Source organism: Variovorax sp. YR634 (assembly GCF_900106655.1).
Classification (GTDB): domain Bacteria; phylum Pseudomonadota; class Gammaproteobacteria; order Burkholderiales; family Burkholderiaceae_C; genus Variovorax.
On the sequence record NZ_FNOL01000008.1, the window covers coordinates 168,739 to 256,202 of the forward strand.

The following is an 87,464-nucleotide window of genomic DNA, read 5'->3' on the forward strand; positions in this document are numbered from 1 at the left end:
CGAAGTCGCTGGGCTCTATCTACCTTGACCCTGTTCAATCCCCGAACATCTTTTGCTTGAGTTCGCGGCGCTGTTGCGCTTCGAGCGACAGCGTGGCAGTCGGGCGGGCCAGCAGGCGACCGACACCGATGGGTTCACCGGTTTCGTCGCAGTAGCCGTAGTCGCCGGCGTCGATGCGCTGGATCGACTGCTCGATCTTCTTGAGCAGCTTGCGCTCGCGGTCGCGGGTGCGCAGTTCGAGGGCGTGTTCTTCCTCGATGGTGGCGCGGTCGGCCGGGTCGGGCACGACCACCGTGTCTTCACGCAGATGCTCGGTGGTCTCGCCGGCGTTCTCGAGAATGCCGCGCTTGAGTTCTTCGAGCTTCAGGCGGAAGAACGCCATCTGCTTTTCGTTCATGTACTCGTCGTCGGGCATGGCGATGACTTCAGCGTCGCTCAGCTCGGAAGGAGTCTTGGTCTTCCAGTTGTTGGCCAGCTTCGGGTCTTTCTTCACGGCCAGGGGCGGCGGCGGCACCAGCGCGGTGGAAGGCGCCTGCGAGAAGCTGGACTTGGCGGCGGTCGATGCGACAGATTGCGGCATCGAGGGCACGGTAAGTTGCGACAGCCGGGACACGCGGCCACCACGCGCGGCGGGTGCGGGCGTGGGGGTTTGAACGGGCATCGAGGGTGTCGCCGGGGCGGAAGTGGAGGCGGCAGCCGTTTTTTTCATGGGGATCGAGGGGGCAGAAGGAACGGCAGCAGGGCGGCCGACGGGTTTGGATGACGATGAGCCCGCGCCTGCGGTCTTGGTGGCGGCAGTTGCAGGCTTGGCGGACTTCTTGGTCGCAGCGGTCGCGGCCTTGGCCGGTGGTGCTGCGGGCTTTTTGGACGGCGCGCTTTTCTCCTTCGCTGCGGAGCCATGTGCGGTGGCGGAAACCTTTTTGGCCGCAGGTACAGCCTGCTTCGCAGCCGGCGCCTTCTTTGTGGCGGGCTTGGGTGCTGGCGTGGCCTTGGCGGCGGGTTTCTTCACGGTGACTGGCTCCTTGGTCGAACTGGAACGCGCTTTCACTGGGTGTCTCCTCCCATGGGAGCCACTTGCGGCTTTCAGACCACGCAGGCTCCCCGTTGTCGGGGTGCTCGCCAGTGGCGAACCCCGGGGTTATACCCCCGAAAGCCCACCAGGAACGTGCGGCGCCCCGTGCCGGAAGTCACATCTTGTCCACGAGAACTGGACATGGCTGCCGGAACAGGCGCGCGATTGTATAGAGAACTCGCAGGCGCGGGCGATGTCTCGGCGTGCCGGCCAACTCCGTTAGCATCGCGCGGCGCTGTCTGTGGGAGCAGCGCGGCCCCGGGCCTTTGTCCATATGGCGCAGGGGGCCTATCCGTTCATTCGCAAAAAGAAAGCAAGTCTTGAACAAGAAAGTAGTTTTGGGAGTCCTGGCCGCGGCTATCGCCGTCGCCTACGGCGGCAGCACCTGGTGGGCCGGCACGCAAATCAAGTCGCGCTACGACATCGCCTTCGACGAGCTGCCGAAGCAGACCGCGCTGGTGCGCGTGACCGAGCGCAAATATGAACGCGGCTTCTTCGGTGCCGTCAGCACCGTGACGCTGGAAATCGGCTGCGCAGCCGATGCCGCCGCCCCGGCAGCAGCAGCACCCGCCGCCGCCGACAAGCCCGCCGAGGGCGAGGAAGCCGAAGCCGACGACGAGGAAGACGCAGGCGGCATCAAACCGCCCAAGCAGCTGCGCCTGACCATCCGCGACACCATCCATCACGGCCCGCTGGCCGGCGGCACGCTGGCAGCGGCCACCATCGACAGCGAACTGGTGCTCGACGAGAAGACGCAGGCCGCGGCAAAAAAGCTGTTCGGCGACGCCAAGCCCCTGAGCGCGCGCACCAAGGTCGGCTTCAGTGGCGCCTTCACGACCGACCTCACCGTCGCCCCCGCCAAGCTGGTCGAAGAAGGCAAGGGCCGCCTCGACTGGCAAGGCGTGCAGGCCCGCCTGGAAGTCAACGCCGCGCGCACCCAGGCGCGCTACGACCTGACCGTGCCCGGCCTGGACTTCAGCGAAGCGCGCAGCGGCGTGACCATGAAGATGGGCAAGCTCGCCGCCAAGGCCGACATGGACATGAGCGCCGGCTGGTTCCTGGCCACCGGCAAGACCGAAGGCCGGCTCGACACCCTCGAGTTCGCCGTCAAGAAGAAGGCTGCCGAGGACGGCGCCGCACCGGCAGAACCACCAAAGGCGCTGCCGGCAGTCGTGCTCCAGAACATCGAACTGGTCGGCGAAGCCAGCACCAAGGACGGCCTCTATGCGTCGAGCGGCACGTTCAGGGGCACCGGCAAAATCGGCGAGACGAAGATCGACAAGTTCGAACTGACCAGCGGCGCGCGCCGCATCCATGCCGCCGGCTACAAGAAGCTGGCCGACGCCTGGATGCAGTCCAGCGCCGCCAGCGGCTGCGGCAAGGGCGGCAGCAAGGCATCGCAGGCAGCCATGCAGGCGCTGGCCGAGCAGCTCGCCCCCGACCTCAAGGCCATGGCGAAGTACGGCCCCGAAGCCGGCCTCGACAAGATGCTGGTCGAAATCGACGGCAAGCGTGCCGAAATCGGCTACACGGTCAGCATGGCCGGCGTGACCGACGAAGACCTGCAGATGCCCGGCACCGCGCTGCTCATGAAGCGCGGCGTGCTCAAGGCCCACGCGCGACTGCCCATGAAGTGGATCGAGAAGCTGGCCGAAACCGGTGCAGAGAGCGGCCAGACGCCTCCGCCCGAAATGGTGGCCGGCCTGGTCGAGCAAGGCGAGCAGAGCGGGTTCGTGAAGCGTGACGGCGACGACGTTACCGCCCAGGTCGAGTACAGCGAAGGCAGCCTGAAGGTCAACGGCAAGCCGCTGGGCGGGATGGGCGCAACCGGCAAGTAAGCCGGCCCCGGCCCGAATGAAAAACGGCGCTGGCCTTTTGGGGCCAGCGCCGTTTTCTATTTCAGCAAGCCTTCAGCTCAGACCAGGCACTGCTCCAGCCCCTGCTCCAGGATTTCGCGCGGCAGCTCGATGCCGATGAACACCATGCGGCTCTGGCGCGCCTCGTCCTTGCCCCACTCGGGGCCCAGGTCGCTGCCCATCAGCTGGTGCACGCCCTGGAAGATCACCTTGCGCTCGGTGCCCTTCATGTTCAGCACGCCCTTGTAGCGCAGCATGCGCGGGCCGTAGATGTTGACGATCGCGCCCAGGAAGTCTTCCAGCTTGGCCGGATCGAAGGCGCGGTCGGCCTTGTAGACGAAGCTCTTGACGTCGTCGTCCGTGTGGTGATGGTGGCCGTGGCCCTCGTGCTTGTGCGAGGGGTGGTCGCACGCCTCGCCATGCGCGTGGTCATGGTCGTGATGGTCGTGGTCGTCTTCCTTCAGGAAGTCGGGGTCGATGTCGAGCTTGGCGTTCAGGTTGAAGCCGCGCAGATCGAAGATGTCCTTCAGCGGCACGTCGCCGAAATGCGCCTTCTGCTGCGGCGCGCGTGGGTTCATGTGCTTCAGGCGGTGAATGAGCGCGTCGGTCTCTTCGGCCGACACCAGCTCGCTCTTGCTGATGAAGATCTGGTCGGCAAAGCCCACCTGGCGGCGCGCTTCCTGGCGGTCGTTGAGCTGCTGCGGCGCGTGCTTGGCGTCGACCAGCGTGAGGATCGAGTCGAGCAGGTAGCTCTCGGCGATCTCGTCGTCCATGAAGAAGGTCTGGGCCACGGGGCCGGGGTCGGCCAGGCCCGTGGTCTCGATCACCACGCGGTCGAAATCGAGCAGGCCCTGGCGCTTCTTGGCGGCCAGCATTTGCAGCGCTTCGCGCAGGTCTTCGCGGATGGTGCAGCAGACGCAGCCGTTGCTCATCTGCACGATCTGCTCCTTCGATTCGGTCACGAGGATGTCGCTGTCGATGTTCTCTTCGCCGAACTCGTTCTCGATGACAGCGATCTTCTGGCCGTGGGCCTCGGTCAGGATGCGTTTGAGCAGCGTGGTCTTGCCCGAGCCGAGAAAGCCGGTGAGGATGGTCGCGGGAATGAGGGCCATGGGGATAGTGCTCCGGAAGCGGAAAACAGGAATTGGGGCTGGGGAAAGGCGTGGCCCGGCAGTTTAGCCAATGCCACTGAGTTGCGTTGGCGGCAGGGTCAAGACGGCGTCAGGCGGGCTTTCTGACCACCACCAGGCCCTTCAGGTACTCGCCCTCGGGAAACTCGATGGTCATCGGATGGTCGGGCGCGGCGCCCAGGCGCTCGGCGATGTAGCCGTCCACGCCCGCATCGAGCCCCGCCGAGGCCACGATCTTGTGGAACAGGTCGGCGCTGATGCCGCCCGAGCACGAGAAGGTCAGCAGCACGCCGCCCGGCTCCAGCAGCTTCAGCGCCAGGCGGTTGATGTCCTTGTAGGCCCGCGCGGCGCGCTCGGCGTGCGCCACCGTGGGCGCGAACTTGGGCGGATCGAGCACGATGGCGTCGAAGGTGCGGCCCTGGTCGATGAACTCGCGCAGCACGGTGTTGACGTTGGCATCGAGAAACTCGGTCTGTATGCCCTGCCCCTCGAAACCATTGAGCGCGAGATGGCCACGCGCCCGCTCCAGCGCGGGCAGCGACGAATCGACCGACACCAGCTCCACGCCTTCGAGCGCGCCCGCGGCCTTCAGCCCCGCCAGCGCCGCAACGGTGAAGCCGCCCGTGTAGCAGAAGCAGTTCAGCACGCGCCGGAAGCGCCGGTGCTGCGCCAGCTCGGCAAAGCGCTGGCGGCTGTCGCGCTGGTCGAGATAGAAGCCGGTCTTGTGGCCTGTCGCGATGTCGAGCGAGAGCTTCCAGCCATGCTCGCGAATGGTGATTTCGGTGGGGCCGTCGCCGCGCAGCCAGCCCGTGACGGGCTTCAGGCCTTCACGCTCGCGGCCGCTGGCGTCGGAGCGTTCGTAGAGCTTGCCCAGGCCCGTGGCCTTGAGCAGCGCGTCGGCCAGAACATCTTTCCAGCGCTCGACGCCGGCCGAGAGGAACTGCGCCACCAGCGTGTCGCCATAGCGGTCGACGATCAGCCCCGGCAGGCCGTCGGCCTCGCCGTGCACCAGCCGCACGCCGTCGCTCTGCAGGTCGAACAGGCCGCGGGCGGCCACCGCGCGGGCGCACACCGAGGCGAAGAAGGCAGCGTCGATGCGCTGCGTTTCGACGAAGCTCCAGGCCCGCGCGCGGATCTTCGAGGCCGGGCTGAAGGCCGCCCACGCCAGAAAGGCCCCGTCGTGCGACTCGACGCGCACCGTCTCGCCGGAATCGGCGCCACCGCGCGCGATGGCCGATTCGAAGACCCACGGGTGGCGGCGCTGCATCGAGCGCTCTTTGCCGGGTTTGAGGCGAAGTGTTTTCATTGTTCTTTGCTTACTTGTCGTTCTCTGGCTTGGCTTTCGCGCGCGAGGACTCGGGGCGCGCCTTCGCGCGCGGATGTGCCGCGTCATAGACCTTGGCCAGGTGCTGGAAATCCAGCCGCGTATAGACCTGCGTGGTCGCAATGTTGGCGTGCCCCAGCAGCTCCTGCACCGCGCGCAGGTCGCTGCTCGATTGCAGCACGTGGCTCGCGAAGGAATGGCGCAGCATGTGCGGATGCACCGGCGCCGCGAGGCCGGCCTTGAGGCTGCGCTCGCGCAGCAGCTTCCACACCGCCTGCGACGACATCCGCATGCCCTTGGCGCTGATGAAAAGCGCGGCCGCCGCTTGCGGGTCGCGCAGCCGGGCGGTGGTCAGCCCGGGGCAATCGCCGCGCACCGCGAGCCAGTCGCGCACCGCCTCGGCCGCCTTGCTGCCCATCGGCACGATGCGGCGCTTGCTGCCCTTGCCGAGCACGCTGGCTTCCATCGCATCCAGATCGACCCAGCCCCGCGCCGTGTTGCTCGCCTGCGCATCGAGCCCCGTGAGCTCGCTCACACGCAGGCCGCAGCCATAGAGCACTTCGACGATGGCGCCATCACGCGCTTCGGTCCATGGGTCGGCCTCGGGGTCGTACAGCTCGGCGAGGCGCACCGCGTCGTCCACGCCCAGTGCCTTGGGCAGCGGCCGGCCGGCCTTGGGTGCGTGCACGTCCTGCACGGGGTTGAAGCCGATCAGCCCTTCATTGCCCAGCCAGCGGTAGAAGCTGCGCCAGCACGACAGCACCAGCGCAATGCCACGCGGCTCGCGCCCGGCGCTGTGTAATTGCGCCATCCAGCGGCGGATGTGGGCGGTCTGCACGCGGTCCAGCGGCAGCTTTGCCTCGGCGGCGCGGTCACGCAGGGCCTGCAGGTGAAAGGCATAGAGCTCGACCGTGCGCGCCGCGAGCCGGCGCTCGACGCGCACATGCTCCAGGTATTTTTCGATCCAGTCCGGGGGAGTGGATGCGACCGGCTCAGAAGAGATAGCCATGGCCGGCATTGTTGATGATGGCTGCCGGCTCGCGCAATGCGCCCTTGGACAACGGCCCCAGCGCCCGCCAGCACGACGTGGGCGCCGCCGCGTACTGCACGTCGAAGCTCTGGTCGAAGCCGCTCTTCTTCACCAGCCGCTCGATGCGCCACAGATGGAAGGGCTCCGACACGATGACCACGCTGCGCACGCCGGCCGCCAGCAGCAGCGGACGCGACAGCGACAGATTCAGCCGCGTGGAGGTCGATGCCGGCTCCAGCACCATCGGCCCCGCAAAGCCCGAGGCCACCGCGTGTTCCCCCATCGTGATGGCCTCGATGCGGCTGTCCTCGGAATCCACGCCACCCGAAAAAGCCAGCTGCCTGACCAGGCCGGCTTTCGCCATTGCCAGGGCCACGTCGACCCGCCCCGTGAGGCACGGATGCGGCTTGCCGTCGAGGTACGCGCGGCTGCCGAGCACCAGCGCCGCATCGGCCGGGCGCTGCGGCGGATGCGCCAGCAGCTCTTCGGCATGCCACCAGAGGAAGGCTCCGATGGCCGCATACACCAGCGCCACGGCCAGCACCCCGCCGGCCAGCACGACCTGCCACGGCCGCCGCAACCAGCGCGGGCGCTTCAAGGACGAAGCCGCGAAAGTCCGCCCGAGGCCAGCTCGGCGATGCGCTCGAGAAAGTCGGTGCCCATCTCGGCGTTGAAGCGCTGCGCGTCGGGCGACGCCAGCACCAGCATGCCGAAGGCCGGCGACTCGGCATCGGGGCGCAGCGGAATCAGCGCGATCGACATCGCGGCCTGCGGCTCAGGCAGCCAGTTGGCCGCCTCGAAGCCCGAATTGAGCCCGCAGTACGGCGAGGTCAGCGAGGTGGCCAACGCCTTCACGTCGTCGCTCACCCACTGGGCATAGGCCTCATTGAGGTATTCGCTGCCGCAGTCCCACACCTTGATGGCCGTCTGCGGCACCAGGAACAGCGACTGCAGGTCGACCGCGATACGGTACGGCAGGCTGCGCGGGTCGCGCGTGGTCAAGAGGCCCTTGGTCCAGCGCTGCAGGCGGTCGGCAATGACGACGTTCTCGGTGCCGTGGCGCACCATGTCCATCAGGCGGTGCTCCAGCGCCTTGATCTTTTCGCGCAGCATCTCGGCCTGGCGCTCCTGCAGGCTCACGGCACGGTTGCCGTGCGGGCTGGTGAGCTGCACCTGCGCCAGCAGCTGGGCATGGCGCTCGAAGAAGTCGGGCGTATTCGCCAGGTAGTTGGCGATGTCGTCTTCGGTGATCGGGTTCATGGCGTTGGCGTCGTTGTTGTTCGTGAAGTTGGTCGTCATGGCAGCTCCGGCACCTCGATGTCGCCTTCGAAGACTGTGGTGGCCGGCCCGGTCATCAGCACCGGCTGCCCTTCTCCCTGCCACTCGATCGTGAGAATGCCGCCGTGCGTCTGCACGTCGACCCGGCGCTCCAGCAGGCCAAGGCGAATGCCCGCCACCACCGCCGCGCAGGCACCCGTGCCGCAGGCCAGCGTTTCGCCGGCGCCGCGCTCGAACACCCGCAGCCTGATGTGCGAGCGGTCGACCACCTGCATGAAGCCGGCATTCACCCGCTGAGGAAAGCGCGGATGGTGCTCGATCTGCGGGCCCTGCTCGGCCACGGGGGCGGTGTCGACGTTGTCGACCACCTGCACGGCGTGGGGGTTGCCCATCGACAGAACCGCTACCGAAACGATAGCGGTGCCCGCGCGCGTGCCAAGGGCAAGGTGCCACTTGTGCCAGGCGCCTTCGGGCTGCGGGTCGAGCCCGGCGATGTCGAAAGGCACGCGCTCGGTTTCGAAGACGGGGGCGCCCATGTCGACCGTCACGCGGCCGTCGGCGCCCATGCGCGGCTCGATCACACCCGACAGGGTCTGCACGCGCACTTGCGTCTTGTCGGTCAGGTGGTGTTCGTTGACGAAGCGCATGAAGCAGCGCGCGCCGTTGCCGCACTGCTCCACCTCGCCGCCGTCGGAGTTGTGGATCACGTATTGAAAGTCGACGCCTTCCGCAGGCGAAGGCCGCACGGTCAGGATCTGGTCGGCGCCGACGCCGAAGTGGCGGTCGGCCAGAAAGCGGTATTGCGCGGCGCTGAGGCCCAGCGTGCCGCGTGTTTCGTCCAGCACGACGAAATCGTTGCCGGCTCCCTGCATCTTGGTAAAGCGGATTCGCATCCCGGGATTATCGCCACCGGCACTACCCTTGGCGACCACGGGCCCAAGCCCGTGGCCACGAAGACGGAACGATCAGGCCTGGATGAACGCCAGCAGATCGGCGTTCACCTGGTCCTTGTGGGTGGTGCAGGTGGCGTGCGGCGCACCTGCGTAGACCTTGAGCTGGCTGCCCTTGATCATCCCGGCCGCAAGCTTGCCGGTGGCCTCGAAGGGCACGACCTGGTCGTCATCGCCGTGGATCACGAGCGTGGGCACGTCGATCTTCGCCATGTCGGGGCGGAAGTCGGTTTCCGAGAACGCGGTCACGCAGTCGATGGTGGCCTTGATCGAGGCCTGCAGCGCGATCTGCAGCGTCTGCTTGAAGACGCCCTGCGACACCTTGGCGCCGGGGCGGTTGGTGCCGTAGAAGAGCGTGCTGAAGTCGTCGAGGAACTGCGGGCGGTCGGCGGCCAGGCCGGCGCGGATGCCCGCGAACAGCGAGGCGTCGGGCCCCACGGGGTGGTCGGCCGTCTTCATGAACAGCGGCGTCACGGCGCTGATGAGCGCGAGCTTGGCCACGCGAGCGCTGCCCTTGCGCGCGATGTAGCGCGTCACGTCGCCGCCGCCCATCGAGAAGCCCGCGAGGATCACGTCCTTCAGGTCGAGTTTTTCGATCAGCTCGGCGATGTCGTCGGCGAAGGTGTCGTAGTCGTAGCCGGTCCAGGGCTGGCTCGATCGGCCGAAGCCACGGCGGTCGAACGCGATGGTGCGGTAGCCACGCTCCGCGAAGAACAGCATCTGGGCGTCCCACATGTCGGCGCTGAGCGGCCAGCCGTGGCTGAAGAGAATGGGCTGGCCCGAGCCCCAGTCCTTGTAATAGAGCTCGGTGCCGTCGCGCAGTGTGAGTGTGGTCATGGTTTTCCAGTGGAGTGAAAAAAAGAAAGAAGGAAGGGAAGGAAAAATCAGATCGCAAGAAAGTGATGCACCTCGGGCTTGCCCGGCCCGATGTGAAAGCGCAGCGCCTCGCCCTGCAGGTCGGCATCGGCCTTCGACACGCGATGGTGCTGGCGCAGATGCTCCGCCCACGATTCGACGAGGAACCACTCCATCACCCGCTCGGGGTCGGCCGTGTGCTCGTGCACGCCCCAGGCATAGGCGCCGTCGCGGCGGCGTTCCAGAGACAGGCGCTTCATCGCATCGAGAAACGCAGGGCGGTCTTCCTTGCGGATGCGGTACTCGACCTGGATCATCACCGGCCCGCGGTCGTTCGCCACCGGTTCGGCGAGCAGCGGCTCGGGCCAGTGGTTCGATGCCTGCAGGTCAGCCTCGCCGGCCGGCAGCCGCACGCGATGGAAGATCAGCCCGGCCACCACGAGCCCCACAGCCCCCGCCACCAGCGTGGCCGGCACGCCGATCTGCTGCGCCACCAGGCCCCAGCCCAGGCTGCCCGCAGCCATCGCGCCGTTGAACACCGTGAGGTACACGGCCAGCCCTCGCCCTCGCACCCAGTTCGGCAGGATCGACTGCGCCACGCCGTTGAGCGTGGTCAGCGCAACGATCCAGCCCAGGCCCAGCAGCAACAGCAGCAGCACCGCCAGCCACTTCGGCGGCGCGAAGACCAGGCTGCCCATCACGGCCGCGGTGAGCAGCGCGGCCAGCAGCAGCATGCCGTCGGCGTCGAGCCGGGCGCGCAGGCGCGGCAGCACCAGCGCGCCGCCAATGGCGCCCGCGCCCACGGCGCCGAGCAGCACGCCATAGAAGCCCGCGCTGCCGCCGAGCATCTGCCGCGCCACCAGCGGCAGCAGTGCCCACACCGAGCTGGCGAACAGGAAGAACACCGCCGCGCGCAACAGCACCACGTGCAGCTCCTTGCTGGCGCGCGTGTAGCGCAGGCCGGCGCGGAAGGCGCCGAAGAAGTTTTCCGACAACCCACTGTCGACCGGCGCGGGGCGCTTCCACCACAGCAGCGCCGCGATCACGAACACGTAGCTCAGCACGTCGACGCCATAGGTGGCGGCCGCGCCGAAGCTCGCAAGAATCAGCCCGCCCGCAGCCGGGCCAATGGAGCGTGCGATGTTGATGCCCAGCGAGTTCAGCGCCACCGCGCTCTTCAGGTCGCTGCGCGGCACCAGCTCCGGCACGATCGACTGCCAGGTCGGCCCCATCAGCGCCGCGCCGATGCCGCCCACGAAAGTCAGCGCGATCAGGTATTCGACCGTCAGCGCGCCTGTGTGCGAAAGCACCAGCAGCGCACCGCTCACGGCCGCGAGCACCACTTGCACGAAGATCAGGAAGCGCCGCCGGTCGAGGATGTCCGACAGCACGCCCGCAGGAATTGCAAGCAGGAAGATCGGCAGCGTGGCCGCCGTCTGGATGAGCGCCACTGCCGTCGGGTTGGCCGACAGGTCCGTCACCAGCCACGAGCTGGCCACGTCGCGCATGAAGCTGCCGATGTTGCCGAGCACGGTGGCAGCCCAGAGCACCGCGAACACCGGCTGGCGCAGCGGCGCGAAGGCGCCTGGTTGCGGTGCCGGTGCGACCGCACTGTGCGAAGGTTCAGACATGGGCGCGCTCCTTCAGGTCATGCCAGGCGACGAGCAGAAATCCGCCGACCAGCCCGAGATGTTCGAAGAAGGAGTTTGCCGCCATGAAGCGCTCCTGCCCGATCGGCATCTGCCAGAAGCGCAGCGCCACGAAAGTCGCCATCAGCGTGAAGCCCGCAAGCGCAAGCGCACCGAGCCAGCGCAGGCGACCGGCGAGGATCAGCGCCGAGGCCCCGAGCTCCAGCACGATGACCGCCACGGCCAGCGGGCCGGCGGGCGACAGGCCGAAGTGGTTCATCTCCGCGAGGGCCGAGTTGAAATCCATCGCCTTGTTCAGCCCGCCCTGAAGATAGGCGGCGCACAGCAGCAGCAAGGCGATCCAGCGAATCGCGGGCGAAGTGGTCCAGCGCATCGTCATCACACCGCCCAGCAGGCGCAGCCGAGCGCGCCCCAGAAGCTCTTCAGGTCGGCAATGGGCAGCTTGCTGCTCCAGGCCGTGGCGTGCTGGTGGCCGTGCACGTTGCAGTTGTTGGCGCAGGCGCAGGCCGCGGCGGCATTGCGCAGAACCTTCTGCATCGGCGCGCCCTCGGCGGTGTCGGCCCAGCCGGCATAGCCGCCGAAGGTGCGCGCGGGCGACCAGTCGGGCATGGCCGGCGGTGGCGCGCCTTCGTCGTGCGCGGCGAAGGCGCCGGCGCCGTAGACCACCTTGCCGCCCACCATCGTGAGCAGCGCCGTGGTGTCGGCAATCTCCGATTCGGCGCAGGCGAAGAAGTCGCGGTCGGGCACCACGAGGTCGGCGAGCTGGCCGGCCTGGATGCGGCCCTTCTTGCCTTCCTCGTTCGAGAACCATGTGACGTTCTCGGTCCACATGCGCAGCGCCTGTTCGCGGTCGATCAGGTTGCGCTGCGGCGTGATCTGCAGGCCGCCCACCGTCTTGCCCGTGACCAGCCACGACAGCGACACCCACGGGTTGTACGAGGCCACGCGCGTCGCGTCGGTGCCGGCCGACACCTTCACGCCCTTTTCGAGCATGCGCTTGACCGGCGGCGTGGCCTCGGCCGCGCCCGGGCCGCAGCGCTCGACGAAATACTCGCCCTGGTAGGCCATGCGGTGCTGCACCGCGATGCCGCCGCCCAGCGCCGCGATGCGGTCGATCGACTGGTCGGAGATGGTCTCGGCGTGGTCGAAGAACCAGTTCAGGCCGGCCAGCGGCGTGTCCTGGTTGACGCGCTCGAACACGTCGAGCGAACGGCTGATGGTCTCGTCGTAGGTGGCGTGCATGCGCCAGGGCCAGCGGTTCTGCACCAGCACGCGGATCACTTCCTCCAGCTCGCCTTCCATCTCGGGCGCCATGTCGGGGCGCGGCTGGCGGAAGTCCTCGAAGTCGGCCGCGGAAAACACGAGCATCTCGCCGGCACCGTTGTGGCGGAAGTAGTCGTCGCCCTGCTTGTATCTGGATGTCGCGGTCCAGTTCAGGAAGTCCTGCTTCTCCTGCTTGGGCTTCTGCGTGAACAGGTTGTAGGCCAGGCGGATCGTCAGCTGCCCGTCGTCGGCCAGCTTCTGGATCACGGCGTAGTCGTCGGGGTAGTTCTGGTTGCCGCCGCCCGCGTCGATGGCACCGGTCACGCCCAGCCGGTTGAGCTCGCGCATGAAGTGGCGCGTGGAATTGAGCTGGTAGTCGAAGGGCAGCTTGGGCCCCTTGGCCAGCGTGGCGTAGAGGATGGCCGCGTTGGGCTTGGCCAGCAGCAGGCCCGTGGGGTTGCCGGCGCTGTCGCGCACGATCTCGCCGCCGGGCGGCGCGGGCGTGTCCTTGGTGTAGCCCACCGCGCGCAGCGCAGCGCCGTTGAGCAATGCGCGGTCGTACAGGTGCAGGATGAAGACCGGCGTGTCGGGCGCAACGGCGTTCAGCTCCTCGATGGTTGGCAGGCGCTTTTCCACGAACTGGTGTTCGGTGAAGCCGCCCACCACGCGCACCCATTGCGGTGCCGGCGTGTTCGCAACCTGCCGCTTGAGCATGCCCATGGCATCGGCCAGACTGCGCACGCCGTCCCAGCGCAGCTCCATGTTGAAGTTCAGGCCGCCGCGAATGATGTGCAGGTGGTTGTCGATCAGCCCCGGCAGCACGCGCTTGCCGTGCAGGTCGATCACGCGGGTGGCGCTGCCGGCCAGCGGCAGCACGTCTTCGGCGCGGCCGACGCGGGTGAAGCGGCCGTCCCTGATGGCCACGGCGTCGGCCACGGGGTTGGCGCGGTCCAGCGTGGTGAAACGGCCGTTGTGCAGGATCAGGTCTGGGGTTTCGGTGTTGGTGGTCATGTTGTCGGAGAAGGAGGCGACGGCAAGGCCGGGGGCTGCGAGGGTGGCGCCGAGCGCTCCGAGAGAGCCAAGGAGGCGCCGGCGGCTGGGGTCTGCGGACGGCTTCATGCGTCGCGCCTGCCGGAAGACCGGGCTTCGGCGGTGTTCACCGCCGTCGGCTGCGCACACTTCGGCAGTTCGCCGAACACGTGCGGCTTGACCTGGTGGTGCAGCCACGAGGTGGCCACCGCATCGGGCTTGATCACGCTCTTGATGAGCGGCGGGATCTGCTCGCCGAGCAGGATCCCGAGAAGCCCCACCAGGGCGATGACCGGCGGCGCCGGCGAGCGCACCTGGAACAGTGCGTAGATCACGCCGACCAGCAGGCCGAGCGCGAGCGACAGGACATAGGGCTTCATGATTTCGTTCGCCTCGGCGTTGTCGATCAACCTTCGTGTGCGCCGAACATGGTCTTGGCGTAAGTCACGCCAAGGCCGTAGGCGCCGCCAACCTTTTTCGCGATGCCGGTGGTCAGCTCGTAGGTGTCGCCGCGGGCCCAGTCGCGCTGCAGCTCGAGCAGGTATTGCAGCGAGGTCATCGGCTGTGCGCCGGCCTGCACCATGCGTTCCATCGCGCGGTTGTGCGCCTCGGCCGACACGTCGCCGCAGGCGTCGGCAATCACATACACCTCGAAGCCCTGGTCGAGCGCCGACAGTGCCGGCCCCACGATGCACACGCTGGTCCACAGGCCCGCCAGCACGATGCGCGGCTTGCCGATCTGGTTCACGCGCTCGATCACGGCGGCGTCTTCCCAGGTGTTCATCGAGGTGCGGTCCAGCATCTTCTGGCCCGGGAAGGCGTCGGTGATCTCGCTGAACATCGGGCCCGAGAAGCTCTTCTCGGCCACCGTCGTGAGAATGGTCGACACGCCGAAGCCGGCCGCCGCCTGCGCCACCAGCGCGGCGTTGTTGCGCAGGTTCACGGCGTCGATCGAGTGCGTGGCAAAGGCCATCTGCGACTGGAAATCGATCATGACCAGCGTGTGGTCGGTGGGGGTGAGCAGCTTGGCGCCGGCGGTGGGGGTGGCCTTGATGGACATGTGAAGCTCCTTGCGGTTGAGTGGATATTCGATTGAATTCACAATTGCTTTCGGAGGGAATCTCCTTGGCATGGGCTGAATCATCGGGTCCGCATCAACTGTCATCGACGAAACTTTTCACAGGCAATGATCGAAGTTTTCGATCATTCCTTTTTCACCCCTTTCTCACTCCTTTTTCTCTTCAAGGAACCGCAGCGTGCTCAAACTCAGCCTGGAAGCCATCGAGGTCGTCGACGCCATCGCCCGCCACGGCTCCTTCGCCGCCGCCGCCACTCGCCTGAACAAGGTGCCCTCCACCATCTCGTACGCCGTCGGCAAGCTGGAGGAGCAACTGGGCATGCTGCTGTTCGAGCGCAACGGCCCGCGCGTGACCCTCACCGCCGCCGGCGAAGAAATGCTCAAGGAGGGCCGCTGGCTGCTCAGCGCCGCGAGCGATCTCGAATCGCGCATGCGGCTGATAGCCACCGGCTACGAGTCGGAGCTGCGCCTCGTGCACGACTCGCTGATTCCCACGCAGGCGCTCATCGACGACATCCGTGCCTTCGAAGACCTGCGCTGCGGCACGCGGCTGCGCATCGGCTGCGAGGCGCTCACCGGCAGCTGGGAGGCGCTGCGCGAGGGCCGCGCCGACATCGTCATCGCCGCGGGCGAAGGCCCGGCCGGCGGCGGCTACCAGGCGGTGACCGTGGGCAGCCTCGACTTCGCCTTCTGCGTCGCGCCTTCGCACCCGCTCACGCGGCTCGGCCGGCCGCTGCAGCGCGGCGACCTGCTGGAGTGCAACGCCATCGTGGTGGGCGACAGCGCGCGCACGCTGTCGGAGCGCACCGTCGGCCTGCTGGCCGGCCAGCCGCGCATCACCGTGCCGTCGATGCCCGCGAAGATCGCCTGCCAGGTGGCCGGCCTGGGCCACGGCTTTTTGCCGCGCGCCTGCATCGTGGGCGAGCTGAAGCGCGGCACGCTGGTCGAGTTGCCCACCGAGGAACCGCGCCCGCCCGAGGCCTTCTGGCTGGCCTGGAAGACCGGCGCGCAAGGACAGGCGCTGCGCTGGTGGCGCGAACGGATGAACCGCACGCTGGTGCCGGCGCTGCTGCCGCGCTCGGCCGGGTGGCAGTGAGGGGGAGCGCTCAGCCCGCCGCGCGCAGCTTGTCCAGCGCCCGGTCGAGGAACGCCAGCCGGTCCTGCCCCCAGAACCGCTCGCCGTTCAGGATGAAAGTCGGCGCCCCGAACACGCCTGCCTCCACCGCCTCCGCGCTGTAGACCCGGTAGGCCGCCAGCGTCTCGGCCGCCTGCTCCAATGCCTGCAGCGAAGCGCCGTCGTAGCCGGTCTCATCGGCCACCGCGATGCGCACTTCGGCCTGCGAGGTGTCGCGCTCCTCGGCCCACAGCGCGCGCAGCAGCGCATGCGACAGCGGCTGTGCGTCGAGCCCCTGCAGCTGCGCGGCGATCACCATCCAGCCCGGGTACTTGTTCCAGTTCGGGTCGCTCGGCGCGCCCTTGGGGTAATGCGCGGGCGCCAGGTTCATGGGCATGCCGAGGTAGTCGCTCCAGCGGGCGAGCTCCAGCGCGTGGTAGGTGCGGCGCGGCTCGGGCCGGGTCTTGAGCGGAATGCCGCCCGTCTGCGGCACCACGGCCTGGAAGTCGTACGGTTTGAGCGTGAGCCGCACGTGGTGGCGGCGCACGATGTCTTGCAGTTGCGGGCCGCCGAGGTAGGCCCAGGGGGAGGAGAGGCTGTAGTAGCAGTCGAGCGCGATCATGTTCCGATTATCTTCAGCGCATGCCCGACGCCACCGCGCTCCCCACCCTTCTCCCCTTGGGGTTTGCGCAGGCCATGCCGCCACGATGACGGCACGATGAAGTTCCCGGCCTTCCTCTTATCGCTGTTCGTCTCCAGGCTGGCTGACCAGATCCTGCTGTTCCTGGTGCCGCTCGTGGTGTTCCAGGTGACGCAGGACGTGGCTTGGTCGGGCTACGCCTTCGCGGCCGAGACGCTGCCGCGCTTTCTGTCGTTTCCCGTTTGCGGCGCGCTGTGCGACCGGGTATCGCCGCTGAAGCTGCTGCGCGGCAGCCAGATCTTTCGCGCACTGGCCTGCGTGCTCGGTGTGCTGGCCAACGAAGCCATGGGCGGCATCTGGTGGCTCGTGGGGCTGTCGGCCGTGTGCGGCGTGCTCACCACGCAGGGAATGATGGCCCGCGAGGTGATGCTCCCGCAGATCGCCAGTGGAACCCGCGGCCTGGGCTTCGACAAGGTGCTGGCCTATGCGCAGACCGCCGACCAGACCGGCATGGTGCTCGGCCCCCTGCTGGCGGCTGCGCTGATTGCCGTGTGGCCGTGGCAGGCGGCAGTGTGCGCTGCGGCGGCGCTGTTCCTGCTGGCCGACGTAGCCACTGCCTGGTGGCGGCGCGGCAACCCCGTCGAGCTGCACGAGCCGCAGGGCGAGCCGGGGCAGCATCTGCTGAAACCCATCGCCACCGCACTCGGCCATGTGCTGCGCCTGCCGGGCCTGCTGCGGCTGACCATGCTGACAGCAGGCGTGAACCTGATGCTCGGCACCACGCTGGCCTCTTCCGCCGCGATGGTCACGGGGCTGCACCAGCGCTCCGCCACCTACTACGCGTGGCTGCAGACACTGGGGGCCGTGGCCACCATCGTGATCCTGCTGGCGATCATCCGGGGATCGATCGCGCTGAAGCACATGGGCATCACCGCCTACCTGCTGATACTGGCCGGCGGCCTGCTCACGGCCGCAAGCACCAGCCACTGGGGCTATGCGGCCGGCTTCCTGCTGGTGATCGGGTTCGACAAGATGTTCAGCATCTACATCCGCATCCACCGGCAGCGGATCATTCCTGCGAAGGACTACGGCAAGACCACCGGCGTGATCGTGCTGCTGAACAACCTGACGCAGCCGCTTGCGGGGTTGATCGTCGGTGCGTTTGCCGATGCAACGCAGACGCGTGGGGTGATCTTTTCGGTGTGCCTGCTGCTGGGGGCCGTCGGCATCGTTGCCGCCGTTGTGGCCAGCAGGAGCGCCGCTGCTGCTGCAGAGCCTTGATGGCAACGGTGGTCAAATCCAACCGCCATGCTCAACCTGAACCGTTTCGATCTCATCTCCCTGCGCCTTTTCGTCGCAGTCGTCGATGCAGGGAGCCTGACGGCGGGCGCGGATCGATTCGGCGTTTCGCTCCCGGCGGTGAGCAAGCGCATCACCGACCTCGAACGGCATTGCGGCGTCGCCCTGCTCCAGCGGGGGCAGCGCGGCGTGACCGCCACGCCGGAGGGACAGACCCTGCACCGGCACGCCATCGAGGTGATCGCGCGGCTGGAGCAACTCGTGCAGGCGGTCGACGATCTTCAATCGGGTGCCACTGGCCACCTGCGGTTGTGCGCCAATCCTTCAGCCTTCGGAGGCTTCCTGCCGAGCGTGCTGGCAGCGTATGCCCGCCGCTATCCCCATGTCGTGATCGACATGGAAGACGCATTGAGCGAGGACGGTATCCGCGCCGTGCTTAAAGGCACGGCGGAGCTTGCCGTCATCGGCGACAACGTTCCGCGTGAAGGCCTGGAGACCATCGTCTGCAATATCGACCAACTGGTCCTGCTCGTGCCGGCAGGCCATGCACTGGAGGGCCGGCAGAACGCCTCCATCGAGGACGTGTTCGACCACGACCTCGTCACGCTGGCACGAAGCGCGTCGCTCACGCGCAAGGTAATGGCGGCGGCAGACGCGGTACAGCGCACGCCCCGCATCCGGGTGCAGGTACGCAGCTTCGATTCGATGTGCCGCATGGTCGCATCGGGGCTGGGTCTGGCGATCCTGCCGCGCGCGGCCGCCGCCCTCTATGCCCAGGCCCTCGGCCTCGTGCAGGTTGGCCTCGAAGGCATCGAGATGGAGCGCGTGCTGCTGCTGGCCATGCGCAGCCGCTCGGAACTGTCCGCACCGGCAGCCGCCCTCGTGGAGATGATCGAAGGCACGGCCGCGTTCAGCGAAGCACAGCGCTCTCGGACGCCTGCCGGATGAGCCGGTCACGATCGGCAGGCAGAAGAAAGCCCTCGGCAAACGCCTTGCCGGCTGCGGCGCGAACCGCAGCCTCGTAGCCCTCGTGGCTGCCGTAGCGCTCCTCGAGCGACAGACGCGGGTCGCCGCGGGCGATGCGCTCGGCACGCGTTCGCGCGAACGGCACATAGCCGCCCACGTAGTTGCACACCTGCCCCTGATGGAAACCCCCGGCGGTGATGTTGAAGCCCAGGTAGGTGCCCAGCGGCGCCATCACGAGCACGGTGGGCACGCCCCCGATCTCGTTGCCGTCGGCATCGACCTTCGGCACCTTCATCGGGATGACCTTCCTGATGACCGGCGGCACGTTGGTAGGCACGCCAGAAGCTTCCGCGTGATCGAATTGCGGGCCCCAGTCGTAGTCGAACACCGGAAACGCAAAGTTCTCCCGCTGGAAGATCGAGTCCGGAACGCCGGGCACGGCGCCCGGAAAGCCCATTGCCGCCCTGTTCGCGTCAACCAGCGTCTTGCCCGCCAGCGTGGGCCATCGGCTCGGCGGCGGCGGTGTGCCCTTCAACACCCAGTCGCGCATGGCCATGCGCAGCACGTTGGTGATCTCCGTGTGCGGCACCGGGTTCGCCGCCAGCGTGCCGCGGCCAAAGCTGTTGCCGGGGCAGATGGGACTGGCGGCAGTCTCCGGCGGCATGTGCGCGAAGCCACCAGATCCGCCGCCGTGGCTGCTGCTCGGCACGTAGTAGCGGCGAACGTTGCGGGGCAACGGAATGTCCGCGTCGCCGGCCGTGCCGATCCATTCCGGCGTCAGCTTCAGCGCGTACACCTCGGCCGACCCGAAATGCTCGATCACCTTCGGGCAGGTGCTGTTCTTGTCGCAACGCGAGAAGATGCTGCCGGTGGGCTGCTTGCGCACCGGGTCTGGCCAGTCCGCCCACCACTGCGGGCCTTCGCTGCCCTGCTGGTAAAGCTCCAGCACCCCGTCCGGCTGGGCCCAGCGCGAGTTCGCGGCCACCCGGCGGCCCGCGATGATCGGCCAGGCTCCGTCATAGACCATGCGGTTGCGTTCGTCCTGGTTCAGGCCCATGAAGATGAACTGCCGCACCATGTTTCCGGACTGCGACACACCCCGCACGGCCGTGCCCTTGACGAAGCCTGTAACCGGATTGCGCGTGCCGGAGTCGTCGGCGGCTTCGTAGCGGAAGAAGGTGCCAACGTCGCGGAATGCCGCCATCCCCACGCCCAGGACGTAGGCGTTCTGTGCCGGATACACCACCTGGTACAGCAGCTTGGGATCGAAGCCGTTGCGCAAGCAGATATGCACCGGCAGGTTGCCAGGTGCGTTGGCGGGGTTGTTGTCGATCGGCGTACCGGGAAACGGGTTGCCGGCGTCGCATTTCGCGAATGCCCAGTCGCCCGGGGCGATGTCAGGCCCCTCGGTGACAACGCCGTCGACAGTCTCCTTCGTGTGCGTCTTCAGCGTCGCCTTGGTCGTGTCCAGCGTGGCCGGGAGATATGGCACAGGGTTCGTCTGCACCATCAGCGGCTTGGAGTCCGGGCCGCTCTGATTGACGATTCGCGCGAGCACATTGCCTGAGACGGCCACGTCACCCACCTTCGCGATGGGCGCCGCCACCCAGTGATTGGTGCCCGAGGCGCGGTTGACAGGAACGCCCGTGTTGCCGGCGTTGTCCGCCTGCCAGCCGCTGCGCAGGCCAATGTCGCCCAGTTCGCGCTCTTCGACGCCGATGGTTCCGGCGCCGCCGCGATTGGGTACGTCATGCCAGAGAAAGCCGCTGGCGCGGTTCATGTCGACCGGCTTCACCAGATTGAACGAGGTTTCGTAGCGCACCTTGCCATCGGCGTCCGCCCCCAGCTTGATGTCGGTAACGATGCTGTTGTGCGGATCGTTCGGGTCGAGCTCGCCGAAGGCGCGACCGCGGATCTGCTCGTACGGAATCGACTGCCCCGTGAGCGCCGAGACATCGTCGATCACGATGCGGGTGACACGAGCCTCGGCCGGTGCGGCAGCCACGATCGCCGCCACGGCCGCCGCGAGCCAATGCAGGCGTAACCGGCGCCCGCTCAGGTTTCTGGGGTGCATGCTGTCTCCTGTTTTTATGCTGCTCCGAACGTGTCGGCGCCTTGCATCCTCACGATTCGGAGGCGCGCCGACAATTCGCGTCTTGTTTAGCCGGTCTTAACCGATGGTTAAGGACAGGCGCAGCGAGCGCTGCTACATCACCTTGACCGCACGCCCGATGAACTGGATCGGCCCCGTCGGCCGGTCGATAGGCGAGCCGTTCTCAGGCTCCAGCGTGAGTTCGAACAGCTGGTTCGGCTCCAGCGGCGGCAGCTTGTCGATGGGAATGCGCAGCGTCTGCCCCTGCTTGACCAGCCCCAGCGACACCGGTCCGCGCCACTGATCGGCCTTGGTCCAGAACTGAAGCGCTTTCTGCGGCGGCACCTCGAACGTGCCCAGCGGCACCAGGCTCAGCTGGCGCGACGAGGTGGTCTGAATCACCCAGCCCGGCGACTTGTCCTGCGGGGCGACCAGCACCACCATGTACTGCGGCTGAGGCAACGGGCGAGTGACGAGCACCGCAACCATCAGTGCGGCGGCAGCGAACCCGCCAGCGGCCAGGCCACGCCAGAGCTGAAGGTTGTTCCACCAGCTTGAGAACGCCGACGGACGCGCGGGCTTCGGCTTCGCTACGTTGCCAAGGCTCTGCTCGATGCGCGCCCACAGCGCGGGCGACGGGTCCGCCGGGGGCGCAAGCGCGGTCAGTGGCAACAGCCGTGCCTCCCAACCCTGCACGGCTTCGCGCAAAGCCGGCTCGGCATGCATACGCGCTTCGACCGCCGCACGCGCGCCAGCCGACAGCGTGCCCAACACGTACTCGCCCGCCACTGCGTCGATGTCGTCGTCGGTCGGGTTGTTGCTGCCGCTCATGCCATGCACTCCCGCAGCGCGCGCATGCCGCGCTGGATCCAGGCCTTCACCGTGCCCAACGGCGTTTGCAGCCGCTCGGCGATCTCGCCATGCGAGCAGCCTTCGACATACGCATAGAGGATGCAATCGCGCCGCGCCGGCTCCAGCCCTTTCAGGCAGTTGTCGAGCCTGCCCAGATCGGCGCGCAATTCGAATGGATCGCCAGCCGAGGCATATGCCGCCAGCGCGGCCTGGTCGTCGATGGCCTCGGCGGCGTCTTCGCTCACGTCCACCTGGCGCGCGCCGCTGCGCGCCATGTTCAGCGCCGCATTGCGCACCACGCTGTAGACCCACCCGCGGCCTTCGCCGCGCGCCGGATTGAAACTCTCCGCGCGCTGCCAGATGCTGATGAAGGCATCGTGCAGCACGTCTTCGGCCTGCTGGCGCTGGCGCACGATGCGCAGCGCCACGCCCATCAGGTAGCGGCTCTCGCGCTCGTACAGCTGCTGCAAAGCCTGGCGATCGCCGCGTGCGCAAGCCATGAGGGCGGCGTCGTAGTCGAAAGGCGCGACGGGAGGCGGCGGGTTTTGCACCGGCCGATGGTAGTGGAGCCAATGGCCCCACTGCTGAATCACCCGCCGATCAGGACGCCTTCCAGAAGATGTAGTCGGCCTGGTACTGCACGACCTGCTTCTGGCCCTTGGTGGCCGGCGTGCACGGCACGGCAGCCGGAGCCACGCCGCCCTGCAGCGCTACGCGCTGGATATAGGTAACGCCCGTCATCGCGCCCGAGCCCACCGCCGGGTTGGCCTTGACGAGCTGGAACGGCAGGCTGGTCGGCCCCGAGGGTGCGACAGCCAGTTGCGTGGCCGTGAGCTTGGAGCCGTCGTTCGCCTCCCAGGTGGCCGGCGGGCCGTAGTACTTGCCGACCTGCTTGCCGCTGCGGTCCCACAGCTTTGCATCGGGGCCAACGAACACCCACTCGGTCTGGCCCGGGGCATTGGCCTTGTCGCGGCATTCGTACGTGATGTCGCCCTTGCCGATGGTTTCCATGGCGACCTTGTTACCGGCCGGCACCTGGATGGTTGGCGGCAGGCTGGACTGGTTGAAGGCGGGGCCTGAAGACATCGAACCGCAGGCGGTGAGTACGGCGGCAGCGGCGGAGACAGCGCCGAGAACGGCGAGCGAGCGGGTGGGACGGGAGGTGTGCATGGAAATACTCCTGGGTTGTAGATGGGCAGCAGCAGCTCCTCGCTGCTGAAGGGTCTACACGCCAGGGGTGGGTTTGGATGCAGGGGGAGCGAAAGATTTTTTGGACGAGCAGCGAGCCCTGAATTGAATGTGCGTCGTACCGTGAAATACGAACGGCCGTTTAACGATAGACAACAGTGCTTACTCGCTCGGCCACGTACACCTCCTGGGTCATCAACTCTGGGTGTATTGAATGGATCGAAAGGTTCTTGTGGTCGGCGATCCGCCGGCTCCTGGTGGGCGGGTGCTGCCCTACGACGGCCCGATGCTCGATATGTTCGGCCGCCGCGCCGCATTGATCGGCGGCAGGGCTTACTGCGAAGGGTGCAACAGCGTCGGCATCATTGCTAAGGCGGGAGGGCCACGGCGCCCGCAGTTCATATCGGAGGTAGTTGGAGGGGGATGTGGTGGTATGCCACTGCCCGGTGCCGCAACCGCTGCTGTCGATGCTGCAGCAATCGGCGGTTTATGACGATGACGCCGCGCATGCAACTGGCTTGTCCCCGTTGGCTTCGACAACGACCATGCCCTCCAGTCCCGAGATGGCTGCCTTCAAGAAGACAGTGGATGACAACGTCACACATCCGCCCGAGGCTGAACAAACCGAGAACATCTGCCCAAACATGACCAACAAGGCATTCGCTACACACGCAGCTGAGAGCGTCCATGGGGCAATCTCGAACATGACGACGCGCACAAGATTAGTAAATTCTGTTTATTTATACAGTATGTACTTGGTCAACTGACCGGTCAAGTTGACCAAAGGACCTTCCGATTTATTGACTCCATCGCAACTATCTTCTGCCCCAACCCCCATTTATCCGCAAAGGTAACCGCAAGACACTCCTCTACATCCAAGAAGGAGTGCTCTCATGCCAATCGCCTTGCTCGCGCTGACCCTCAGCGCCTTCGCCATCGGGACGACCGAGTTCGTCATCGTTGGCCTCATCCCCACTGTGGCCGCCGACCTCGGCATCGGCCTTCCCTCGGCCGGCCTGCTGGTCAGCCTCTATGCGCTGGGCGTTGCCATCGGCGCGCCGGTGCTCACCGCCCTCACGGGCAAGCTGCCCCGCAAGGCGCTGCTGCTCGGGCTGATGGCGCTGTTCACGGTCGGCAATCTGCTGGCGTGGAAGGCGCCGAGCTATGAATCGCTGATTGCCGCCCGCGTGCTCACGGGGCTGGCGCACGGGGTGTTCTTCTCCATTGGCTCGACGATTGCCACCGGCCTGGTGCCGAAGGAAAAGGCAGCGAGCGCCATCGCGATCATGTTCACGGGCCTCACGGTGGCGCTGGTCACGGGCGTGCCGCTGGGCACGTTCATCGGCCAGCACTTCGGCTGGCGCGAGACTTTCCTGGCCGTGTCGGCGCTGGGCGTTATCGCCTTCATCGGCAGCTGGATCTTCGTGCCAAGCAACATCCGCCACACGCCGCCGGCCTCGTTGGCGCAGCAAGCCAAGGTGCTGGCCGAGCCGCGCCTGTTGCTGGTGTATGCGAAGACGGCCATCGGCTATGGCGGCTCGTTCATTCCGTTCACGTTTCTCGCGCCGATCCTCACTGACGTGTCTGGCTTCAGCGCCGGCGCGGTGGGCTGGGTGATGCTGGTGTACGGCATCTCGGTGGCGGTGGGCAACATCTGGGGCGGCAAGCTGGCCGACCGCATGGGCCCGATTCCGGCGCTGAAGATCATCTTCGCGCTGCTGGCCGCGGTGCTGCTGGTGTTCAACTTCGCGGCGCCGCACAAGTGGCTGGCTCTGCTGGCGGTGCTGATGTGGGGCGCGGTGGCTTTCGGCAATGTGCCGGGGCTGCAGGTGTATGTGGTGAAGCAGGCCGAACGCTTCACGCCGCAGGCGGTAGACGTGGCCTCGGGCCTGAACATCGCGGCTTTCAACCTGGGCATTGCCGGCGCGGCCTGGGCCGGTGGGCTGATCGTGACGCACCTTGGGCTGATGCACACGCCGTGGATTGGCGCACTCGTCGTGCTGGTGTCGCTGGCCCTCACGCAGTGGAGCGGCACGCTCGACCGCCGTGCCGGCATTCCGGTTCGCGCTTCGGGGCCGGTGCCGGTCGGTCACTGAACCCCCTCTTTTTTTCAACACACAAGGACAACACACACCATGAACACGAACAACAACACCATTCCCGCCTTCGGCCTCGGCACCTTCCGCCTGAAGGGCCAGGTGGTCATCGACTCGGTGAAGAACGGCCTCGACGTGGGCTACCGCACCATCGACACGGCGCAGATCTATGGCAACGAAGCCGAGGTGGGCCAAGCCATTGCCGAAAGCGGCATGGCCCGCAGCAGCCTCTTCATCACCACCAAGATCTGGATCGACAACTACGCCAAAGACAAGCTGGTGCCCAGCCTGAAAGACAGCCTCGCCAAGCTGCGCACAGACCATGTCGACCTCACGCTCATCCACTGGCCCTCGCCCGGCAACGCGGTGCCGGTGGCCGAGTTCATGGGCGCGCTGGCCGAGGCCAAGGCACAGGGGCTCACGAAGCGCATTGGCGTGTCGAACTTCAACATTGCGCTGATGAAGGAAGCCATTGCGGCCGTGGGCGCGGAGCAGATCGCAACCAACCAGATCGAGCTGCACCCCTACCTGCAGAACCGCAAGATGGCTGAGTTCGCGAAGAGCCAGGGCATTCACATCACTTCTTACATGACGCTGGCTTACGGCAAGGTGCTGGGCGACCCGGTTATCGAAGCGATTGCCAAGGCGCACGGCGCGACCACGGCGCAGGTGGTGCTGGCGTGGGCGATGCAGCTGGGCTACGCGGTGATTCCGTCGTCTACCAAGCGTGCGAACCTTGAAGGCAATCTGCGCGCGCAGCAGCTGAAGCTGACGGATGAAGAAATGGCGCAGATTGCGGTGCTCGACCGCAATGAGCGCCTGACAGACCCGGCCGGTCTGTCGCCGGCCTGGGACTGAGCTCCCGACGCTCTTCCTCTCAACCCGCGCTGCCCACGGGCTTGAACCCCCAGGCCTGCGCCCGGAACCCGGTGAAGCTGATGGGGCCGGCCACGGCGCTGGCTTCCACCTTGTTGTCGGCGAGCCCGATGACCAGCGGCGCATTCGAATTGCTCGCCCCGGACTTGCACTGGATGTACCAGTAGCCGGGCTCCTCGGTGGACAGCAGGCTCCAGAGTTGCCTGTCGGCATCGGACAGGCCGACGGGCATCATCACGACGGGCGTGGGCACGACCGGGGAGTCGGGCTGCAACGTCAAGACGAACCCGGTGCCCATCTTTGTCTGCAGGTACCACCAGCCCGGTGCCTGGGGTGCGGGAACGAACAACCATTGCTGGTTGCCGACCTGCGGCAGCTTGAGCGTGTACCCGATGACCCCTGCGCCCTTGGCGGGGTTGTTGCCGCTCACGTCCAGCACGTAGTGGTCGCCTGGCAGGTACTGGATGTTGTAGGGCCCGAGGTCCAAGTTCTCCACGGGGATAGCGGGTGCTGGCGCTGCAGCACCTGTTGCGGTGATCGACATTGTCGTTTCTCCTTTCCTGGAATGCGTTTGCTTGCAGGTGATGCTCAGGTCCGCACCGAGCCGAGCGCGTGTTCGACCCAGTACAGCTGCAGCAGGGCTTCGGCGTCCGCGGTGTCCGCGTTCGCGCCCTTGTCCTGCAGCAGCTGCAGGGCCTGCGGGTAGACCGTGTTCTCCGGAATGAAGAAGGGCAGCGTCGGGTTGATGTTGATGTAGCGATCGCCCAGCAGCATCTTGGCGAGCATCGGCATGAGTTCGGTCGAAGTGCCGTTCAGGCTCATGTCGAGCACCGGCGACGACTTCAACTGGTTCATGAGGAACGGCGGCGAATTGTTGAAGGGATTCGCATCGCCGTTCATCCACTGGTCCGCACCCCAGCCGTGGGTATCGCTGGCAACCCAGTCGGGCATGTAGCCGGTGCCGAAGGTGATGGCGGTAATGTCCTCGAGTGCATGGCCCGCCTTCACCGCCAGGGCGATTGCCGCGACCGTGGGGTCGTGGTTGAAGAAGCAGCCGTCGACGTTGCCGTCGAGCGAGCCCAGTTGCCCGGGCATCGCGCCGCTCGACGTGGCCGCCTTGGCGATGGTCACGTCGCCATGGTCGGGGATCATGTTCGTGTACATGACCGGCTGCCACGGTATGGCCGTCTGCACAGAGTTCTGCACTTCGAGTCCGCCGACATTGAAGGTCACGAAGAGCGCTTTCTTCAGGTAGATATCCTGGACCTTCGCGTCGCCATGCAGCGCAAGCTGCGAGGCGTAGACCTCATCGATCGAATACGCGGGCTCCGTCGGATCGGTGTTCATCTTTTGGTAGAACCCGATCTCCCCGTTCTGGGAGGTGAAGAGATTGATGATGTCTTGCGGCGTCTTTCCCGCCAATAGCTCACTGGTGATGATCGAGCCCGTCGAGCATCCCGCGATGAGGTCGGTGTTGTCGATGATCTGAGGGAACTTCGCGTACAGCTTGTTCAAGACCGATACCGGCATCAGCCCTCGTATGCCGCCGCCGACAAACGAGAGGATGGTGAATTTCTGCTTTTCCGCCATTGCCAACTCCTTTCAAGAGAAATGACTTCCATGAAATAAATTCCCGGCCGGGGAAGCGGAGTCTGGGCGCTGGTTGTGTTTGTCGCTACGAGTGAAATCCCGTTCAATCCATCAGCGTAATTCCGAAGGCCGCGCAACGATTCGGAACGCACCACAGTGGGACAGAAGTTGCGCGAAGGTACTCGTCTTCATGCAGCTGAGTTGCGAAATTCGTCGAGCGCGTACCTAAGTTCGCGCTCCTCTTCAAGGGTCAGCGCAAGTGCCAGTTCGCGAAAGCTGGATTGGTAGCAGGGCAGCATCAGCGCTGCGGTGAGTGCGTTGGCGTTACTCGCGCTGCTGCTGCTGTTGTTTGCGATGTGCGCGTGGCACGCGGCGATGCTTCGATAGATGGCGAGCGCCTGTGCAACCAGTGCGGAGGGTTGCGTTGTCGCGGTGTTCCTGATGCTGCTCATGCCGACTCCTCATCGCGCGCTTCGTATCGCGCCGTGAGGCAACTCTATTCACGCTGGCTTGCAGCGGGGAGTAACAACATCGTCGTGAATCGGGGCGGCTGCCGCGCCGCCCGCCTCGATCGCGTGGGCTCAGGAACCCCGTCGCGTCGCAGCCCAGTCCGAAAGAATCTGCACAGCCTCGCTGTCGAGCTTCTGCTCCGCAGGAAGGCTGCGCTGTGCAAGCGTTGCACCGGCTTCGGCGCGCAGTGCATCTACATCGATGGGGTGCCGCGCCGCCACAGCCACCCCCTTGAATGCCTCGCCCGACTGCGCGAGCGAGGCCGCGTAGTACAGCTTGGCGATGCCCGCGATGTGCATCGCCGCCACGCACATGGCGCACGGCTCGCACGAGGTGTAGAGCTCGCAGCCCGACAGGTTGACGGTGCCGAGCTTGCGGCAGGCGTCGCGGATGGCTTCGACTTCGCCGTGTGAAGTCGGGTCTGAATGCGCGACGGAATGGTTGAAGCCTTCGCCGACGATCACCCCGTCTTTCACGACGACGGCGCCGAAGGGCTCGGTGCCGGGCTCCTGGAGCGCTTGTGCCGAGAGGGCCAGTGCGCGTTGCATGAATTGCTGTTGGTACATGGTGTTCAGGCCTTTCTGGCGCTGCTGTCGAGCGCCGTGAGCGCGTTGGTGGCGTGGTGCGCTTTCGGCGAGAACAGACCCGCTGTGGCAGCGGCATAGCGACGCGGGTCGAAGCACAGCATGAGCGGCAGCAGCACCACCACGACTACGGCAAGGTAAGCCCATGCGAGCGTGAAGCCGCCAGTGTGCTCGCGCACCCAGCCGGTGACGAAGGGCGCGAGCGCGGCGATCATGAAGCCCACGCCCTGCATGAAGCCCGCGAGCGCGCCGGCCTGTGCGGGGTCTGGCAGGTGATCGAGCGCCAGCACCATGCACAGCGAGAACGCACCGCCGAGGCCGAAGCCCAGCACGACGGCGATGGCGACGGCTGGCACGGGCGCATCGAAGGTCAGCGCGCAGAAGCCCGCCAGTTGCGCAACCAACGTGAGCACGAGCCAGGGCCGCAGGTCGCGCCCCCGGCTGCGCGCGATGGCGGGCATGGCGAGCGCGGCGACCACCTGCGCGGCCGTCATCAGCGCGAGCACCGAGCCGCCCTGCTGTGCGGTCCAGCCCTGCTGGGCATAGAAGTGCGGCAGCCACGCGACGAGGCTGGTGTAGCCGCCGTTGATGAGGCCGAAGCACGCCGCCAGCAGCCATGCGCGGCGGCTTGCGAAGCAGCGCAGCCACGAGAGGTTCTGGCGCGGCGCATCGGCGACTGTGAATTCCATGCGCCGCATGTTGAGCCAATACAGCAGCGCGAAGGTTGCGAGCAGGGCCCAGATCGAGAGGCCCGCGTGCCAGTCGGGCTGCGCTCCGCCGATTGCATGCGCCACCCACGGGCTGGCCATGGCGCCGAGCCCGCCGCCGCCCATGATCGCGGCGGAGTACAGCCCCGTCATCACGCCGATGCGCGTCGGGTAGGCCTGCTTGACGACGCCGGGCATCAGCGCCTGAACCAGCCCGACACCCGCGCCTGCGAGCGCCGCGCTCCACAGCAGCGCAGCCGCGCCGCCCGCCACATAGCGGCTCGCACAAGCGAAGGCAATGGCTCCGAGCCCGAGCGCGACACCGCCGCGCGCGCCGATGCGCTGGCCCACTGCCGCGCCGCACAGCGACGTGGCCCCCATCGCGAACATCGGCAGCACCGTGAGCAGCGCCACCGCATGAAAGCCGATGCCGGTCGCAAGGCGTATGGGTTCGAGCAGCGGGCTGCTCGACGTGAGAAAGGCACGCAGGTTCAGCGCCACCAGCACGATCACTACCGCGAAGGCGACGCCTCCGTCACGACTGCGCCCTGCCCTCACAAGGCAGCCACGTCGGCCTGCAGCACGCCGTTGCGCGCCACGATGCGGCCGCCCGCCACCACCAGCTTGCGCACGGGCCGCGAGATCACGGCCTGCGCGACCGTTTGCGCATCGACCAGCACGAGATCGGCGCGGTTGCCGGGCACCAGGCCGTAGGCCTCGAAGCCGCAGCCGCGCGCGCCGGAGTGCGTGACGGTGTCGAGCGCGACTTCGATCTCGTCGTCGCGGCGCAGGTTGTAGCGCAGACCGATGATCATGGCGCGCTCGAGCATGTCGGGGTTGCCGTAGGGCGACCAGGTGTCGCGGATGCCGTCGTTGCCGCCGAGCACGGTCACGCCGGCCTGCCGGCAGGCCATGAGCGGCGGCACGGTGCGCGAGGGCGGCGCGCTGGTGACGAGCACCACGCCGAGCCTGGCCATGCGCGCGAGCAGCGCATCGCGCTCGCGTTCGCTCACGTCGCCCAGACAGAAGCCGTGGCTGATGGCCACCCTGCCCTGCATGCCCAGCGCCTCTGTGCGCTGCAGGATGAGGTCGAGCGAGAACGCGCCCATGGCGCCGGGCTCGTGCAGGTGGATGTCGATGGGGCGCTGGTGCTTGTGGGCAATGCCGAACAGCACGTCGAGCGACTTCACCGGGTCGCCGTCGATGGCGCAGGGGTCGAGGCCACCGAGCACGTCGGCGCCCAGCGCCAGCGACTGGTCGAGCAGCTCGGCCGTGCCGTGCCGGCCCAGCAGGCCCGACTGCGGGAAGGCGACGATCTGGATCTGCTGCACGTCGCGCAGCGCCTCGCGCGTGCGCAGGGTGCCTTCAAGGTGGCGCAGGCCGGCCTGCGTGTCGACGTCTACATGCGTGCGCAGCCGCGTGGTGCCGAGCGCGAGAAAGGCCTTGGCGAGCACCAGCGACTGCGTGGCCGCGTCGTGCCCGCTGGAGTGGCGGAAGGCGCGCTCGTTCTCGATCTTGTCGGTGAGGTTGGTGCCGACTTCGTTGCGGTACCAGTCCATGCCCCACATCGTCTTGTCGAGGTGGGTGTGGCCTTCGACGAGGCCGGGCAGCAGCAAGGCGCCCTGGCCGTCTTCGATGGTGGCGCCGGCCGGTGCGGCAAGCGCGGTGCCGATCTCGGCAATGCGCCCGTCCTGCACCCGCACGTCGAACGGGGAAGCGCCCATGGGGCGCACGTTGCGGATCAGGAGCGATGGCATGTTGAGAGTCCGTTCGTTGAAAGCATCAGGCAGGTTGCGCTGCAACGGTACGCGGCACGATGCGCGCCGTGAAGAGCGCCACGATCACGAACACCAGCGCATTCGTCGCCAGCGCCACGAGCCCGATGTTGAGCGACTTGAAGACGACCGGTGCAGCCGGGAACAGCGTACCCAGGTTCGAGCTGGTGGTCATCATGAAGGCCAGCACCGCGCCGCCCGCCAGGATGCCCGCGAAGGCCGCGTGCTTGTTGCCGAAGGGCTTCTTCATGAGGCTGAACAGCAGCGAAGGCAGCAGCTGCGTGAGCAGGCTCGACGCGAAGATGGCCACCGACACGATGGTGGTGCCGCCGCGCAGCACGAAGTACACCGCCACCAAGGCAAACACCGGCAGCACGCCGCGCGCCACGCGCGACACCTGCTTGTCGGTGGCGTTGTGGGCGAAGCCTTCCTTGTAGACGTTCTTGCCGATCACGGTGGAGGCCGTGAGCAGAATCATCGAGCCCGGCACCAGCGCGGTGAGCACGCCCGTGCCGCCGATCACGCCGACGAACCATGGGTCGAAGGTGTGCTTTGCCAGCCCGAACAGCGCAAGGTCGACCTCCGAGCCCTTGAGCCCTGGCACCTGCAGGATGGCCGCGAAGCCGACGAGGAACAGGAAGGCGATGACCACCTGGTACAGCGGCATCAGGATGGTGTTGCGGCGCACCGCGCTCGCGCTCCTGGCGGCATACACCGAGGTGAGGTTGAACGGGTACAGGTAGTAGCCCAGCGCCGTCAGCAGGATGGTCGAGTTGTACCAGGTGAGGTTCAGGCCTTCTTTCGGAAACTCGAAGAAGCTGGGGTTGGCCGCGTGGATGGCGGTGAACATGGGCGTGACGCCGCCGTAGTAGTGCCACGGCAGGTAGATGCCGAGGAACACGGCGAGCGCGAGGATGAGCACGTCTTTCACGATGGCGATGCTGGCCGAGCCATGGATGCCCGAGAAGAGGATGTAGCTCACCATGACCACGGTGCCGATCCAGATGGCAACCTGCGGCGCGATGGAGCCGTACGAGGCTTCCGACACGATGATGCCGAGCCCGCGCAGCTGGATGGTCAGCAGCGCGACCATGCCCATGAGCGCGACGATGGACACCAGCACGCCGAGCGGACGGCTGTCGTACTTGTGCGCGAAAAAGTCGGAGAACGACACCAGCTTGTGCGCGGTGGCGTAGCGCCAGATGGCCGGCAGCATCCAGAAGGCCATGAGGTAGGCCAGCCCGCCGTAGGCCAGGATGTAGAAGGCCGGCGAGCCCTTGCTGTAAGACCAGCCGCTGGCGCCCAAAAAAGTGAAGGTGGAAAACGATTCGCCCGCCATCAGCAGGAACACCATGATCGCGCCCAGCCCGCGCCCGCCGAGCGCCCATTGCTCCAGGCTCATGGTGCGGCCGCGCCGCGCGAGCACCGCGAGGCCCAGCGCGCCGACGACGAACAGGGCGATCACGCCGAGTGCGGCGTTCATCGGGCGTCTCCCTTGACATCGGCCGCGTCGAGGTCGCCTTCGGCGCGGTCGATGACCACCATGATCAGCGAGGTCAGCACCAGCCAGCTGACGTTCCACACCATCAGGAAGGGCATGCCGAACACGAAGGTGGGCGCGACGGAGGACAGCCATCCCCCGCTGAAGAAAGCGGCTACCGGCAGCGCGGCCAGCCATTTGGCGGATTTCATGGGTTGCCTCGATTCCTGTTCTGGTTGAGATTCGAATTCAATTTTGGTCAACCATATACAATTATTTTGGTTAACCAAACGAGGCGAATGGTACGGAGCGGGAGGGGCCGAGTCAATCCGGGGGATTTCCCGGACGCGACACGGCGCGGGCAATAATCCCCACGCCTATGCCTTCCACCGCACGCAAATCCCCCACTTCCGCCGCCCCTGCAGAGCCCACCGACGCCGACGAAGCCAACGTGGACGAACGCGTCTACGCCGCCGTGTCGAAGGCACTGCTCAGCGGCAAGCTGCGCCCCGGCACTCCCCTGCGCGAACGCGCGCTGGCCGAGGCGCTGGGCTGCACGCGCGGTGCTGTGCGCAAGGTGCTGGCGCGGCTGGGTTCCGAAAAACGGCTGGTGCTGGAGCACAACCGCGGCGCCTTCGTGCCCAACCCGTCCATCGACGACATGCGCGGCATCTACCGCGCGCGCCGCATCGTCGAAGCCGGGCTGGTGACCACGCTGTTCGGCAACCTCGAACGCGAGCAGGTGGCCGCGCTGCGCAAGCACGTGCAGGCGGAGCAGAAGGCGTTCAAGGAAGGCAGGCGCGAAGACTCGATCCGGCTGGCGGGCGACTTCCACCTGCTGCTGGCGGAGATGGCGGGCAGCGACGAGCTGCTGTCGTACATCCGCCGGCTGATTTCGAACACCGAGCTCTACAAGGCGCTGTACGACTCCGCCGAGGCCGCAAGCTGCGCGCCGCGCGAGCATGAGCAGATCATCGAAGCACTGACGACGGGCAAGTCGCTCGACAAGGCGCTGGCCGTGGCGCTGGAGCACCTCGACGAGCTGGAGCAGCGCGTCATCGCAGGCGCGGCAGCCGAGCAGGAGGTGGACCTGGCGACGCTGCTGAACGGCGGCGGCACCACCGCGCACGGGCACAGCCACTGAGGCATCCACGCTTCGCTCGCGGGCGAAGTGTCGGTTGGCAGGGCTCGCGATGATCGGCGCCATGCACACACTCTCCTCCGCCAGCAAGCCCCACACCAACGTCGCCTTCGAATGGGCACTGCTCGCGCTGCTGGCCACCTGCTGGGGCGCTTCGTACACCTTCATCAAGATCGGCGTGGCGACGATCCCGCCAGTCACGCTGATCGCGGCGCGCACGCTGATTGCCGGCTTGCTGCTGCTTGCGGTGCTGCGCATGCGCGGCGTGAAGCTGCCGAAGGAGCCGGCGATGTGGTGGCGCTTCGCACTGCAGGCCTGCCTGAACAGCGTGCTGCCCTTCACTCTCATTGCGTGGGCCGAACGCAGCGTGGATGCGGGCCTGGCGACCATCCTCAACTCGACCTCGCCGATCTTCATCTTCCTGTTGGGGCTGGGCCTTGGCGGCTCCGAGAGGCCCACGCTGCGGCGCCTGTTCGGCGTGGGTGCGGGGCTGGCGGGCATCTGCCTGATCGTCGGCTTCGAGGCGCTGAACGGGCTCGGGCATTCGCTGCTCGCGCAACTCGGGCTGGTGGCCGCCGCCGTCTGCTACGGCTGCGCCGCGATGTTCGGCCGCGTGTTCAAGGGGCTGGACCCGATGGTGCCGGCCGCCGGCTCGCTGCTGAGCGGCACGGCGATGCTGCTGCCCGCGAGCCTCGTGATCGACCGGCCGTGGACACTCGCGCCGTCTGCCGCTTCGATGATGGCGGTGCTCGCGCTCGCGGTGCTGTCCACCGCGCTGGCCTTCACGATCTACTTCCGGCTCATCAAGACGCTGGGGCCGATGTCGACGGCTGCGCAGGCTTATCTGCGCGTGCCTATCGGCGTGATGATCGGGGTGGTGTTTCTTGGCGAGGCACCGGTGCCCACGGCGTGGGCCGGCCTTGCCTTCATCATGGCCGGCGTGATCGCGATGACGATGCCGGCGCGCCGGGCGTGAACTGAACCACGGCCCGTAGCTGGCAACTCAGTCGATGCTGATGTTCGCGGCCTTCGCGACCTCGGCCCACTTCACGCGGTTGTCGTGCACGGTCTTCTTGAACTGTGCCGGCGACTCGATGCGCACGGTGTTGCCCTGGCTCTCGAAGCGCTCGCGGATCTCGGGCTGCTCCAGCACGGCCTTCACGGCGGCATTGAGCTTGTCGACGATCTGCGGGTCGGTGCCCTTGGGCGCGAAGATGCCGAACCAGATCGAGCTGTCGAAGCCCTTGGTGCCCGGCAGGCCGCTCGATGCGATGGTGGGCACTTCTTTCACCGCCGGCACGGCCGCCGCGGTGGTCACGCCCAGCAGGCGCACCTTGCCGGCCTTGTAGTGCGGAAGGATGGTCTGCACCTGGTTCATGATGCAGCAGGTCTCGCCGCGCACCACCGAGGTAATGGCCTCGGGGCCGCCCTTGTAGGGCACGTGCACCATGTTCAGGCCCAGGCGCGAATTGAATTCGGCAAAGGCCATGTGCGTGCCTGCGCCGTTGCCTGTAGACGCATAGTTGTACTTGCCGGGGTTGGCCTTGACCAGCTCGACGAATTCCTTCAAGGTCTTGACGTTGATCACGTCGGGATTGATGGTGAGCACGTTCGACACATCGAGCACCGGCGCCACCGGAATGAAGTCGGCTTCCACATCGAAGGGCAGCTTCTTGTAGAGCGCGGCGTTGCTGCCGTGCGTGGCGGCTGTGCCGAAGGCAAGCGTGTAGCCGTCGGGTTTCGAGTGGGCCACGTAGTCGCTGGCGATGTTGCCTGCGGCGCCGGACTTGTAGTCGATGACGACGGGCCGCCCGAGCTGCTTTGCCAGCGGCTCCTGGATGACGCGGGCCACCACGTCGACGCCCGAGCCGGCCGGAAAGCCCATGATCAGCGTGACGGGTTGTTGCGGCCAGTCCTGTTGAGCGAGGGCGGCGGGCACGACGAGCGAGGCCGCTGCCAGCAGCAATACACGGCGGGCAAGACGAGTGAGTGGAGAATGGGCCATGACAGTCTTTCGGTCGTTCAGTCTTTTGTCTTCAATGCAGACGGTGCAGGCGCGAATTGTGGCGCGCCGCTGATGCCCGATTCCATATGAGCTTATGCGCGTCGACATGCATGTATCGCGCCTGCTCCCCATAATTGCCCCATGGTCCGTTCCTCCCAACAACTACACACCCCACGCGAGCCCGCGCCCCTGCGCGCGGCCGCCACGGTGCTGCTGCTGCGCGACAGCGCCGCCGGCATCGAAGTGCTGATGACCCGCCGCTCGGCCACCGCCAGTTTCGCGCCCGGCGCCTACGTATTTCCCGGCGGCCATATCGATGACGCCGACGAAGCGGCCAAGCGCATCGCCACGCGCCGCCCCACGCAAAGCCGCGTGCAGCGCACGCAGGCCATCGCGGCCATTCGCGAGGCTTTCGAAGAGCTGGGCATCCTGCTCGCGCACCATGCCGACGGAAGCCCTGTCAGAGCCGAAGAAGTCGCGGCAATGGACCGCGGCAACACCGCCGGCACCGCCTTTGCCGACCAGTGCGCGGCCCGCGGGCTGGTGCTCGACTCGGACCGCGTATTCACCTTCGCGCACTGGATGACCGACCGCGACCTGCCCAAGCGCTTCGACGTGCCCTTTCTGGTGGCGCGCATGCCCGAAGGCCAGACACCCACGGCCGACGAGAGCGAACAGTTCGAGCCCAGCTGGGTGCATCCGGCCGATGCGCTCGCGCGCCATGAGGCCGGCACCTTCTTCATGATCTTCCCGACCGTGCGCACGCTGCAGCGCATGGCCGCGTACCCCACCGTCGATGCCCTGCTCGCGGCCTGTGCCAGCGAGGCCCCGCTGTGGACCAGCTGCCCGCGCGCCGGCCTGCTCAAGGGCGAGGACGCGCGCTACATGGAACACGAGTCGCCCTATGGCGAACTCGCTCTGGTGTGCCCCGACGGCCAGCTCCTGCACGCGCTCGACTGGCAGAGCGAGCACCCGGTGCCGCTGCTGAAGAACGTGATGCGCCTCATCGCGCCCAACCCGAGCGCGATGACCGGCCCGGGCACCAACAGCTACATCGTGGGCGACGCGGCAACGGGCTACATCGTGATCGACCCGGGCCCGAACGACTTCGACCACATCGGCCGGCTGTGGCGCGCCACGAAGGGCGACATCCGCATGATCGTCTGCACGCACTCGCATGCCGACCACTCGCCGGGCGCCGCGCCGCTGCAGGCACTGTGCAAGAACGGCAAGCCGCCGATCCTGGGCCTGGCCTCGAAGACGACCGCGCGCGCCACCGCGCGCTTCACGCCCGAGCGCGAACTGGCCGATGGCGAACGCCTCGTGCTGTCGGGCGCCAACGCTGCCGGCGAAACCGTCACCCACACGCTGCGCGTGATACACACACCCGGCCATGCGGCCAACCACCTGTGCCTGGTGCTGGAAGAAGACGGCCTGCTGTTCTCCGGCGACCACATCCTCAACGGCAGCACCACGGTGGTCGATCCGCCCGATGGCGACATGACGGCGTACCTCGATTCGCTCGACACGCTCGATGCGGCCTGCGAGGCCGGCGGCATCGACTTCATCCTGCCGGCGCACGGCTACGTGATCGGCTTTGCCCGCACCGCCATCGGCATGCTGAAGGCGCACCGCCTGAAGCGCGAAGCCAAGATCACCGCCGCGATGCAGAAGCTGCCCGAAGGCACACCCGAAGAATGGCTGCCGCTGGCCTACGACGACGTGCCCGAACGCATGTGGCCAGTGGCGGCCCGCTCGCTGGCAGCGCACGTGGCACGCATCCGCCAACTGGCGGCGCCCCGATGAACATGAAAACTGCTCCCGTCGAAGACGAAGGCATCCGCCTCGCCAAGCGCGTGGCCGCAATGGCTGGCGTGTCGCGGCGCGAAGCCGAGCTGCTGATAGAGAACGGCGCAGTGCGCGTCGATGGCGTGCCGCAGATGCTGCCGCAGTCGCGCGTGCTGCCGCACCAGCAGGTCGAGATCGAGGCGGGTGCCAAGCCCGAGCCGGTAGTGCCTGTCACATTGCTTCTGTACAAGCCTGCCGGCATGGCAACCGACACCGCGCACCGCCTGCTGGTGGCTGCGAATCATCACGAGCCCGAGCGCGCCGGACAGCGCTTTCTGCCGGCGCATGCAAAGGCGCAACGCTGCATGACGCCGCTCGAAACCGGCGCCAGCGGGCTGGTCGCGTACACGCAGGAATTCCGCATCGAACGCAAGCTGCAGGAAGACGCCGGCATCCTCGAACACGAGGTGATGGTGGACGTGGCCGGCCCGGTGAGCGCCGAGGTGCTGGCGCGGCTGGAACGCTCGCCCGCGCGCGTGAGCATCGGCCGCCAGAGCGACGAGCAGACGGGCCTGCGCTTCGCGCTCAAGGGCGCGCGGCCGGGGCAGATTGCCAACATCTGCGACGGCGTAAACCTGCGCATTCTGGCGATGCGGCGCATCCGCATCGGCCGCGTGCCGCTGGCGGGGCTGCAGCCCGGGCAGTGGCGCTACCTTGCACCCCACGAACGCTTCTGAAAAACAACAACGAAGAAATAAAGAAGAGAAGAGAAAGAGGACGACAACGACGATGCACCGCATGTTCGCGGCCTGCAATTTTCAGCCAGCGGCCCCGATGGGCCGCCGTCAGGGAGACTGAGCCATGAAGTTCGGACCACCGAGCACCGCCCTGGCCTGCACCGTGCCTTTGGCACTGGTAGCGGGCTGCACGTTTTTCGCGCCACCACCGCCGCCCGCGCCACCGGCACCACCGCCTGCCGTGGTCTCGAAGGACGGCCTGGCGCCCATCACAGAAGAGCAGGTCGAGCGCATCCGCGAAGCCATCGGCGGCAAACCGCCCAGCCCGGCCGTCGGCAAGGTGGTGCGCAGCGCCTCGCCGACCATCGAGTCCTTCGTGCGGACCGAGGGCTGCATCACCGCGCGCAACGGTGCGGTGCTCAACCCCTTTGCCGCGCCCGGCCGCCTGTTCGACGGCACGGGCTTCCAGGGCGGCCCGATGACGGAAATGCAGTACCACGACAAGACCGCCTGCGTGACCGTCAAGCGCATCCAGAACTGGAAGATGGTCACGCCGAAGCTGCTGCGCTTCGAGGTGGTCTACGTGGGCGATGACGGCGAGGAACGCGCCGTGAAACGCCACGAGCTGATGCGCCAGCCCAAGGGGGGCTGGCTCTTCACGCGCTGATTCCGCCCCCTCGCGCAGACTGGGACAAACTCGAGGGACAGTGCTTTTCCGCACAGTCCGGGCACCCGGGCGCGCGACAAATGTTGCACAAAGCGTAACGGCATGTACGATCCCTGCCGGCCGAAAGGTGGCAGACCTTGGCCGAGGCTTCATCGCTGCAGACACCCGACATAAACAGGGGGCGCAGCGATGCATTCGAATCACATGTCCGAGGGAGAAACTCATGTTCGCTATCCGCAGCGCCGTTATTCCGGTGTTGGCATCGTTCGTCTTCGCCGGTTGCACGCACCTGCCGGCCACGCAGCCGGTCAAGCCTGAAGTGCTCGGCGCCCTCCAGCCCGTCGAGGTGAAGGTCGGCATCACGCAGGCCGAGCTGTATGCGGCCTTTGTCCGTTCGAATGCGGCTGCCACCGGTGCCGCGGCATGCGGGGCCGTTCCGGGGTTGGGCATTCTGCTGGCCGCGGCCTGTGGCGGTGCGATGGGCGCGGTGGATGCAAGCGTCAACGCCACGCGGGCCAAGGCGGCCGAAGAGAGCGTTCGCCCGCTCAAGGACGAACTGGTCGACGTGAACTTTGACCAGCTCATGCGCGAGTCGCTCACGCAGTCGCTGCAGTCGGTGCCCAACATGCAACTCGCGGACGTGGCCGTTACCAAGACCGTCACCACGGAGGCGTACGAGAAGACGTTCAAGGGCTCGACGTCGAACGCGGTGATGTTCATCAACCTCGACTACCACCTGTCGCCCGACTTCTCCACGCTGGAAGTCTCGGCGCGAGGCCTGATCTATCCGCGCGGGGCCACGGCGCGCAAGGCGGCCAAGCTGCCGACCGCGCTGTCGGCAACGCCTTCGGAGCCGGCACTTGCGCTGCAGAACGCGACCTACCGCAGCAACATCATCTACCGCGCGAAGCACCCGGCGTCGGGTGACGACGCCACGAAGAACATCGCGGCCTGGAAGGCCGACAACGCTCGCCTGCTGAAGGTGGCGCTGCTGGACGGCATCGCGCAGTCGACGGCGCTGCTGGCCTCCGATCTGCAGAGCAAGCACCCCATCTATGCAGCCGCGACGGCCAATGTCGACACCCCGCTCGGCCTGAAGGCCAACCTGGTGTCGCAACGCAATACCGGCAAGCTGCTTCGCTACCCCGACGGTTCGCTGTACTTCGATGCGGCACTGGCCAACGTGGCAGCCGCAGCGCCGGCGGTTGTGGCTACGTCCCCAGCTACTCCTTCGGCCGATGCAGCCGCCCCGGCGGCGGCAGTGTCCGCCGTGCAGGCTGTCGCGGACACGGCTGCGAAGTGACCCGCATGGGTTGGCGCCGCGCAGCCTGCTGCGCACTGGCGGCGCCGCTGCTCCTGGCGGGGTGCGCGTCGGACAAGGTTGCAGGCCTGCATCGCCGGACTGCAGCTGCACAGCTGCCCCCCATAGCGCCGGCCTGCGCGTTCTCCCTCGGCGGCATCGACGACCAGCGCGACGCGCAGAGCCTGGGCCAGATGGGCCGCACGCACATCGACGGCGCGGGCTTCGACGGATGGTTCAGGAGCGGCATCGCATCGATTCCCGGCTACACGCGCGATGCCGGCGCACCGGCGATCCGGGTCACGGTGCTGAAGGCCTATGTGCACGGCCTCGTCACGCTGAAGTCGGCCAACCTCGTCGTGCGCGTGCAGTTTCCGCCGGAGGGTTCGGGCGCGACAACGACGACGAAAACCTATCGCGGCTTCGACGACTCGATGAACTGGTCCACGTCCGAGAGCGAAATCCAGGAAGCCTTCAACACGGCACTGGACAGCCTCACCGCGCAGATCGGCACGGACCTGAAGAAGCGCTGCAAGGGCTGACTCACGCCGTGAGCGTGCGGGCCTTCTGCGCGCGCAGCGCCACCGCAAACGACAGCTGCGCCACGATGCCCGCCCCCGCCAGCACGATGGCCGATGCCAGCGCGGGGTTGCGGTGGCCCATGCCCGCGAGCGCCGTGCACAGCGCGCCCACGGCCATCTGCGTGAAGCCGTAAAGGCCCGAGGCCGAGCCGATGACCTGCGGGTTCACGCTGATTGCCTGCGTGAGCGCAGCCGGCGAGGCCATGCCGGCGCCGACCGTGAACAGGAACATGCAGGCGACGATGAGCGGCACCGAGAGGTGATCGGTCAGCGCCGCGCCCAGCAGCACGAAGGCCGCGGCCACGCTCAAGGCGTTCGAGCGGACCATGAGGCGGTCGACCCGCACACGCGAGATCAGGTGGCTGGTGAGAAAGCTGCCGAGCCACACGCCCGACACCAGGATGGCCAGGTAGATGCCCGCCTCGTGCGCCGGCCGGTGCAGCTGATCCACGAAGATGAAGGGCGCCGAGGCAATGAAGGCATACATCGACGTGGTGGCGCAGCCGCCGCCGACCGAGAAGCCGAGAAAGGCCGGCGAGGCCAGCAGCTTCCTGTAGTTGCGGGCGAGCTCACGCGCATTGACGGCCGCGCCGGGCGCGCCGGTTTCGGGCAGCAGGCGCCAGGTGAACAGGAAGCCGATGACGCCGAGGGCAAAGAGCGCGTAGAAGATCGAGCGCCAGCCCAGCGCGGTGGCGAGCGCACCGCCGAGCAGCGGCGCGAGGCTCGGGCCGATGGTGACCATCAGATTCATCAACGCGAGGCGGCGCGTGGCCTCTTGCGGCTCGGCCGTGTCGCGCACGATGCTGCGGCCGAGCACGAGGCCGGCGCAGCCGCCGACCGCCTGGAACAGGCGCGCCGCGATGAGCGAGTGCACTTCTGGCGCGACCGCAGCCGCAAGACCCGCCACGCAATACAGCCCCAGCCCGAACAGCAGCACCGGCCGCCGCCCGTAGCGATCGGCCAGCGGGCCGTACACCAGCTGGCCCACTGCCAGGCCGAAGATGTAGAGGCTCACCGTCATCTGCATGGCGCCGATGCCGGCGCCAAGGCTCTTTGCGGCGATGGGCAGCGCGGGCACGAAGATGTGCATGGCCAGCGTGCCGCTGAAGGTGACCAACGCCAGCAGCCACAGCGGCGCGTGCGGGCGGCGCTGTGGCTCGGAGGTGATGGCTGCGGTCATTGCTTGGTGGTGGTTGCGCCGCCGGTCGGGTTGCCTTGCGCAAGATTCGTATCTTCAGGCTCCCAGCCACCGCCCAGCGCCATGAAAAGCATGACCTGGTCGTCGGACAGCTGCGCTTCGCTGGCGGCCAGCGCGGACTCGCTCGCGGCCAGCGCGCGCTCGGCGTCGAGCGAATCGAGGTAGCCGGTGCGGCCGTTCTGGTAGAGCTGGCGCGCCTGCCGCGCGACGATGGCGCTCTGGTCGCGCGAGGCTTCCAGCGCAGCCCGGCGGTCGAGTTCGCGCGCGTAGTTGCCGAGCGCGGTCTCTGTCTCGCGCAGCGCGGTGAGCACGGTGCCGTCGAACTTGGCGAGCGCGCCGCGCGTGCCGGCCTCGGCCTGCGCGATGCGCGACTGGACCACGCCGGTGTTCGGAATCGTCCACGAGATCAGCGGGCCGAGGCTGTAGCTCATGCTGTCCTTGCGCCCGAAATCAGCGGCGGTGCTGGCCGACATTGCCGACAGGCCGATCGACACGTGCGGGTACAGATCGGCCGTGGCGACGCCGATGCGCGCGGTGGACGCGGCCAGCGTGCGCTCGGCCTGGCGGATGTCGGGCCGGCGGCGCAGCAGTTGTGCGCCGTCGCCCACGGGCAGCACGCCGGCCACACGCGGCGGCGTGGTGCAGCCGGCCACCTCGCGCGGAAAGTCTTGCGGCAGCGCGCCGGTGAGCGTGGCCAGGCGGTACAGCGCGGCCTGGCGGCTGGCCTGCAGCGGCGGCAGCGCGGCATTGAGCGATTGCAGCTGCGCACGCGCGCGGCCCGCATCGATGGCGCCGGCGCGCCCGGCCTTCTGCAGGCGCTCTGTGACATTCACCGCGTCTTTCTGCAGGTCGACGGACTTCTGCGCGATCTCCAGGCGCAAGCCGGTGGAACAGGCTTCGGCATAGGCGCGCGCAGTGCCCGCTGCGACGTTGACGCGCACCAGGTCGAGCGCGGCTTCAGCCGCGTCGGTGTTGGCGGCCGAGGCTTCGATGGCGCGGCGCAGCTGGCCGAACAGGTCGACCTGGTACGACAGCGAGGCGCCCAGGCTGTAGTTGAAGGTGCTCGGCGGCTCGTAGCCGCGCTGCAGCAACTGGATGCCCGACTGGTGGCCGAACGACGGGCCGCCATTCACGCCGATGGTGGGGTACTTGCCGCCGGCCACTTCGTCGTCGATGGCGCGCTCGCGCTCGAGGTTGGCCACGGCCTGGCGCAGGTCGGTGTTGTGCGCGAGAGCCTGCTCGACGAGCCTGTCGAGCAGCGGGTCGTGGTACAGGCGCCACCAGTGCGCAGGCAGCGGCGCGGCGTTGGCGGGCGCCTCGGCGAAGGGCTTGCCGGCAGCGCTCTGGCTGGCGAGCGCCTCGGGCGGTTGCTTGTAATCGGGGCCGACCGCCGCGCAGGCCGCGAGCCCGGCGGCGACGGCCAGCGATGCAAGGCGAAATGCGAAGCGGGTCATGCTGTTCATCCCTTCTGCGGCGCTGGGGTCGTTGCCGCCGTCTTCTGCGCCGCCTTGTTCTCCAGCACCTGCACCGTCACCGTCTGGCCCGCAACAAGGCGCGCGCCCTGCGGCAGCGGATCGAGCTTGATGCGCACCGGAATGCGCTGCGCGAGCCGCACCCAGTTGAAGGTCGGGTTCACGCTGGGCAGCAGGTTGGCGCTGGTGGAGCGGTCGTGGTCGGCAATGCCGGCAGCCACGCTGTCGACCGCGCCTTCGAACACCGCGCCGCCACCCATCGGCGTGACGCGCACGCGGTCGCCGAGGTGGATGCGGGGCAGCTTGGTTTCTTCGAAATAGCCTTCGACATAGAACGACTGCGCATCGACCAGCGCGAGCACCGGGCGGCCCGCCGCGGCGTAGCTGCCCTGGCGCAGGTCGAGGTTGGTGACGAGGCCGTCGGTGGGCGCGCGCACCTGGGCGCGCTGCAGGTTGAGGCGGGCCGAGTCGAGCGCCACTTCGGCCTGCGCGACGGCGGCCTGCATCTGCTCGACGCGCGAGCGGGTCTGTTCGCGCGACTCCTTCGAGATCAGGTCGTCGAGCCCCGTGTTGCGCGTGTTCTCGCGCTGCGCCTGGGCGCTCTGGGCGCGCTGCGCGGCGAGCACGGCCTGGGCCTGGCGCACGGCGAGGTCGTAGCGCGCGCGGTCCACCTCGAACAGCAGCGTGCCGGCGGCGACCGGCTGGTTGTCGCGGATCGGCACGGCGGTGACGAGGCCCGACACGTCGGGCGCGATCTGCACGACGTTGGCGCGTACGCGGCCGTCGCGCGTCCACGGTGCGAGTTCGTAGTGGTCCCACAGTCGCAGGCCGGCCCACACGGCGGCGGCCACCACGACCACGGTGAAAAGAACGCGCCCGAGGCGCTGGGCCCACGGGTTTTCTGCGGAAGGACTGGTGGTGGCTTTCATGGAGATCTCGTTGTCTGTCTGTTTATTGGAGGTAGGAGGTAACGCGGCTCAGCGCGTAGAGCAGCAGCAGGTAGAGCGCCATGTCGAACAGCGCCGGATGCCACACCCAGCGGTACACGCCGGTGGCCGCGAGCAGGCGGCGCACGCCCCACAGCGCGAGCAGCGCGCCGAGGGCCAGCACCATGATCCAGGGCAGGTAGAGGCCGTAGAAACTGGCTTCGCCGATCATGCGGAAGCTCCTTGCCTGGACGCGCCCAGCATCGGTGGCGCGTCGGGAAAAAGATTGCGGCGCAGGCCGACCAGTGCGGTAACGGCGGCGCGCGACGTCGATGAAGCGGCGGTGTCGCGCGCTTCGAGCATTGCGTTCAGCGCCTCGTCGATCTGCGGCAGCAGGCCCGGCGGACGCGGGTTCATGCGGCCTTCCGAACGCTGGCGGAAGAAGCGCGAGATGCCGCCCAGCAGCGCGGCCGATGTAGCCAGCGGCAGCTGGGCGCGCACGCGCTGCAGCACGGCGATGTCGGCGCCCATGCGCAGGTCGCGCAGCGCATCGTTGGCCGCCACGCCCTCGACGGTGCCGCCGGCCTGCGCGATGCGCGGTGCGAGCAGGCCGATGCGGTCGAGCATGCGCACGGCATAAGCATCACTCTGCGCGTACTGCGGTTGAGAAGACGCGGCCATGTCGCCGAGTTCGCGCCATGTGGCGCGCTGGATGCGGCGCGCGCTCCAGTCGGCGCCCACCGAACGCACCAGGCGGGTGACTCGCGCAGCAACGACCACGCCGACGATCTGGCCGATCATGCTGTTGAGGAAGCTCACGAGATCGGAGCTGGCCGTGTCGTGCAGCGCGAGCGTGCCGGCCACGCCGAAGATCAGCGCCATCGCGGGCATGAAATGCGTCGGGCGCGGCAGGTAGAGGCCCAGCAGCAGGAAGAGCGGCGCGCAGATGACCACGAGCATGCCGAAGTCCTGCACCGTGGGCATCAGCACCAGCACATAGAGCGCCGAGATCGGAATGGACAACAGCGTCCACTTCAGGAAGCCGTGGATCGCCGGCACGGGGTCGTCCATGGTGGCGAAGAAGCAGCAGAAGACGGCAGCCATCATGGTCGCGGCCGAGCCCATGGGCCAGCCGGTGACGATCCAGAACGCGCCGCACAGGCAGATGGCGATGACGGCCGCAAGCGCGGACAGCAGCGCCATGCCGTAGTCGCGGTGCAGCACTCGACTGCCGAGCGCTGCCGTGCGGCGCAGCGGCGCGGCGCCCTTCAGGCCTTCGTCGATGTCCAGGCGCAGCTGGGCGCAGGCGGTCCAGCCGTCGACGAGTTCTGCGAGACGGCCTGCGAGGCCGATGCGCAGGGCGCGGCCCCATGGAGTCTGTTGCTGCGCGCTCGCGGGTGTGGCGCTCAGTACGTCGATGGCGCGGCGCAGGGCTTGCAGGCGTTCAGCGCGGGTTGCTGCGTCGCCGGTGGGTTCGGCTTCTTCACGCAGCCACTGTGCGGCCTGTGAGAGCACGGCAGCCACATCGGGTGCGAGCCGGCCTTCGGCCTGCTCCAGCGCCTGCAGGCGGTCTTCGACGGCCGACAGGGCCGGAGTGAGCGCGGCGACGCGGTCCTGCATGGCGCGGATGGCGCCCGCGGTCCAACGCAGGTGCGTGGTGTCGAAGGGCACGTGGGTGGAGAGCAGGCGCAGCTGCGTGATGTCGCCGGCGAGGCGGCGGCGGTCGTCGTCGAGGCGTTTCGGATCGGCGTTGCTGCTGCGGCCGGCAGGCTGCAGCAGGTCGCCGAGCCACTTGCGCGCGTCTTGCAGCGTGCGGTCGAGCAGGCCCAGCACGGTCGGTGCAAGCCCCGCGGGCAGCACGAGGCTGTGGACCAGCGTGGCGCAGAAGATGCCGAGGCCGATTTCTTCCACGCGCGCCACGGCGGTGTCGAACAGCGCGAGCGGCGTCTGCACCGACGGAAAGCCGATCAGTGCCGCCGTGTAGCCCGCGAGCATGAACACATACGAGCGCGGCGTGCGGTCGAGCAGCGAGATGCACAGGCACAGCCCGACCCACAGCGCGAGCACCAGCGTCAGCAGCTCGGGCGCGTTGGACAGCGCGGGCACCAGCAGCACAGTGGCGGTGCTGCCGATGAGCGTGCCGCAGAAGCGGTACACCGCCTTCGAGCGCACGGCGCCGGCCAGCGGATGGGCGACGATGTAGGTGGTCATGAGCGCCCAGAACGGACGCGGCAGGCCGGCGCGGCTGGCAAGGTACATCGCCAGCATGGCCGCGGCGAAGCTCTTGCCGGAAAAGAGAAGCTCCGCGCGGCTGAAGCGCGGCAGGCTGAGCGCGGCCATTTACTTGCGCCCTTCTTGCGGCGGCTGCGCGGCGCGGCCCAGGCGCTCTTCGAGCACGGCAAACACGCGCAGGCAGGCGGCGATGTCTTCGTCCGGCACGCCTTCGAACATTGCGGTGCGCATCAGGCTCAGCGCGGCCTCGATGGGCGCGCAGGCGGCCTTGCCGGCTTCGGTGAGATGCAGGGTCTTGGCACGGCGGTCGGACGGATCTTCGTGCCGCTCGACGAAACCGGCCTCGACCAGCTGGTCGAGCGAGCGCACCAACGAAGGGCCTTCGATGCCCAGCGCCTCGGCCAGCACGCCCTGGCGCACTTCGCCGTTCATGCGGCCGAGCATCACGATCGGCCAAGCCAGCGATTGCGACACCCCGACGTGCGCCACCGCCTTGTCTGCATGGGCGCGGTAGCCGCGCTGCAGCACCGAAAGCGACATGCCGAGCCGCATCAGCGCGTTTTCGCGTGTCGGTTGGGAGTTGTCGGAGTCGGTCACGGTAGCCGCCTATTAATTAGCATGCTATCGATTGTACGGGTAACTACCAATCCCTTGCTGGCGACAAGGCTGTCGCCCGCCTTCAGGCCGAAGGCGCGAAAAAAGAAAAACGGGAAGAAGAAAAGTGTGAAGCCCGCCGATAAGCCGGATTCTGTGCATCGAGGGCCTCTTGCGAAGCCCTCGACGTGACCGCCATTACTCTGGGCCGCCTGTCACCAGACGGCTCGATGCCACCTACCCGCCAGCTCAGCGGAACCACCTCAATACTGGCCTACTTGGTGTTGCTGCGCGCAGAGATTGCCCGTTTCACCCGAACTTAATCGGCTCGTCTCTGTTGCTCTGATCCTCACCTCACGGTGGAGAGTCGTTAACTCCTGCGCTGTCCTATGCAGTCCGGACGTTCCTCCAGTGCGCTCTTTCGAGACTTGCACCAGCGGCGGTCTGGCGTGCTTCACGGGGCGGATTATCGCCTCACGGGCGAAAGCGCCTTTTCAGGCGATGCTGCGCCGCTATTTGTAACCCGCCGCCTCACCGACCCGAACTAAGGGCATGACGCAAAACACCAGACGCCGCTTCGCCATTGCCGCTGGCACTTCGACCCTGGGGCTGGCCATTGCCCAGTTCTTCGGCTGGGGCACACGCCCTGCGCACGCAGCGGACAACGAGAAATTCGAAGTCACGCACACCGAGGCCGAATGGCGCAAGCTGCTCACCGCGAGCCAGTTCTCGGTGCTGCGCCAGGAAGGCACCGAGCGGCCCTACACGAGCCCGCTCAACGACGAGCACCGGGCCGGGCGCTTCAGCTGCGCGGGCTGCGCGCTCGACCTGTTCTCTTCGAAGACCAAGTTCGACAGCCGCACCGGCTGGCCGAGCTTCTGGCAGCCGCTCGACAAGGCCGTGGGCGAGCACCAGGACCGGTCTTTCGGCATGGCGCGCACGGAAGTGCACTGCCGCCGCTGCGGCGGCCACCTGGGTCACGTGTTCGACGACGGGCCGAAGCCCACCGGGCTGCGCTACTGCATGAACGGCGTGGCGATGACCTTCACGCCTGGAGCGACATAGGGGCCGCAGGGGTCATGGGCTGGTCTCACAATGCGCGCTGTCCGTCCGACAAACGCATTGACCCAAGGAGACTCCGTCCATGAAGGCCCAGAACATCCTCGAGACCATCGGCAACACACCGCACATCCGCATCAACCGCCTGTTCGGCAATGCGAAGCAGCAGGTGTGGATCAAGTCGGAGCGCGCCAATCCCGGCGGCTCCATCAAGGACCGCATCGCGCTGTCGATGGTGGAAGACGCCGAGAAAAGCGGCGCACTCAAGCCCGGTGGCACCATCGTCGAGCCCACCTCGGGCAACACCGGCATCGGCCTTGCCATGGTGGCGGCCGTCAAGGGCTACAAGCTGATCCTGGTGATGCCCGACAGCATGTCCATCGAGCGCCGCCGCCTGATGCTGGCCTACGGCGCCTCGTTCGACCTGACACCGCGCGCCAACGGCATGAAGGGCTCCATCGCCCGCGCCGAGGAAATCGTGGCCGGCACGCCCGGTGCGTGGATGCCGCAGCAGTTCAACAACCCCGCGAATGTCGAAGTGCACGTGCGCACCACGGCAGAGGAAATCGCGGCCGACTTTCCTGATGGCATCGACGTGCTGATCACCGGCGTGGGCACGGGCGGCCACATCACGGGCGTGGCGCAGGTGCTGAAGAAGAAGTGGCCGAAGCTGCAGGTGTTCGCGGTCGAGCCGGTGGCTTCGCCGGTCATTTCCGGCGGCGCGCCGGCGCCGCACCCCATTCAGGGCATCGGCGCGGGCTTCATTCCGAAGAACCTCGACACCTCGCTGCTCGACGGCGTGCTGCAGGTCGATGCCGAACCGGCGCGAGAAATGGCCCGCCGCTGCGCGCGCGAGGAAGGCATGCTGGTCGGCATTTCGTCGGGTGCCACGCTCGCTGCCATCGCGCAGAAGCTGCCCTCGCTGGCACCCGATGCGGTGGTGCTGGGCTTCAACTACGACACCGGCGAGCGGTACCTTTCGGTCGAGGGCTTCCTGCCCGCTTGATCTGGCTCGCCCCCAGGCTACGCGCACTTCGTGTCGCTTCGCCAACCCCCTACCGGGGGCAACACCAGCGGCCCGGCAAAGCCGGTTCCGCGGTGTTCCACGAACGACGAAGCTAAAATGGCCGGCTGCTTGATAGTCACAAGCCCCATGCCATGCTGAGAATCTCCGAACTCAAACTCCCGCTCGACCACGCGCCCGACGCGCTGGTCACCCTGATCGCCAGGACGCTCGACGTTCCGCTCGACGCGATCGCCTCCCACACCGTCTACAAGCGCAGCTTCGACGCGCGCAAGGTCGAACTGCTCACGGTCTACATCTGCGACGTGCAGCTGGCCGATGCGAAGCTGGAAGCCGCGCTGTTCGCCAAACACGCGGGCCATCCGCACATCCAGGCCGCTCCGGACATGCGCTACACGCCGCCGGCCAATGCGGCAGAAGGCACTGCCCGGCCAGTGGTGATCGGCTTCGGCCCCTGCGGCATCTTCGCGGCGCTGATGCTCGCGAAGATGGGCTTCAAGCCCATCGTGCTCGAGCGCGGCAAGACCGTGCGCCAGCGCACCCGCGACACCTGGGGCCTGTGGCGCAAGAGCGTGCTCAACCCCGAGTCGAACGTGCAGTTCGGCGAAGGCGGCGCCGGCACCTTCTCGGACGGCAAGCTCTACAGCCAGATCAAGGACCCGCGCTTCCTCGGCCGCAAGGTGATGGAAGAGTTCGTGAAGGCCGGCGCGCCGCCCGAAATCCTTTACGTCGCGCATCCGCACATCGGCACCTTCAAGCTGGTGAAGGTGGTCGAGAACATCCGCGAGCAGATCGTGGCGCTGGGCGGCGAGATCCGCTTCGAGCAGCGCGTGACGGACGTGCACATCGAAGACGGCCACCTGCGCGGCCTCACCGTGCTCGACCAGACGACCGGCCAAAGCAGCGAACTGCGCGCCGACCACGTGGTGATGGCGCTGGGCCACAGCTCGCGCGACACCTTCGAGATGCTGCACAAGCGCGGCGTGCACATCGAGGCCAAGCCCTTCTCCATCGGCTTCCGCGTGGAGCATCCGCAGGGCCTGATCGACCGCGCACGCTGGGGCCGCCATGCGGGCCACCCGCTGCTCGGCGCGGCCGACTACAAGCTGGTGCACCACGCGAGCAACGGCCGCTCGGTCTACAGCTTCTGCATGTGCCCCGGCGGCACCGTGGTCGCGGCCACCAGCGAGCCGGGCCGCGTGGTCACCAACGGCATGAGCCAGTACTCGCGCAACGAGCGCAACGCCAACGCGGGCATCGTGGTGGGCATCGACCCACGCGACTTCCCGGGAGATGCGCTTGCGGGCATCGCACTGCAGCGCGAACTCGAAAGCAACGCCTTCGTGCTCGGAGGCGGCGACTACCGCGCACCGGGCCAGCTGGTGGGCGACTTCATCGCTGGCAAGCCCTCTACGGCGCTCGGCAGCGTGACGCCGTCGTACAAGCCGGGCGTGACCCCGACCGACCTGCACAAGGCCCTGCCTGCCTACGCCATCGAGGCCATGCGCGAGGCCTTCCCCGCCTTCGGCCGCAAGATCAAGGGCTTCGACACGCACGACGCGGTGCTCACCGGCGTCGAGACGCGCACCTCGTCGCCCATCCGCATCACGCGCGGCGACGACTTCCAGAGCCTCAATGTGCGCGGTCTGTACCCCGCCGGCGAAGGCGCGAGCTACGCGGGCGGCATCCTGTCAGCTGGTGTCGATGGCATCAAGGTGGCCGAGGCCGTGGCGCACGGCGTGCTGGCCGAGGCCGAACGCGAACGCACCGCGAGCGTCTGATGCAAGTCATGCACTTCGAGCGCCCCACCCTCGGCCAGCTGACCGCCGCCACGCTCGCGATGGCAGCCGTGGTGCTGGCTTCCAACATCCTCGTGCAGTTCGCCATCAACGACTGGCTGACCTGGGGCGCCTTCACCTACCCGGTGGCGTACCTCGTGAGCGACCTCGTCAACCGGCGCTTCGGCCCCGGCATGGCGCGGCGCTTGGCATGGGTCGGCTTTGCCGTCGCCGTGGGAATCTCGCTGCTGCTCGCGCCGGTGCGCATCGCGGCGGCATCGGGGCTGGCCTTCATCGCCTCGCAGCTGCTCGACATCGGCGTGTTCGACCGGCTGCGGCGCGGCCTCTGGTGGCGCGCGCCACTGGTGGCCACGGTGATCGCAGCGGTGCTCGACAGCATCGTGTTCTGGGGCATCGCCTTCGCGGGCACCGAAGGCCCGTGGTTCACGTGGGCGCTGGGTGACCTCGCCGTGAAGCTCGCCGTCGGCGTGCTGATGCTGCTGCCGTTCCGGCTGCTGATCGGCCGGCAGGCGGCGCGGGCTTCGGCTCTGGGCCACTGAGGACATCGATGGCGAACGACGACTTCCACTTCTACGAGCCCGCCAAGGGCCACGGCTTGCCGCACGACCCGTTCAACGCGATGGTCGGGCCGCGCCCCATCGGCTGGATTTCGTCGCAGAACGCGAACGGCGTGCTCAACCTCGCGCCCTACAGCTTCTTCAACGCCTTCAACTACACGCCGCCCATCGTCGGCTTCGCCAGCATCGGCGCCAAGGACAGCCTGCACAACATCCGCCAGACGCGCGAGTTCGGCTGGAACCTGGCGACCCGGCCGCTGGCCGAGCAGATGAACCGCTCGTGCGCCGCCGTGCCGCCCGAGGTGAACGAGTTCGAGCTCGCCGGGCTCACGACCGCCGCCTCCAAAACCATCGCGGTGCCGCGCGTAGCCGAAAGCCCCGTGTCCTTCGAATGCAGGCTCACGCAGATCCTGCAGCTCGAGGGCGTGGACGGCACGCCCGTGCAAACCTGGCTGATCCTCGGCGAAGTGGTGGGCGTGCACATTGCGCGCCACCTGCTGAAGGACGGCATCTACGACACCGCCGCGGCGCAGCCCATCCTGCGCGGCGGCGGACCGGCGGACTATTTCGAAGTCAGCCCCGACAATCTCTTCAGGATGTTCCGGCCGCGCTGAAGGCGCCAAACCGGACTTCATTTCTTTCCCTTTCATTCCACCGCGACCCTCGCCGCGCCCCCCGCATGACCGACGCTTCCACCGCCACCCCGAAGACGAACGCGCGCCCGCCCCGGCGTCAGCAACTGGACATGGCCGATCAGCTGAAGCAGCTGCAGGCCGGCCCCGATGCGGATTCGGGCACGAGCACCAGCGCGGAAACTCCCGCGCAGCAGCCTCGCCAGTCCCGCCCACCCCGCCAGAACAACCAGGGCGCAGGCAACCAGCGCCCGCAGCGGCAGCAACAGCAGCCGCGCAAGCAAGGTGCGCAAGGCCAGGCAGCGGCTCAACCGCAGCGCGCGCCGCGCAAGGTCAACCCGGTGCTCGAGCGCCTGTTCGAGCTGTACCCGCAGCTCTTCGGCGCGCGCTTCGTGCCGCTGAAGCTCGGCGTGTACGAGGAACTGCTCGCGCGCCACCCCGAAGACTTCAAGGCCGAAGACCTGAAGATCGCCATGGGCCAGCACGCGCGCTCCACGCGCTACCTGGAGGCCGTGGCCGCCGGCCTGGCGCGCCACGACCTCGACGGCAACGCGCTCGACCCGGTCGCGCCGGAGCACGTGCACCACGCCATCCTCGAGCTGCACCGCCGCCGCCTGCAGCGTGCCAACGGCGAAGACCTGCGCCCGCAGCTGGTCGCGCGCATTGCCAAGGCCGTCGAGGCCTCGGGCCTGGATCGCGAGGCCTATGCCGTGCTGGTGCGCTCGCGTGACGAGAACAACAACGCCGTGGTGGACGAGGCCCTGGCCGAACTCGCCCAGCAGGCCGCCAAGCGCGAGGCGCTGCTGCGCGCCTTCGAGGCCAGCGGCCGCAGCGAGCAGGAGTTCGCCGACATGTACGGCATGAAGCACGGCGAGGTGACGCGCACGCTGCAACGCGCGCGCGCCGATCGCGAGGCACCTGCGGCGCCGGCCGTCGAAGCACCTGAAGCACCCGCAGCAGACTGAACACGCCACACAAACAAAAAAGCCGCCACAGCAATGTGGCGGCTTTTTTTCATGGCGCCGCGGACTTGCCGCGACCGACTGATCAGCGCTGCGCGTTCTGCAGCGCAGCAATGCGCTCTTCGATCGGCGGGTGCGTGGCAAACAGCTTGCCGATGCTGCCGGTGATGCCCATGGCTTCCACGGCCTTCGGCAGTTCGCCGGCCGGCAGGCCACCCAGGCGCGCGAGCGCGTTGATCATTGGCTGCTTCTGGCCCATCAGCGCGGCCGCACCGGCGTCGGCGCGGAACTCGCGATGGCGCGAGAACCAGGCCACCACCATCGCGGCGGCAAAGCCGAGCACGATGTCCAGCACGATGGTGCTCACGTAGTAGCCGATGCCGGGGCCCGACGAACGGTCGTCGCCGCGGCGCAGGAAGCTGTCGACCGCGTAGCCGATCACGCGCGACAGGAACACGACGAAGGTGTTCATCACGCCCTGAATGAGCGTCATCGTGACCATGTCGCCGTTGGCGATGTGGGCCACCTCGTGGCCGATGACGGCCTCGACCTCTTCGCGCGTCATGCCCTGCAACAGGCCGGTGGATACCGCCACCAGCGACGAGTTCTTGAACGCGCCAGTCGCGAAGGCATTGGGCTCGCCTTCGAAGATGCCGACCTCGGGCATGCCGATGCCGGCCTTGTCTGCGAACTTGCGCACCGTGCCGACGATCCAGGCCTCGTCGGGCGACTGGGGGTTGTCGATCATGTGCAGGCCGGTTGTCCACTTGGCCATGGGCTTGCTGATGAGCAGCGAGATGATCGCGCCGCCGAAACCCATCACCAGCGCGAAGCCGAGCAGCGCGCCCAGGTTGAGCCCGTTGGCCGTGAGGAAGCGATTGACGCCGAGCAGGCTGGCGACCACGCCGAGCACCGCGACGACCATCACATTGGTCAAAACGAACAGAAGGATACGTTTCAAGTTGAATTCTCCGTGGGGAAACCTGCCACCTAGATGAGGACCCCAGGGCCCTCTTCAAGCCGTGCGCGGCATGGAGGCCCTGGGTGTTGTAGTGCGTTCTGGGCGCTCCGGTCGGCGGCAGCCGGTAGAGCCATGATAGGAGCAAAAGTTCTATGCCCCTGGTATTCCCCGGCCCGGCAAGGGCCTGAAAACCTGCGAGTCGGCATAGAACGCCGCCGCCTCGTTGCCGCCCCACCAGCCGGGCACGCCGAGCACCGGCAGCGGCACGAAGGGCTTGCGTTCGAGCTGCCGCGCGTCGAGCGCCTGCGCCATGCGCTCGTCATCGAACGCCGCCGGGCCGCTCGCGTCGTGCGTCAGCAGTACGTGTGCGGTGATCGGCTTGCGCGGCGTGACCAGCTTTTCGAGCAGCGCATGGCCGAAGAGCAGCAGGCGCGCCTCGCGCCACAGCCCGCGTTGCGTGACGAACAGCGTGTGCCAGTCGCGCGCGATCAGCGCCTGCCAGAGCGCGGGTGGCGCATCGAGCACTGCGCCGTTCTCGTCGAGCAGCGTGAGCGCATCGCGCAGCGGCCCGCGTACGGCGGCAACGCCGCTTCGCGCGATCTCGGCCGCCTGCAGTTCGTTGAGCCGGCGCTTGGTCTGCGGAAAGGCGAGCCACACGAGTCCGTTGAAAAGATCGTGCAGGTTGTCGCGCGTGGGGACGGTGCGGGTCTGGAAGATGTGGGCCTCGTAGGCCTGGCCTGCGGGCAGCGCGTCCTGATGTACGAAATCGGGCGCCTGCGCGGGCTTGACTGCCTGCAGGGCGGCCGCCGCCCCGGCGTGCCGTGCGGCCTGCTCTACCGCGACGCCGCTCGAACGATAAGGCGCCAGCCAGGGCTGCGCCCAATCAACCGCCGGCAGGGTCAAGGCGCGGGCGCGCCCGTCCAGCGGATGCGGTCAGGGTGCTGCATCACCGCGAACTCCGACGTGAGCTTGTCGAAAAGCTTGAGCGAACTGCCGTGCTTGCCGAGCAGGCCGGCCGTGCGCAGGGCCTTTGCCACGTCGTTGAGCGGCACGTCGTTGCCGCTGCGCAAGGCCGGTGCAGCCTGCAGGATGAATTCGGCCGCTTCGGAGATTTGCGGTTGCTGCTGCGGTGGCGGCGCGGCCTTGACGGCCTTCGCCGTCTTGCGGGCCGGCGTCTTGGCCGCGGCCTTCTTGGCAGCAGGCGTCGCCTTGGCCCGCGCGGTCTTCGCGGGTGCAGACTTGGCCGCAGCCGCCTTCTTCGCCGGCGCGGTGCGCACCGCGGGCTTCGTGCTGGCGTGGTGCGCGAGGTCCATGAAGGCGTCGTACACGCCGACCGTCTCTTCGCCCGTCTTGCCCTGCTGGCCGATGCCGCAGACGCGGCAGCCCTTTTCGCGCAGGCGGATCACGAGCGGCGCGAAGTCGGAGTCGGAAGACACCAGCACCACCACGTCGGGCCGCTCGTTGATGGCCAGGTCGATGGCGTCGACCGACAGCGCGATGTCGGTGCTGTTCTTGCCGGCCGACAGGTTCACCATCGGCCGCACCGACAGCCGCTTGAACATCGCCTGCCGGTTCACCGCCATCTCGGCGTTGCAATACGCGCGGCGCACGTGAATGGCGCCGTATTCATCCATCGTGCGCTGCACGGCCTGTTCGATCACATCGGCCGAGACGTTGTCGGCGTCGATCAGCAACATCACGCGCAGCGTCGGTGTCATGAGAGCTTCCAGTTGATCGTTTCGCCGCCGCGCAAGGGCTTGAGCGTGGCATCGCCGTAGGGCACGGTCTCCGGCACGGTCCAGCTTTCGCGCTTGAGCGTGATGGTGTCGGTGTGGCGCGGCAGTTCGTAGAAGTCGGGGCCGTGGAAGCTCGCGAAGCCTTCGAGCTTGTCGAGCGCGTTCACGCTGTCGAAGGCCTCGGCGTACAGCTCGATGGCCGTGAGCGCGGTGTAGCAGCCGGCACAGCCCAGCGCATGCTCCTTCAGGTGCGCCGGATGCGGTGCGCTGTCGGTGCCCAGGAAGAAGCGGTCGCTGCCGCTGGTGGCTGCCTCGACCAGCGCCACGCGGTGCGTCTCGCGCTTGAGCACCGGCAGGCAGTAGTAGTGCGGGCGAATGCCGCCGGTGAAGATGGCGTTGCGGTTGTACAGCAGGTGGTGCGCCGTGATGGTGGCTGCCGTGAAGCGATCAGCGTCGCGCACGTAGTGGGCGCCTTCCTTCGTGGTCAGGTGCTCGAACACCACCTTCAGCTCGGGAAAGTCGCGGCGCAGCGGAATCATCACGCGGTCGACGAACACGGCTTCGCGGTCGAACAGGTCGATGGCGGGGTCGGTCACCTCTCCGTGCACCAGCAGCAGCAGGCCGTGCTTCTGCATGGCTTCGAGCGTCTTGTAGGTCTTGCGGATGTCGGTCACGCCGGCATCGCTGTTGGTGGTGGCGCCGGCCGGGTAGAGCTTGAGCGCGCGCACGCCGGCTTCGGCTGCCAGCGCGATCTCTTCGGGCGGCAGCTTGTCGGTGAGGTAGAGCGACATCACGGGCTCGAAGGCCGCGCCCTCGGGCACGGCGGTGCGGATGCGGTCGCGGTAGGCCACGGCCTGTGCGGCAGTGGTCACGGGCGGGCGAAGGTTGGGCATGATCAGCGCGCGGCCGAACTGGCGCGCGCTGTGGGGAACGACGGCTTCGAGGGCGGCGCCATCGCGCACGTGCAAGTGCCAGTCGTCGGGGCGGGTGATCGTGAGGGTGTCTGTCATGGCGCTGGGATTGTCGCATCGCCCCCCTGGCGCCCTCCCACCGGGCTACGGATGCGAGAACACGCGACAGGCGTTCCGAGGCACCTGCTGGCTCCACTTGACGTGGTTGACCGAACTGCGCGCGCCCTTGCCCGGCGGCCAGGGGTCGAAGATTCGCAGCGTGGTGCCGCGCCCGCCGGGATCGTCGTCGCCGCGAATGCCCACGACGAGCACCATGTGGCCCGGACGGCCGACACCGGCGGCATACCCCCTCGCACCCCACGGCAGATCGAACATCAGCGGCCCGTGCTGCAGCGCGGCACGCAACTGGCCGACCGACCAGGGCGCCGGCGGGCGCACCGCCAGGCCGTGCGCGGACGCAAAGAGCGCATCGGCCGTCATGGCGTCGTCGGCATTCGCGAAGGTGCGCAGGCCGCCGTCGTCGCCGATCAGCTCGGCTGGCGTACGCGCCACCACCGCCTGCACGTTGGAGCGCGTGATCATGGCCGTGCAGGCGGCCCAGCATTGGCCGGGCGTGGGCTGCGGAATCAGCGCAACGGGGTGCAGGATCGGCGCGTGGCACTCGTTGCCGAACACCAGGTTCTGCGTGCAGGGGCCGGCCTCGCCGTCTTCGGCGAGCCAGTTCGCGGCCTGCAGGCGGCGCACCGCCATCCGGGTGATCGGGCCGTAGTCGCCGTCGAGCACGAGCCCGGGGTTCGGCTGGAGCTTCCGGTTCAATGCCTCCTGCAATCTGCGAACGTCGGCGCCACGTGCACCCTGCGTCAGTGTTGTCATCGGTTCTGTTCCCTTCGCCCCACAGACTGTCGGTGCAAACGGTTGCATTGTCAAAAACGGGCTCCGCCGCGTCCATCGGTCGGACGGCATATCCGGGATGGCGACCCCGCTTGGCCCGGGGCACGCCCGTTGCTTGACGTGCTGCGCCATTCGGCCGAAGGTTCGGCCGGCCCAGGCCTTGCGAGAACAAGAAAACAGGAAACCGCCATGCTGTCCACGGCAATGCTTTACTTTCGCGAGACCGCCAAGGCCGGCTCGCTGCGCCGCGCCGCGGAGCAACTGGGCGTGGCGCCGAGCGCCATCAGCCGCCAGATCGCCAAGCTCGAAGGCGAACTGCAGACCGCCCTGCTCGACCGCCGCGCCAACCGCACCACCCTCACGCCGGCCGGCGAGCTGGTGCTCGCACACGCCGACCAGGTGCTGCAGAACAGCGAGGCGCTGCGCGGCGCGTTGCAGGAGCTGATCGGCCAGCCCGTCGGCACAGTGCGCGTCGGCAGCATCGAGGGCATGGTCAGCCACTTCCTTGCGAACAACCTGGCGCGCTTCCAGAAGCGGCATCCGCAGGTGAAGCTGCAGGCCTCGGTGGTGGGCTCGCGCGCGGTGCTCGAAGCGCTGCAGGAAGGCCGCATCGACATCGCGCTGGCCTTCAACCTGCCCGAGCGCCACGCCTTCCGCGAACATGCGCGGCTGGAGCAGCCGCTGTGCGCCATCGTCGCGCCCACGCATGCGCTGGCGCGGCGGCGCAGCGTGTCGTTCCGCGAACTCGAAGGCCACCGCGTGGCGCTGCCCGACCGCTCGTTCCAGATCCGCCACCTGGTCGACCGCATCGCATCGAAGACGCAGGTGTCGCTCGACCTGGTGATCGAGACGAGCACGCTCGACATGGCCAAGGGCGTGGTGCGCAACAGCGATCTCATCACCTTCCTGCCGCGCTATGCGGCGCTGCACGAGGTGTCGAACGGAGACCTGTGCGCCGTGCCGCTGCAGGAGCGCGACTTTGCCGCCACCGCGACCAGCCTGCTCACGATGCCGGGGCAGCGCCAGTCGCCGGCGTCGCGCGCACTGCTCGAAATGCTGGCCACCAGCATGGGGCGCTACGGCTCCAACGCGGTGCCGCGTTCTGATTCCGGCAACACGCGCGTGCAGAAATGAGCCTTCCCGTCGGCCTCGTCGCTCCCTACATTGGGCGCTGACGAGGAAAGACGGCATGACAACCACAAGCACCGAAACCACTGCGTTCCCCGAAGGCGGCTACCGCTATGCGAAGGGCGTGTTCCAGTATTCCGCCGGCGTGGCGGCGCTGCCCGGCTTTGCCATCGAGCGGGTGCGCTTCCAGCAGGCCGTGCCGCTGGCCGACGGCTTCGACGCCATCGCGGCGCACCTGCGCGCCATCGGCCGGCCGCTCACCGCGCTGTGCGCCTGCGAACTGCGCTCGCCCGCGCCGTTCTCCGAGCGCGGCTTTCACGACTTCAACCGCATCTATGCCGGCACGCTCGAGCGCTGGCAGCTGCTGCGCGGCGACCACAACCCGGTGGCGCGCACCAACGTGTGCCCGCGCGTCGGCGCACCGGCCACGCCGGCCTTCCAGGCCTTCTCGTACACCGTGCCGGCCGACGACGATGCCGGGCCGCCGAGCTTCGTGATCTCGGGCGGCGGCGAAGCGCCCGACGGCCATGCTAGCTACCGCGAGGTGATGGTCCGCCTGGGCGACACCAGCCCCGACGGCCTGCGCGCCAAGCTCGGCTACGTGATGACGGAAATGGAACGCCGCCTGGCCGTGCTGGGCTTCGGCTGGCGCGATGCCGCGGCCGTGCAGGCCTACACGGTGCATGACATCGGCGCGCTGGTGTTCGACGAAATCGTGCAGCGCGGCGCGCTCACCACCGGCCTGACATGGCACCTCGCGCGCCCGCCGATCGTGGACATGGAAGTCGAGATGGACCTGCGCTGCGCAAGGCGCGAGATCGCGCTGTCATGGCCCTAGGCCAGGCAGGGACTGACCGCCTGCTGGCACATGTCGTGCTTGAGAGTTTCCTTTCGTCCTTTCCGCCATTCCACCCAACGGAGTTCCATGTGAAGCGTGCTGCCCCTGCCCTGTTCCTGAAGCCCCTGGCCGCCTGCGCGGCACTCGCCGTCCTGGCCCTGGCCGCGCCCCATGCGATGGCCCAGGAAAAGACGCTGCGCATCGCCATGACGGCAGCCGACATTCCGCGCACGCTGGGCCAGCCCGACCAGGGCTTCGAGGGCAACCGCTTCACCGGCATTCCGATCTACGACTCGCTCACGCAATGGGACCTGTCGAAGGCCGACGCACCGAGCGTGCTGATTCCCGGCCTCGCCACCTCGTGGGCAGTGGACGCCAAGGACAAGACCAAGTGGGTCTTCAAGCTGCGCCCCGGCGTCAAGTTCCACGACGGCTCGGCCTTCACCGCCGACGCCGTGGTGTGGAACGTGCAGAAGGTTCTCGACAAGGAAGCCGTGCAGTTCGACCCCAGCCAGGTCGGCGTGACGGCCTCGCGCATGCCCACGCTCAAGTCGGCGCGCAAGATCGACGACACGACGGTCGAACTCACCACCAGCGAGCCCGACGCCTTCCTGCCGATCAACCTCACGAACCTGTTCATGGCCTCGCCCGCGCACTGGCAGAAGAAGTTCGACGCAGCCGCTGGCGCCACGCCCGCCGACAAGGCCAAGGCCGCCTGGACCGCCTTCGCCGCCGACCCCGCCGGCTCGGGCCCGTTCAAGGTCACGCGCTTCGTGGCGCGCGAGCGGCTGGAGCTGGCCGCCAACAAGACCTACTGGGACGCCAAGCGCGTGCCGAAGATCGACAAGGTCGTGATGCTGCCGATGCCCGAGGCCAATGCGCGCACCGCTGCGCTGCTGGGCGGCCAGGTCGACTGGATCGAGGCGCCCGCGCCCGACGCCATGGCGCAGATCACGCAGCGCGGCTTCAAGATCTATTCGAACGCACAGCCCCACGTGTGGCCGTGGCAGCTCTCGTTCGCCGAAGGCTCGCCCTGGCTCGACAAGCGCGTGCGCCAGGCCGCCAACCTGTGCATCGACCGCGGCGGCATGAAGCAGCTGCTGGGCGGCATGATGGCCGAGCCCAAGGGCACGGTGCCGCCGGGCCACCCGTGGTTCGGCAAGCCCACCTTCGACATCAAGTACGACGTGAAGGCAGCGCAGGCACTGATGACGCAGGCCGGCTACTCGGCCGCCAAGCCGATCAAGGTGAAGGTGCAGATCTCGGCATCGGGCTCGGGCCAGATGCAGCCGCTGCCGATGAACGAGTTCGCGCAGCAGTCACTCAAGCAGTGCTACTTCGACGTGCAGTTCGACGTGATCGAATGGAACACGCTTTTCACCAACTGGCGCAAGGGCGCGAAAGACCCGTCGGCCAACGGCGCCAACGCGGTCAACATCAGCTTCGCGGCCATGGACCCGTTCTTCGCGATGGTGCGCTTCGTGAGCACCAAGGCCTTCCCGCCGGTGTCGAACAACTGGGGCTACTACGGCAGCCCCGAGGTCGACAAGCTGGTGGCCGATGCGCGCACCAGCTTCGACGACAAGGCACGCGACGTCGCGCTGGCCAAGCTGCACACGCACATCGTTGACGACGCGCCCTTCGTGTGGATTGCGCACGACGTCGGTCCGCGCGCCATGTCGGCCAAGGTCAAGAACGTGGTGCAGCCCAAGAGCTGGTTCATCGACATCGCCACGATGACGATGGACTGAGCGTTTTTTCAGCAAGCCACGAGCCAGCCAATGTTCGCCTACCTCCTGCGCCGCGTGATCTACGCCGTGCCGATCATGATCGGCGTGGCCCTCGTGTGCTTCCTGCTCGTGCACATCGCACCGGGCGATCCGCTGGTGTCGATATTGCCGCCCGACGCCTCCGCCGAACTGCAGGCGCAGCTGCGCGAGCTCTACGGCTTCAACCGCTCGCTGCCAGAGCAGTTCGCGATGTGGCTGTGGCGCGCGATGCACGGCGACCTGGGCGTGTCCATCGCCAGCAACCGCGCGGTGGCCGGCGAGGTGTTCACCGCCGTGGGCAACACGCTGCGGCTCGCGGTGGTGGCAACCTTCATCGGCTTCGTGCTGGGCTGCCTGTTCGGCTTCGTGGCGGGCTACTTCCGCAACTCGTGGGTCGACCGCCTGGCCTCGATGTTCTCGGTGCTCGGCGTGAGCGTGCCGCACTACTGGCTGGGCATGGTGATGGTGATCGTGTTCTCGTCGCAGCTCATGTGGCTGCCGGCCACCGGCGCGGGCCCCAGCGGCTCCGACGACTGGGCCTGGGACTGGGAGCACCTGCAGTTCCTGCTGCTGCCGGCGCTCACGATGTCGGTGATTCCCATGGGCATCATCGCGCGCACCGTGCGCGCACTGGTGGCCGACATCCTCGACCAGGAGTTCATCGTCGGGCTGCGCGCCAAGGGGCTCACGCACCTCGGCGTGTTCCGCCACATGGTGAAGAACGCGGCGCCCACGGCGCTGGCGGTGATGGGCCTGCAACTGGGCTACCTGCTCGGCGGCTCGATCCTCATCGAGACCGTGTTCTCGTGGCCGGGCACCGGCTTCCTGCTGAACTCGGCAATCTTCCAGCGCGACCTGCCGCTGCTGCAGGGAACGATCCTGGTGCTGGCACTGTTCTTCGTGCTGCTGAACCTGCTGGTCGACGTGCTGCAGACCTTGCTCGATCCGCGCATCGCGCGCGCCTGAAGAAGAAAGCCGCCAAGCCATGTCCACCGTGCTTCCCGCCTCTTCATCTTCCGCAATCGCAGTCGAACCCTTGCCGGCCCAGCGCTCGCGCGGCTACTGGGCATCGGTGTGGCTGCGCTTCCGGCGCGACCCGGTCGCCGTGGGCGCGGCCATCGTCGTGCTGCTGCTGATCGCGCTCGCAGTCTTCGGCCCATGGCTCGCGCCGTCTGACCCCTACCAGTCGTCGATGCTCAAGCGCCTGAAGCCCATCGGCACCGAGGGCCTGCCCTTCGGCAGCGACGAGCTGGGCCGCGACATGCTCTCGCGCCTCATCGTCGGCGCGCGGCTGTCGCTGTTCATCGGCATCACGCCGGTGCTGTGCGCCTTCGTGCTGGGCACGATCATCGGCATCGTCGCGGGCTACGCAGGCGGGCTGACCAACACGCTGATCATGCGCACCATCGACGTCTTCTATGCCTTCCCCTCGGTGCTGCTGGCCATCGCGCTGTCGGGCACGCTGGGCGCGGGGGTGGTCAATTCGCTGATCTCGCTGACCATCGTGTTCATTCCGCAGATAGCGCGCGTGGCCGAGAGCGTGACCACGCAGGTGCGCACCCGCGACTACGTGGAAGCGGCGCGCGCTTCAGGCGCCAGCCCCTTCACCATCGTGCGCGTGCACGTGTTGGGCAATGTGCTCGGCCCGATCTTCGTGTACGCCACCAGCCTGATCGCGGTGTCGATGATCCTGGCTTCGGGCCTGTCGTTCCTCGGTCTCGGCGTGAAGCCGCCGGAGCCCGAGTGGGGGCTGATGCTCAACACGCTGCGCACCGCCATCTATGTGCAGCCATGGGTCGCTGCCCTGCCGGGCGCGATGATCTTCATCACTTCGATCTCTTTCAACATCTTGTCCGACGGGCTTCGGTCCGCCATGGACAACAAGGGGTGAGCATGGAAGTCTGTTCTTCGATGCAGTGCGTTTCAGGGCGCGCTCACGCCGACGGGGTACCTTGCTCCGCGAATGTCCCCCGGCCTTCGGCCTCCTCCTTTATTTCGCTGCGCAAGGCACCCCATCGGCGTGATCGTTGTTCGCAGCGGTGGTTGATCGGCCAGCACCACAGCCGCGCCCATGTGCGAATGGCACCGGGTGCTCCCCGCAGCGAAATAAAGGAGGAGCCGAAGGCGAGGGACATTCGCGGAGGGGAGTACCCGGTGTCATTCGCACGCACCCCGAACGCAGTGGACAGGAGCTAACAAAAATGGACGCACCCAAAGACATCGGCGGCCCAGCCCAACCGCTCCTGACAATCAAAGGCCTGGTCAAGCACTTCCCCCTGAAGAAAGACCCACTGGGCCGCGGCGGCGGCGTTGTGCGCGCAGTCGACGGCGTGGACTTCGAAGTGCTCAAGGGCGAAACGCTAGGCGTGGTCGGCGAGTCGGGCTGCGGCAAGTCGACCACCGCGCGCCTGCTGATGCAGCTCATCGAACCCACACGCGGCGAAGTCGTGTTCGACGGCCGCGAAGTCGGCAGCCGCGACCTGCCGCTGAAAGAATTCCGCCGCCAGGTGCAGATGGTGTTCCAGGACAGCTACGCCTCGCTGAACCCGCGCCTCACCATCGAAGACTCCATCGCCTTCGGCCCGCAGGTGCACGGCGTATCGCGACGCGAATCGGTGGAACGGGCGCGCGACCTGCTGGCTCGCGTGGGCCTCTCGCCGCAGCGCTTTGCCGAACGCTACCCGCACGAACTCTCGGGCGGCCAGCGGCAGCGCGTGAACATCGCGCGGGCACTGGCACTGCAGCCGCGCATGGTGATCCTCGACGAAGCCGTCTCCGCGCTCGACAAGTCTGTGGAAGCACAGGTCATCAACCTGCTGCTCGACCTGAAGACCGAGTTCGGGCTGACCTACGTGTTCATCAGCCACGACCTCAACGTGGTGCGCTACGTGAGCGACCGCGTCATGGTGATGTACCTCGGCCAGGTGGCAGAGATCGGCCCGGCCGATGCGCTGTACGACGCGCCCGCGCACCCCTACACGCGTGCGCTGCTGTCCTCCATGCCGTCGATGGACCCTGACCACCGCACCGAAGAAGCGGCGCTCGCGGGCGATCCGCCGAACCCCATCAACCCGCCCTCGGGCTGCCGCTTTCATCCGCGCTGCGCGCTGGCCGCGCCGGTGTGCGCCAAGGTCGTGCCCGAGCGCATCGTCACCGGCTCGCAGCATGCGGTGAGCTGCCTGATCCACGAAGCCGGCAGCGGGCATCCGATGGCCATCGAAACGCAGAGGCAGGCAGCATGAGCGCCGCGCCGGGCCGCCCCAAGCAAGCTCGCACCGCAGTGCGAAGCACGAAGGTACCCCAATGAGCGACAACAACGAACCGATGGTCCGCCTGCGCGACCTCAGCGTTACCTTCAGCGGCGGACGCAAGCCGGTGCACGCCGTCAGCGGCGTGAGCCTCGAAGTGCAGCGCGGCGAGGTCGTCGCGCTGATCGGCGAATCGGGCTCGGGCAAGAGCGTGACCATGCGCACCCTGCTGCGCCTGCACCCCGAGCGCCGCACCCGCATGGACGGCACGGTGCAGGTGGCCGGCCGCGACGTGCTCGCGATGTCGCAGCGCGAGCTGGCCGACTTCCGCGGCAAGGTCGCGTCGATGATCTTCCAGGAGCCGCTGCTGGCGCTCGACCCGGTGTATTCGGTAGGCGCGCAGATCGTCGAGTCGATCCGCCGGCACGAATCCGTCACGCAGGCCGAGGCGCAACAACGTGCGCTGGCGCTGTTCGAGCGCGTGCGCATTCCAAGCCCCGAACGGCGCCTGCAGGCCTATCCGCACGAGATGTCGGGCGGCATGCGCCAGCGCGCCATGATCGCGCTGGCACTCGCCTGCAAGCCCCAGCTGCTGCTGGCCGACGAGCCCACCACTGCGCTCGACGCCACGGTGCAGATCCAGATCTTGCTGCTGCTGCGCGAGCTGCAGCGCGACCTGGGGCTGTCGGTGATCTTCGTCACGCACGACATCGGCGCCGCCGTCGAGGTGGCCGACCGCATCGCGGTGATGTATGCCGGCCGCATCGTCGAGGAAGGCACTGCGCGCGAGCTGATCCGCTCGCCGCGCCATCCGTACACGATCGCGTTGCTCAAGAGCCGCGCGCACGGTGCGCTGGCGCGCGGCACGCGGCTCGAAACCATCGGCGGCGCGCCGCCCGACCTGTCCGCGCTGCCGCCCGGCTGCGCCTTTGCCGAACGCTGCGCGCTCGCAAGCGATGCCTGCCGCACCGCGCAACCACCGGTGGTCGAGCTCGCGCCGAGCCACCGCGTGCGCTGCATCCACACCGATGCCGCGGCGGCCATTGCGCCGGTGCTCGTCGCCTGACAGACAACCTCTTCAACATCTTTCATCGCCATGCCTCTGCACGACCCCGCCCACGCCTTCGTTCCGTACCCCGATGCGCCGGTGGCGCGCGCTGCGACCGGTCCGCTGGCCGACCTGAGCTTTGCGGCGAAAGACCTGTTCGACGTGGCCGGCTACCCCACGGGCGGCGGCAATCCCATCGTGCTGGCGATGTCGGGCATCAAGACCCGCACCGCGCCGACCGTGCAGAAGCTGCTCGATGCCGGCGCGCGCTTTGCCGGCAAGACCGTGACCGACGAACTGGCGTTCTCGATGAACGGCAACAACGCGCATTTCGGCGCGCCGATCAACGGCGGCGCACCCACGCGCATTACCGGCGGCTCGTCTTCTGGCTCGGCCTCGGCCGTGTCGTCGAACCTGTGCGACTTCGCGCTGGGCACCGACACCGGCGGCTCGGTGCGCGCGCCGGCCAACCACTGCGGCCTGTACGGCCTGCGCCCCACCCACGGCCGCGTGAGCCTCGAAGGCGCGCTCGACCTCGCACCCAGCTTCGACACCTGCGGCTGGTTCGCGCGCGACATCGGCACCTTCGCGCGCGTGGCCGATGTGCTGCTGGGCGCCGACGCCACGCCCCTGCCCGAACGCGTGCGGCTGCTGCGGCCCGACGATGTCTGGGCATTGGCCGTGCCCGCCGCAATCGAAGCGCTGAAGGGCGCAGCCGACCGCGTGCAGGGCCTGCTCGGTGCCGCCAAGGGCACCACGGTGGCGCTGGAATCCTTCGACACGATGTACTGGAACTTCCGCTACCTGCAGTCGCGCGAGGCCTGGCTCACCGATGGCCCACTCATCGAACGCTACGCGCCGCCGCTCGGTCCGGGCGTGGCCGAACGCTTTGCGTGGTCGCGGGAAGTGACCGATGCGCAGGTTGCAGCGGGCCGCACCTTCCGCACCGCATTCCGTGAGCACCTGGCCGCGCTGCTCGGCACCGACAGCGTGCTGCTGATGCCGACCATGCCCGACATCGCACCGCTGCGCAGCGACAGCGAAGCCGCGCTGGAGGACTACCGCAACCGCGCGATCCGCATGCTGTGCATCGCGGGCCTGGCGGGCTTTCCGCAGCTCTCGATGCCGCTGGCCTCGCGCGACGGTGCGCCGCTGGGCATCTCGCTGCTCGGGCCGGCGGGGTCGGACCGGTCGCTGGTTGCGCTGGCGCAGCGCCTCGCGGGCTGAGGCCGGGCAAGCCTCAGAACTGCACGCTGCCGCTCTGCCGAAGAAAGCAGACGTCGCAATCGACATCGCCTCCCGCGCGTTCGATCACCACGAAGTCGCCCGCATCCACCGCCAGCAGCGCGTGATGCCAGGTGCCGGGCGCGAGCACCACGCCCTGGCGCCCGTCGGTGACGAAAGCCGCGAGTTGCTGTGCCGAGGTGGGCGCCTCGCCCGCGCGCGCGACCACGATCACGAAGCGCCTGTCGCCCAGCGGCACGAAGGTCTGGCTGCCGAGCGCGTGGCGCTCCATCTCCGACACCTCGTGCGGAAAGCGCCGCGCCTGCGCGCGGAACAGCGCGAGCATCGGCCGTCCGCCTTCGGCGTCTAGCCGCAGGTCGTCGAGCAGGTCGAAGCGCTGTGCATTGCCTCCGTTGATGGGCCGGCCCTCGCCGGTGGGTGCCTCGATCACGGTGCCATACGGGGCAAAGGCATGGGAAGTCAGCGGCTGCGCGACGAGCAACGCTGCGCTGGCGGGAGAAAAATCGTTCATGCCGCAATTGCAGCAGAAAGCATGCCTTCCGCCACGCGAGGGATACTGTTCGCCATGAGCACGACAGAGCCCCAGTTGATCGCCCCGGCGCTTGCCGATGGCGGCCTCGCCGCCATGTTCACGGCACCGGGCGGCGCCCAGGCCTTTGCCGTGCGCTGGCAAGGCAGCGTGCACGGCTATCTCAACCAGTGCCCCCATGCAGGCGGCCCGCTTGATTTCGAAGGCCAGGTGCTGGAAAGTTCAGGCCGCTTCCTGATGTGCGCGCGGCACGGCGCCATCTTCGAGCCCGACACCGGCAAGTGCGTCGGCGGCCCCTGCCGCGGCGCACGGCTCACGCCGCTGGCGGTGCATGAAAAAGCGGACGGCAGCGTGTGGCTCGGCCAGGCCGAATGAAGACGAAGACAACCCTCCAGGAGAAAAAGATATGCGCAGCAACAACAGGCTTCACCCCCTCACCCTGTCGGTCACGGCCCTCGCCTTCGCCGGCCTCATGGCGGGCTGCACCGGCATGTCGCCCGGCAGCGGCAAGGCCTTCACGGGCATGAAGGTCACGTCCAGCGCCTTCGGCGACAACGGCGTCATTCCGGCCGACTACGCCGGCGCGGGCGACTGCGGCGGCAAGAACGTCTCGCTGCCCGTGGCCTGGAGCAACCTGCCGGCCAAGACCAAGTCGGTCGCCGTGCTGGTGTTCGACCCCGATGGCGCGGCCGGCCTCGGCGTGTCGCACTGGGTGGCCTACAACATCGCGGCCGAGCGTGGCGAGCTCAAGGCGGGCGAAGGCCAGGCGGGCTCGAACTTCAACTTCACCATGGGCCCGAACGTGGCCGGCGCACCCGCTTATCGCGGCATGTGCCCGCCGGTGGGCGACCGGCCGCATCACTACGTGATGACCGTGGTTGCCACCGACTTCGCACCGGGCAGCCTGCCGGCAGGCCTTGCGCGCGACGCCCTGCTGGCCGCGCTCAAGGGCCATGCACTGGGCGGGCAGAGCGTGGTGGGCCTCTACAGCCGCTGAATGCAGCGGGTGCGCGAGTAATAATTAAGGCTTCAGTTCGCCGGCATTCGTCAGCCATGGCTGCAGCCGCTTCTTCGAAAGCTTCATCGATGGCCCAGCCCGCTGCCGCGTCCTCCCCCTCTTCGGCCCCACCGTCCATCGGCGACCTCGACGCCATGTTCGACCTGGCGCCCGTCTCGCTCTGGATCGAAGACTACGGCGACCTCAAGCGCAAGCTCGACGGCTGGCGCGCCGAGGGCGTGACCAACCTGGTGGCGCACCTGCATGCAGACCCGCAGCGCGTGAGCGACTGCATGGCGCTGCTGAAGGTGCTGCGGGTCAACCAGCACACGCTGAAACTCTTTGCCGCCGACAGCCAGGAGACCCTGCTCGGCGCGCTGGACCGCGTGTTCCGCGGCGACATGTCGGCCACCGTGGTGCACGAGCTCGACCAGCTGTGGCACGGCCAGCTCACCTTCGAGAGCGAGACCGTCAACTACGCGCTCGACGGCCGGCGGCTCGACGTGCGCGTGCGTGCCCGCGTGCTGCCGGGGTACGAAGACAGCTGGAGCCGCGTGCTGGTGTCGCTCGACGACGTTACCGAGCGCGTGGCCGCGCAGCGCCTGCGCGACGAGAGCGCCATGTACGCGCGCAGCCTGTTCGACCGCTCGCCCGTGTCGCTGTGGGTGGAAGACTTCAGCGCGGTGCGCTCGCTGCTCGAGAGCATCCGCGCACGCGGCATCACCGACTTCGCCACCTTCATCAAGGTGCACCCCGACTTCGTCGCGCGCTGCATGCAGGAGATTCGCGTCATCGACGTGAACCACGAAACGCTGCGCATGTTCGGCGCGCCCGACCTGCCCACGCTGCTGGGCAGCATCTCGCGCATCTTCCGCGACGAGATGCGCGAATCGTTCGCCGAGCAATTGCAAGACCTGTGGAACGGCAAGACCGTGCAGCATCGCGAGGTGCTCAACTACTCGCTGTCGGGCGAGGTGCTGAACATCCACATGCAGTTCGCGGTGCAGGAAGACCGGCAGGGCACCTGGGACCTGGTGCTGGTGTCGCTGGTAGACATCACCGCGCGCAAGAAGGCCGAGGCCTATCTGGAGTACCTCGGCAAGCACGACGTGCTCACACAGCTGTGCAACCGCACCTACTACACCGAAGAGCTGAACCGCCTGTCGCGCAAGGGCCCCTGGCCGGTGTCGATCGTGGCCATCGACCTCAACGGCCTGAAGCAGATCAACGACCATGAAGGCCACGCCGCCGGCGACTCGCTGCTGCGCCGCATGGGCGAGGTGCTCGACAAGGCCGTCGACCCGCCGGCCTGGCCCGCGCGCATCGGCGGCGACGAATTCGCGGTGCTGTTGCCGATGACCGACGAGCGCGGCGCCGAGGCAATGCGCGAGCGCATCCTCACGCTGCTCGAAATGAACAACCAGTTCCACGCGGGGCAAAGCGGCCATGCCTTGAGCCTGGCCATCGGGCTCGCAACCTGCCATGGAGACGAGTCGCTCGAAGTGGCGCTGCAGCGGGCGGACCGGGCGATGTATGTCGACAAGTCACGGCACTACGAGAGTACAGCGGCAGAGCGGCGACAGCTGTAGCCATCAACACCAGGATGGCCAGACCGACAGTGTGTGAAAGTTGCGATTGCTGAAAAGAACCGATGCCCATTGAAGGCCTTGCCGAAGCCCTGATCCGACCCGTGATCGAACTGGTGCTGCAGCCCGTCGCGGAGGCCGTACTGCACCTGGCCGGCTACGTCACCGGATTCATCGTCGTTCCGATCGCCACACTGGGACTCGTTGTCGTCGAGCAGCCCGAGGAAGGCGTCGACGCGATGACCTCGCGCTGGCTCAGAGCGCCCAGCGGGCGCATCGTGCTCAGCATGGACTGGGGCAGCGTAGTCGGCTTTCTTACCTGGCTGTTGATCGGCGTAGTGGCTCTATTGATCTACTTCACGTCCGGGCCTTCATAGCCAGGCACCCGAACCCGCTCCAGAATGAAATCGATGAACGTCCGGATCGCCCGCGTGTGCTGGCGGTTCGGCATGTAGAGCATGAACATCTGCGTGCCGAAGATGCTCAGGCGCCAGTCGTCGAGCGTGGTCACGACGTCGCCTTTGCGCACGTCTTCCTGCACCACGTAATCAGGCACGAGCCCGATGCCCAGCCCCGCGAGGATGGCCTGGCGCAGGAACAGGAAGTTTTCCGAGATCAGCGTCGGCTCCAGGATCACTTCACGCCTCGTCTCGCCTTGGTAGGCCGACACGCGCAGCTGTCGCCCGATGACGGCGGCGGTGACCACCGGCGCGCCCTGCAGCGCGTCCAGCTGCACCGGCAGCGGGTTCTTCGCCGCGTAGTCGGTTGAAGCGCAGGCCACGTAGCGCACCGGCCCCATCTCGCGCGCCACCAGGTTCTGCGGCGGCTCGGGAATCACGCGGATCGCGATGTCGACTTCGTCGCGCAGCAGGTCTTCGATGCGGTTCTCGAACACCACGTCGAGCACGATTCCGGGGTACTGGCGCTTGAAGTCGATCAGCCAGTCGGCCATCACGAGCTGGCCGTAGCCGCTGGGCACGCTCAGGCGCACGCGGCCCTGCAGGCCCTGCCCCAGCGTCGTTACCGATTCGCGCGCCGCCAGCAGCTCGCCCTGGATGGCCACGCCGTGCTGGTAGAGCCGCAGGCCGATTTCGGTCGGCTCGGCGCGCCGGGTGGTGCGCCGCACCAGTTGCGCGCCCACCGAGCGCTCCAGCTGGTTCAGGTGGTAGCTGACGTTGGCGCGGCTCATCTTGAGCCGGCGGGCTGCGGCACTCAGGTTGCCGGCGTCAAGAATTTCCACCAACAAAGTGAGCGACTGGAGGTCCATGGGCCGATTGTGTCAAAAATTCTTTGACAGTCTGTCAACCGCCTATGCAATTGTCAAAGCGACGCGGCGGACAAAGAATGTTGGGTTCACCCCCAGAGCCTCGAACCGCACGGTTCGCAACGCAAAGAGACAAGCAAGCACATGGCCACCACAACTCCCAGCCCCTCCACGTCCAACGGTCCCGTCACCTTCCAGCGTCGAGGCGACGTGTTCGTGGTGACCATCGACAACCCGCCCGTCAACGCCCTGGGCGTGGATGTGCGCCGCGGCCTCGTGGCCGCCATCGACGCGGCCGAGGCCGACAGCGCTGCCGCGGCGGTGCTGATCGTCGGCGCGGGCCGCAACTTCATCGCGGGTGCGGACATCCGCGAGTTCGGCAAGACGCCGCAACCGCCGTCGCTGCCCGAGGTCTGCCTGAAGATCGAGAACTGCACGAAGCCGGTTGTTGCCGCCATCCACGGTGCCGCACTGGGTGGCGGGCTCGAAGTGGCGCTGTCGGCACACTACCGCATCGCCTCGCCCACGGCCAAGCTCGGCCTGCCCGAAGTGGCACTGGGCCTCTTGCCCGGTTCGGGCGGCACGCAGCGTGCGCCGCGCCTCATCGGCGTGAAGCCCGCGCTCGACCTGATGCTCAGCGGCCGCCATGCGGGCGCGAAGGAAGCGCTGTCGCTCGGCCTCGTCGACCGCCTCGGCACCGATGCCGACGCGCTGGCCGAAGGCCTCGCCTACGCGCAGGAGTTGATCGCCGCCAAGGCCCCGGTGCGCCGCACGCGCGAAGCCGGCGCGCTGGCCGACAAGGAAGCCAGCCGCGCAGCCCTCGAAGCCGCGCGCGCCGACACCGCCAAGAAGAGCCGCGGCCTGTTCTCGCCGATGAAGATCATCGAAGCCGTCGAGGGCGCGCTCACGCTGCCCTTCGACGAAGGCATGGCGCTCGAACGCAAGCTGTTCCTGCAGTGCATCGACAGCCCGCAGCGCGCCGGCCTGATCCACGCCTTCTTCGCCGAGCGCGAAGTGCTGAAGGCGCCCGAGACCAAGAGCGCGAAGCCGCGTGCGCTGGAGTCGGCCGGCATCATCGGCGGCGGCACCATGGGTGCGGGCATCGCGGTGGCGATGCTCGACGCGGGCATGCCCGTGACCATGATCGAGCGCGACGACGCTCAGCTCGCGCGCGGCCGCGCCAACGTGGAGAAGGTGTACGACGGCCTCATCAAAAAGGGCCGCATGACGCCCGAGGCCAAGGCCGCCGTCATGGCACGCTTCTCGGGCTCCACGTCCTATGACGCGCTCGCGCAGGTCGACATCGTGGTCGAGGCCGTGTTCGAGGAAATGGGCGTCAAGAAGGCCGTGTTCGCCGAACTCGACCGCGTGTGCAAGCGCGGCGCCGTGATCGCCACCAACACCTCGTACCTCGACATCGACGAGATCGCTGACAGCATCTCGCGCCCGCAGGACGTGGTGGGCCTGCACTTCTTCTCGCCCGCCAACATCATGAAGCTGCTGGAGATCGTGGTGCCCGCCAAGGTGGGCGCCGACGTGGTCGCCACCGGCTTCGAGCTCGCGAAGAAGCTCAAGAAGGTGCCGGTGCGCGCCGGCGTGTGCGACGGCTTCATCGGCAACCGCATCCTCGCGGTGTACCGCCAGGCCGCCGACCACATGATGGAAGACGGCGCCTCGCCCTATCAGATCGACGAAGCGGTGCGCAACTTCGGCTACCCAATGGGCCCGTTCCAGGTGTCCGACCTGGCCGGCGGCGACATCGGCTGGGCCACGCGCAAGCGCAAGGCCGCCACGCGCGACCCGCAGGCGCGCTACGTGCAGGTGGCCGACCGCATCTGCGAACGCGGCTGGTTCGGCCAGAAGACGCAGCGCGGCTACTACCTGTACCCCGAAGGCGCCCGCACCGGCGTGCCCGACCCCGAGGTGCTGGCCATCATCGATGCCGAGCGCGAACGCGCGGGCATCAAGCCGCGCGCCTTCACCGAGGAAGAAATCATGCGCCGCTACATGGCCGCAATGATCAACGAGGGCGCCAACGTCGTGCTCCAGCGCATCGCGCTGCGCCCGCTCGACGTGGACGTGACCTTCCTCTACGGCTACGGCTTTCCGCGCCACCGCGGCGGCCCGATGAAGTACGCCGACACCGTGGGCCTGCCCAAGGTGCTGGCCGACATCCGCGAGTTCGCCAAGGAAGACCCGATCTTCTGGAAGCCCTCGCCGCTGCTGGTCGAACTGGTCGCGCAAGGCGCCGATTTCGCCAGCCTCAATCAATCCGAGTAATCAGAGTCCATTCCAGTCAGCCGTCCAGGAGACATTCCCATGCGTGAAGCCGTCATCGTTTCCACCGCCCGCACCCCGCTCACCAAGGCGCACCGCGGCGAATTCAACATCACCCCCGGCCCCACGCTGGCGGCTTTCGCGGTGAAGGCAGCGGTAGAGCGCTCGGGCCTCGACGCGGCGCTGATCGAGGACGCGATCCTCGGCTGCGGCTACCCTGAAGGCACCACCGGCCGCAACATCGCGCGCCAGGCCATCATTCGCGCGGGCCTGCCGATCAGCATCGCTGGCACCACGGTCAATCGTTTCTGCGCCTCGGGCCTGCAGGCGATTGCGATGGCCGCGGGCCGCATCGTGGTGGACGGCGCGCCGGCCATGATCGCGGGCGGCGTCGAAAGCATCTCGCAGATCCGCTCGCGCAGCGCCACCGATGCTGGCGACAGCGGCATGGACCCGTGGATCGTCGAGCACAAGCCCGCGCTGTACATGGCGATGATCGAAACCGCCGACATCGTGGCCAAGCGCTACGCCATCAGCCGCGAGGCGCAGGACCGCTTCTCCGCCGAGAGCCAGCGCCGCACCGAAGAAGCGCAGATCGCCGGCCGCTACAAGGACGAGATCGTCGCCTGCACCACCACGATGGCCGTGACCGACAAGGACACGAAGGAAGTCACCTACCGCGAAGTCACCGCCACGGAAGACAACTGCAACCGCCGCGGCACCACCTACGAGGCGCTCGCCAAGCTGAAGCCCGTGATGGGCGAGGACAAGTTCGTCACCGCAGGCAACGCCTCGCAGCTGTCCGATGGTGCATCGGCCTGCGTGCTGATGGAAGCCAAGGACGCCGAGCGCGCCAACATCAAGCCGCTGGGCGCCTTCCGCGGCCTGGCAGTGGCCGGCTGCGAGCCCGACGAAATGGGCATCGGCCCGGTCTTCGCGGTGCCCAAGCTGCTCGCGCGCCATGGCCTCAAGGTGCAGGACATCGGCCTGTGGGAACTCAACGAAGCCTTCGCCTCGCAATCGATCTACTGCCAGGACAAGCTGGGCATTCCGTCGGAGCTTCTGAACGTGAACGGCGGCGCGATCTCCATCGGCCACCCCTTCGGCATGACCGGCGCGCGCCTCACGGGCCACGTGCTCATCGAAGGCAAGCGCCGCGGCGCGAAGTACGCCGTGGTCACGATGTGCATCGCCGGCGGCATGGGCGCGGCCGGTCTGTTCGAAATCTATTGAGGAGCCTGCGATGGACCTGAACTTCACCCCCGAAGAAGAAGCCTTCCGCAGCGAGGTGCGCGCCTTCTTGGCCGACAAGCTGCCCGTGCGGCTGTCGGAGAAAGTGCGCGGCGGCAAGATCCTCGAGAAGGCCGACATGCAGGAATGGCACGCCATCCTCAACGAGCGCGGCTGGCTGGCCAACCACTGGCCCGAGCAGTACGGCGGCCCGGGCTGGACGGCGGTCGAGAAGTTCATCTTCGAGAACGAGTGCGCGCTGGCCTTCGCGCCGCGCATCGTGCCTTTCGGCGTGAACATGCTCGGCCCGGTGCTCATCAAGTACGGCAATGAGGCGCAGAAAAGCTACTGGCTGCCGCGCATCCTGAACGGTGCCGACTGGTGGTGCCAGGGCTACTCGGAACCCGGCGCAGGCTCCGACCTGGCGGCAGTGAAGACCTCGGCCGTGCGCGGCATCGACGCGCAGGGCGACCACTACATCGTGAACGGCCAGAAGACCTGGACCACGCTGGGCCAGCACGCCAACATGATCTTCTGCCTGGTGCGCACGAATCGCGAGGCGAAGAAGCAGGAAGGCATCAGCTTCCTGCTGATCGACATGACTTCGCCCGGCGTGGAAGTGCGCCCGATCATCACGCTCGACGGCGAGCACGAGGTGAACGAGGTGTTCTTCTCCGACGTGCGCGTGCCTGCCGAGAACCTCGTGGGCGAAGAGAACAAGGGCTGGACCTGCGCCAAGTACCTGCTGACGTACGAGCGCACCAACATCGCGGGCGTGGGCTTCTCGGTGGCCGCGCTCGAACAGTTGAAGGGCATTGCCGCCACGCAGACGAAAAACGGCAAGCCGCTGGCCGAAGACCCGGCTTTCGCGGCACGCATGGCGCGCGTCGAGATCGACCTGGAGAACATGAAGACCACCAACCTGCGCGTGATCGCGGCGGTGGCCGGTGGCGGCGTTCCAGGCGCGGAAAGCTCGATGCTGAAGATTCGCGGCACCGAGATCCGCCAGGAGATTTCTTCGCTGGCCCGCCGAGCGATGGGCGTCTATGGCCGCCCCTTCATTGCAGAGGCGCTGAAGGACGGCTTCACGGGCGAGACCTTCGGACCGGCTTATGCATCGGCTGCCGCCTCGCGCTACTTCAACAACCGCAAGCTGTCGATCTTCGGCGGCTCGAACGAAATCCAGAAGAACATCATCAGCAAGATGATCCTGGGCCTGTAAGGAGACATGCAATGAACTTCGAACACACCGAAGACCGGCGCATGCTCGCCGACAGCCTGAACCGCTTCATCGCCGAGCAGTACGCCTTCGACGCACGCGACCGCATCGCGAAGTCGGAGCACGGGTTCAGCAAGGAAATCTTCCAGCAGTTCGCCGAACTGGGCGTGATCGGCGCGCTGTTCAGCGAGGCCGACGGCGGCTTCGGCGGCGGCGGCTTCGACATCGCCGTGGTCTTCGAGGCCCTGGGCCGCGGCCTGGTGATCGAGCCGCTGCTGGGCGCGGTAATGGTCGGCGAGGCGATCAGCGCCGCCGGCAGCGACGCGCAGAAAGAAAAGCTCGCAGACATCATCAACGGCGTGACCGTCGCGGCCTTCGCGCACGACGAGGCCGACACGCACTACGAACGCACGCGCGTGGCCACCAAGGCCGAGCGCAGCGGCGATGGCTGGGTGCTTCACGGCGCCAAGGCCGTGGTACCTCAGGGCGAGCAGGCCGACCTGTTCCTCGTCTCCGCCCGAACCTCGGGCAAGGTGGACGACGAAGCCGGCATCTCGCTGTTCCTCGTGCCCGCGAAGACGGCAGGCCTCACGGTGCGCGGCTGCCCCGCCATCGACGGCGGCCGCGTGGCCGAACTTGCATTCGACGGCGTGAAGCTGGGCGCCGATGCACTGCTGGGCACCGAAGGCCAGGGCCACGCTACGCTGGAACGTGCCATCGGCCGCGGCGTGCTCGCGCTGTGCGCCGAAGCGCTGGGCGCGATGGAGGCGGCCAAGACCGCGACGCTGGAGTACCTGCGCACGCGCAAGCAGTTCGGCACGCTGATCGGCAGCTTCCAGGCCCTGCAGCACCGCATGGCCGACCTGCTGCTCGAGATCGAACAGGCCCGCTCGGCCGTCATCAACGCAGCGGCAGCCATCGACACCGGCGACCGCCTGACGCGCGAGCGTGCGCTGTCGGCCGCCAAATTCAGCATCGGCCGCATTGGCGCGCTGGTGGCGGAAGAAAGCATCCAGATGCACGGCGGCATCGGCATGACGTGGGAGCTGCCGATGCCCCACTACGCCAAGCGCCTCGTGATGATCGACCACCAGCTGGGCGACGAAGACCATCATCTGCAGCGCTACATTGCCCTGGGCAAAGAGTCCGGCAAGGAGCTGGCGGCATGACGGACAAGACGGTTCTGATCTCGCAGGAAGGCGCTGTCCGCATCCTGACCAACAGCAACCCCGGCGCACGCAACGCGATCACGCCGACGCTGTACGCCGAGCTGTCGGCCGCGCTCACCGACGCACAGAACGACCCCGAGGTCGGCGCCATCGTCTTCACCGGCGCGGGCGATTTCTTCTGCTCTGGCGGCGACCTCAACCTGCTGGCCAAGCGCCGCGAGCTGCCCGCGTCGGAGCGCCGCGAAAAGCTCGAAGGCCTGCATGACCTGATCCGCGCGATCCGCGATTGCGGCAAGCCCGTGATCGCGGCGGTCGAAGGTGGCGCTGCCGGCGCGGGCCTGTCGATGGCGCTGGCCTGCGACATGCTGGTGTCGGCACGCGACGCTTTCTTTACCGTGGCCTACGTCAAGGTCGGCCTCACGCCCGACGGCGGCGCCACGGCATTCCTGTCGGAGTTCGTCTCGCGCCAGGTGCTGACCGAGATGTGCCTCACCGGCGACCGCATGCCGGCCGAGCGCCTGCACGCGCTGGGTGCGGTCAACCGCCTGACCGACAAGGGCGCAGCGCTGGCCGAAGCCATCGCGCTCGCAGCCAAGGTGGCAAGCGGCCCGCAACGCACGAGCGCACGCATCAAGACGCTGTGCCGCCAGGCACACCGCGCCACGCTGGAAGAGCAGCTCGACGCCGAGGCCATCTTCATGGTCGAGTCGCAGGCGGACGCTGAAGCGGCCGAAGGCATTGGCGCGTTCCTCGGCAAGCGCAAGGCCGACTTCGTCGCGCTGCGCCGACAGAAGCAGGACGCGTCCTGACACGCGCCGTGCTCACCCCTTCAACCTCTTGCACGCGAGTGCGGAGGTTTTTCGTCTTTCTGGAGCTGCCATGTCTTCGCTGAATTCCTCGCTGCCGCTTGCCGGCGTGCGCGTCCTCGATCTGTCCCGCATCCTCGCGGGCCCCTGGTGCGGCATGGTGCTGGCCGACATGGGTGCCGAAGTCATCAAGGTGGAGCACCCCGGCCGCGGCGACGACACGCGCGACTGGGGCCTGCGTGTCGGCAAGACCGAGACCGCCTACTTCAACAGCGTGAATCGCAACAAGCGCTCGGTCACGCTCGACCTGCAGACGCCCGAAGGCCAGCAGCTCGCGCGCGACCTCGCGAAGCAATGCGACGTGGTGATCCAGAACTTCAAGTTCGGCGGCATCGACAAGCTGGGCCTGGGCTACGAACAGCTGAGCAAGGAGCAGCCGGGCCTCATCTACTGCTCGATCTCGGGCTACGACCGCACCGGCCCCGAAGCCGCACGGCCGGGTTATGACCTCGTGGTGCAAGGCGAAGCCGGCCTGATGGCACTGAACGGCGAAGCGAACCAACCGCCGCTGAAGTTCGGCGTGGCTGCCGTCGACCTGTTCACCGGCATGTATTCGGCGCAGGCCATCCTGGCGGCGCTGTACCAGCGCGAGAAAACCGGCAAGGGCCGGCATGTCGAGATGGCGCTGTTCGACTGCGGCCTGATGATCACCGCCTACTACGGCCTCGAAGCGCTGCTGATGGGCGAAGACCCGCCGCGCTATGGCAACTCGCACCCGTCGATCGTGCCCTACGGCGTGTTCGATGCGGCCGACGGCCCGCTGGTCATCACGGTGGGCAACAACGCGCAGTTCGCGCGCTTCTGCACCGACGTGATCGAACGGCCCGACCTTGCGGCCGACGAGCGCTTCAAGACCAACATCCTGCGTTCGGCCAACCGCGCGGTGCTGCTGCCCGAGCTGCACGCCGAGCTGGCCAAACGCCAACGCACCGACCTGCTCGCCAAACTCACGGCGTCGGGCATTCCGTGCGGCGAAGTGCTGGGCCTGCTCGAAGCGCTGCAATCGAAGCGCGCAACCGATGCCGGCCTGGTGACCACGCAGCCGCACCCGGTGGCCGGCACAGTCAACGTGCTGGCGCCGCCCTACCGTTTCGATGGCGAGCGCCTGCCGGTGCGCAGCGCGCCGCCCACACTGGGCGAAGGCACGCACGACGTGCTGCAGTCCCTGCTCGGCCTGTCGGATGAAAAGCTGGCCGCGCTCAAAACGAGTGGCGTCGTCTGAAGAAGACAGGCGCCCGCATTTCCAAAGTAGACAAGACCCAATGGCATCCTTTTCTTCCCTTCGCAGTTCCCTTCGCAGTCCCGTTCGCCGCGCCCTTCTCGCACTCGCCCTGCCCCTGGTGGCCGGCACCGCCCTCGCGCAGGCCTGGCCCGCCAAGCCGATCACGCTGATCGTGCCCTTCCCGCCCGGCGGCCCGACCGACGTGGCCTCGCGCATCGTGGCGCAGAAGATGTCGGTCGCGCTCAAGCAGAACATCGTGATCGACAACCGCAGCGGCGCATCGGGCACCGTGGGCGCTGCTGCCGCGGCCCGCGCCGCGCCCGATGGCTACACCTTCGTGATGCTGGCCACGCCCACGCTGCTGGCCTCGCACCTGTACGGCCCCACCGGCTACGACATCTTCAAGAACTTCACGCCCGTGGGCTCGGTGTACGACCTGCCGATCGTGCTGGTGGTCAACCCCAAGTCGCTGCCCGACGTGACCGGCGTGCAGGGCCTGATCGCCAAGGCCAAGGCCGAAGGCGGCAAGCTCAACTACACGAGCGCGGGCGCCGGCAGCTTCGGCCACCTGACGACCGAGCAGCTGAAGACCATCGGCAAGTTCGACATGCAGCACGTGCCCTACCGCGGCAGCGCGCCGGCCGTGACCGACCTGATCGGCGGCCAGGTGCCCGCGATGTTCTCCGACCTTGTGGGCGTGCTGCCGCACATCAAGGCCGGCAAGCTGCGCGCCATCGCGGTCGGCTCCGGCCAGCGCGTGAGCCTGCTGCCCGACGTGAAGACGGTGGCCGAGCAGGGCTTCCCGGGCTTCGACGCAACCTCCTGGGGCGGCCTGCTGGCGCCGGCCGGCACGCCCAAGGAGGTGATCGACCGCATGAGCGCCGAACTCAAGACCGCGCTGGCCGACAAGGAAGTGCAGGACAAGCTCCAGAGCGTCGGCACCTTCTCGGCCTACCGCACGCCCGAGCAGACGGGCGTGCGCATGCGCGAGGACTTCGAGCGCTGGGGCAAGGTCATTCGCGACAACCACATCACGAACCAGTAAAACGGCCGGGCCGGCAGGGCGACAACACCAAGGAGACAAGACATGACAACCAGGCACGACAACAACTACAGCACCCCCGTCGGCGCGCCGTTCCGCCCCGCCCTTCCCGTTCGCAGCCTCGCCGACATCCGCAAGCTCGAAGAGACGCCGCTGGAGCAGGCGCTCACGGTGCGCAGCACCTACGAGATCTTCCGCAACGCGGGCCATGCCTTCGGCAACAAGACGGCGCTGACCTTCCTGCGCACCGGCAACCCGGCCGACGAACCCATTCGCTGGTCGTACGCCGAGTTGCTCGCGCGCATCCACCAGACCGCGAACATGCTGCACACGCTGGGTGTGGGGCCTGACGACGCGGTGGCGGTGCTGCTGCCTGGTTGCCTGGAGTACCACCTCGCGCTGTGGGGCGGCGAGGCGGCCGGCATCGTGCAGCCGCTGAACCCGCTGCTTACCGACGAGAAGCTGGTCGCGCTGATGACCGCGGGACGCGCCAAGGTGCTGATCGCCTACGGCTCGGACAGCGAATCGGGCATGTGGTCGAAGGCGATGCGCCTGCGCGGCCAGGTGCCGACGCTGACCACCGTACTGCGCGTTGCGCCGCACGATGAAGCGCCTGGCACTGCCGGAACGCTCCCCGAAGGAGTCGCCGAGTTCGACGTGCTGCGCGCCGCGCAACCCGACGACCGCCTCGTGAGCGGCCGCGACATCGCGCCGACCGACATCGCCGCCTACTTCCACACCGGCGGCACCACGGGTGCGCCGAAGCTCGCGCGGCACAGCCACGGCGCGCAGGTGTTCACCGCATGGGCCAGCGTGCAGGTCGCGGGCATGAACGAGAACGGCATCTCCATCAACGGCTATCCGCTGTTCCACGTGGCGGGCGTGCTGCCGGCCTCGCTGTCGTCGCTGTCGGCGGGCGTGGAAGTGATCATTCCCACGCCCTCGCTGCTGCGCAACAAGGAGGTGCTGGCCAACTACTGGAAGCTGGTGGCGAAGTACCGCCCGACCTCGCTGTCGGCCGTGCCCACCGTGCTCGCGGCGCTGGCCAATGTGCCGCTGGACGGCGCGGACATTTCCTCCATCACCTACTGCCGCACCGGCGCCGCCGTGCTCGCGCCCGAGCTGGCCGCGCGCTTCGAGCGGCTGTTCGGCCTGCACGTGCACGAGAGCCTGGGCATGACGGAGATGGCCGGCATCTCGACCATCACGCCGCCGGGCGTGGACGGACCCGCGGGCTGCGTGGGCTTTCGCCTGCCCTACATGCAGATGCGCGTGGTGGCGCTCGACGAGAACGGCAACGCCAGCGACCGCGAGGTGGCGCCCGGCGAACAGGGCATGGTGCTGTTCAAGTCGCCCAATGTGTTCTCCGGCTTCGTGGACCCGGCCGACAACGCCAAGGCCTTCACGGCCGACGGCTGGCTCGCAACCGGCGACCTGGGCTGGATCGACAGCGAAGAGCGGCTCAACCTCACGGGCCGCTCGAAGGACCTGATCATCCGCAGCGGCCACAACATCGACCCCAAGACCATCGAGGACGCGCTGGGCGCACACCCGGCCGTGCAGCTGTGCGCCGCGGTCGGTGCGCCCGATGCCTATGCGGGCGAACTGCCGGTGATCTTCGCGACGCTGGTGCCCGGCGCCTCGGCAACGGAAGAAGAGCTGCTGGCCTTCACCGCCGAGCGCGTGGACGAAGCGCCCGCAAAGCCCAAGTGGGTGTCGGTGATCGAGACCATGCCGATGACCAACGTCGGAAAGATCTACAAGCCCGAGCTGCGCGCGATGGCCGCACGCCAGGTGGTGAGCGCGACGGTCGTCGAGGTGTGCGTTTCGCTCGGCCTGCCCGAGGCCGCGCGCCCCGTCGTCAAGACCGAAGGCGAGAGCCTCGTGCGTGTGCTGATCGACAACGCGGCAGCTGGCGCACTGGCCGCATCGCTTCAGGAGCGGCTACAGAAGGCGCTGGAGCCGCTGCCCTTCAAGACGCGCATCGGGGCGCAGTGATTTTTGAAACCAAGACAGAGAGACAGAGACAAGCCATGACCATCCGCCTTCCGAACCGCCGCGCCCTGCTGTGCGCCGCTGCTTCCGTCGCCACGCTGTGCGCACTGCCTGCGGCAAATGCCCAGACCGCTTACCCGAACAAACCAATCCGCCTGGTCGTGCCCTTCGCCGCTGGCGGCGCCACCGACGTGCTCGCGCGCGTGATCGGCCAGAAGATGTCGGCCGGCCTGGGCCAGCCCGTCATCATCGACAACAAGCCCGGCGCGGCCGGCATCATCGGCACCGACGCGGTCGCCAAGGCTGCGCCCGATGGCTACACCATCGTGCTGGGGCTGAGCAATTCGCTGATGACCAACGAGTTCCTCTACGAGAAGCTGCCCTACGACACGCAGCGCGACCTCACGCTGGTCTACCAGATCGCGATGGCGCCGCTGGTGCTGGTGGTGCACCCGAGCGTTCCCGTGAAGACCGGCCCTGAGCTGCTGAAGTACGTCACCGCCAACAAGGGCAAGGTGGCCTACGGCTCGTACGGCGTGGGCGCGTACCCGCACTTGGCCGGCGCGCACATGAGCCTGGCGACGCAGTCCGACATGAACCACGTCGCCTACAAGGGCGAGGCGCCGATGATGCAGGACCTGATCGGCGGCCAGATCCAGATGGCGTATGCGAGCGCGCTGGTGGCCAAGCCGCACATCGATTCCGGGAAGATCCGCGCCATCGGCGTGAGCGGCGAGCGCCGCATGAGCACGCTGCCCAACGTGCCCACGCTCGCCGAGCAAGGCCTGAAGGACGAGGCCTACCGCGTAACGGGCTGGCTCGCCATCGCGGCTCCTGCAAAGACACCGAAACCCATCGTGGACCGCATCGCCGAAGAAGTGCGCAAGGCCACGCAGCAGCCCGACGTGCGCGAACGCGTGGCAGCCATGGGCTTCGAGATCAAGGACAGCTCGCCCGAACTCTTCGCTACCGCCTGGAAGGCGGAGCGCCCGGTGTGGGAGCGGCTCATCAAGCAGTCGGGCGCCAAGCTCGAGTAACCCATTCACTCATTCATTTCTTCGTCATTCAAAGGAACAGCCATGAAAGTTCTTGTGCCCGTGAAACGGGTCGTCGACTACAACGTGAAAGTGCGCGTCAAGAGCGACGGCACCGGAGTGGACATTGCCAACGTCAAGATGAGCATGAACCCCTTCGACGAGATCGCCGTTGAAGAAGCCGTGCGGCTGAAGGAAAAGGGCGTTGTGACCGAAGTCATCGCTGTCTCGTGCGGTGACGCCAAGTGCCAGGAAACCCTGCGCACCGCCATGGCCATCGGCGCCGACCGCGGCATCCTCGTGGAAACCACCGAAGAACTGCAACCGCTGGCCGTCGCCAAGCTGCTCAAGGCGCTGGTGGACAAGGAACAGCCGTCGCTCATCATCCTGGGCAAGCAAGCCATCGACGACGACGCCAACCAGACCGGCCAGATGCTGGCGGCTCTTGCTGACCTGCCTCAAGCCACCTTCGCCTCCAAGGTCGAAGTCGCTGGCGACAAAGCCACCGTCACCCGTGAAGTCGACGGCGGCCTGGAAACCATCTCCCTGAGCCTGCCGGCCGTCATCACCACCGACCTGCGCCTGAACGAGCCGCGCTACGTCACGCTGCCCAACATCATGAAGGCCAAGAAGAAGCAGCTCGACGTCTTCAAACCCGAAGACCTGGGCGTGGACGTCAAGCCGCGCCTGAAGACCCTGAAGGTCTCGGAACCTCCGAAGCGCGGTGCCGGCATCAAGGTGCCCGATGTTGCAACGCTGGTGGACAAACTGAAGAACGAAGCGAAGGTGATCTGAACATGACCGCACTTGTTATTGCCGAACACGACCACGCGACCGTCAAGCCCGCGACCCTCAACACCGTGACTGCTGCACTCGCCTGCGGCGGCGATGTCCACGTGCTGGTGGCCGGTGCCAATGCAGCCGAAGCCGGCAAGGCCGCCGCACAGATCGCCGGAGTCTCCAAAGTCATCGTGGCCGACAGCCCCAGCCTGGCTGAGAACCTCGCCGAGAACGTCGCAGCTCAAGTCCTGGCCATCGCCGGCAACTACAGCCACATCCTGTTCCCCTCGACCGCCAACGGCAAGAACGTCGCGCCGCGCGTGGCTGCCAAGCTCGATGTGGCCCAGATCAGCGACATCACTTTGGTTGTCAGCCCCGACACCTTCGAGCGCCCGATCTATGCTGGCAACGCTATTGCCACCGTGCAGAGCAGTGACGCAACCAAGGTGATCACGGTGCGCACGACCGGCTTCGATGCCGCAGCAGCCACGGGTGGCAGCGCAGCCGTCGAAACGGCCGAAGGCGTCGCAGACAGCGGCAAGAGCAGCTTCGTGGGCCGTGAAGTCACCAAGAGCGAGCGCCCCGAGCTGACCGCAGCCAAGATCATCGTCTCGGGTGGCCGAGCCCTCGGCAGCGCAGAGAAGTTCACCGAAGTGATGGCCCCTCTGGCCGACAAGCTCAACGCGGGCCTTGGCGCCAGCCGCGCAGCCGTCGACGCAGGCTACGCCCCCAACGACTGGCAAGTGGGCCAGACCGGCAAGATCGTCGCGCCGCAGCTGTACATCGCAGCGGGCATCTCGGGTGCGATCCAGCACTTGGCCGGCATGAAGGACTCCAAGGTGATCGTGGCGATCAACAAGGACGAAGAAGCCCCGATCTTCTCGGTGGCCGACTACGGCCTCGTGGCCGACCTGTTCACGGCCGTGCCGGAACTGGTGAAGGCGCTGTAAGGGGTCTTCGACGATGAAGACCCGCATCACCGAACTGCTCGGCATCCGCTACCCGATCATCCAGGGCGGCATGCAATGGGTCGGCCGCGCCGAACTGGCCGCGGCCGTGTCGAATGCCGGGGGCCTCGGCATCGTTACCGCGCTGACGCAGCCCACGCCCGACGACCTGCGCAACGAAATCGCGCGCACCCGCACGCTCACCGACAAGCCCTTCGGCGTGAACCTCACGATCCTGCCCGCCGTGAAGCCGCCGCCGTATGCGGAGTACGTGCAGGCCATCATCGACAGCGGCATCAAGATCGTGGAGACCGCGGGCAACAGCCCGAAGGACTTCATCGAGGCGCTGAAGCGCCATGACGTGAAGATCGTGCACAAGTGCACCTCGGTGCGCCATGCGCTATCGGCGGAACGCAATGGCGTCGATGCCGTATCGGTGGACGGCTTCGAATGCGCGGGCCATCCGGGCGAGGACGACGTGCCCGGCCTGGTGCTGCTGCCGGTGGCGGCGCGCAAGCTGCGCATTCCGATCATCGCCTCGGGCGGCATCGCCGACGGGCGCGGCATGGCCGCCGCGCTGGCGCTGGGCGCCGAGGGCATCAACATGGGCACGCGCTTCTGCGTGACGAAGGAAGCGCCGATCCACGACAACATCAAGCAGGCGCTGGTCGAGGCGACCGAGCGCGACACGAAGCTGATGTTCCGCACCCTGCACAACACGGCGCGCGTGTTCCGCAACGCCATCTCCGAAGAGGTGGTAGCCACGGAGAACCGCCCGGGCGGCTGCGAGTTCGAGGACGTGCGACCGCTGGTGGCCGGTGCGCGGGGCCGTGCGGCGCTGGAGTCTGGCGAGGTGCACAACGGCGTGGTCTCGGCCGGGCAGTGCATCGGGCTGATCGACGACATTCCGACTTGTGCCGAGCTGCTCGAGCGCATGGTGCGCGAGTGCCGGGAGCATCTGGACCGGGCGCGGTCCTGGATGGACTGAGTCTTTCAGCTCGCATCCGGGGCGACGCTCACGCCGACGGGGTGATCGTTCAGAGCCGCTGCGGAAGCTGCATTTGTTGGCAGTCGCCGAGACTTCATGCCGCATGGAACGCTTACTTCGCCGGGTTCTTCTCTAGAGTGGATGCCCCTGTCACTCGATACCCCACCAAGGGAAGAAGAAAGGCGCAACACACCCAGCCACCGAGATGTTTGAAGGCTGCTTGCCTCGCGGCAGGTCGTCGGTGCGAAAGCAGCGATGCAAATGCGAGGTATCAAAAGGCGACGGCCGAGGTGTTACTAGCACCCCGACCGTCTAACCAAGTTCGTGCAATCACCTCTCAAGGAACCGCACAAAAATGGCTACCAAGACTATAGCCCGGCCTCGCACGCCGGTAGCTTCCGAAGACAACGCCCAAGACCCGGCGGATCTTCTCGAAAACACCCTCTCTCAACTCGAAGCTCTTCTGTGGGTCTGCCACGGGGAAGACATCGACTGGTGCAGCGGGGATGGGCCTCGACGATTGGACAACTTGCTTTGGCTTGCGGCTGAGCTGGCTCGCAAGGCTGGGGAGCTGTTTCAGGTGAGTGAGAAGGCGCGACGTGGGGCGCCTGAGGCTGGCGGTTAGCGGCTGGTCCGCGGGCTGCAGGTTTCGCGGCCCGCCTAGAGAGCGGGGTTCTTTGGGGTACGACGGCTGAAGCCTTCGTGATGGAGGGAATTCGGTTCGGTTGAGGCTGCTTGTGGGGTAAGCCTCGGTGGCAGCTATGCGCTCCATGCTGATCGTCGACAGACAATGCGAGCGTCTGCTTTGCAGCGATTGCCGACATCCCTCGGCCTTGCGCGAATGGGTACTATCGGCCAGAACCGGTCGCTCGCCGAGCCGGCACAATGCGGCCAGGAGTCGACATTTTGGGGCACGGAGACTTTGATGGCCGAACGCGTTTATAGCTACTTTGACTATGACGGAGAGATCGAACTGCCATGGGAAGGGGTTGCCGATTTCGCAGGCATGCCACACTACTTTTGGCTTCATGAAAGTAGTTCTACGCCTCGGTCTGGAATTTTTGACCTCGCGCCAGTCGATGCCACTCTTCTGAGTCGTGTTGTAGAAATGGAAGCCATCTGGCATGCGTGGGACCTAGACTATCACGCAGGGAAAGTCGCACTGGATAGCCATCCACTACGCTCCGGGGTCAACCCTCAATTCGTCAACCTCAAGATCGAAATTTCTAACGCTGCTTACCTTCTACGCGATGCCACATTTCGGCGGCGTGCGATATTTCGGGCTACTGAAGCCTTTCTGGCTCTTGCGAGCCGGTTTGAAGGCAAGCGCTGGCCTATACCCGGCTTTCATTCAGCCACTCTCGAAGTTTGCTGGTCAAACTCTTAAGCAGTCATCTCCATCGCCTACCGGCTGGCGTGGTTGAACGACTGCTTCTCGACGATGTGAGCTTCCGCTTCGCTCCCTTTGTCCGGGCGACCTATCCAGCTACATTCGGCCACAAGCCGACGTTCGCTACCGCCCTCTAGCTTCGCCTCCTAGACAGAAGGTTCGAACAGCGCGGGCACACTTACACCAGGTCGCATAAC

84 protein-coding genes and 1 other RNA gene are annotated in these 87,464 nt (G+C 67.4%); 44 read left to right on the plus strand and 41 right to left on the minus strand.

Going from position 1 to position 87,464, the window contains the following annotated elements; all coding sequences use genetic code 11:
* Positions 1 to 34 precede the first annotated feature (34 nt).
* The gene (dksA, locus tag BLV60_RS34670; RefSeq protein WP_256329220.1) at positions 35 to 1,009 is read right to left on the minus strand and encodes an RNA polymerase-binding protein DksA; all 975 of its coding nucleotides are present in this window, start codon (positions 1,007 to 1,009) and stop codon (positions 35 to 37) included.
* Positions 1,010 to 1,392: 383 nt separating this feature from the next.
* Here dksA and BLV60_RS16285 point away from each other — a divergent pair, with 383 nt between their 5' ends.
* A complete protein-coding gene (locus BLV60_RS16285; protein ID WP_256329201.1) occupies positions 1,393 to 2,910 on the plus strand; it encodes a YdgA family protein in 1,518 nt (505 codons plus the stop codon).
* Between the two features lie 77 nt (positions 2,911 to 2,987).
* Here the strand turns inward: BLV60_RS16285 and BLV60_RS16290 are convergent, their stop codons facing one another.
* The 12 genes from BLV60_RS16290 to BLV60_RS16345 form a co-directional block, all read right to left on the minus strand.
* A complete protein-coding gene (locus BLV60_RS16290; protein ID WP_093056291.1) occupies positions 2,988 to 4,040 on the minus strand; it encodes a CobW family GTP-binding protein in 1,053 nt (350 codons plus the stop codon).
* Positions 4,041 to 4,149: 109 nt separating this feature from the next.
* Positions 4,150 to 5,364, minus strand: a complete 1,215-nt coding sequence (locus tag BLV60_RS16295) for a class I SAM-dependent rRNA methyltransferase (RefSeq protein WP_093056293.1) — start codon at positions 5,362 to 5,364, stop codon at positions 4,150 to 4,152.
* Between the two features lie 10 nt (positions 5,365 to 5,374).
* On the minus strand, positions 5,375 to 6,391 hold the full coding sequence (locus BLV60_RS16300; RefSeq protein WP_093056392.1) for a tyrosine recombinase XerC: 1,017 nt from the start codon (positions 6,389 to 6,391) through the stop codon (positions 5,375 to 5,377).
* Positions 6,375 to 7,010, minus strand: a complete 636-nt coding sequence (locus tag BLV60_RS16305) for a YdcF family protein (RefSeq protein WP_093056295.1) — start codon at positions 7,008 to 7,010, stop codon at positions 6,375 to 6,377. The genes BLV60_RS16300 and BLV60_RS16305 overlap by 17 nt, the downstream gene beginning before the upstream one ends.
* Entirely contained in the window at positions 7,007 to 7,711 is a 705-nt protein-coding gene (locus BLV60_RS16310) for a DUF484 family protein (protein ID WP_093056297.1), read from the minus strand. Before BLV60_RS16310 ends, BLV60_RS16305 begins: the two co-directional genes overlap by 4 nt.
* The gene (gene dapF / locus BLV60_RS16315) at positions 7,708 to 8,583 is read right to left on the minus strand and encodes a diaminopimelate epimerase (RefSeq protein ID WP_093056299.1); all 876 of its coding nucleotides are present in this window, start codon (positions 8,581 to 8,583) and stop codon (positions 7,708 to 7,710) included. Before dapF ends, BLV60_RS16310 begins: the two co-directional genes overlap by 4 nt.
* Positions 8,584 to 8,655: 72 nt before the next feature.
* Positions 8,656 to 9,477: an alpha/beta fold hydrolase gene (locus BLV60_RS16320; RefSeq protein WP_093056301.1), complete on the minus strand. Its 822-nt coding sequence runs from the start codon at positions 9,475 to 9,477 to the stop codon at positions 8,656 to 8,658.
* Positions 9,478 to 9,524: 47 nt separating this feature from the next.
* Entirely contained in the window at positions 9,525 to 11,126 is a 1,602-nt protein-coding gene (locus BLV60_RS16325) for an MFS transporter (protein ID WP_093056303.1), read from the minus strand.
* On the minus strand, positions 11,119 to 11,517 hold the full coding sequence (locus BLV60_RS16330; protein ID WP_093056393.1) for a DoxX family protein: 399 nt from the start codon (positions 11,515 to 11,517) through the stop codon (positions 11,119 to 11,121). The genes BLV60_RS16325 and BLV60_RS16330 overlap by 8 nt, the downstream gene beginning before the upstream one ends.
* 5 nt (positions 11,518 to 11,522) lie before the next feature.
* A complete protein-coding gene (locus BLV60_RS16335; RefSeq protein ID WP_218132231.1) occupies positions 11,523 to 13,418 on the minus strand; it encodes an amidohydrolase in 1,896 nt (631 codons plus the stop codon).
* A 104-nt stretch (positions 13,419 to 13,522) separates the two neighbouring features.
* Positions 13,523 to 13,816 (minus strand): DUF1427 family protein, encoded by a 294-nt coding sequence (locus BLV60_RS16340; RefSeq protein WP_093056394.1) that lies wholly within the window; start codon positions 13,814 to 13,816, stop codon positions 13,523 to 13,525.
* Between the two features lie 26 nt (positions 13,817 to 13,842).
* Positions 13,843 to 14,496 carry a hydrolase gene (locus tag BLV60_RS16345; RefSeq protein ID WP_093056307.1) on the minus strand — a complete coding sequence of 218 codons (654 nt, stop codon included), beginning with the start codon at positions 14,494 to 14,496 and terminating at the stop codon, positions 13,843 to 13,845.
* A 196-nt stretch (positions 14,497 to 14,692) separates the two neighbouring features.
* Between BLV60_RS16345 and BLV60_RS16350 the strand changes: the two genes are divergently transcribed.
* Positions 14,693 to 15,610, plus strand: coding sequence for a LysR family transcriptional regulator (locus tag BLV60_RS16350; RefSeq protein ID WP_093056309.1), 918 nt, complete (start codon positions 14,693 to 14,695; stop codon positions 15,608 to 15,610).
* A gap of 10 nt (positions 15,611 to 15,620) precedes the next feature.
* Here the strand turns inward: BLV60_RS16350 and BLV60_RS16355 are convergent, their stop codons facing one another.
* Positions 15,621 to 16,250 (minus strand): 2-hydroxychromene-2-carboxylate isomerase, encoded by a 630-nt coding sequence (locus BLV60_RS16355; protein ID WP_093056311.1) that lies wholly within the window; start codon positions 16,248 to 16,250, stop codon positions 15,621 to 15,623.
* A gap of 96 nt (positions 16,251 to 16,346) precedes the next feature.
* On the opposite strand from BLV60_RS16355, the gene BLV60_RS16360 reads away from it, so the two are divergent.
* Entirely contained in the window at positions 16,347 to 17,549 is a 1,203-nt protein-coding gene (locus tag BLV60_RS16360) for an MFS transporter (RefSeq protein WP_093056313.1), read from the plus strand.
* A gap of 27 nt (positions 17,550 to 17,576) precedes the next feature.
* Positions 17,577 to 18,515 (plus strand): LysR family transcriptional regulator, encoded by a 939-nt coding sequence (locus tag BLV60_RS16365; RefSeq protein ID WP_093056315.1) that lies wholly within the window; start codon positions 17,577 to 17,579, stop codon positions 18,513 to 18,515.
* Here BLV60_RS16365 and BLV60_RS16370 read toward each other — a convergent pair.
* The 4 genes from BLV60_RS16370 to BLV60_RS16385 form a co-directional block, all read right to left on the minus strand.
* On the minus strand, positions 18,478 to 20,607 hold the full coding sequence (locus BLV60_RS16370; protein ID WP_093056317.1) for an alpha/beta hydrolase domain-containing protein: 2,130 nt from the start codon (positions 20,605 to 20,607) through the stop codon (positions 18,478 to 18,480). The two genes, BLV60_RS16365 and BLV60_RS16370, sit on opposite strands and share 38 nt — an antisense overlap.
* A gap of 132 nt (positions 20,608 to 20,739) precedes the next feature.
* Positions 20,740 to 21,456 (minus strand): anti-sigma factor, encoded by a 717-nt coding sequence (locus BLV60_RS16375; protein ID WP_093056319.1) that lies wholly within the window; start codon positions 21,454 to 21,456, stop codon positions 20,740 to 20,742.
* A complete protein-coding gene (locus BLV60_RS16380) occupies positions 21,453 to 22,028 on the minus strand; it encodes a sigma-70 family RNA polymerase sigma factor (protein WP_093056395.1) in 576 nt (191 codons plus the stop codon). The genes BLV60_RS16375 and BLV60_RS16380 overlap by 4 nt, the downstream gene beginning before the upstream one ends.
* Before the next feature lie 49 nt (positions 22,029 to 22,077).
* Complete coding sequence (locus tag BLV60_RS16385; RefSeq protein ID WP_176928811.1) at positions 22,078 to 22,647, minus strand: DUF3455 domain-containing protein; 570 nt, start codon at positions 22,645 to 22,647, stop codon at positions 22,078 to 22,080.
* A gap of 911 nt (positions 22,648 to 23,558) precedes the next feature.
* On the opposite strand from BLV60_RS16385, the gene BLV60_RS16395 reads away from it, so the two are divergent.
* Together BLV60_RS16395 and dkgB are read left to right on the plus strand one after the other, a co-directional pair.
* Positions 23,559 to 24,761 (plus strand): MFS transporter, encoded by a 1,203-nt coding sequence (locus BLV60_RS16395; RefSeq protein ID WP_093056323.1) that lies wholly within the window; start codon positions 23,559 to 23,561, stop codon positions 24,759 to 24,761.
* Between the two features lie 39 nt (positions 24,762 to 24,800).
* Complete coding sequence (gene dkgB / locus BLV60_RS16400; protein WP_093056324.1) at positions 24,801 to 25,619, plus strand: 2,5-didehydrogluconate reductase DkgB; 819 nt, start codon at positions 24,801 to 24,803, stop codon at positions 25,617 to 25,619.
* Positions 25,620 to 25,638: 19 nt separating this feature from the next.
* Here the strand turns inward: dkgB and BLV60_RS16405 are convergent, their stop codons facing one another.
* The 8 genes from BLV60_RS16405 to BLV60_RS16440 all read right to left on the minus strand — a co-directional run bounded on the left by BLV60_RS16405 (position 25,639) and on the right by BLV60_RS16440 (position 32,495).
* A complete protein-coding gene (locus tag BLV60_RS16405; RefSeq protein ID WP_143042592.1) occupies positions 25,639 to 26,181 on the minus strand; it encodes an RICIN domain-containing protein in 543 nt (180 codons plus the stop codon).
* A 44-nt stretch (positions 26,182 to 26,225) separates the two neighbouring features.
* Positions 26,226 to 27,227 carry a patatin-like phospholipase family protein gene (locus BLV60_RS16410; RefSeq protein ID WP_093056326.1) on the minus strand — a complete coding sequence of 334 codons (1,002 nt, stop codon included), beginning with the start codon at positions 27,225 to 27,227 and terminating at the stop codon, positions 26,226 to 26,228.
* Between the two features lie 188 nt (positions 27,228 to 27,415).
* Complete coding sequence (locus BLV60_RS16415; RefSeq protein ID WP_093056327.1) at positions 27,416 to 27,679, minus strand: hypothetical protein; 264 nt, start codon at positions 27,677 to 27,679, stop codon at positions 27,416 to 27,418.
* A gap of 129 nt (positions 27,680 to 27,808) precedes the next feature.
* Positions 27,809 to 28,303, minus strand: a complete 495-nt coding sequence (locus BLV60_RS16420; RefSeq protein ID WP_093056328.1) for a nucleoside deaminase — start codon at positions 28,301 to 28,303, stop codon at positions 27,809 to 27,811.
* 5 nt (positions 28,304 to 28,308) lie between these two features.
* The gene (locus BLV60_RS16425) at positions 28,309 to 29,586 is read right to left on the minus strand and encodes a cyanate transporter (RefSeq protein WP_093056329.1); all 1,278 of its coding nucleotides are present in this window, start codon (positions 29,584 to 29,586) and stop codon (positions 28,309 to 28,311) included.
* Positions 29,583 to 30,785: an amidohydrolase family protein gene (locus BLV60_RS16430; protein ID WP_093056396.1), complete on the minus strand. Its 1,203-nt coding sequence runs from the start codon at positions 30,783 to 30,785 to the stop codon at positions 29,583 to 29,585. Before BLV60_RS16430 ends, BLV60_RS16425 begins: the two co-directional genes overlap by 4 nt.
* 25 nt (positions 30,786 to 30,810) lie before the next feature.
* Positions 30,811 to 32,286, minus strand: a complete 1,476-nt coding sequence (locus BLV60_RS16435; RefSeq protein ID WP_093056330.1) for a sodium:solute symporter family protein — start codon at positions 32,284 to 32,286, stop codon at positions 30,811 to 30,813.
* On the minus strand, positions 32,283 to 32,495 hold the full coding sequence (locus tag BLV60_RS16440) for a DUF3311 domain-containing protein (protein ID WP_093056331.1): 213 nt from the start codon (positions 32,493 to 32,495) through the stop codon (positions 32,283 to 32,285). Before BLV60_RS16440 ends, BLV60_RS16435 begins: the two co-directional genes overlap by 4 nt.
* 167 nt (positions 32,496 to 32,662) lie before the next feature.
* On the opposite strand from BLV60_RS16440, the gene BLV60_RS16445 reads away from it, so the two are divergent.
* Positions 32,663 to 33,427 (plus strand): GntR family transcriptional regulator, encoded by a 765-nt coding sequence (locus BLV60_RS16445; RefSeq protein ID WP_093056332.1) that lies wholly within the window; start codon positions 32,663 to 32,665, stop codon positions 33,425 to 33,427.
* 61 nt (positions 33,428 to 33,488) lie between these two features.
* Positions 33,489 to 34,400, plus strand: coding sequence for a DMT family transporter (locus BLV60_RS16450; protein ID WP_093056397.1), 912 nt, complete (start codon positions 33,489 to 33,491; stop codon positions 34,398 to 34,400).
* 27 nt (positions 34,401 to 34,427) lie between these two features.
* Here BLV60_RS16450 and BLV60_RS16455 read toward each other — a convergent pair whose 3' ends face one another.
* Entirely contained in the window at positions 34,428 to 35,429 is a 1,002-nt protein-coding gene (locus tag BLV60_RS16455) for a Bug family tripartite tricarboxylate transporter substrate binding protein (RefSeq protein ID WP_176928812.1), read from the minus strand.
* 141 nt (positions 35,430 to 35,570) lie between these two features.
* Here BLV60_RS16455 and BLV60_RS16460 point away from each other — a divergent pair, with 141 nt between their 5' ends.
* The 5 genes from BLV60_RS16460 to BLV60_RS16480 all read left to right on the plus strand — a co-directional run bounded on the left by BLV60_RS16460 (position 35,571) and on the right by BLV60_RS16480 (position 40,463).
* Positions 35,571 to 37,235 carry an MBL fold metallo-hydrolase gene (locus BLV60_RS16460; protein WP_093056334.1) on the plus strand — a complete coding sequence of 555 codons (1,665 nt, stop codon included), beginning with the start codon at positions 35,571 to 35,573 and terminating at the stop codon, positions 37,233 to 37,235.
* Positions 37,232 to 37,954 (plus strand): RNA pseudouridine synthase, encoded by a 723-nt coding sequence (locus BLV60_RS16465; RefSeq protein WP_256329212.1) that lies wholly within the window; start codon positions 37,232 to 37,234, stop codon positions 37,952 to 37,954. Before BLV60_RS16460 ends, BLV60_RS16465 begins: the two co-directional genes overlap by 4 nt.
* 124 nt (positions 37,955 to 38,078) lie before the next feature.
* Complete coding sequence (locus tag BLV60_RS16470; protein WP_093056335.1) at positions 38,079 to 38,621, plus strand: hypothetical protein; 543 nt, start codon at positions 38,079 to 38,081, stop codon at positions 38,619 to 38,621.
* Between the two features lie 223 nt (positions 38,622 to 38,844).
* Positions 38,845 to 39,924: a hypothetical protein gene (locus BLV60_RS16475; RefSeq protein WP_093056336.1), complete on the plus strand. Its 1,080-nt coding sequence runs from the start codon at positions 38,845 to 38,847 to the stop codon at positions 39,922 to 39,924.
* Positions 39,925 to 39,929: 5 nt separating this feature from the next.
* Positions 39,930 to 40,463, plus strand: coding sequence for a hypothetical protein (locus BLV60_RS16480; protein ID WP_093056337.1), 534 nt, complete (start codon positions 39,930 to 39,932; stop codon positions 40,461 to 40,463).
* A gap of 1 nt (position 40,464) precedes the next feature.
* Here BLV60_RS16480 and BLV60_RS16485 read toward each other — a convergent pair whose 3' ends face one another.
* The 7 genes from BLV60_RS16485 to rnpB all read right to left on the minus strand — a co-directional run bounded on the left by BLV60_RS16485 (position 40,465) and on the right by rnpB (position 47,380).
* Complete coding sequence (locus BLV60_RS16485) at positions 40,465 to 41,682, minus strand: multidrug effflux MFS transporter (RefSeq protein WP_093056338.1); 1,218 nt, start codon at positions 41,680 to 41,682, stop codon at positions 40,465 to 40,467.
* Entirely contained in the window at positions 41,679 to 43,163 is a 1,485-nt protein-coding gene (locus BLV60_RS16490) for an efflux transporter outer membrane subunit (RefSeq protein WP_093056339.1), read from the minus strand. The genes BLV60_RS16485 and BLV60_RS16490 overlap by 4 nt, the downstream gene beginning before the upstream one ends.
* Positions 43,160 to 44,101, minus strand: coding sequence for an efflux RND transporter periplasmic adaptor subunit (locus tag BLV60_RS16495; protein ID WP_093056340.1), 942 nt, complete (start codon positions 44,099 to 44,101; stop codon positions 43,160 to 43,162). Before BLV60_RS16495 ends, BLV60_RS16490 begins: the two co-directional genes overlap by 4 nt.
* Positions 44,102 to 44,123: 22 nt before the next feature.
* Positions 44,124 to 44,330, minus strand: a complete 207-nt coding sequence (locus BLV60_RS16500) for a DUF1656 domain-containing protein (RefSeq protein ID WP_093056341.1) — start codon at positions 44,328 to 44,330, stop codon at positions 44,124 to 44,126.
* Positions 44,327 to 46,438, minus strand: coding sequence for an FUSC family protein (locus tag BLV60_RS16505; RefSeq protein WP_093056342.1), 2,112 nt, complete (start codon positions 46,436 to 46,438; stop codon positions 44,327 to 44,329). Before BLV60_RS16505 ends, BLV60_RS16500 begins: the two co-directional genes overlap by 4 nt.
* Positions 46,439 to 46,882 (minus strand): MarR family winged helix-turn-helix transcriptional regulator, encoded by a 444-nt coding sequence (locus tag BLV60_RS16510; protein ID WP_093056399.1) that lies wholly within the window; start codon positions 46,880 to 46,882, stop codon positions 46,439 to 46,441.
* Positions 46,883 to 47,051: 169 nt separating this feature from the next.
* Positions 47,052 to 47,380: RNase P RNA component class A (gene rnpB / locus BLV60_RS16515), an RNA gene on the minus strand.
* 96 nt (positions 47,381 to 47,476) lie between these two features.
* Here rnpB and msrB point away from each other — a divergent pair.
* From msrB to BLV60_RS16545, 6 genes are all read left to right on the plus strand, one after another.
* A complete protein-coding gene (gene msrB, locus BLV60_RS16520) occupies positions 47,477 to 47,989 on the plus strand; it encodes a peptide-methionine (R)-S-oxide reductase MsrB (protein WP_093056343.1) in 513 nt (170 codons plus the stop codon).
* Positions 47,990 to 48,068: 79 nt separating this feature from the next.
* Positions 48,069 to 48,989 (plus strand): cysteine synthase A, encoded by a 921-nt coding sequence (cysK, locus tag BLV60_RS16525; RefSeq protein WP_093056344.1) that lies wholly within the window; start codon positions 48,069 to 48,071, stop codon positions 48,987 to 48,989.
* 152 nt (positions 48,990 to 49,141) lie between these two features.
* Positions 49,142 to 50,788 carry an NAD(P)/FAD-dependent oxidoreductase gene (locus BLV60_RS16530; RefSeq protein ID WP_093056345.1) on the plus strand — a complete coding sequence of 549 codons (1,647 nt, stop codon included), beginning with the start codon at positions 49,142 to 49,144 and terminating at the stop codon, positions 50,786 to 50,788.
* Entirely contained in the window at positions 50,788 to 51,345 is a 558-nt protein-coding gene (locus BLV60_RS16535; RefSeq protein WP_093056346.1) for a VUT family protein, read from the plus strand. The genes BLV60_RS16530 and BLV60_RS16535 overlap by 1 nt, the downstream gene beginning before the upstream one ends.
* Before the next feature lie 8 nt (positions 51,346 to 51,353).
* The gene (locus BLV60_RS16540; protein ID WP_093056347.1) at positions 51,354 to 51,977 is read left to right on the plus strand and encodes a flavin reductase family protein; all 624 of its coding nucleotides are present in this window, start codon (positions 51,354 to 51,356) and stop codon (positions 51,975 to 51,977) included.
* Between the two features lie 65 nt (positions 51,978 to 52,042).
* Positions 52,043 to 52,960 carry a ProQ/FinO family protein gene (locus BLV60_RS16545; RefSeq protein WP_093056348.1) on the plus strand — a complete coding sequence of 306 codons (918 nt, stop codon included), beginning with the start codon at positions 52,043 to 52,045 and terminating at the stop codon, positions 52,958 to 52,960.
* Positions 52,961 to 53,042: 82 nt separating this feature from the next.
* Here BLV60_RS16545 and htpX read toward each other — a convergent pair whose 3' ends face one another.
* From htpX to BLV60_RS16570, 5 genes are all read right to left on the minus strand, one after another.
* The gene (gene htpX, locus BLV60_RS16550) at positions 53,043 to 53,918 is read right to left on the minus strand and encodes a protease HtpX (RefSeq protein WP_093056349.1); all 876 of its coding nucleotides are present in this window, start codon (positions 53,916 to 53,918) and stop codon (positions 53,043 to 53,045) included.
* Between the two features lie 150 nt (positions 53,919 to 54,068).
* Positions 54,069 to 54,821, minus strand: coding sequence for a DUF3025 domain-containing protein (locus BLV60_RS16555; RefSeq protein WP_093056350.1), 753 nt, complete (start codon positions 54,819 to 54,821; stop codon positions 54,069 to 54,071).
* Complete coding sequence (locus BLV60_RS16560) at positions 54,818 to 55,636, minus strand: NYN domain-containing protein (protein ID WP_093056351.1); 819 nt, start codon at positions 55,634 to 55,636, stop codon at positions 54,818 to 54,820. Before BLV60_RS16560 ends, BLV60_RS16555 begins: the two co-directional genes overlap by 4 nt.
* Complete coding sequence (pyrC, locus tag BLV60_RS16565) at positions 55,633 to 56,664, minus strand: dihydroorotase (RefSeq protein WP_093056352.1); 1,032 nt, start codon at positions 56,662 to 56,664, stop codon at positions 55,633 to 55,635. Before pyrC ends, BLV60_RS16560 begins: the two co-directional genes overlap by 4 nt.
* A 45-nt stretch (positions 56,665 to 56,709) precedes the next feature.
* A complete protein-coding gene (locus BLV60_RS16570; protein ID WP_176928813.1) occupies positions 56,710 to 57,438 on the minus strand; it encodes a peptidoglycan-binding protein in 729 nt (242 codons plus the stop codon).
* Between the two features lie 207 nt (positions 57,439 to 57,645).
* Here BLV60_RS16570 and BLV60_RS16575 point away from each other — a divergent pair, with 207 nt between their 5' ends.
* The 8 genes from BLV60_RS16575 (at position 57,646) to BLV60_RS16610 (ending at position 66,714) form a co-directional block, all read left to right on the plus strand.
* Positions 57,646 to 58,590, plus strand: coding sequence for a LysR family transcriptional regulator (locus BLV60_RS16575; protein ID WP_093056354.1), 945 nt, complete (start codon positions 57,646 to 57,648; stop codon positions 58,588 to 58,590).
* 55 nt (positions 58,591 to 58,645) lie between these two features.
* Positions 58,646 to 59,422 (plus strand): 2-amino-5-chloromuconate deaminase CnbZ, encoded by a 777-nt coding sequence (locus BLV60_RS16580; RefSeq protein WP_093056355.1) that lies wholly within the window; start codon positions 58,646 to 58,648, stop codon positions 59,420 to 59,422.
* 89 nt (positions 59,423 to 59,511) lie between these two features.
* A complete protein-coding gene (locus tag BLV60_RS16585; protein WP_093056356.1) occupies positions 59,512 to 61,173 on the plus strand; it encodes an ABC transporter substrate-binding protein in 1,662 nt (553 codons plus the stop codon).
* A 30-nt stretch (positions 61,174 to 61,203) separates the two neighbouring features.
* The gene (locus BLV60_RS16590) at positions 61,204 to 62,157 is read left to right on the plus strand and encodes an ABC transporter permease (protein ID WP_093056357.1); all 954 of its coding nucleotides are present in this window, start codon (positions 61,204 to 61,206) and stop codon (positions 62,155 to 62,157) included.
* Positions 62,158 to 62,176: 19 nt separating this feature from the next.
* On the plus strand, positions 62,177 to 63,082 hold the full coding sequence (locus tag BLV60_RS16595) for an ABC transporter permease (protein WP_093056358.1): 906 nt from the start codon (positions 62,177 to 62,179) through the stop codon (positions 63,080 to 63,082).
* Between the two features lie 310 nt (positions 63,083 to 63,392).
* Complete coding sequence (locus BLV60_RS16600) at positions 63,393 to 64,433, plus strand: ABC transporter ATP-binding protein (protein ID WP_093056359.1); 1,041 nt, start codon at positions 63,393 to 63,395, stop codon at positions 64,431 to 64,433.
* 61 nt (positions 64,434 to 64,494) lie between these two features.
* The gene (locus BLV60_RS16605; protein ID WP_256329216.1) at positions 64,495 to 65,505 is read left to right on the plus strand and encodes an ABC transporter ATP-binding protein; all 1,011 of its coding nucleotides are present in this window, start codon (positions 64,495 to 64,497) and stop codon (positions 65,503 to 65,505) included.
* 30 nt (positions 65,506 to 65,535) lie between these two features.
* A complete protein-coding gene (locus tag BLV60_RS16610; RefSeq protein WP_093056360.1) occupies positions 65,536 to 66,714 on the plus strand; it encodes an amidase in 1,179 nt (392 codons plus the stop codon).
* A gap of 13 nt (positions 66,715 to 66,727) precedes the next feature.
* Here BLV60_RS16610 and BLV60_RS16615 read toward each other — a convergent pair whose 3' ends face one another.
* Positions 66,728 to 67,243 (minus strand): ureidoglycolate lyase, encoded by a 516-nt coding sequence (locus BLV60_RS16615; RefSeq protein ID WP_093056361.1) that lies wholly within the window; start codon positions 67,241 to 67,243, stop codon positions 66,728 to 66,730.
* Positions 67,244 to 67,297: 54 nt separating this feature from the next.
* On the opposite strand from BLV60_RS16615, the gene BLV60_RS16620 reads away from it, so the two are divergent.
* The 4 genes from BLV60_RS16620 (at position 67,298) to BLV60_RS16635 (ending at position 70,221) form a co-directional block, all read left to right on the plus strand.
* On the plus strand, positions 67,298 to 67,636 hold the full coding sequence (locus BLV60_RS16620; protein ID WP_093056362.1) for a Rieske (2Fe-2S) protein: 339 nt from the start codon (positions 67,298 to 67,300) through the stop codon (positions 67,634 to 67,636).
* Positions 67,637 to 67,667: 31 nt separating this feature from the next.
* The gene (locus BLV60_RS16625) at positions 67,668 to 68,258 is read left to right on the plus strand and encodes a YbhB/YbcL family Raf kinase inhibitor-like protein (protein ID WP_093056363.1); all 591 of its coding nucleotides are present in this window, start codon (positions 67,668 to 67,670) and stop codon (positions 68,256 to 68,258) included.
* Between the two features lie 89 nt (positions 68,259 to 68,347).
* The gene (locus tag BLV60_RS16630) at positions 68,348 to 69,847 is read left to right on the plus strand and encodes a sensor domain-containing diguanylate cyclase (protein WP_176928814.1); all 1,500 of its coding nucleotides are present in this window, start codon (positions 68,348 to 68,350) and stop codon (positions 69,845 to 69,847) included.
* A 62-nt stretch (positions 69,848 to 69,909) separates the two neighbouring features.
* Positions 69,910 to 70,221, plus strand: coding sequence for a hypothetical protein (locus BLV60_RS16635; RefSeq protein ID WP_093056365.1), 312 nt, complete (start codon positions 69,910 to 69,912; stop codon positions 70,219 to 70,221).
* On the opposite strand, the gene BLV60_RS16640 is transcribed toward BLV60_RS16635, so the two are convergent.
* A complete protein-coding gene (locus tag BLV60_RS16640) occupies positions 70,197 to 71,111 on the minus strand; it encodes a LysR family transcriptional regulator (protein WP_093056366.1) in 915 nt (304 codons plus the stop codon). The genes BLV60_RS16635 and BLV60_RS16640 overlap by 25 nt on opposite strands.
* 141 nt (positions 71,112 to 71,252) lie before the next feature.
* Between BLV60_RS16640 and BLV60_RS16645 the strand changes: the two genes are divergently transcribed.
* The 13 genes from BLV60_RS16645 (at position 71,253) to BLV60_RS34100 (ending at position 87,264) form a co-directional block, all read left to right on the plus strand.
* A complete protein-coding gene (locus BLV60_RS16645; RefSeq protein ID WP_093056367.1) occupies positions 71,253 to 73,388 on the plus strand; it encodes a 3-hydroxyacyl-CoA dehydrogenase NAD-binding domain-containing protein in 2,136 nt (711 codons plus the stop codon).
* A 39-nt stretch (positions 73,389 to 73,427) separates the two neighbouring features.
* On the plus strand, positions 73,428 to 74,618 hold the full coding sequence (locus tag BLV60_RS16650; protein ID WP_093056368.1) for an acetyl-CoA C-acyltransferase: 1,191 nt from the start codon (positions 73,428 to 73,430) through the stop codon (positions 74,616 to 74,618).
* Positions 74,619 to 74,628: 10 nt separating this feature from the next.
* On the plus strand, positions 74,629 to 75,837 hold the full coding sequence (locus tag BLV60_RS16655; RefSeq protein ID WP_093056369.1) for an acyl-CoA dehydrogenase family protein: 1,209 nt from the start codon (positions 74,629 to 74,631) through the stop codon (positions 75,835 to 75,837).
* 11 nt (positions 75,838 to 75,848) lie between these two features.
* Positions 75,849 to 77,003, plus strand: a complete 1,155-nt coding sequence (locus BLV60_RS16660; protein WP_093056370.1) for an acyl-CoA dehydrogenase family protein — start codon at positions 75,849 to 75,851, stop codon at positions 77,001 to 77,003.
* Positions 77,000 to 77,812, plus strand: a complete 813-nt coding sequence (locus tag BLV60_RS16665) for an oxepin-CoA hydrolase, alternative type (RefSeq protein ID WP_093056371.1) — start codon at positions 77,000 to 77,002, stop codon at positions 77,810 to 77,812. Before BLV60_RS16660 ends, BLV60_RS16665 begins: the two co-directional genes overlap by 4 nt.
* Before the next feature lie 70 nt (positions 77,813 to 77,882).
* Positions 77,883 to 79,091 carry a CaiB/BaiF CoA transferase family protein gene (locus BLV60_RS16670; protein ID WP_093056372.1) on the plus strand — a complete coding sequence of 403 codons (1,209 nt, stop codon included), beginning with the start codon at positions 77,883 to 77,885 and terminating at the stop codon, positions 79,089 to 79,091.
* A 40-nt stretch (positions 79,092 to 79,131) separates the two neighbouring features.
* A complete protein-coding gene (locus tag BLV60_RS16675) occupies positions 79,132 to 80,136 on the plus strand; it encodes a Bug family tripartite tricarboxylate transporter substrate binding protein (protein ID WP_093056373.1) in 1,005 nt (334 codons plus the stop codon).
* A 42-nt stretch (positions 80,137 to 80,178) separates the two neighbouring features.
* The gene (locus BLV60_RS16680) at positions 80,179 to 82,131 is read left to right on the plus strand and encodes an acyl-CoA synthetase (protein ID WP_093056374.1); all 1,953 of its coding nucleotides are present in this window, start codon (positions 80,179 to 80,181) and stop codon (positions 82,129 to 82,131) included.
* Between the two features lie 35 nt (positions 82,132 to 82,166).
* Entirely contained in the window at positions 82,167 to 83,165 is a 999-nt protein-coding gene (locus BLV60_RS16685; RefSeq protein ID WP_093056375.1) for a Bug family tripartite tricarboxylate transporter substrate binding protein, read from the plus strand.
* Between the two features lie 42 nt (positions 83,166 to 83,207).
* Entirely contained in the window at positions 83,208 to 83,957 is a 750-nt protein-coding gene (locus BLV60_RS16690; protein ID WP_093056376.1) for an electron transfer flavoprotein subunit beta/FixA family protein, read from the plus strand.
* A gap of 2 nt (positions 83,958 to 83,959) precedes the next feature.
* Positions 83,960 to 84,892, plus strand: a complete 933-nt coding sequence (locus tag BLV60_RS16695) for an electron transfer flavoprotein subunit alpha/FixB family protein (protein WP_093056377.1) — start codon at positions 83,960 to 83,962, stop codon at positions 84,890 to 84,892.
* A 13-nt stretch (positions 84,893 to 84,905) separates the two neighbouring features.
* Positions 84,906 to 85,877, plus strand: a complete 972-nt coding sequence (locus BLV60_RS16700) for an NAD(P)H-dependent flavin oxidoreductase (protein WP_093056378.1) — start codon at positions 84,906 to 84,908, stop codon at positions 85,875 to 85,877.
* A 925-nt stretch (positions 85,878 to 86,802) separates the two neighbouring features.
* Positions 86,803 to 87,264, plus strand: a complete 462-nt coding sequence (locus BLV60_RS34100; RefSeq protein ID WP_143042593.1) for a hypothetical protein — start codon at positions 86,803 to 86,805, stop codon at positions 87,262 to 87,264.
* Positions 87,265 to 87,464 lie beyond the last annotated feature (200 nt).

Excerpts from the sequence above, each read along its gene's own strand:
- BLV60_RS16290 (WP_093056291.1), bottom strand. The coding sequence starts at position 4,040 with ATGGCCCTCATTCCCGCGACCATCCTCACCGGCTTTCTCGGCTCGGGC.
- BLV60_RS16295 (WP_093056293.1), bottom strand. The coding sequence starts at position 5,364 with ATGAAAACACTTCGCCTCAAACCCGGCAAAGAGCGCTCGATGCAGCGC.
- BLV60_RS16300 (WP_093056392.1), bottom strand. The coding sequence starts at position 6,391 with ATGGCTATCTCTTCTGAGCCGGTCGCATCCACTCCCCCGGACTGGATC.
- BLV60_RS16310 (WP_093056297.1), bottom strand. The coding sequence starts at position 7,711 with ATGACGACCAACTTCACGAACAACAACGACGCCAACGCCATGAACCCG.
- dapF (WP_093056299.1), bottom strand. The coding sequence starts at position 8,583 with ATGCGAATCCGCTTTACCAAGATGCAGGGAGCCGGCAACGATTTCGTC.
- BLV60_RS16320 (WP_093056301.1), bottom strand. The coding sequence starts at position 9,477 with ATGACCACACTCACACTGCGCGACGGCACCGAGCTCTATTACAAGGAC.
- BLV60_RS16325 (WP_093056303.1), bottom strand. The coding sequence starts at position 11,126 with ATGTCTGAACCTTCGCACAGTGCGGTCGCACCGGCACCGCAACCAGGC.
- BLV60_RS16330 (WP_093056393.1), bottom strand. The coding sequence starts at position 11,517 with ATGCGCTGGACCACTTCGCCCGCGATTCGCTGGATCGCCTTGCTGCTG.
- BLV60_RS16335 (WP_218132231.1), bottom strand. The coding sequence starts at position 13,418 with ATGACCACCAACACCGAAACCCCAGACCTGATCCTGCACAACGGCCGT.
- BLV60_RS16340 (WP_093056394.1), bottom strand. The coding sequence starts at position 13,816 with ATGAAGCCCTATGTCCTGTCGCTCGCGCTCGGCCTGCTGGTCGGCGTG.
- BLV60_RS16345 (WP_093056307.1), bottom strand. The coding sequence starts at position 14,496 with ATGTCCATCAAGGCCACCCCCACCGCCGGCGCCAAGCTGCTCACCCCC.
- BLV60_RS16355 (WP_093056311.1), bottom strand. The coding sequence starts at position 16,250 with ATGATCGCGCTCGACTGCTACTACAGCCTCTCCTCCCCCTGGGCCTAC.
- BLV60_RS16360 (WP_093056313.1), top strand. The coding sequence starts at position 16,347 with ATGAAGTTCCCGGCCTTCCTCTTATCGCTGTTCGTCTCCAGGCTGGCT.
- BLV60_RS16365 (WP_093056315.1), top strand. The coding sequence starts at position 17,577 with ATGCTCAACCTGAACCGTTTCGATCTCATCTCCCTGCGCCTTTTCGTC.
- BLV60_RS16370 (WP_093056317.1), bottom strand. The coding sequence starts at position 20,607 with ATGCACCCCAGAAACCTGAGCGGGCGCCGGTTACGCCTGCATTGGCTC.
- BLV60_RS16375 (WP_093056319.1), bottom strand. The coding sequence starts at position 21,456 with ATGAGCGGCAGCAACAACCCGACCGACGACGACATCGACGCAGTGGCG.
- BLV60_RS16385 (WP_176928811.1), bottom strand. The coding sequence starts at position 22,647 with ATGCACACCTCCCGTCCCACCCGCTCGCTCGCCGTTCTCGGCGCTGTC.
- BLV60_RS16395 (WP_093056323.1), top strand. The coding sequence starts at position 23,559 with ATGCCAATCGCCTTGCTCGCGCTGACCCTCAGCGCCTTCGCCATCGGG.
- dkgB (WP_093056324.1), top strand. The coding sequence starts at position 24,801 with ATGAACACGAACAACAACACCATTCCCGCCTTCGGCCTCGGCACCTTC.
- BLV60_RS16405 (WP_143042592.1), bottom strand. The coding sequence starts at position 26,181 with ATGTCGATCACCGCAACAGGTGCTGCAGCGCCAGCACCCGCTATCCCC.
- BLV60_RS16410 (WP_093056326.1), bottom strand. The coding sequence starts at position 27,227 with ATGGCGGAAAAGCAGAAATTCACCATCCTCTCGTTTGTCGGCGGCGGC.
- BLV60_RS16415 (WP_093056327.1), bottom strand. The coding sequence starts at position 27,679 with ATGAGCAGCATCAGGAACACCGCGACAACGCAACCCTCCGCACTGGTT.
- BLV60_RS16420 (WP_093056328.1), bottom strand. The coding sequence starts at position 28,303 with ATGTACCAACAGCAATTCATGCAACGCGCACTGGCCCTCTCGGCACAA.
- BLV60_RS16430 (WP_093056396.1), bottom strand. The coding sequence starts at position 30,785 with ATGCCATCGCTCCTGATCCGCAACGTGCGCCCCATGGGCGCTTCCCCG.
- BLV60_RS16435 (WP_093056330.1), bottom strand. The coding sequence starts at position 32,286 with ATGAACGCCGCACTCGGCGTGATCGCCCTGTTCGTCGTCGGCGCGCTG.
- BLV60_RS16440 (WP_093056331.1), bottom strand. The coding sequence starts at position 32,495 with ATGAAATCCGCCAAATGGCTGGCCGCGCTGCCGGTAGCCGCTTTCTTC.
- BLV60_RS16445 (WP_093056332.1), top strand. The coding sequence starts at position 32,663 with ATGCCTTCCACCGCACGCAAATCCCCCACTTCCGCCGCCCCTGCAGAG.
- BLV60_RS16450 (WP_093056397.1), top strand. The coding sequence starts at position 33,489 with ATGCACACACTCTCCTCCGCCAGCAAGCCCCACACCAACGTCGCCTTC.
- BLV60_RS16455 (WP_176928812.1), bottom strand. The coding sequence starts at position 35,429 with ATGGCCCATTCTCCACTCACTCGTCTTGCCCGCCGTGTATTGCTGCTG.
- BLV60_RS16460 (WP_093056334.1), top strand. The coding sequence starts at position 35,571 with ATGGTCCGTTCCTCCCAACAACTACACACCCCACGCGAGCCCGCGCCC.
- BLV60_RS16465 (WP_256329212.1), top strand. The coding sequence starts at position 37,232 with ATGAACATGAAAACTGCTCCCGTCGAAGACGAAGGCATCCGCCTCGCC.
- BLV60_RS16470 (WP_093056335.1), top strand. The coding sequence starts at position 38,079 with ATGAAGTTCGGACCACCGAGCACCGCCCTGGCCTGCACCGTGCCTTTG.
- BLV60_RS16475 (WP_093056336.1), top strand. The coding sequence starts at position 38,845 with ATGTTCGCTATCCGCAGCGCCGTTATTCCGGTGTTGGCATCGTTCGTC.
- BLV60_RS16480 (WP_093056337.1), top strand. The coding sequence starts at position 39,930 with ATGGGTTGGCGCCGCGCAGCCTGCTGCGCACTGGCGGCGCCGCTGCTC.
- BLV60_RS16485 (WP_093056338.1), bottom strand. The coding sequence starts at position 41,682 with ATGACCGCAGCCATCACCTCCGAGCCACAGCGCCGCCCGCACGCGCCG.
- BLV60_RS16490 (WP_093056339.1), bottom strand. The coding sequence starts at position 43,163 with ATGAACAGCATGACCCGCTTCGCATTTCGCCTTGCATCGCTGGCCGTC.
- BLV60_RS16495 (WP_093056340.1), bottom strand. The coding sequence starts at position 44,101 with ATGAAAGCCACCACCAGTCCTTCCGCAGAAAACCCGTGGGCCCAGCGC.
- BLV60_RS16500 (WP_093056341.1), bottom strand. The coding sequence starts at position 44,330 with ATGATCGGCGAAGCCAGTTTCTACGGCCTCTACCTGCCCTGGATCATG.
- BLV60_RS16505 (WP_093056342.1), bottom strand. The coding sequence starts at position 46,438 with ATGGCCGCGCTCAGCCTGCCGCGCTTCAGCCGCGCGGAGCTTCTCTTT.
- BLV60_RS16510 (WP_093056399.1), bottom strand. The coding sequence starts at position 46,882 with ATGCGGCTCGGCATGTCGCTTTCGGTGCTGCAGCGCGGCTACCGCGCC.
- msrB (WP_093056343.1), top strand. The coding sequence starts at position 47,477 with ATGACGCAAAACACCAGACGCCGCTTCGCCATTGCCGCTGGCACTTCG.
- cysK (WP_093056344.1), top strand. The coding sequence starts at position 48,069 with ATGAAGGCCCAGAACATCCTCGAGACCATCGGCAACACACCGCACATC.
- BLV60_RS16530 (WP_093056345.1), top strand. The coding sequence starts at position 49,142 with ATGCTGAGAATCTCCGAACTCAAACTCCCGCTCGACCACGCGCCCGAC.
- BLV60_RS16535 (WP_093056346.1), top strand. The coding sequence starts at position 50,788 with ATGCAAGTCATGCACTTCGAGCGCCCCACCCTCGGCCAGCTGACCGCC.
- BLV60_RS16540 (WP_093056347.1), top strand. The coding sequence starts at position 51,354 with ATGGCGAACGACGACTTCCACTTCTACGAGCCCGCCAAGGGCCACGGC.
- BLV60_RS16545 (WP_093056348.1), top strand. The coding sequence starts at position 52,043 with ATGACCGACGCTTCCACCGCCACCCCGAAGACGAACGCGCGCCCGCCC.
- BLV60_RS16560 (WP_093056351.1), bottom strand. The coding sequence starts at position 55,636 with ATGACACCGACGCTGCGCGTGATGTTGCTGATCGACGCCGACAACGTC.
- pyrC (WP_093056352.1), bottom strand. The coding sequence starts at position 56,664 with ATGACAGACACCCTCACGATCACCCGCCCCGACGACTGGCACTTGCAC.
- BLV60_RS16570 (WP_176928813.1), bottom strand. The coding sequence starts at position 57,438 with ATGACAACACTGACGCAGGGTGCACGTGGCGCCGACGTTCGCAGATTG.
- BLV60_RS16575 (WP_093056354.1), top strand. The coding sequence starts at position 57,646 with ATGCTGTCCACGGCAATGCTTTACTTTCGCGAGACCGCCAAGGCCGGC.
- BLV60_RS16580 (WP_093056355.1), top strand. The coding sequence starts at position 58,646 with ATGACAACCACAAGCACCGAAACCACTGCGTTCCCCGAAGGCGGCTAC.
- BLV60_RS16590 (WP_093056357.1), top strand. The coding sequence starts at position 61,204 with ATGTTCGCCTACCTCCTGCGCCGCGTGATCTACGCCGTGCCGATCATG.
- BLV60_RS16595 (WP_093056358.1), top strand. The coding sequence starts at position 62,177 with ATGTCCACCGTGCTTCCCGCCTCTTCATCTTCCGCAATCGCAGTCGAA.
- BLV60_RS16600 (WP_093056359.1), top strand. The coding sequence starts at position 63,393 with ATGGACGCACCCAAAGACATCGGCGGCCCAGCCCAACCGCTCCTGACA.
- BLV60_RS16605 (WP_256329216.1), top strand. The coding sequence starts at position 64,495 with ATGAGCGACAACAACGAACCGATGGTCCGCCTGCGCGACCTCAGCGTT.
- BLV60_RS16610 (WP_093056360.1), top strand. The coding sequence starts at position 65,536 with ATGCCTCTGCACGACCCCGCCCACGCCTTCGTTCCGTACCCCGATGCG.
- BLV60_RS16615 (WP_093056361.1), bottom strand. The coding sequence starts at position 67,243 with ATGAACGATTTTTCTCCCGCCAGCGCAGCGTTGCTCGTCGCGCAGCCG.
- BLV60_RS16620 (WP_093056362.1), top strand. The coding sequence starts at position 67,298 with ATGAGCACGACAGAGCCCCAGTTGATCGCCCCGGCGCTTGCCGATGGC.
- BLV60_RS16625 (WP_093056363.1), top strand. The coding sequence starts at position 67,668 with ATGCGCAGCAACAACAGGCTTCACCCCCTCACCCTGTCGGTCACGGCC.
- BLV60_RS16630 (WP_176928814.1), top strand. The coding sequence starts at position 68,348 with ATGGCCCAGCCCGCTGCCGCGTCCTCCCCCTCTTCGGCCCCACCGTCC.
- BLV60_RS16635 (WP_093056365.1), top strand. The coding sequence starts at position 69,910 with ATGCCCATTGAAGGCCTTGCCGAAGCCCTGATCCGACCCGTGATCGAA.
- BLV60_RS16640 (WP_093056366.1), bottom strand. The coding sequence starts at position 71,111 with ATGGACCTCCAGTCGCTCACTTTGTTGGTGGAAATTCTTGACGCCGGC.
- BLV60_RS16645 (WP_093056367.1), top strand. The coding sequence starts at position 71,253 with ATGGCCACCACAACTCCCAGCCCCTCCACGTCCAACGGTCCCGTCACC.
- BLV60_RS16650 (WP_093056368.1), top strand. The coding sequence starts at position 73,428 with ATGCGTGAAGCCGTCATCGTTTCCACCGCCCGCACCCCGCTCACCAAG.
- BLV60_RS16655 (WP_093056369.1), top strand. The coding sequence starts at position 74,629 with ATGGACCTGAACTTCACCCCCGAAGAAGAAGCCTTCCGCAGCGAGGTG.
- BLV60_RS16660 (WP_093056370.1), top strand. The coding sequence starts at position 75,849 with ATGAACTTCGAACACACCGAAGACCGGCGCATGCTCGCCGACAGCCTG.
- BLV60_RS16665 (WP_093056371.1), top strand. The coding sequence starts at position 77,000 with ATGACGGACAAGACGGTTCTGATCTCGCAGGAAGGCGCTGTCCGCATC.
- BLV60_RS16670 (WP_093056372.1), top strand. The coding sequence starts at position 77,883 with ATGTCTTCGCTGAATTCCTCGCTGCCGCTTGCCGGCGTGCGCGTCCTC.
- BLV60_RS16675 (WP_093056373.1), top strand. The coding sequence starts at position 79,132 with ATGGCATCCTTTTCTTCCCTTCGCAGTTCCCTTCGCAGTCCCGTTCGC.
- BLV60_RS16680 (WP_093056374.1), top strand. The coding sequence starts at position 80,179 with ATGACAACCAGGCACGACAACAACTACAGCACCCCCGTCGGCGCGCCG.
- BLV60_RS16685 (WP_093056375.1), top strand. The coding sequence starts at position 82,167 with ATGACCATCCGCCTTCCGAACCGCCGCGCCCTGCTGTGCGCCGCTGCT.
- BLV60_RS16690 (WP_093056376.1), top strand. The coding sequence starts at position 83,208 with ATGAAAGTTCTTGTGCCCGTGAAACGGGTCGTCGACTACAACGTGAAA.
- BLV60_RS16695 (WP_093056377.1), top strand. The coding sequence starts at position 83,960 with ATGACCGCACTTGTTATTGCCGAACACGACCACGCGACCGTCAAGCCC.
- BLV60_RS16700 (WP_093056378.1), top strand. The coding sequence starts at position 84,906 with ATGAAGACCCGCATCACCGAACTGCTCGGCATCCGCTACCCGATCATC.
- BLV60_RS34100 (WP_143042593.1), top strand. The coding sequence starts at position 86,803 with ATGGCCGAACGCGTTTATAGCTACTTTGACTATGACGGAGAGATCGAA.